Here is a 113625-nt window from a genome sequence, read left to right as displayed (position 1 = left end):
TCTGCATGGTCGCGTGCCGCTGCATCCAGTCCACGCGGTCGTGCCAGACCGGCGTCGCCGCCTGTCCCGCGGCCATCGCCGCCGTCATCAGCACGCTCAGCATGCCGCACCCCCGACCGGCGCCGTACGCGCCGCATCTCGCTTGCTCATGCGGGTCATGGCCGCGTCCTCCCAACTACTTCAGCTACAGGAACGTCCGATTCTACGGCGGCCGCCCGCTGCATGCGCGGACCCCGGTCGGATCTTGGTGGGTCCCGCATGGTAGGCACGCAGGCCGGACGGGGGCCAGCGAATGCATACGTATTCATAACGCAACGGCATGTGCCGCCTTGCGCCGTCGAGCGCTCGGGCCGTGCCCAGGCGCATCGCGATGGCTGCGAAGGAACCGGCGCGGTGAGAATCCCCATGCGGACGGCCGACAGAACGTTCGTGATCGAGTCTGTCCTCGGCTTCGCTGGTGAGGCAGCCGCATGCGGACGATTCCGTGACGGGAGTCGTGCACAGAGCACGGGCCGGCTCTGGCCGTTCGGCGTACCGGAGGGTATCGTCGCCTTTGATCGTCGGTGAACGAGGGCTGCGCCATGATGAAGAACCTCATCCCCAAGGTGTTCTACGACCGGTTGCAGGACGGGCTGGACCTGTTCGTCGACGGACTCGGTTTCGAGGTGCTGCATCGCGACGACACGCTGGCCGTCGTCGCGCGCGACGGCGCCAAGGCCTATATTGTCGAGAGTCCGGAATACGCGGCCAAGGACCGTCCCGAACTGGCCATCGAGACCGACGACATCGATGCGTTGCATGTGGAGATTTCCGGCCGTGCGCCGCAGTTGCTGCATCCGAACGTGCCCCGCGTGACGCTGCGGCCGTGGGGTGCGCGCGAGTTCGCGGTGCTGGATGCGACCACGGTCTGCGTCGTGTTCCGGCAGTGGCCCGCGGCGTAGGCGCATGGGTCGTACGCTTCGCACTAGCGGGCATGTCCGCGCATCCGGGCGGGAAGGGGAATCGACTCGATGGCGATGAAAGGACGTTGTCACTGCGGCAACATCGGCTTTTCCCTGCATTGGGAAGCGGAGCCCGTGCGGATTCCCGCACGCGCCTGCGACTGCTCGTTCTGTACGCGGCATGGTGCGGCGTGGACTTCGCATCCCGCGGCCGTGTTGCGCATCGCGGTGCACGATGCGGCCCGGGTTTCGCGCTACGCGTTCGACACGCGGACGGCGGATTTTCTGGTCTGCGCGCAGTGCGGCGTGGTGCCGGTGGCGGTCAGCCGGATCGAGGGGAGAGACTACGCCGTGGTCAACGTGCATACCTTCGTCGATGTCGACCCGGAGCGCCTCCAGATGACGTCCGCGCATCTTGGCGACGAAACGGAAGATGTGCGCCTGGAGCGTCGCTCGGCCCGCTGGATCGCGAACGTCGAGTGGGTGGAGACCGGCGCGCACCAGGCGTGAATGCCGGCGCTCGGGTGCTCTTCCGAACAGCCTAGGCGGAATGCGGCGATGGACGCCGTGGTCGTAACAGGCGTAGGTTTCCCTTGCAGGCTGGACGTATCGGAGGGGAGTTCACATGAGCAGGATACCGAAGTGGTTCGTGCCCGTGGCCGTGATTGCGCTGCTGTGGAATCTGCTGGGCTGCGCGGCCTATCTGATGGACGTCATGTTGACGTCGGAGGACGTGGCGAAGCTGGGCGCGGCGGAGCAGGCGATGTACGCGGCACGCCCGGCGTGGGCGGTCGCCGCGACGGCGACGGCGGTGTGGTTCGGTGCCATCGGCTGTCTCGGCCTGGTGCTGCGCCGGCGTTGGGCGATGCCGGTGCTGGTGCTGTCGCTGCTCGGCGTAATCGTGCAGGACGTGGCCATCTTCGCGATGATGCGCGGCGTGACGATTCCGGCCGCGGCGTACGCGATGCAGGGACTGGTGCTGCTGATCGCCATCGCGCTGGTGTGGATGGCGCGGACGGGCGCGACGCGCGGCTGGCTGCGCTAGCTTTCCGCGTCGGCGAGAGATCGTCACGCCGCCTTCTCGGGGAAATCTCGACCGCCTTGTTCGTCATCCCGGCGAAAGCCGGGATCCCGTGTCTTTGCTTTTCAGCGGCTTGAAAGTCACTGGGTTCCTGCTTTCGCAGGAATGACGACCGTAGGGAGTGCCTATGGCCCGACCGAGGGAGGCATCCACGGCATGGATTTCCGAGATTTTCGAGAGGGCGGCGTGACGTAACGCGTGCCTACTGCTCCAGAATCGCGCCGTAGTGACCGTTCACGGTCACGGTGAGGTTGCCGTTCTGCACCGTGTACGTGCCGCCATTGAGCGCGTCGGTGACGGTGCTGCCGTCGGTCATGCTCAGCTGGTAGGCCGGAATGGTCACGGTGTGGCTGCTGCTGTCGTTGTTCAGCACCACGGCGATGCGATGGCTGGCGTCGAAGCGGCCGAACGCATAAATGTGGTTGCTGTCATCGGTCAGCAGGGTCATGAACGAACCGGTGCGCAGGGCGCTGTACTGCTTGCGGATGGCGATCAACTTCTGGGTCAGGGCCACCGCGCTGTTGTTGGTGGTGCCTTGCGACCAGTCGAAGGTGCGGCGGTCGTCCGGGTCGTTGCCGCCCTGCATGCCGTACTCGTCGCCGTAGTAGATGGTCGGCGTGCCGACGTAGGTCATCTGGAAAATCAGACCGAGGTAAGTCTTCCAGATGTCGCCGCCGCAGCGGGTGGCGAAGCGCGAGGTGTCGTGCGTGCCCAGTTCGTTGGTCATGGTCTGCTGCACATCGGTGGGCAGATCGGCGCGGGTGCCGTGCAGCCAGCTGTCCAGGCCGCTCGGCGTCAGCGAGTTGCTGTTGCCGCTTTCGTCGACGCCGCAGATCCATTCGGAGACAGGGTTGGTGAAGCCGTTGTAGTTCATGGCGCCGTCCCACTGGTCGCCGGTGTCGAGCCAGGACGAGGCATCGCCCCAGAATTCGCCGAGGATTTCGGCGTTCGGGTTCACCGACATCACTGCCGTGCGCATTTCGCGCATGATCTGGTGATTGACGCTGTCGCTGCCGTTGTTGCCGTTGGCATCCAGGTATTGCGCGGCGTCCAGGCGCCAGCCGTCGATGCTGTAGGGCGCCTTCAGGTAGGTCTGCATGACCGAGCTGCCGGAGCCGTAGATTGCGTTGCGCACCGCCGAACCGCTGGCGCCGTAGTTGAGCTTGGGCATCGAGGCGATGCCGAAGAAGCCGGAGTAGGTGTTCGGCCACTGCTGGAACGTGTAGTAGTTGTACCAGGTGCTCGACTGCGACTCGTACGCGCCGTTGCTGCTCCACCAGTTGTATTTGTCGAACCACTTGTGGGTGTCGCCGGTGTGGTTGAACACGCCGTCGAGGATGACGTAGCCCTTGGGTCCGTTACTGGTGCTGTGGACGTCGCCGATCAGCGTCTGCAGCAGGCTGTTGGTGCCGAATGCGGGATCGACGGTGGTGTAGTCCTCGGTGTCGTACTTGTGGTTGGTCGGTGATTTGAAGATCGGGTTCAGGTAGATGATGTCCGCGCCGAGCGTGTTCTTGATGTAGCCCAGCTTGTCGATCACGCCCTGCAGATCGCCGCCGAAGAACACCGAGCTGTTACAGCCACCGACGTTGGACGTGACGCTGCTGCCCCAGGCGTGCTGCTCGGTGGCGCAACCGCCGTAGGTGTACTGACCGTTGGTGACGTCGTTGGAGGTGTCGCCGTTGTAGAAGCGGTCGGGGAAGATCTGATAGACGACGCCGTTCTTCATCCAGTTCGGCGTGGTGAAGCCGGGGACGATGAAGAAGTCGCCGGAGCTGGGTTCGCTGGAACTGATGCCGGCGGCGTTGTACCAGGCCGTCGAGGAGCCGTCGTTGATCTGGAAGCGGTAGTACTTCTCCGAGGCGCTGGCGGGGATGGTGCCCTGCCAGTAGTCGAAGCGGCCGGTCGCGTCGTTCGACGACCAGTGCATGGCGACCCAGTGGAAGCTGGAATCGGCTTCGTCGTAGTACTTGATGTTGGCGCTGGTGATGTCGCCCTTGAAGGTGCGCAGGGTCAGCGTGACCGACTGGCTGGCGGTGGGCTCGGGGTGATTGTCGTACAGCGGGCCCTGGTCGTGGAACAGGCCGTTCCACTCCACGTTGTTGTCGTTGCTGGCGGCATGCGCCGGGGTGCTGACGCAGGCGCCGGTCAGGGCCAGCGTCATGCCGAGTGCGAGCGCGTGCAGCGCCATGGGTTTGCGGAATTGCATCGGGTGTCCTCCTCCTCGTTGTGGTCATGCGCCGCACGGCCGTGAAGGGTCGTGGGCGACAGCTTCCCCCGTGTTGCGGTGGCTGCCGACGCGCGTCCGGCGCGGCGGTGAGCCTGTCCGGCGTGGACCGCCGGATCGTTGTGGCGGACCGCGTGCCGGTGGCCGCGGTCTCGTGGTCTATGGGATCGATTCAGGGCATCAGCGCAGCGTGATCGACTGCGCGTGCCGTGCGTTCATGCGGATCCAGGTCACCGGACCGTAGCGGTCGCTGCCGGTGGCCCAGCCTTCGCCATCGGCCTGGCGCAGGGCCTTGAGATCGGCGTAGCGATGGGACAGACCGGCGACTGCATGGGCCGCGGTGCCGTGGATCTTCACCAGGTAGTGCCGCAGGGCCGGCGCGTAGCTGCCGGTCGGCGCGGCGAGCGCGAAGCGCACGCTGCCGTCGGCGCGGCGTTGCGTGTCCATGCGCTGCAGATAGTAGACGCCGCGCTCGTAGGCGTAGGTACGGCCGTCATCGTCGTAGTAATCGAAGTGCGTGGCGTGCGTGGCCGGGAACACGTCCACCGACACCGTCGGCACCGGATGCTGATCGACGTAGTCCATGACCGGCTGGGTCGGAATGATCGCGCCCTGACGGATGAACAGCGGGATGTCGCTCCAGTTCGTGCTGTCGACGTCGAGCGTGACGGTCTGACCGCCGGCGTAGCGCTTGCCGGTGAACCAGTCGGTCCAGGCACCGGCGGGCAGGTAGATTTGCTTGTGCGTCTGGCCCTGCTGCACCACGGGCGACACCAGCAGACTTTCGCCGAACATCCACGCGTCGACGTCGTTGCGCACTTTTGGATCGTGCGGCCAGTCGAAGGTCAGCGGGCGCACCAGGCCGACGCCGTGGGCGTGGTACTGCCAGGCGTAGGCGTAGACGTAGGGCAGCAGGCGGTAGCGCAGGCGGATGGCGGCGGTGGCGGCGCGTTCGGCCTTGTCGCCGTAATGCCACGGCTGACGCTTCTCGCCGAACACGCCGTGCACGCGGAAGATCGGCACGAAGGCGGCGAACTGCATCCAGCGCGCGTAGTTCTCGTTCGACGGATGGCCCTTGAAGCCGCCCGTGTCCATGCCCCACAACATCGCGCCGACGTCGACGGAGGCGAGCATGCGCTGGCGCTGGCCGGCCATGCTGGCGAAGCCGGTCTCGATGTCGCCCGACCACAGGCCGTAGGCGTAGCGCTGCGAGCCGAGCCAGAAGTTGCGGTTGACCGACCACACACGCACGTCGGTGTGCTTGCGCTGCGCGTCGTACAACGAGCGCTGCATGTTGAGGAACTGGGTGTCGTCGCCGGTCTCGTCGGCCTCGTCGTTCCACCAGCCGACGATGCCCTGGTCGAAGGCGTACTTCATCGCCAGATCGCCGAACCAGGTACGCGTCAGCGGCAGGTCGAAATCGACGTCCTTGACCGGCTTGTGCGAGAAATAGTCGTCGCTGACCTTCTCGCCGGGCACCCAAAGATCGTGATCGGTGGCGTAGCGGCCTTCCACGGTGTCCACGTGGATGCGCGGTTTCATGATGCCGGTTAGCTGCATGCCTTCGGCCGCCAGCTCCTTGGCGAGCTGGCCGGAAGGCCCGTCGGGAAACTTCACCGGATTCCAGCGGAATTCGCCGTAGTGATCCTCGCCCCAGGCCTTCCAGTCGAAGTCGAGGGTGAAGTTGTCGATGGGGATGTGCTTGGTGCGGTAGGTACGGACGATGTCCAGCAGCTCCTTCTGGTCGATGCCCCACTGGCTGTTGGTGAAGCCCATCGCCCATTTCGGGAACAGCTGCGCGTGGCCGCTGAGGTCGGCGACGGCGGCGAAGATCGCCTTGGGTTCACCCGCGATCAGGTAGTAGGTGGCGTCCGGGCGCGAGAGCTTGTCGACGCTGAGCTCGTCGCTGCCGAGATCGAAGCTGGCGCCCTTGCTGTCGACCAGCACGGCGAAACCGTCCGTGCTCCATACCAGCGGCGCGCCGGCATGCCCCTGGTGTCCGGCCTTGGCGATCTGCGTGCCCGTGCGCAGGAGATCCGCGCCGGCGTTCTCGAAGGCATCGAAGCTGCCGATGCCGTACAGCGGCGCGCCCGCCGCAAAGCCGACGGCAATGCGACCGCGCGCGAGTGCGCCGAGATCGGTTTGGGTCAGCAGCGGCTGGGTCGCACCCGGAAGGCGCACGGTGAGCGTGCCGTGGACGCGATCGAGCACCACCTGCAACTGCGTGCTGCGCAGCACCACTTCTCGCTTCGATCGGTAGACCTGTGTCGGTCCGGCGTCAGAGTCCGATGTATCCGGCGCCATCACCAGGGTTGGCGGGGTGCGCTTGCCCTCGGGCGCGAAATGCACGCGCAGCACGTTGGCGCGTATCAGCTGCAGCGATAGCGTGCCCTGGGACATCGGCAGGTCGACGCCATGGGTGCGGTGCTTCGCCGTCGCGATCGCAGATGGCGGGGGGGCATGCGCCGCCGCGGCTGGATGCGAAGCCAGCGCGCCGATCAGGAGGGCGCTGCAGAACGAACGGAAAGCGTGGGTCATGATGAAAACCTTCGGTCGTGCGTCACCGGTTGCGCATCGACACGGTCGGTCGATGGCAGGAGCGCGGTGGTGGAGTCGGGCAGACGCGTGCGGTCGCGGAGCATGGCATCGTCGGCGACGTGGTAGCCGCGACCGCCGGGGGAGGGCGCGATCGACGCCCGTTGCGGTCCGCTCAGGTCTGGCGGCTTCGGAGTGTCGAGCTTGGCGCCGAGGTCGTTGCTGTCGCCGATGCCGTTGCTGTCGCCGATGCCGTCGTGGAACGAGCGCGTGACCTTGTTCTGGAACACGACTGGCGATGCGGATAGGGCGGTCGATGCCGTAAGCGCCGCGGCTGCGGCATGCACCGATGAGATGCCGACCGCGCACAGCCCGAGCGAGGCGACGATCAGGATCTGGCGACGGTTCGGCATGACGTACTCCGGGCGTGTCGGCGGGGTGCAACCGGCGAAACGAATGGATTCCCCCTGCCGCGCGCAGGCACGCGCAGCGCACCGTCTACGATGCCACGGTTGAATGTCTGCAGCGCCCGAATTCGCGGCTTCGCATACGTATTCATTGCGATTTTTCGCGGGTTTCGGCGTGCTGCGTCGCAGCAGCCTGCAAACGATTGCAGAACTCAGGGCAAGGGCGGCGCCTTGCAGTGCCGTTCGATGAACGCATCGTGCGACGGCATGCTGTCGATCGCGCGATCGAGCAGGGTGCGGATGTGCGTCAGGAATTCGTCCAGCTGCGCCGGCGTGACGGCGTTGGCGAGCGGATGATGGCGCTGCGGTTGCACATGCTGGCCGATCAGCACCTGCAGCCAGCCGACGTCGGTGAACAGCTCCTCGCCGTCACGGAAGAGTTGCGCGCTGGCACGGAAGACGTCCAACTTGCGACGCAGGCTTTCGGGCGGCTCGATCTGCGCGCAGTGCCGCCAGAACGGCGTGTCGCGGCGTTCGGTAGCGCGGTAGTGCAGGATCAGGAAATCGCGGATGCGCTCGTATTCGAAGCGTGTCTGGCGATTGTATGCGTCGATCATCGCGGCATCGAAGGCACTGTCCGGGAACAGCGAAATCAATCGGCTCACGGCGGACTGGATCAGATGGATGCCGGTCGATTCCAGCGGTTCCATGAAGCCGGCGGCGAGGCCGATGGCGATGCAATTGCGGTGCCAGAAACGGCGTCGGCAACCGGTTTGGAAGCGCAGCGGTCGCGGCTCGCCCATCGCTTCGCCTTCGAGATGGCTGAGCAGTGTGGCAGTGGCTTCGTCGTCACTGATGAAGTCGCTGCTGTAGACGTGCCCGTTGCCGCTGCGGTGTTGCAACGGGATGCGCCATTGCCAGCCTGCCGCGCGTGCGCTCGCCTGAGTGTACGGGCGCATCGGCGCGACGCGCGTGCTGGCCACGGCCATCGCGCGGTCGCAGGGCAGCCAGTGTTTCCAATCGTCGTAGCCGGCGTGCAGGGTTTCCTCGATCAGCAGACCGCGGAAGCCCGAGCAATCGATGAACAGGTCGCCCTCGATGCGCTCGCCGCTTTCGAGAAGCAGGGATTGGATGAAGCCGTCGTCCTCGCGCAGCGCCACGTCGACGACTTTGCCTTCGATGCGCTGCACGACGGTCGGGTCGCACTGTGCGCGCAGGAAGCGGGCGTAGAGCCCGGCGTCCAGGTGATAGGCGTGACGCAGACCGGTCAGCGGCGTGTCGCCGATGCGTTCCATCCGTGCCATCCGCCCGGCGTGGCAGGCGCGTGCGTTGATCGAGTAGGCCCACAGTTCCGCCGCGCCTTGGCTCGCGGCGGCAGAGCGTTCCTGTCTGTCGCGCAGCCAGTAGTGCTGGAACGGAATCAGGCCGAGCGGCAGACCGATGTCGCCGAAGGCGTGCAGATAGCTGTCGCCGACGCGCCCCCAGTCGTTGAACTGGATGCCGAGCTTGTAGGTGCCCTGACTGGCCTTCAGCACTTCGCGCTCGTCGAGGCCGAGGAAGCGGTTGATGTGCTGAATCTGCGGGATCGTCGCCTCGCCCACGCCGACGGTGCCGATGGCGTCGGACTCGATCAGGCGAATCGCCAGCCGCGACCCGAAGGCGCGGCCCAGCAGGGCAGCGCTGATCCATCCGGCGGTGCCGCCGCCGAGGATGACTACACGTCGGATCGGAGATGCGTTCATGCGTTCGTTCCCTTGGCGGCGGGCCGTACCGGCGGGCAAAAAAAAAGCCCCGTTGATGCTAGCAACGGGGCTTGTCCGGGCAAAGCCGGGGAGGTGGTGCTTATCAGAACTTGTAGGACACGCCCACTTCGTAACGACGACCGTAGTTCTCCCAGGTCAACACCTGACGCGGGTCGTGGTTCTGGTAGGTGACGAACTTCTCGTTGGACAGGTTCGAGCCCTGCAGCAGGAAGGTCATGCCCTTCATCGGACCGCTCTGCAGCGTGTAGCTGATCTGCGCATCGTAGGTGCTGCCACCCTTGATGGTCTGTTCGATACGCGACGCGCTGATGCCGTAGACGCGGCCCAGGAAGCTGCTGCGGTAGTTCTGGCTCACGCGGGCCTGGAAGCCGCTGTGTTCGTAGTAGATCGTATTGTTGACCACATGCTCGGACAGGCCCGGCACCGTGATCGGATTGGGGTTGCCGTCGTACACGATCGAGCTCTTGGTCAGATTGCCGGAGAAGATCACGCCGAAACCGTCGAGCGCTGGCGTGAACAGGCCCAGCGGCGTGTTCAGCACACCCTGCACGCCCTTCACGTAGCCGCGGCCGCTGTTGGTCGGCACCGTGGCGATACCCGTCTGCGAACCTAGCTGCTGTTGCTGAGCCGGCGTCAGGTAGGAATCCACGAACTGCGAGAAGTTCGTCAGCACGGAGGTCGACGGATTGATGTAATCGCTCAGCTTGAGGAAGTAGCCCGACAGCGACATATAGCCCTTGCTGTCGCCAAAATAGTGCTCGATGCTCAAGTTGTAGTTCTGCGCCATCGACGGCAACAGCTTCGGATTGCCGGCATTGCTGCTGAAGTACGCGTTGTTCGGATCGCTCGACGCCAGGTTGCTGTTGTTGGTGTTGATCGCGAAGCTGGCGTTCATCTGATCCATGCGCGGACGCGCCATGGTACGCGCGGCGCCGAAGCGCACGTCAGTGGTGTCGGTCAGACCGAGCACCAGGTTCAAGCTCGGCAGGTAGCGCGTGTAGGACGTGCCGCCGGACACCGGGATGACCACCGTTTCGCCCACGTACGAGCTGCCGGCCGCGACGCGACCGCCGTCGGAATCCTGCGTCGTGTGCGCGACCTGGATGCCGAAGTTGCCGCGCAGCGGGAAGTTGCCGAGCTGCGTGTCCAGGTTGAACTGCACGTACGGCGTGGTGTCCTTCTCGTGCACCTTCCAGTTCGGCGGCATCGGCAGACTGGACTGGTAGACCGGAACCTGATCGTAGGTGCCGTTCTTGATCAGCTCAATCGGATCGTAGATCGGCAGCGGGCCGACGCCCATGAAGCCGAGCTGGTTGGCGGCGAACGCGTCCGAAGGCATCGGCAGCGTCTGCGCACCCCACGGCGAGGTGGTGTACGTCATGTCGCCGTTGTTGGGTACCAGGAAGCGCTGCTGGATGTTGAAGCTCTTGTTGCGGGTTTCGCGGTCGATGCCGAACTTCACGCTGGCGATCGGGCCTTCGACGAAGCTGCGCTCGGCGCTGAGGCGCAGGTCGGCGATACGGTCGACTACATGCGGTGCATTGACGAAGCCGGCCTGCACCAGACCGCTGCCGCCGCCCCAACCCTGCGGGTCGGTCAGCACGACTTGGCTCGGGCTGTAGTCGAGCGCGTTGTTCAGCTGCCACAGGCCGCCGCTGCCCTGGTTGAAGTTCAGGGTGTCGAACGGACCGTTGTCGGCGCCGTAAGCCGTGCCGGCATAGCTTTCGATGAAGGCGTCACGACGATCGGCATGCGAGACGCTGGCGTCCGCTTCGACCGACCAGTCTTCGTTGATGCGCCACTTGTTGTTCCAGCCGACGTTGTAGACCTTCGACAGCGAGCGGTTGTAGTCGTTGCGGATGACCGGCTTGACGTGCGAGAACGTGCCGCTGGTGATCAGGCCGTCCTGCACGGTGTAGCCCGGATCGAGCTGGGCGTTGCCCCAGGCCAGAGGGAACTCGATGCCCTTGGACTGCTGACGGTCGTGGAAGCGGTCGTAGGTCATGTCCAGCGTGCTGGTAAAGTTCTCGCTGGGCTGGAACTGCAATGTGGCCAGCACGCCGGTGCGCTTGAACAGGTCCGAAGTAGCGTAGTTCTTGGAACCGCCGATTAGCCCGTTACCGCCCGCGGCCGAATTATCGGTCGGGTAGCCCCAGGGTGCCTGGTGCTGAATCTGGGTCGGGTTGGACTCCATGTCGATACCGAGCGTCACGCCGAAGGTGCGATCGGCGAACTGGTGAACCCACACGCCGTTGACCTTGTACCCCTTGTCGCTGACGCCATTGCCCGGAGCAACCTGTTTCAGGCTGTTCCAGATGTAGCTGGCGTTGAACGCGGCGATCGGCTTGTCCTGTTCGAGCGGACGGATGGTGTGCATGTCCACCGTGCCGGCCATGCCCTGTCCGATCAGGCCCGCCGCGGGGCTCAGATGCACCTGCACGCTGTTGAACCAGCTGGCCGGATACTGATCGAACTGCACGCCGCGGTTGTTGCCGGTGCTGACCTGCTGGCGACCGTTGACCAACGCCGTGCTGAAGTCCGGACCGAGGCCGTGGATGGTCAGCACCTGCGGGCGGCCGTTCAGGCGCTGCACCGCGAGGCCGGGCAGACGGCCCAGCGAGTCGGCGATGGAGGTGCCGGGAAGCTTGCCGATCTGTTCGGCGGAGACCGCCTCGACGATCACATCCGAGTTGCGCTGCGTGGCGATGGAGTTCTGCACGCTGCTGGCAAAGCCGGTGACTTCGACGGCGCTCAGCTTGGTCGCCTCGGCGCGCTTCTTCTGGTCTTTCTTGTCGGCCTTCTTGGTGGTGTTCTGGTTTGCCTGGCCGTTGTCAGCCTGGGTGGCCGGCTGCGCTGCATAAGCGCCGGTGGCGGTCATCAGCATGGCCGACGCCAGCGCGGCGCTCAGCAGATTGCGCTTGAGAATCATCTTGGTTGTCCTCCCCGAATGGATCGCGTCTCTAGGAAATCGTGTCGCCGATGCCTCGTGCGGCGATCGGAGACGACAAACGTTCGAGCCTTGTCACGGCCGCGTAACATTTTCTCGATGGTAGCTCCGCCCCGATCCTCGACGGTGCGTTCTGCATACGTATTCATGCATCCCCGAAAGCGCGTGTGCGGGCGGAAAATCGGGCGTGAAGCCCGTGCGAAGCGCCGTATGGCCGGGCTTCGAGGGGGCTTTGCAGCGCGAAGACCGTGTTGTGACAGCCGGGATGAATACGTATGCAAGGTCATCGGCTAGGCACCCGGTGCGCAGTTAAGCTTGGAGCGTATCGCTGTCTGGCAGCGTCGATGCCGATGTCGGCGCGGGGGAACAGTGACCGGGGTTTTTCAATGAATGCATTACCGTGGTGGCGCGGAGCCGTCATCTATCAGATTTATCCGCGCAGCTTCCTGGACACGAACGGCGACGGCATCGGCGACCTGCCGGGCATCGTCGAGCGCCTGGATTACGTGGCGGGGCTGGGCGTGGATGCGATCTGGATCGCGCCGTTCTTCACTTCGCCGATGGCCGACTTCGGCTACGACATCGCCGACTATCGCGACGTCGATCCGATGTTCGGCACGCTGGAAGATTTCGATCGTCTGCTGGCCGAGGCGCACAAGCGCGGGCTGAAGGTGATGATCGATCAGGTGCTCAGCCATACTTCGATCGAGCATGCCTGGTTCCGCGAGAGCCGGCAGAGCCGCGACAACGACAAGGCCGACTGGTACGTCTGGGCCGACGCCAAGCCCGACGGCACGGCGCCCAACAACTGGATGTCGATCTTCGGCGGTCCGGCGTGGCGCTGGGAGCCGCGGCGAGGCCAGTACTACCTGCATAACTTCTTGGCCGATCAGCCGGACCTGAACTTCCACAACCCGCGCGTGCGCGACGCAGTGTTGGACAATGTGCGTTTCTGGCTCGACCGCGGCGTCGACGGGTTTCGCCTGGATTCGATCAACTTCTGCTACCACGACGCGCAGCTGCGGGACAATCCGGCCAAGCCGCCGCAGGAACGCGTCGGCCGCGGCTTCCGCCCGGACAATCCGTACGCGTTCCAGTACCACTACTACAACAACACGCAGCCCGAGAACCTGACGTTTCTGGATCGGTTGCGCGCCCTGCTGGACGAATACGACGACTCGGCCGCGCTGGGCGAGATTTCCTCCGAGGATTCGCTGGCGACCCTGGGCGAATACACCAACGGCAAGCGTCTGCACATGGGTTACAGCTTCGAGCTGCTGACCGAGGATTTCAACGCCGCGCACATCCGCACGACGGTGCGCAATCTCGAAGCGCACATGCCCGACGGCTGGCCGTGCTGGGCCATTTCCAACCACGACGTCGAGCGCGTGGTCACGCGCTGGGGCGGGACGGATGCGCCGCCGCACCTGGCCAATCAGCTGACGGCGCTGGTGTGTTCGCTGCGCGGCTCGGTGTGCGTCTACCAGGGCGAGGAACTGGGCCTGGGCGAAGCCGAGGTGCCCTACGAGCAGCTGCAGGATCCGTACGGCATCACGTTCTGGCCCAACTTCAAGGGTCGCGACGGCTGCCGCACGCCGATGCCCTGGGGTGAGGGCGAGCACGCCGGTTTCAGCGACGCCACGCCGTGGCTGCCGGTGCCGGAGGCGCATCGCGCGTTGGCGGTGTCGGGCCAGGAGCGCGACGCCGACTCCATGCTGCATGGCTTCCGCGCCTTCATGGCCTGGCGCCGCACGCAGCCCGCGCTGCGCTGGGGCGACATCCGCATGCTCGACAGCGACGAGCCCCTGCTGGCGTTCACGCGCAGCTTCGAGGGCGAGACCGTGCTGGCCTGCTTCAACCTGTCGGATCGTCCGCTGGACGTCGCCGCGCCGGTGGATGCGCCGCTCGAAGCGATGCACGCGGCGCGTCTGGTGCAGGGCGAGATCGTGGACGGCCGCCTGCGGCTGCCGTCCTACGGTGCGCTGTTCGCGAAGATGAAGCGCTGACGGCGCGCGTCAGAGCTTGCGGTCGCCGACCAGCACCACGTCGGCGCCGCGGCGCGCGAACAGTCCCACGCTGACCACGCCGGCGATCTGGTTCAGTTCGCTCTCCAGCGCCACCGGATCGGTGATGCGCCAGCCGTGCACGTCGAGAATCCAGTTGCCGTTGTCGGTGACGGTGCCGTCGCGCCAGACCGGATGACCGTCGAGCTTGCTGATCTGGCGGGCGACGTGGCTGCGCGCCATCGGGATCACCTCGATCGGCAGCGGGAAGTTGCCCAGCACGTCGACCTGCTTGCTGGCATCGATGATGCACACGAACTGGCGCGAAGCCGCGGCGACGATCTTCTCGCGCGTCAGCGCCGCACCGCCGCCCTTGATCAGGCGCTTGTGCGGGTCGCACTCGTCGGCGCCATCCACGTACAGGTCCAGCGGGCCGGCGGCGTTGAGGTCGAGCACCTCGATGCCGTGCCGCTTCAGCTGCGCGGTGGACTGCTCCGAACTGGACACCGCGCCGCGGATGCGATCCTTGATGTTGGCCAGGGCGTCGATGAAGAAGGCCACGGTCGAACCGGTGCCGACGCCGACGACGCTGTCGTCCTCGACGTAGGCGATGGCGGCTTCGCCGGCCAGGCGTTTTTGGTTGGCTTGGGTCATGGTGAATCCGGGAAACGGGGTCGAGGCCAGGTCGTCAAAGCATACTCGTTCGTCATCCCGGCGAAAGCCGGAGCCCAGTGCCTTTGCTGCCAATCGAGTCGCTGGGTCCCGGCTTTCGCCGGGATGACGGTGTTTCGGGATCATTCGACATCTTCCACGGATGCCGTGATGGTGAACAGCGGGTGGACTGTTTCCACCGCGGATCGGACTATGTCGCCAGGCTCAGAATGTGCTTCCAGTGCGCGGCGTCGACCGGCATCACCGAGAGCCGGTTGCCCTTGCGCACCAGCGGCATGCCTTCCAGGGCCGGATCGTCCTTCAGTTCGGCCAGCGAAATGGTGCGCTTCAGGCGCTTGACGAAGGCGATGTCGACGAGCACCCAGCGCGGATTGTCGCGCGCGCTCTTGGCATCGAAATAGTGGCTCTTGGGGTCGAACTGGGTCGGGTCCGGATACGGCTTGCTGGCGACCTTGGCGATGCCGACGATGCCCGGCACGTCGCAGTTGGAATGGTAGAAGAACACCTTGTCGCCGACGCGCATGTCGTCGCGCATGAAGTTGCGCGCCTGATAGTTGCGCACGCCGTCCCAGGGCTCGCTGCCCTTGCGCTCGAGGTCGTCGAGCGAGAACGTGTCGGGTTCGGATTTCATCAGCCAGTAGTTCATGACGTTCCGTGGTGGTCGTTGCAGTCGATGAGTGCTTGATCGGTGGCGACGATGTCCAGGCGCACGTCCCACTCCGCCGGTGTGATCGCATCGCATTGCTGGAAAGCGTAGCCGATCCCGATCAGCAGCGGGCGGGCCGGTCGCGGCTGGTCGCGTAGGAAGGCGAAGTGGGCGTCGTAGAAGCCGCCGCCGTAGCCGAGGCGGTGGCCGCGTGGATCGAAGGCCAGCAGCGGCACCAGCACGGCGTCCAGTTCGCGCCCTTCGAGCATGCCTTCGCGGGTCGTCGGTTCCGGAATGCCGAAGCGGTTGGGTTCGACCTCGTCCCCCAGCTTCCAGGGCGCGAAGCCCATGCGCCGGCCGCTTTCGATGCGCGGCAGATACAACGACTGGCCGCGCAGGGCCGCCGCGGCCAGCACCAGGTTCAGCGGCAGTTCGCCGTCGCAGGCCCAGTAGCCGGCCACGCGCGGTGCATCGACCAAGGCGGGCAGGGCGTCCAGCTGTCGCCGCAGCTCCTGCGCGGCGCGCATGCGTTCCTGCGGGCCGAGCGTGCGGCGCCGTTCGGCCATGCGGCGGCGGAGCGCGGTGCGCGGGTCGTCCAGGTCGGTCACGGGCGGGATTCCTGTCGGGAGCGCATACAGAAACGGCCCCGTCGGGGCCGTTCTGCGGAATGAGGGGTGTTCTCCACAATGCCGATGCGCTTCGAACGACCTTGATCCGGAAGGATCAGGTGGGAGGGCGCAGATGGCGTTTCAGGCTTTCCGTACGCGACGGACATGCTCACCGGCCACCTTGTTGCCGACCCAGGTCGAAAGTTAGGAACAAGGCAAATGTAACGAAACGCTGTCGTACACCGCAGGGAACACCTTGGCGACTATTCTAGCGCGCCGACGCGGATGCGTCAGCGGTTCGGTGTGGAAAAGTTCAGGTACGCGACGAGGTCGCGCGTTCCAGGGCGCCTTCCAGCTTGCGGCGCAGGGTCTCGATGCCCTCGCCGAAGACGCGCTGTTCGCTTTCGTGGCGCTGCCGGGTTTCCAGCAGTTCGTGGGTGACGCTGAGGGCGGTCAGCACCGCCAGGCGGTCGAAGCCCGGGCTGCGCGCATTGGCGCGAAATTCACGCATCTTGCTGTCGAGGTAGCTGGCGGCGGCCAGCAGTCCTGCACGTTCCTCCGGCTCGCAGGCGACCAGGAACTCGCGGTCGTTGAGTCGGATCGTGATCGGTTCGGACATGGGGTCAGGGTCTCGTGGATGCTGCTGGTGTGCTGTTTCGCAAGAATCGCTCAGTCGGCGCGCGCGGATGTTCATGGCAGGCAAGGGCACATCGCGAAAAACGCTGCATGTGCGTCTGGAGCCTTGCGGGACAGGACACGGTGTTCAACCCGAGCTTTCCAGGGATTTCAGGCGCTGGATCATGGCTTCGACGCGGCTGCGCGCCTGCTCGTTGCGCGCCAGCAGTCCGGCGCGTTCGGTGGCCAGCTGTTCCTGGCTGTGGCGCAGGCTGCGGTTTTCCTCGTCCATGCGCTGCACGGTCTGCAGCAGCTGATCGAGGGTGGCGTTCAGCGCGGCGAGTTCGGCTTGGAGTGGATCGTTCGGATTCATGCGGGCACGTGTGAACGAGCGGTCATGGTGAGCTTTTTCGCATCTCGCGGGGTCCCGACGCAAGTCCGGCGTGTCACGAGGTGCGCGATGAGCTTGGGCGCAGGGCCTGGCGGCGACGTTCGTGTTCGACGCAGAACGGCAGGCAGGCGTCGGCTTCCAGCGGCGGCGAGAGCCAGTTGCCCTGCATCAGATCGCAGTCGTGCGCTTGCAGGTATTCGGCCTGCTCGGCGCTTTCCACGCCCTCGGCGACGACTTGCAGACCCAACGAGTGCGCCATGGTGATGATGGTGGCGGTGATGGCCTCGTCGTCGGGGTCGGTGGTGATGTCGCCGACGAAGGCCTGGTCGATCTTCAGCACCGTCAGCGGCAGGCGCTTGAGGTAAGCCAGCGAGGAGTAGCCGGTACCGAAATCGTCGATCGCCAGGCTGACGCCGATGGCGCGCAGTTCGCCCAGCGTGCGCATGGACTGCTCGACGTTGGCCATGACCGTGCTTTCGGTCAGTTCCAGTTCCAGGCATTCCGGCGGCACGCGGTGTTCCTGCAGCGTGTGCTGCAGGCGCTTGGCCAGTCCGCTGCGCTGCAGCTGGACCATGGACAGGTTCACCGCCATCGTCAGCTTGTTCTGACCGGCCTCGCGCCAGGCTTGCAGATCCTGGCAGGCGCGTTCGAGGACGAACTGGCCGATCTTCATGATCATGCCGGTTTCCTCGGCCAGCGGGATGAAGATGCCGGGACCGACCTCGCCGAGTTCGGCGCTGTGCCAGCGCACCAGCGCCTCGAAGCCGATCAGTTCGTGATCGTCGAGCGCCATCTTCGGCTGATACACCACGCGCATCTCGTCGCGTTCCAGCGCGCGGCGCAGGGCGCCGGCCATGGTCGCGCGCAGGCGGGCGTCGGCGTCCATCGTGTCGTTGTAGATCATCCACGTGTTGCGGCCGTGTTCCTTGGCCTGGTACATCGCCGTGTCGGCATGCTTGAGCAGTTCGTTCGGCACTTCGCCGTGGTCCGGATACAGCGAGATGCCGATGGACGGCGAGATCAGCACTTCCTGATGCGGGTCCAGCACCAGGGCCTCGTTGAAGGCGCTGATGATCTTGTGCGCCACGCCGATGACCTCGCCGGAACCGCCGATGTCTTCCAGCACCAGGGTGAATTCGTCGCCGCCGACGCGGGCGACGGTGTCCTGCTCGCGCACGCACTGGCGCAGGCGCGCGCCGGCGGCCTTGAGCAGGCGGTCGCCGGTGGTGTGGCCCATCGAGTCATTGATGTGCTTGAAGCGGTCCAGGTCGACGTACAGCACCGCCAGGCGCTGGCTGCTGCGTCGCGCGCGCAGGATCGAATCGCCCAGGCGCTCGCCCAGCAGCGTGCGGTTGGGCAGGCCGGTGAGCATGTCGTAGTTGGCCAGGTAGCGCAGTTCCTGCTCGGCGCGCTTGCGGTCGGTGATGTCGGTCATCACGCAGACGTAGTGCGTGCGGGTGCCGTGCGCGTTGCAGACTTCGCGCAGTTCGACCCAGCACAGGAAGTCGCTGCCGTTCTTGCGCCGCTGCCACAGTTCGCCGCGCCAGTGGCCGTGGCTCTGCAGCTCGCGGCGCATGTGCGTGTAGATGCTGTCCGGTTGCTGGTTGCAGTTGAGCAGCGAGGCGTCGCGCCCGCGGACTTCGCTGTCGCTGTAGCCGCTCATGCGGGTGAAGGCGGCGTTGACGGAGGTGAACTTGAAGTCGAGGTCGGACACGGTCACCGCCTCGCTCATGCTGCGGATCACTTCCGCGGCGATGCGCCGGTCGCGATCCTCGCTGCGCATGCGGGTGATGTTGCGCACGGTGCCGGAGATGCGCGTGGCTCGGCCCTCGACGTCTTGTTCGACGATCTTTCCGCGTCCCAGCACCCAGATCCACTGGCCCTGCGTGGTCTTGAGGCGATACTCGGATTCGAAGTGATCGACGTCGCCGTTGAGGCAGGCGGCGATCTCCTTGCGCACGTGCGGCAGGTCCTGCGGATGCAGCACGTAATTGCACCAGTCGTCGAAATCGATCTCGGTCGGCGTGCCCTCGCCGAGCAGTTGCTCGGCGCCGAGGCGGTACATGCGCCCGCGGTTCAGGTCCAGATCCCAGAACTCGTCGCCGGAACCCCACAGCGCCATGCTTAGGCGGCTTTCGCGCTGGCGCAGCTGGTCCTGGTGGTAGCGCTCGCGTGCACGGCGCGCACGGAAGGCCAGGTACAGCGCCAGCAGCAGCATGACGCCGAGCGCGATGTACAGCGCGTACATGCCGCGCGAAGCCCACCAGGGTGGAATGACGACCAGCTCGACGCTGTGCGCCGTGGTACTGAAGCGGCCGTCGTGGTTGCTGCCGCGCACCTCGAATCGGTAGCGCCCGGCGGGAAGGTTGGTGTAGGTCGCGCTGTGCCGTGTGCCGTCGTCGATCCAGTCCTTGTCGAAGCCGAGCAGGCGATGCTGGAAGTGGTTCTGCTTCGGTGCGGCAAAGTCCATCGCGGCGAATTCAAAACGGATGGCGCGCGCCGACTGTGGCATGCGCACGCGGCCGTTCACCGGCAACACGGAATGGTTGTCGGCGCCGATCTGGATGCTGGTGAGATTGACCGCCGGCTGGAAGTCGCCGGGTTTCACGCGGTCGGGGCTGACCTTGTCGAAGCCGTTCACGCCACCGAACACCAGTTCGCCGTCGCGCATCTTCAGGCACGCACCGGAGTTGTACTCCATGCCCTGCAGGCCGTCCTGCGCGCTGAAGGCGGTGATCTTCCCGCTCGACGGATCCATGCGCACCACGCCGCGGTTGGTGCTCATCCACAGCGTGCGTTCATCGTCCTCGCGCAGGCAGTAGATGGTGCCGTCGGGCAGGCCGTCGCGGCTGGTGAAGCGCTGGAAGTGCGCGCCGGCGTCGTCCAGCGACTTCAGGCGATCGAGTCCGGACTGGGTGCCGACCCACAGCGAGCCGACACTGTCGGTGAACAGGCTCATCACCACATGGCTGCTGAGGCTGTCGTTCACGCCGGGCTGCTCGTAGAACGTGCGCATGCGGTCCTTGCGCGGGTCGTACACGCTGAGACCGGTGCTGGTGCCGATCCAGATGCGTCCCTCGGCATCCTGCGCGAGCGCGAGAATGATGCCCGCCGCGAGGCTTTCCGGATCGTCGTCGCGGTGTTCGAGGTGCTGCACGCGCTTACCGTCCCGGTAGCGGTATACGCCGCTGCCGTCGTACATGCCGACCCACAGCGAGCCGCTGCGGTCGAGCAGCAGGCTGCGGCTGGGGCGTGGACTCCCGCTCTGCGTGAGCAGCGCCGGATCGAGCAGATGCGCGCTGTGTTTGTCCGCATCCATCACCATGACGCCGCGGTCGCTGGCGATCCAGTAGTGGTCGTTGTCGCGGGCCAGCGCGTAGACGGTGATTTGCGGCATCGCCTCCTTCGGCAACGCGCGCAGCAAGATGGGCGTGAGGCTCTCGAAGCGATCGGTCTGGAAGTCGTACAGACTGAGGCCGCCGCCCGCGAGTCCGAGCCACAGCTTGCCGTCCCTATCCTCGTACAGGGCGCGCACGTTGTTGGAGACGAAGGGGTTGTCCGTCGGTGAGCGCTCGTCGCGGATGAAATGAAAGGGCGCGCCGTCGGGGTCGAAATAGGCTGCGCCGTTGGTGACGCCACCGGTCCAGATCAGGCCCGAGCGATCGACGTAGAACTGTTGCACGTCGTCGTCCGGAAGACTGCCCTGGATGCCGGGGTGCGGGCGCAGGACTTCCGGGTGCTGCTCGTCGGCGTCCAGACGCAGCAGACCGACCGATTCGATGGCGGCCCAGATGCGTCCGGCGTGGTCTTCGACCAGGGCGTTGATCACGGTCTTGTCGTTGGCCGGTTGTCCTTCCTGCGGCCAGATGCGCGTGGTCGCGCCGTCGTTCGGATGCAGCACGTAGACGCCGCTGTCGGCACCCAGCAGCAGCCGGCCGTTGCGGCGGCACAACAGGGTGCGCGCATCGTTGCGCTGGATGCGCACCACGCGAGTGTGCGCGGCGTCCGCGCCCAGCACGATCAACTCGCGCCCGTGCAGGCCGTAGAAGGGGCCGTCGGAGCCGCATTCGGTGAGCGTGGTCTTGCTGCTGAGGCTGCTCGAATGCAGCGTTTTCCACAGCACCTTGGCCTGTTTCAGCGAAGGATCGACGGCAACGATGGCATCGCGTTCGGCGACCAGCAGCCGCTTGCCGTCGCCGCCGGCGAGCGAGGTGATGCCGCTGAGTCGCCGCGACCAGTCGCCCGGCACCGGCAGTACGCGGTCGTGATCGGGATCGAACAGCACCAGTCCGCCGACCTTGCTGGCGACCCAAAGGTGCCCCTGGCCGTCGCTGGCCAGGGCGCTGATGACGTTGTCGGGCAGGCTGTCGGTGCGGCTGGCGTCGTGGTGGAAACGCTTCAGCTCATAGCCGTCGTAGCGGTGCAGGCCTCCCTGCGTGCCCAGCCAGATGTAGCCCTTGTCGCCCTGGATGATGGCGCCGACGGTATTCTGGGCCATGCCTTGTTCGGCGCCGATGTGGCCGAAGTAATACGTGCGTACGTGGGCGCTGGCCGAGGGAGCGTCCAGGCTGGCCAGGAGTGCGCCGATGCAGAACAGCAAGTGCATGGCCAGGCGCACAGGATTTCCGCAACGGCAACGCGCTGCGACGATGTGCAGTGCGTGGCTGCGGCGAACCGCCGAGCGACCTGCCAAGCTTGCGGACATCATGTCACCTGTGCAGATGGATTTCAGCGGGACGCGTTCGCATGGGTCCCCGCGGATGAAGCCCCCCTGTTGCAGTGTAGGCAATCGCCGTTATGGGTGCCAGAATGAATTGGTACACATCTTCGCAACCGTCTTTGCTGGCATGAACGTGACTTACGCCGAACTCGAATCCGATCTCGCCCGCGCCCATGTCGGCGTGGACGCGAGCGAGCTGCACGGCTCCCTGACCGGGTACCTCTGCGGCGGCGGCCGGGCCGCTCCCGGCGGCGTGCTGCAGGCGCTGGAGCTGGACGTCGAGGACGCCACGGCGCGGGCGCCGTTCGATGACCGGGTGCAAGCGCTTTACCGCGACTGCCGCGCCGCACTGGACGACGCGCAGATGGGCTTCGAGCCGCTGCTTCCGGACAGCGAGCGCCCGCTGGCCGAACGCGCCGAGGCGCTGGTGGAATGGTGTCGCGGTTTCCTCGGCGGGTTCGGCCTGGCCGGCGCTCAGCGGACGCAGGAGCTGTCGGCCGACGGCAGCGAGATCCTGCGCGATCTCGGCACCATCGCCGGTTCCGAACTGAGTTTCGAGGGCGACGAGGACGACGAGCGTTCGCTGATGGAAATCAGCGAGTTCGTGCGTGTCGGTGCGCTGGTGCTGCATGCCGAGGTGGCCGGCACGCGCGCATCCGGCGCACCGCAGGCGGGTGGAAGCGTGCACTGAGATGGACGCACGCACCCAGCGCCCATCGCCCAAGGCCGTTGCCCCGACGATGACCGCCAAGGAGTTCGCCCGTCGGCGTCGCCAACTGATGCATCTGGCGGGCGAGGATGCCGCCCTGCTGATCGCCGCCGCGCCCGAACGCATGCGCAGCGCGGATGCCGCCTGGCCGTACCGGCAGGATTCCGATTTCCATTACCTGACCGGCTTCCCCGAGCCGCATGCCGTGCTGGCGCTGCTGCCGGGGCGCGACGCGGCCGAGTCGATTCTGTTCTGCCGCGAACGCGATGCCGAGCGCGAACGCATGGACGGGCCGCGCCTGGGCACCGAAGGCGCGGTCGAGGTCTGTGGCGTGGACGACGCGTTTCCCATCGACGACATCGACGACATCCTGCCCGGCATGCTGGAAGGGCGCGCCCGCGTGTACTGCCATTTCGGCCAGGAACCCGAATTCGATGCCCGCCTGCTGGCCTGGATGCGACGCCTGCGCGCGCTGCGTGGCGGCGGCGTGGTGCCCAAGGAGTTCCTGGCGTTGGGCTATCTGCTGCACGACATGCGGCTGTACAAGTCGGCGGCGGAGATCAAGCTGATGCGGCGCGCGGCCAAGGTGTCGGTCGCGGCGCACCGGGCCGCGATGCGCTGCGTGCGTCCGGGCGTGGCCGAATACGAGGTCGAGGCCGAGTTGCTGCGCACGATGCGTGCGCAGGGCGCGGTGTCGGCGTACATGCCCAGCGTGGCCGGCGGCGTCAACGCCTGCATCATGCACTACAACGCCAACCGCGCTTTGCTGCGCGACGGCGATCTGCTGCTGATCGATGCCGGCGCCGAGGTCGATTGCTACGCCGCCGACATCACCCGCACGTTCCCGGTCAACGGTCGCTTCACGCGCGACCAGCGAGCGCTGTACGAGGTGGTGCTGGCCGCGCAGGAGGCCGCGATCGAGCAGGTGCGGCCGGGCCGGCCGTTCAGCGCCGCGCACGACGCCGCGGTGGAAGTCATCGCCGAGGGGCTGCGCGCGTTGAAACTGCTGCGCGGCAGTGTCGCGAAGATCCTCGAGGACGGCAGCTACCGGCGCTATTTTCCGCACAAGACCGGGCACTGGCTCGGTCTCGACGTGCACGACGTCGGCGACTACCGCATCGACGGCGAACCGCGCGTGCTGGAACCGGGCATGGTGGTGACGGTGGAGCCGGGCGTGTACATCCCGCCCGACGCCGACGGTCCGGCCGCGCGCTGGGCCGGCACCGGCATCCGCATCGAAGACGATGTGCTGGTCGGACGCGACGGTCCGCAGGTGCTGACCGAGGGCGTGCCCAAGCAGGTCGAAGCGATCGAGGCGTGGATGTCCGCGCGCTGAGGCCGCTTGCGTCGCCGCCCGGCGCGGTGGTGGCGCCGGGCGGGAATTCCGAGATTGGGGCGGAATCAGTCCAGCGCGGCGAAGGCGTCGCGCGTCATGTTCTCCGGATCGCCGTCGGTGCAGATGACGTCGTCCTCGATGCGGATGCCGCCGTAGGGGCGCAGGGCGTCGACGCGGTTCCAGTCGACGTGCTTGCCTTCCGGGCGTTCCTTCAGGCGCGCCAGCAGCATGTCGATGAAGTACAGGCCCGGCTCGATGGTGACGACCATGTCCGTTTCCAGCGCGCGGGTCATGCGCAGGAACGGGTGGCCGTCCGGCTGCGCGATGGTGCCGCCCTTGTCGCTGCGCATGAAGCCGCCGACGTCGTGCACCTGCAGGCCGATGCCGTGGCCCAGTCCGTGTGGGAAGAACGTGCTGCTGACGCCGCGCTCGACCATGGCCTCGGGACTCATGTCGACGATGCCCTGGTCCTTCAGCACGCCGGCCAGCAACTGGTGCGCCTGCAGGTGCAGCTCGGCGTAGTCGCGACCGGCGCGGACGCCGTCGCACAGCTGCAGCTGCACCTTGTCGACGGCATCGATCAGGGCCCGGAACTCCTCGGCCTCGGGCGCGGCGTAGGTGCGGGTGATGTCGCTGGCGTAGCCGCCGCTGCTGGCGCCGGCGTCGATCAGGAAGGAGCGGTTGCGTTCCGGCGGCGTGGTGTCGAAGTGCATGTAGTGCAGCACCGCGCCGTGCTCGTTGAGGCCGGCGATGCTGTGGTAGGGCAGCTCGGCGTCGGTCTGGCCGACCGCGTGCAGGTAGGCCATGTGGATGCCGAACTCGCTCTCGCCGGCGCGGAAGGCGGCGGCGGCGGCGCGATGGCCGCGTGCGCCGAGCGCGCTGGCTTCGCGCATGCGGATCTGTTCGTACGGCGTCTTGTAGGCGCGGTGGTAGTTCAGGTACTGCACCACGGCCTCGGGCGCGTCCGGCACGAAGTCCGCGATGCCGTCGCGCGGCTGGCCGAGGATGGCGCAGGCGGCCGGGTCCTTCGGCAGGTGCTGGCGCGCGTCTTCCCACGTGCGGATCAGGCGGATGTCGAAATGCTCGACCCAGTAGCCGGTCGGATCTTCCGGCGTCAGATGCCAGAAGTCCTGCGGCTGCAGATAGATCAGCACCGGCTTCTCGCCCGGCGTGTAGACGATCCAGCTGCCCGGCGCGTTCAGCAGCGGCACCCACTGCTTGAACGAGGGATGCACCGCGAACGGATACTCCATGTCGTCCAGGTGCTTGCCGATGGGGTGGCCGGCGGGGATCACCAGATGCGCGCGGCCGACCGCCTCCAGCGCGGCGTCGGCGCGCTGACGAAGGGTGGCCAGATGCAGGGGATAGGCTTGGGCGAGTGCGTCGTTCATGGGCGTTTTTCGGTCCGAATCAGACGCCCATGGTGCCTCGGAAGGCGGGACAAAGCCAAATGCCGCAGCGTCAGACGAACTCGCCGCCGGGGGCTTCGATCCAGTTGCGCAGCTTCAGCGCGTCGGACTCGCTGATGGCGATGATGCGGAAGCCGGTCCAGTACTGGCCGGGCACGTTTGCCGCTTCGCTCCACTGCTCGTGCACGCCGAATTCCAGCGTGTGTTCGCCCTGGCCGCGCGAGGGCAGGGTGAGACGCAGCTGATAGATGGCGTCGGCGCGCAGCGGCGCGTTGCTGATGAGCATCAGGCCGCTGCTGGAGATGTTGCCGATGTGGCCCAGCAGTCGCTCGCTGATCGCGTTCTCGACCGCGATGGCGGCGCCGACATGGCGGCGCGGGGCGCGACGTTGTTCGGATCCGTTCATGCGCTCTGCTCCGCGGTGTTGCGCGCGAACTGCTGCAATCCCTTGAGGATGGCGCTCCAGGCGCGGTCGATCAGCGATTCGCTGCGCTCGGCCGGGATGCGCACGCGGCCGGCGGCCATCAGGCTCGCCAGTTCGTCGAGGTTGCCGACGTCCTCGCGCACGCCACGCTGATTGACTACCAGGCAATGTCCGGTCACGGGCGAGAACCAGGCCAGTTTGCGGCGCACCACGCTCTGGTCGTCGCGCACGAATTCCAGCCAGGATCCGTAGCGCAGCTGACGCAGGCTGGCCGCGGCTTCCTGCACGGCGGGGTCCTGCACGTCCTGCGCCGGCGCGTCGGTGCGCTCCTCGCTTTCTCCGCTGCCCAGGCGCTGATGCTGCTTCAGACGCATCGCCAGTTCGGTGCGGGTCAATTCCGGTGCGGGTGCGTCGGCGGCCTGCTTGGTGACGACGTGGCGCGCGATCTGTTCGGCTTCCTCGCCATGGATACCGACCTGGCCGAGACCCTCGGCGATTTCCTCGCGCAGCTCGGCGTCGTCGTGCTCGGTGCGTTGGCGCAACAGGCGGTCGGTGACTTCCAGGCGCTGGCGGAAGGCCTTGCTGCGTTCGCCCCAGCGCAGCATGGACAGCGCCAGGACGTCGGTCCAGGCCTGTTCCATCATGGTGCGGAGGAGGCCGCTGGCGTTGCTGCTCTGCAGACGTTCGGCGACCAGCTCGCTGGCGCGGTTGCGCGCCAGCAGCAGTCGCTCGCGACCCTGCGCGGCTTCCAGATGGCGGCGCTCGCTGATTTCCGCGCGGCGACGCAGCACGGACAGCTGGCTGTCGAGGTCCTGACGCAGGTCGTCGAGCAGCTGCACGTCGCCGTTGAATTCCGAGGCGGTGCGCTCGACCACGTCCTGCAGCTTGCGCGCCAGCATGGGATCGGCCGATTCGCCGGCGCCGTCGAGCCACTGCGTGGCGGCGTCGAGCACCGAGCCGAGCAGCTTGCGCGCGGGGTGGTTCTGTTCGGAGAAGAATTTCGGATCGGACAGCGCCACGCGCAGCATCGGCACCTGCATGCGCGTCATCAGCGTGGCGGCATGACCGTCGATGGGCATGTCGCGGCCGAGGTGGTCGAACAACATGGTCATCAGGTCGATGGTGTCGGCCTGATCGGCGTCGAAACTCAGCGGCTGGCCATCCGGGCTGAGCGCGCGCAGTTGCGCCTGCAGATCCTGGCGCAGGTGCTTCATGCCGCGCACGTGACGCGTGCCGTTTTCCAGCACGGTGGTGTCGGCCTGCGCCTGCAGTTGGGCCAAGGCGTCCTGCAGCTGGTCCGACGTACTGGTCGGTCCCGGCGTGGCGATGTCCTGATTCAGGCCCAGTGCGCTGCGGCGCTGCGCGAGCAGGTTGCGCAGCACCGTGAAGGCGATGGTGGTCTCGGTTTTCTCGGTGGAGTCGGCGTTCGGCGCGCCCGCCGATGGCGCGGATGCGTTCTGCGCCGGGGTTCCGCCGTGGCTTTGCGGCGACGCTTTCTTGTCCCCCTTGGTCTGCGTGCTTTGCGAGCGCCGCGCCAGCAGCGTACTCAAGTCCGGCAGCAGACCTTGCGCCGCCATCAGGGTGTTCAGCGCCTCGAACATCCGCGGCGCTTCGCGCAGCAGGTGCTGGCTGAAGATCCGGTGCAACTGCTGGCGGTGTGCGGGCGGCAGGTCCAGTTCCCGGTTGGCGTGTCGCCAGGCGGCGCAGATGGCGCGCGGGCCGACCGGCAACGCATCGGGTTCGATCACCGGCATGCTCACCAGCGCGGCGAAACGGTAGCCCAGTTCCAGCAACGGAATGCCCGAGCGGATCTCCACGCGTGCTTCGGTGCCGTTGAGGAGCGAGGCCTCTTCCTGTTCGTCGACGTCGACCAGCGACAGCCCGAGGCCGGCGCGGGGATCGTTGTACGCCTTGCGGTCGGCAAGGTGGAAGTGCTCGAAACCGGAGGTCAGGCGGCTCAGGAAGCGCGGCGCGAAATCGGCGCGTCCGCGACGGACCTCGCGCTGGGCCGCGAGGCAGATTTCCTGCTCGGTGTTGTTGTTGGCCTGGTCGGCGAGCCGGAACATCTGCTCGTCGAATTCATCCAGAATCTGCGTGAGCATCGGGTGCAGCGCGGCTTCGCACAGATCGCGCACGCGTTCGAGCAGCCGCCGGGCGCGGGGCGCCAGCGTCGTACGGTTGCCCGGATCTTCGTGATGGTCGCCCGGATGTTCCATGCCGCTCCAGCCTCCAATGCAGGCGATTGTACGTCATTCGGGCGCTGCGCGACCTGTCTAGGATTCCATGAACAGCGCGACCACGTCGTTGAGGAAACGCTGCCCGAGTGCGGTGGTGCGCAGGCGCGTCGGCGAGTCGTCCAGCCAGCCGCGTTCGATGGCTTCGTCCAGGGTGCCGCGGATGCGCGCAAGCGGCAGGCCGGTGCGGGCGCTGAAGGCGTCGAGCGGCGTGCCGTCGATCAGGCGCAGCGCATTGAGCATGTACTCGAAGCCCAGTTCGTCCCCAGGAATGAGGCGGTCGCCGCCGATGCGCTCGGCCTGGTGCTGCGCGCCCAGATAGGTTTTCGGCAGTCGCTGCTTCCAGCGTCGGCGCACCGTGCCGTTGCCGCTGAACTTGCCGTGCGCGCCGGCGCCGATGCCGAGGTAGTCGCCGAAGCGCCAGTAATTGAGGTTGTGTTCGCAACGGCGGCCTTCGGCGGCGTAGGCCGAGACTTCGTACTGCGCGAATCCAGCCTCGGCCAGGCGCGCCTGACAGGCTTCCTGCATGTCCCAGGCCGAATCCTCGTCGGGCAACGGCGGTGGGTGCGCGGCGAAGGCGGTGTTCGGTTCCAGCGTCAGTTGGTAGTGCGACAGATGGGTCGGTTCGAGCGCCAGCGCACGCTCGACGTCCCGCAACGCGCCGTCGAGTGTCTGTTCCGGCAGCGCGTACATCAGGTCGATGTTGAAGTTGTCGAAACCGGCCGCGCGCGCCAGGGCGACGGCATGCTCGGCTTCACCGGCCGAATGGATGCGGCCGAGGCGGCGCAGACGCGCATCGTCGAAGCTCTGCACGCCGAACGACAGGCGGTTCACGCCGGCGGCGAGATAGTCCTCGAAGCGGCCGTGTTCGACGGTGCCGGGGTTGGTCTCCAGGGTGATCTCGGCATCGTCGGCAAAGCGCAGCCGTTCGCGCGCCGCCTGCAGAAAACGCGCGATCTGTACCGGCGGGAACAGGCTCGGCGTGCCGCCGCCGAAGAACACGCTGACGATCGTGCGTTCGGCGGCCGCGCGGCCGAAATCGGCGAGGTCGCCGTCGAGATCGGCGATCAGCGCGTCCACATAGTCGGCGTAGGGCGCCGGCGCGTCGCGCAGGCCGTGCGAGTTGAAGTCGCAGTACGGGCATTTCTTCACGCACCAGGGCATGTGCACGTACAGCGCCAGCGGGAGGTCGTCGATCATCGGTCTAGGATAGCCGTTCGTTTGCGCCGAAGCGGCATTCGTGCGCGCGCTTGACCAGAGTCAAGGTGGCGTCTGCGGGTTCGCCGGAGAATGGCTCGGCTATTTTCTGCGGGATGCAACCCATGGCCATCGAACTCTACGCTAAGGACGGGCACACCGTCGTCGTCTTCCCCGACCTGGTGCGCGGCGAGGACGGCGTGCAGGCCAACCAGTTTCTGGTCTGTCACGGCGACCGCACCGCGCTGATCGATCCGGGCGGCGCGCTGCTGTACACGCCGCTGTCGATGGCGATCTCGCCGTACGCCAAGCTCAAGGACCTGACCTACATTCTGGCTTCGCATCAGGACCCGGACATCATCGGCGCGGTCGATCGCTGGCTGATGTACACGCCGGCCACCGTGTGCTGCTCGCGGCTGTGGGGGCGCTTCGTGCCGCACAGCGTGCCGCACTACCAGAAGAACACCGGCGCGGACCGCTTTCTGCTGATTCCCGACCGTGGCGCGGACATCCCGATGGGCGACACCGTGATCCAGGCCGTGCCGGCGCACTTTCTGCACAGCGTGGGCAACTTCCAGTTCTACGATCCGGTGTCGAAGATCCTGTTCAGCGGCGATCTCGGCGCGTCGATGGTCGACGGACCGTTCGTTGCGGTCGAGGACTTCGACGCGCACATCCCGGCGATGCTCGGCTTCCACCAGCGCTACATGGTGTCCAACCGGGTCTGCCGCCTGTGGGCGCGCATGGCGCGCAGCATGGACATCGACATGATCGTGCCGCAGCACGGGCGGCCGTTCGAGGGCGCGGCGATGGTCAAGCGCTTCATCGATTGGGTCGAGCAGCTCGAATGCGGCGTCGACCGCCTGACGCAGGAGGACTACGTCGCCGCCTGAGGCATCGCCAGCGCGTCGCGCAGACGCGCCAGCGCCTGACCGCGGTGGCTGAGGCGATTCTTCAGCGCGTCGTCGAGTTCGGCGGCACCGAGCGTCTGGCCGTCGGGCAGGAACAGCGGGTCGTAGCCGAAGCCGTGCGCGCCGCGCGGCGCGTCGAGGATGCGACCGCGCCAGCGGCCTTCGGCAATCAGCGGCGCGGGGTCGTCGGCATGCCGTAGCAGCGCCAGTACGCAGATGAAGAAGGCGCCGCGCGCGCGCTCGGGCGTGCCGTCGAGTTCGCGCAGCAACTTCGCGTTGTTGGCGGCATGGTCGCCGTGGGTGCCGGCAAAGCGCGCCGAGTACAGGCCCGGCGCGCCGCCGAGCGCATCCACGCACAGGCCCGAGTCGTCCGCCAGCGCCGGCAGACCGGTGATGCGCGCGGCGTGGCGTGCCTTCAGCAGGGCGTTCTCGACGAAGGTGGTCGCGGTCTCCTCGGCGTCGCTGACGCCCAGCTCGCCCTGGGCGACCAGTTCGATGTCCGCATCCGCCAGCAGCTGGCGCAGTTCGCGCAGCTTGCCGGCGTTGCCGCTGGCCAGGACCATGCGTTGCGTCATGCCCGCGACTCCGTCACTGTCCCAGGGCGGCGCGCTGCGCGGCGACCAGTTCGCCGACGCCCTTCTCGGCCAGGCCCAGCAGCGCGTCCATCTCGTCGCGGCGGAAGGCGTGACCCTCGGCGGTGCCCTGCACCTCGATGAAGCCGCCGCCGTCGTTCATGACGACGTTCATGTCGGTGTCGCAGCTGGAATCCTCGGCGTAGTCGAGATCGAGCACCGGCGTGCCCTGGTAGATGCCGACGGAGACCGCGGCCACCGCGCCGACGATCGGGTTGCGCTTGAGCTTCTCGCGCTTCATCAACACCTGGACCGCATCGACCAGAGCCACGTAGGCGCCGGTGATGGCGGCCGTGCGGGTGCCGCCGTCGGCCTGCAGCACGTCGCAGTCGAGCGTGATGACGCGCTCGCCGAGCGCCTGGCGATTGACGCAGGCGCGCAGGCTGCGGCCGATCAGGCGCTGGATTTCCTGGGTGCGTCCGCTCTGCTTGCCGCGCGCGGCTTCGCGCGCCATGCGGCTGCCGGTCGAGCGCGGCAGCATGCCGTATTCGGCGGTGACCCAGCCTTCGCCCTTGCCGCGCAGCCAGGCCGGCACGCGGTCCTCGATGCTGGCGGTGCACAGCACGCGGGTGTCGCCGAACGCGACCAGCACGGAACCTTCGGCGTGCTTGGTGAAGTGGCGCTGGATCTCGACGGAACGAAGCTGGTCGGGCTGACGGCCGCTGGGGCGGGTGGTTTCGCTCATGGCTGGGGGTGGTTCCCTTGGGTACGGCAAAAACGGAATGATACCCGCATGGTCCGTCCGTCGCCGTGTGCGGATTGGGCAACGTACGCCGCGAGCGTTTACCATGACGCCCTTCGACTTCCGGAATTCGCGCATGATCCGCAGCATGACCGCGTATGCATCCGCCGAGTCCAGCGGCCCGCTGGGCACGCTGGCCTGCGAAGTGCGTACGGTGAACCACCGCTACCTGGAGCAGAGCCCGCGTCTGCCCGATGAACTGCGCGCGTTCGAGCCGAAGCTGCGCGAGATCGTCTCGGCGCGGCTCTCGCGCGGCAAGGTCGACGTCACGGTGCGCCTGCGCGGCGAGGACCGCAGCGACGCGCTGGAGGTCAACCACACGTTGCTGGCGCGTCTGGCCGAGCTGCATCTGGACATGGGTTCGCGTTTTCCCGGCCTGCAGGTGCAGAGCACCGAACTGCTGCGCTTCCCGGGTGTGCTGAAACAGCCCGAAGTGGATCGCAAAGCGCTGCAACACGCGTTGACCGACACGCTGGAGCAGGCGATGGACGCGCTCACCGCGACCCGCGAACGCGAAGGCGCCAAGCTGGGCGCGCTGATCGGCGAACGTCTGGATGCCATCGAGAAGATCGTCGCCGAGGTGCGCACGATGATGCCGACGATCCGCGCCGGGCTGCGCGAGCGTCTGGAAACCCGGCTGGCCGATCTCAAGCAGCCCGCCGATCCCGGTCGCCTGGAACAGGAACTGGTGCTGCAGATCACGCGCGCCGACGTCGACGAGGAACTCGACCGCCTGGACGCCCACATCGCCGAGGCGCGCCGCGTACTGGGTCTGGACGAACCGGTCGGCCGGCGCCTGGATTTCCTGATGCAGGAGTTCAACCGCGAGGCCAATACGCTCGGCTCCAAGGCGGTGGACACGCGCAGCACCAACGCCGCGGTCGAGCTGAAGGTGCTGATCGAGCAGATGCGCGAGCAAGTGCAGAACATCGAATGAACGCATCGCACCCGCAGGGCACGCTGTTCGTGGTCGCCGCGCCGTCCGGGGCTGGCAAGTCCACCCTGGTCAACGCGTTGCTCGAACGCGAACCGTCGATCTCGCTGTCGATCTCGCACACCACGCGTCCGCCGCGTCCGGGCGAGGCCTACGGCCAGCATTACTACTTCGTCGAGCGCGAGGCGTTCGAGCAGGAAGTCGCCGACGGCATCTTTCTGGAGCATGCCGAGGTGCACGGCAATCTCTACGGCACTTCGCGCCGGACCGTGCAGGAACTGATGGCGCAGGGGCGCGACGTGCTGCTGGAGATCGACTGGCAAGGCGCGCAGCAGATCCGCGTGACCATGCCGGATTGCGTCAGCGTGTTCATCCTGCCGCCGTCGCGCGTCGAGCTGGAACGTCGCTTGCGCGGGCGCGCCTCGGACAGCGACGAGGTGATCGAGCGACGCCTGCGCAACTCGCGCGAGGAGATCGCGCATGCGCACGAGTTCGACTACATCATCGTCAACGACCGCTTCGAGGATGCGCTGGACGATCTGCAGGCCATCGTGCGCGCGGTGCGCCTGCGCACGCCCTTGCAGCGCGCGCGTCACCAGGTGCTGATCGACGAATTGCTGGGCGCCGGGCCCTGAACGCGCGGATGCGATCCGTGAACGCGGTACGATCTTGCCGCTCGCATCGATCCGTTGCGCTTGGGTTCAGCCGCTTTGCCCCCATAGTTGCGCCCGAAACCTGGCCGCTGCGTTCATGCTCGGCTATCTTGGACACCCTATGACCGATGCCATCGCTTCCCCCGAATCCGCGCCGGCCGGCGACGCGCTGGTGCGCGTGCGCGGCCTGACCACGCGTTTCAGCGGCCGTGCCGTGTTCGACGGACTGGACCTGGACATCCCGCGCGGCAAGATCACCGCGATCATGGGCCCCAGCGGCACCGGCAAGACCACGCTGCTCAAGCACATCACCGGACAGTTGGCCGCGGACGAGGGCGAGCTGTGGGTGGATGGCGAGGACGTGGCGCGGCTGTCGCGCGAGGGATTGTTCAAGCTGCGCGAACGCGTCGGCTACCTGTTCCAGAATTCCGCGCTGCTGACCGATTTCGACGTCTTCGAGAACGTCGCCTTCCCGTTGCGCCAGCACACCAAGCTGCCGGAAGAGCTGATTCGCGACATCGTGCTGACCAAGCTGCAGGCCGTGGGCCTGCGCGGCGCCGCGCGGCTGATGCCGAGCGAGCTGTCCGGCGGCATGGCGCGCCGCGTGGCGCTGGCGCGCGCGATCGTGTTCGATCCGATGCTGATCCTGTACGACGAACCGTTCGTGGGTCTGGATCCGATTGCGTTGAACCAGGTGCTGAAGCTGATCCGCACGCTGAACGAGACGCTCGGCATCACCAGCGTGCTGGTGGCGCACGAGCTGGCGGCGATCCAGCAGGTTGCCGACCGCGTGGTGCTGATCGCCAACGGCAAGGTGGTCGCCGAGGGGCATCCCAAGGAGATCGCCGACGACGGTTCGCCGTGGACGCGCCAGTTCTTCGGCGGCGAGCCGGACGGGCCGGTGCCGTTCCACTATCCGGCCGGCGACTACGCCGCCGACCTGGGCCTGGGAGAGACCGCATGACCGCGCAGGCGAAACGTCGCAATCTTCTGCTCGACGGACTGGCGCAGATCGGCGACGCCGGTCTGTTCCTGCCCACGCTGCTGGCGGCGGTGCCGCGCAGCCTGCGCTATTTCCGCGAGACCGTGCGCCAGCTGTGGTTCGTCGGTGCGATGAGCCTCATCATCATCATGACCTGCGGCCTGTTCGTGGGCATGGTGCTGGCGCTACAGCTCTATCACGTGCTGGAGATCTTCGGCGGCACGGCCTCTACCGGCACGGTGGTGGCGCTGTCGGTGTACCGCGAACTCGGCCCGGTCGTGACCGCGCTGCTGTTCGCCGGTCGCGCCGGCACCTCGATCACCGCCGAGATCGGCCTGATGCGCGCCACCGACCAGCTGTCGGCGATGGAGATGATGGCGGTCGACCCGGTCGCCTACGTCGCCACGCCGCGCTTCATCGCCGGCATCATCGCGATGCCGCTGCTGTGCTGCGTGTTCTCGGCGATGGCCATCTTCGGTGGACATCTGGTCGGCGTGACCTGGCTGGGCATCGACAACGGCACCTTCTGGTCGAACATGACCTCCAACGTCGACGTCTGGAAGGACGTCATCGACGGCGTGATCTGGAAGGGCCTGGCCTTCGGCACCGTGGTCACGCTGATCTCCGTGCACCAGGGCTACACCACGCCGCCCACCAGCGAGGGCGTGGCCTATGCCACGACCCGCACCGTGGTGGCCTCGTCCATCGCCATTCTGGCGATCGATTTCGTACTCACCGCCTTCATGATGTGAGGTACGCGACGATGCGCCCGTTGTTCCATTCCATTGATCCGAATTCGTACCGTTTACCGAGGATGTTGCCGTGACCCAGAGACGTTCCTATGCCGTCGGCACTGGCCTGTTCATCGTGCTGGGCTTCGCCGCGCTGGCTTATCTGGCGACCCAGACCACGTCGCTGGTCAACATGAGCCAGGGCGATTCCTACACGCTCAAGGCGCGCTTCACCAACATCGGCCAGCTCAAGGATCGCGCGCCGGTCAAGCTGGCGGGCGTGCGCATCGGCTCGGTGCAATCGATCCAGCTCGAACCCGCCAAGCTCGATGCGCTGGTGACACTGTCGATCGACAAGCGCTTCAACCAGATTCCCGAGGATTCCTCCGCGTCGGTGTTAACCAGCGGTTTATTGGGCGATCAATACATTGGCATCCAGCCGGGCGGGTCGCCGGACTCGTTCAAGAACGGCGACGAGGTGATCCTGACCCAGTCGGCGGTGCAGCTGGAAGACCTGATCGGCAAGTTCCTGGTCAACGGTTCGCCGAGTGACAAGGACAAAGACAAGACGAAGCAGTAACGCCGAGGCGTTCGCGCCCCGCGGTTCCCCATTGGAGACGATGTTCCATGAAACTACGTAATCTGGTTCTGGCCTGCGCGCTGTTCGCTCCGGGCGCGCTGCTTGCCTCGCCGGCCCCGGCGCCCGCGGCCGCCACCAGCGCTCCGGCCGTCGCCACGCCGCAGCAGGTGGTGGAGAACATCACCAGCGAGCTGGCCAACGCCATCGACGGTCATCGCGCCGAGCTGAAGCAGGACAAGAACAAGCTGATCGGCGTGATCGACGGCATCTTCCTGCCGCACTTCGACATCGACTACGCCTCGATCCTGGTGCTCGGTCGTCATGCCCGCGAGGCCACGCCGGCGCAGCGCGAGCGTTTTGCCAAGGCGTTCTACGACTCGATCACGCATCGCTACGCCGAAGGCCTGCTGAACTACACCAAGGGCAGCGTCAAGGTGTTGCCGTCCAAGGGCGCGCTGAACGACCGCCGCACGATGGTGCGCACGCAGGTCATGCTCGATGACGGCAAGACCATCTCCGTCGACTACGCGTTCCGCAAGACCTCCGACGGTCAGTGGAAGGCCTACGACGTGGTGATCGAGGGCATCTCCTACATCACCAACTACCGCGCGCAGGTCGATGCGGAAGTCCGCAAGATGGGCATCGAGGGGCTGATCGAGCGTCTGGAGAAGAACGGCGCCGACACCCTGGACAAGATGCAGAAGGACGCCGCGGGCTGAGCGCAATGAGCGATTCCGCCGTCCGTTTCGACCGCACCCAGCCGGACACGCTCGCCGTGTCCGGCGCGTTGACCTTCGCCACCGCCGCGCGTGCCTTCGGGCAGGGCGTCGAGCGGCTGGCGAAGGGCGACACCCGCGTGCTGGATCTCGCCGGTGTGCAGAGCGCCGACAGCGCCGGACTGGCCTGCGTGCTGGCCTGGATGGCGCATGCGAGCCGTCACGGCGCGCCGCTGCGCGTCGTGCATCTGCCGCGCGGTCTGCAGTTGCTGGCGGCCGTCAGCGACGCCGAACCGCTGCTCGGCGTCGGCTGAGGGCGGCGCGCGGCGCATGCGCAAGCACGGCGCCGTGCGCTTCCTGCGAGAGGACGACCTCGACGCGGTCTGTCGCATCTACAACCACTATGTGCTCGGCAGCGTCATTTCCTTCGAGGAGGACGCCGTGTCGAGTGCGGAGATGGCGCGTCGAGTGCAGGCGCATCCCGCGCTTCCCTGGCGCGTGCTGGAATCCGCCGAAGGCGCTCTCTGCGGCTACGCCTATGCGTCGCCCTGGAAAGCGCGTGCCGCTTACCGGTACAGCGTGGAATGTTCGGTGTACGTCGATCCCGCGCAGGTGCGCCGAGGGTACGCCCGACGTCTGTACCAATGTCTGTTCGAGGATCTGCGCGAAGCCGGCATGCGTACCGTGATCGCGGGCATCGCCCAGCCCAATGCCGCCAGCGTCGCGCTGCACGAGGCGTTCGGTTTCCGCAAGGTGGCCCATTTCGAGCGCGTGGGCTTCAAGTTCGGGCGCTGGGTCGACGTCGCCTACTGGCAACTGGATCTGCACGACTGAATCGGCCCGCCGCAGAGGGCGGGCCGACAAGCGCGTGCGAAGCGCCTCAGTACGGCTGACCGGACGAGCTGGCCGGCGCGGGCTGCGGCGTGGTCGGCGTGTTGTCCTCGCCCGGCGTCTCGTTGTGCTTCTTCTCCCACGACTGCTGCTGCTTGAGCAGGGCATCGGGATCGAAGCCTTCGTCGTTCAGACCTTGCATCTGGTCGATGACGCTGGCCGGCGGATTGCCGTCGTAGAGCTGGTAGGTGCGCTGCTGCAGGTAGGCGTCGCGCAGGAACACGTACGGATCGTAGGCCGATTCCAGAAAGCTTTCGGCGTCGATGGCGCGTGCGCGCAGCGTGACCAGATACAGCACCGACGGCAGGTACTGCTGGCCGTGGTCGAAGCGTCCCTGATTGCGCGAGTAGATCGACATCGGGTCGAAGAAGTAGCTGTCCACCGGCAGGTGCCACACGTCGCGCCCGGTGGTCGGGCCGATCAGCGGCAGCACCAGATACGGGCCGTCCGGCACGCCCCAGCGTGCCAGGGTGATGCCGAAGTCGGTGTCGTCGAGCGGCAGACCCATGCGGCTGGCCGGATCGAAGAAGCCGCCCAGACCCAGTGTCAGGTTGACCAGGAATCGCGCCGAGGCGGTCATGGCTTTCTTCGGTCGCGCCTGCAGCAGGTCGTTGGCGACCGTGATCGGCATGCGGATGTTGGTGAAGAAGTCGCTGATCGAGCGGCGCACCGGCGGGTTGGTGATCTTGCGGTAGCCGACCGCGACCGGTCGGATCGCGACCTTGTCGACCGCATTGTTGAAGGCGTACACCTTGCGGTTGTACTTCTCCAGCGGGTCGTCGGTGCGCGGCTTGGCGACGGCGCAACCGGTCAGCGCGATCACTGCGGCGAGCAGTGCGGCACGGCGGAATTTTTGCTTCAGGGTAGGGCGCATGAGCAAACGGCGTGACCTTATATGAACCGTAGAGTTTAATTATATTTTGGAGCGCTGACCAGCGATGCGCGCATTCGGCATGGTATGTCGCTGCGCCGTTGCCAGCCAAGCGCACCCGAAGCTACACTGTCCACCCTGAATAAGTACCTTTTTTTTCTTAGGAATTCCGCATGGCCCGCATTACCGTCGAGGACTGCCTGCAGGTGGTCGACAACCGTTTCGAGCTGGTGCTGATGGCGACCCGTCGCGCACGTCAGCTGGCCAAGGGCGCCGAGTCCCTGGTGAACCCCGAGCACGACAAGCCGTCCGTGCTGGCGCTGCGCGAGATCGCCGATCGCCGCATCGACGAAGCCACCATCGATGAAATCGACCGCGCCGAGCGCGAGCGTGCCGAGCGCGAAGCGCTGGAATGGGCCGCTGCCGAGGTCGAGGAAGAGGCGGCCGCCAAGAACGCCGACGAGTAAGTCCATGCTCGCGCGCCGTCCCCACGCACCTCGCCAGGATGCACGCCGGACGGCGCGGCAGGCGACCCCGCGCGCGAGGAGGGCGACGGCCTGACCGGTCGTTGCGACCGCATGGCCCTGCCCACGTCCGCCGACACGCCCGCGCAGCAAGCGATCCCCAAGGATGTGCTCGATCTCGAGCAGCGTCTGGCCGAATACCTGCCGGACGAGGATGTGGCGCGCGTCCGTCGCGCCTACCTGATCGGCGCCGAGGCGCACGCGGGGCAGATGCGCAAGAGCGGCGAGCCGTACATCACCCATCCGGTGGCTGTCGCGGCATTGCTGGCCGAGCTGCACATGGACGCGGAAACCATCATCGCCGCGATCCTGCACGACACGCTGGAAGACACCCAACTCGACCGCGAACAGATCGTCGAGGAATTCGGCGATGTGGTGGTGGAACTGGTCGACGGCGTCACCAAGCTCGACAGCGTGCGTTTCCGCAGTCGCCAGGAGGCCGCGGCGGAAAGCTTCCGCAAGATGCTGCTGGCGATGGCGCGCGATCTGCGCGTGATCCTCATCAAGCTGGCCGACCGTCTGCACAACATGCGCACGCTCGGCGCCAAGGAATCCACCTCGCGCCGGCGCATCGCCCGCGAAACGCTGGAAATCTACGCCCCCATTGCCCAGCGACTGGGCATGAACCGCATGAAGGCGGAGCTGCAGGACCTGGGCTTCCGCGCGCTGTATCCGGACCGCCATCGCGTCATCAGCGCGCGCATTCGCAGCGCGCTGGGCAATCGTCGCGAAGTGATGGGCCGGATCGAGGCGTCGCTGGCGAACCGGCTGGGCGAAGAGAACATTCAGGCCAAGGTGGTCAGCCGGGTCAAGGCGCCGTATAGCATCTACATGAAGATGCGTCGCGAGCACAAATCGTTCGACGACGTGATGGACGTGTACGGCTTCCGCGTGGTCACCGACAACGTGATGCGCTGCTACCAGGCGCTGGGCGCGATCCACATGCTGTACAAGCCGGTGGACAAGCGCTTCAAGGATTTCATCGCCATTCCCAAGGCCAACGGCTACCAGTCGCTGCACACGGTGCTGTTCGGACCGTTCGGCGCGCCCATCGAGATCCAGATCCGCACCGAGGAGATGGATTCGGTGGCCGAGCGCGGCGTGGCCGCGCACTGGAGCTACAAGGCGCAGAGCGGCCCGGCCAACAGCGCGCAGTCGCGTGCGCGCGAATGGCTGGCCGGGCTGGCCGAGCGTCAGGCCGGCACCGATTCGTCGTCGGAATTCATCGAGAACGTCAAGGTCGACCTGTTCCCCGACGAGGTCTACCTGTTCACGCCCAAGGGCGAGATCATGTCGCTGCCGCGCAACGCCACGGCCATCGATTTCGCCTATGCCGTGCACACCGACGTCGGCGATCATGCGGTGTCCGCGCGCGTCAACGACAAGCTGGTGCCGTTGCGCACGCGGCTGGATTCGGGGCAGCGCGTGGAGATCATCACCGCGCCGTCGTCGATGCCGCGACTGGATTGGCTCGACGTGGTGGTGACCGGCAAGGCGCGCACCGCCATCCGCCAGTTCATCAAGCACATGCAGCACGAGGACGCGGTGCAGTTCGGCCACCGCATGCTCGACCGCGCGCTTGAGGCGCGCGGCGCCAGTCTCGACGGCATCCGCCCGAAGACGCTGGAGCGCTACCTGGCCGACAACAAGCTCAAGCGTTTCGAGGAGCTGCTGGCCGATATCGCGCTGGGCAACCGCATGCCCGACCAGGTCGCCGCGCAGCTGCTCGGCACCACCGCCGAGACGCGCCGGATCGCCGGCGACGCGACCCAGGACAAGATCCGCATCACTGGCGACGAGCGTGGCGTCATCAGCTTCGGCAACTGCTGCCATCCGGTGCCGGGCGACGACATCATCGGCTACCTCTCGGCCGGCAAGGGCATCGTCGTGCATCGGGTCGAGTGCCCGAACATGGTCGAGTTCCGCAAGTCGCCGGAGCGCTGCATCGGCATCGCCTGGGATCGCGAGGTGCGCGGCGACTTCAAGGTCGAGCTGCGCATCGAGGTCATCAACCGCACCGGCGTGCTGGCCACCGTGGCTGCGGCCATCGCCGACGCCAACTCGAACATCGAGAACGTCGAGTACATCGAGCGCGATCTGTCCGCCGCCACGCTGCTGTTCATGATCGAGGTGAAGAACCGCAAGCATCTGGCCGACGTGATGCGCGGCGTGCGTCGCGCCGGCGTGGTCAACGGCGTCTACCGGCACCCGGTCTGAAGCACGCCCGCGGCGCGGGACCTTGCTATGCTCAGCGGCCTCATTCGTCGCTTCCGAGGTGTCCATGTCCCGCAGCATCATCGCCACCGACAACGCTCCGTCCGCCATCGGCCCGTATTCGCAGGCCGTGCGCGCCGGGCAGACCGTCTACCTGTCCGGACAGATTCCGCTGGACCCGGCGTCCGGCGCGATGGTCCATGGCGACATCGCGGTGCAGGCGCGCCGCGTGTTCGACAACCTCAAGGCCGTGTGCGAGGCCGCGGGCGGCAGTCTGTCCGACCTGGTGCGCGTCGGCATCTACATGACCGATCTGGCGCATTTCGCCGCCGTCAACGCGGTGATGGAGTCGTACTTCGAGCAGCCGTACCCGTCGCGCGCGACGGTGCAGGTGGCGGCGCTGCCCAAGGGCGCGCAGATCGAGGTCGACGGCATTCTGGTGCTCGACTGACGCGGGAACGGCTCGCGATTCTGGGCTAGTCTCGCCTCGATGAAGATGACGGACGCCACTACGGCCGCCGATGCCGGTCGCGAACCGGTTACCGTGCTCAGCGGCATCGGACCGGCGCTGGCCCGTGCGCTGGAAAAACTCGGCGTCGCCTGTGTGCAGGATCTGTGGTTCCACCTGCCGTTGCGCTACGAGGATCGCACCCGGATCACCCCGATCCGCGAGCTGATCGGGGGGCAGCCTGCGCAGGTCGAGGGCGAGGTCGAGGCGGTCGACAGCGGTTTCGGTTATCGCGCGCAGCTGAAGGTGGCGATCGGCGACGATTCGGCGTCCACCCTGACGCTGCGCTTCTTCCATTTCCGCAAGGCGCAGGCCGATCAACTGCGCGTCGGCACGCGGCTGCGCTGCTACGGCGACGTGCGCATGGGCGCGCGCGGCGTGGAGATGATCCATCCGCAGTACCAGCGCGTAGCGGTGGGCGCGCCGCTGGATGCGCGGCTGACGCCGGTGTATCCGACCACCGAGGGACTCGGTCAGAAGCGCCTGCGCAGCGTCATCGAGAAAGCGCTCGAACGCTTGCCCGACGATGACGTGCTGGAGCTGATCCCGGCCTCGCTGCGAGAAGGTCTCGGGCTGGGCTCGCTGCGCGAAGCGCTGCTGACGGTGCATCGTCCACCGCCCGAAGCCGATCTGTCGGCGCTGGCGCGCGGCATGCATCCGGCACAGCAGCGTCTGGCGTTCGAGGAACTGCTGACCCAGCACCTGAGTCTGCAGCGGCTGCGCGCGCAGGTGCGCAGCCGGCGCGCACCTGCGTTGCAGGGATGTGGAACATTGCGACGTCGTCTGCTCGACACGCTGCCTTTCGCGCTGACCGGCGCGCAGCAGCGCGTGGACGCCGAAGTACTGGCCGACCTGGCGCAGGCCAAGCCGATGCTGCGACTGGTGCAGGGCGATGTCGGCAGCGGCAAGACCGTGGTCGCCGCGCTGGCCGCGCTGGCCGCGGTGGAGTGCGGCTGGCAGGCGGCGTTGATGGCGCCGACCGAACTGCTGGCCGAGCAGCACCTGGCCAATCTGAGCGCCTGGCTGGAGCCGCTCGGCGTCGAGGTCGCGTGGCTGGCCGGCAAGGTGCAGGGCAAGGCGCGCAAGCAGGCGCTGGATGCCGTGGCCGGCGGCACGCCGGTGGTGGTCGGCACGCACGCGCTGATGCAGGAAGGCGTGGTGTTCGATCGTCTGGGCCTGGTCATCATCGACGAGCAGCACCGCTTCGGTGTGCATCAGCGCCTGGCCTTGCGCGACAAGGGCGCCGAGGGGGAGCAGGTGCCGCATCAGCTGGTGCTGACCGCGACGCCGATTCCGCGCACCCTGGCGATGAGCGCCTACGCGGATCTGGACGTGTCCTCCATCGACGAGCTGCCGCCCGGACGCACCCCGGTGCAGACCGTGGCCATCGCGGGTTCGCGTCGCGGCGAGGTGATCGAACGTCTGCGCGCGGCTTGCGGCGAGGGGCGGCAGGCGTACTGGGTCTGCACCATCATCGAGGAATCCGAGCAGTTGGTCGCACAGGCGGCCGAGGTGGTGCACGCCGAGCTGTCTGCCGCGTTGCCGGGGCTGCGCGTGGAGCTGGTCCACGGGCGCATGAAGGCGCGCGAGAAGTTGGCGGTGATGCAGGCATTCAAGCGCGGCGAGGTCGCGGTGCTGGTGGCGACGACGGTGATCGAGGTCGGCGTCGACGTGCCCAATGCCAGCCTGATGGTGATCGAGAACGCCGAGCGACTCGGTCTGGCGCAGCTGCACCAGCTGCGCGGCCGCGTGGGCCGCGGCAGCGTGGCGTCGAGCTGCGTGCTGCTGTACCACACGCCGCTGTCGGCGCTGGCGCGCGAGCGGCTGCAGGTGATGCGCGAGACCAGCGATGGCTTCCGCATCGCCGAGAAGGATCTGGAGCTGCGCGGTCCCGGCGAGGTGCTGGGCACGCGGCAGACCGGGCGGCTGGAGTTCCGCGTCGCCGACCTGGCGCGCGACGCGCATCTGCTGCCGGCCGTGCAGCGCGTCGGCGCAGCCATGCTGCAAGAGCATCCGCAGCGCGCCGAGCGCTTGGTGCGACGCTGGATCGGCGCCGCGGCACGCTACGCCGACGCCTGAAACCGCGAACAAAGCGATGTAGCGCAGGGCTGCGGCATGCATCCCGCTCGCGCTATGCTGTGCGTTTTCCCGCGGGCACGACCATGAATCAGCCGCATCTCATCATCGACACCGATCCCGGCGTGGACGACGCCCTGGCGTTGCTTATGGCGCACGCGCACGGCCACGTGCACGCGCTGACCATCGCCGCCGGCAATGTCGGTCTCGCCCACACCGTGCGCAACGCGCTCACGCTGATGGATGTGATCGGCGCCGACACGCCGGTGCATCCCGGTTGTCCCGTGCCGCTGGTGCAGACGCCGTCCGAGGACGCCGCGCTGGTGCATGGCGCGGATGGCTTCGGCGATGTTGGTTTCGCCGATCCCAAACGCACGGCCGAGAACGAGTCGGCCGCGCTGGCGTTGATCCGTCTCAGCCACGCGCACCCGGAAGCGACGCTGGTCGCGCTGGGGCCGCTGACCAACGTGGCGCTGGCGGTGCGTCTGGACCCGAGCCTGCCGTCGCGCATCGGCCGCTTCGTCATCATGGGCGGCGCGGTCAACGGCCACGGCAACACCATGAGCACGCCGGCCGAGTTCAACATCGGCTTCGATCCGGAAGCCGCGCACGTGGTGTTCGAGGCGTTTCCGGCTTTCGAGCTGGTCGACTGGGAAGCCACCGTGCGTCACGCCTTCGACGGCGCGACCTTCGACCGCTGGCTGGAGCAGGGCGACGAGCGCGCGAAGTTCTACGCGCAGATCGGCGCGACTTCGCGCGCCTGGAATGCCCGTCGCGGCCGCACCGGCGTGATCGCCGCCGACGCGCTGGCGATGGCGGTGGCGCTGGACCCGGCGCTGGTCCAGCGTGCCGAGACGCATCCGGTGATGGTCGAGATGAACGGCGCCCGCACGCGCGGCATGACCGTGGTGGACTGGGAGGCGCGTCTGGACCGTCCGGCCAACGCGCGCATCGTGTTCGATGTCGACATGGCGCGCTTCGAGGCCCTGGTGGCGCGGGCGTTGGGCGTGCCGGACGCGGCGATCTGAGTTTTGTTGTTGCAAGGCTTGCGGCAGGACGGTCCTGCTCGCTACAATGCCCGTCTTTTCCCCGCGCTTTAGCCCGGAGCGAGCCATGAAGCCCGACACCCATCCGAACTACCAGCCGGTGGTGTTCCAGGACCAGTCGTCCGATTTCGCCTTTCTGACGAAGTCGACGATGTCCAGCCAGGAAACCATCCAATGGGAAGATGGCAACGAGTATCCGCTGATCAAAGTGGAAATCTCCAGCCATTCGCACCCGTTCTACACCGGCAAGCAGAAGACCATCGACGCCGGCGGCCGCGTGGACAAGTTCCGCCGTCGCTACGGCAAGTAAGCCGTCCCACGACGACTTTTTCGATCGGCCCCGGCCGTGTCGAATCCGATGTTCACGAAAGCCGCGGTTTCTCCGGAAGCCGCGGCTTTTCGCGTGCTTCGAGCCGGCGTTTCCCCATCGCCTGCGCCGCGGTGTCGCATCCGTACGCAAGCGTCTTGTGACATAATGGGGAGATAACGGGCACGCCGTGGCCCGGATGGCAAGCCTCTTATGCCGGCTTGCCGCGCTTGTTGATCTCACGTCCCCACCGGCGCCGCCACGCGATCACGCCGGGACCGCATACCAAGGAGTACGCCGTGTCTGACAAGACCGTGAAGCTGACCGACGACAGCACCAGCACCAGTATCGAACTTCCGCTGGTCGAGCCCACCCTGGGCCCGTCCTGCATCGACATTTCGTCGTTGTACAAGAGCACCGGCCACTTCACTTTCGACCCTGGCTTCGCCGCCACCGCGAGCACCAAGAGCGCGATCACCTACATCGACGGCGACAAGGGCGTGCTGTTGTATCGCGGTTACCCGATCGAGCAGCTGGCCGAGAATTCCAGCTTTCTGGAAGTGGCCTACCTGCTGCTCAACGGCGAGCTGCCGAGCGAAGGCGAATTCAAGACCTTCGAGCATCACGTCACGCATCACTCGATGATGCACGAGTCGCAGAAGCACTTCTTCCGCGGCTTCCATCACGACGCGCACCCGATGGCCATGCTGTGCAGCGCGATCGCCTCCCTGTCGGCGTTCTATCACGACGACCTGGACATCGAGGATCCCGAGCAGCGCAAGATGGCGGCCATCCGCCTGATCGCTAAAATGCCGACCATCGCCGCCGCCTGCTATCGCTATTCCATCGGCTGGCCGTTCCGTTATCCGCGCAACAACCTCGAATACTGCGACCGCTTCCTGCACCAGATGTTCGAGGTGCCGAGCGAGCCGCTGGAGATGAACCCGGTCGCCGCCAAGGCGCTGGACCTGCTGTTCATCCTGCACGCCGATCACGAGCAGAACGCCTCGACCTCGACCGTGCGCCTGGTCGGCTCGACCGGCGCCAATCCGTACGCCTCCGTCGCCGCCGGCATCGCCGCGCTGTGGGGACCGGCGCACGGCGGCGCCAACGAGGCCGTGCTGAAGATGCTGGAAGAGATCGGCACGCCGGACAACGTCGAGAGCGCCGTCAAGCGCGCCAAGGACAAGAACGACAGCTTCCGCCTGATGGGCTTCGGCCACCGCGTGTACAAGAACTTCGATCCGCGCGCCAAGATCATCCGCAAGACCTGCCACGAGGTGCTGGATGCCCTGGGCGTGTCCGATCCGCTGCTGGACGTGGCGATGAAGCTGGAAGAGGCGGCGCTGAAGGACGAGTACTTCGTCGAGCGCAAGCTGTACCCGAACGTCGACTTCTACTCCGGCATCATCTACAAGGCGCTGGGCATCCCGACCGAGATGTTCACGGTCATGTTTGCCATCGCCCGCACCGCCGGCTGGATCTCGCACTGGATCGAGCATCACGAGACCCCGGGCTCGCGCATCGGTCGTCCGCGTCAGGTCTACACCGGCGCCACGCCGCGTGACTACGTGGCGATGGGCAAGCGTTGAGTTTCACGGCTCGCGCCGCACACGACAAAGAAAACGCCCCGCATGCCGGGGCGTTTTCTTTTGGTTCCGCGTGAAGGCGGGCGTGTGATTCTTGGGGCGTTCAGCGGCCGAGCGCGTTGGTCAGCATGTCCTCGAAATCCTGGTCGTTGCTGCTGTCCGGTGCGGTCAACAGGTCGTCGACGACGCTCAGCGAGGCGCGTTCCATCGGCCGCTCGTCGATGCGTCCCAGCGGCGCCTGGCGCAGGGCGTCGCGCGGAAACACGGTGAGGTCGAACGGCAGTTCCTCGGCGCGGAACAGATAGACCGGATAGTCGCCCGAACGCTCGCGTGTTTCGCGCAGGCGTCGGCTCTGCACCTCGTAGGGAATGCCGCGTTCTTCCAGGAAGCGTGGCACCGCCTCGGGTTCGTCGCAGAACAGGTGCAGGCAGACCGCGGAGTGGCTGTCCGCGGTGCCGTCCAGCACGGCGCCGACCAGGCGCGGCTCGAAGCGGGCGAGGAAACCCATGGCTTCGCGCGCGGCCTCGCGGCGGCGACGCAGCGCCTGCGGTTGTTCGTGACCGTGGAAGATGCGCTGGCGTTCGCGCAGCGCCTGTTCGATCTCGCGGTTTCGCGGCAGCGCCTGTTCGTCGTCGACCCCCATGCGTTCGGCGGCCTTGAGCTTGGCGTGGTGGAAGTCGCGGATGCCGTGTTCGCTCATCAGGCGGGCCGCTTCCTGGGCGACGCGCTGACGGTTGCGGTGCAGGCGATCCTGGGCGTGTATGCGGTGATGCTGACCTCGGGCCATGGCGTGCACTCCGTACGTCCGGGTACAGCCTAACCGAGCTGGGCGATTTGCGATACCCGGCAGATCGCGCCGCCGCGAGGGCGGCGCGACGACGCATCAGAAGATGTCGTAGGCGTGCTTCTGGTTCTGATCCTGCTTGGCCTTGCGCGCCAGTTCCTGCAGGTGCGGCACGTCCTCGACCTTGAAGATTTCCGGCATCGCGTCCGGATCGTCGGCGGTGGTCGGCAGGCCGGTATTGCGGTTGATCAGCAGGCTGGTGATGCCCGGCGGACGCGGCAGCGCGGATTCGGGCGTGCCCTTCAGCGCGGCGCCCATGTAGTCCATCCAGATCGGTAGCGCGGCGGTGGCGCCGAACTCGTAGCCCAGTGTCGAGAAGTTGTCGAAGCCGACCCAGACCGTGGTCACCACCTTGTCGTTGAAGCCGCAGAACCAGGCGTCGCGGTGTTCGTTGGTGGTGCCGGTCTTGCCGGCCAGGTCCGGCCGGTTCAGAGCGCGTGCGGCGATGCCGGTGCCGTGCAGGATCACGTCCTTCATCAACGACGTCGTGAGGTAGTCGTTGCGGATGTTGATGACGCGCGGCGCCAGGCGCGGTTCGGCCGTGCTGGAAGCTTCGGCCGGTTGCGGGCTGCTGCTCGAGGCGATCGGCTGCAACGGCAGCAGGCCGTCGGTGCCTGCGTACGACGCGGCGGCAGCGACCGAGCTGGACGGCGCTGGCGGCAGGGTGTCGCTGGCGTCGCTGCTCTGCAGTAGGCGCGCCTGACAGTCACGGCACGCGCGCAACGGATTGGCCTTGTAGATCGTCTGGCCGTCGCGGTTGTCGATTTCCTGGATGAAGTACGGTTCGACCAGGAAGCCGCCGTTGGCGAACACGGCGTAGGCGCGCGCCATGGTCATCGGCGAGACCGAGGCCGTGCCCAGCGCCATCGACAGGTTGTCGGGCACCGCGTCGGGGTCGAAGCCGAAGCGCAGCGCGTACTGGCGCGCGAACTGCAGGCCCAGCGTGTCCAGCAGGCGGACCGAGACCAGGTTCTTGGACTTGATCAGCGCCGTGCGCAGACGGATCGGTCCGTCGAATTTGCCGTCGTCGTTGGACGGCGTCCACTGGCCGTTGGGCTTGGACGGATCCGGCAGCACCACGGGCGCATCGTTGATGATGGTCGCCGGCGTGAAGCCGTGCTCGAACGCGGCCGAGTAGATGAACGGCTTGAAGCTGGAGCCGGGCTGACGGCCGCTGCCGGTCATCAGGGCGCGATTGAACTTGCTGCGCTGGAAGCTGAAGCCGCCGACCAGCGCAAGCACCGCGCCGTCGTCGGGATTGAGCGAAACCAGGCCGCTCTGCGCCGCGGGGATCTGTGCCAGCTGCCACTGGCCCTTGTCGTCCTTGCGCAGGCGCACGATGTCGCCGGGCTTGAGCACGTCGTCGACATGCTTGGGCTTCGGGCCGCGATAGCGCGGCTTCAGGTATTTCTGCGCCCAGGCTACGGCGTCCAGCTTCAACTGCACGTTGCGGCCGTCGTCGAGCACGAGACGGGCATCGTCGTTGCCGCTGGTGACGACCAGCGCCGGCTTCAGACCGCCGACATCGTGATAGTGGGCGAGTATCTTCGCGTAGTCGGACGCCTGTGCCTGCGGCGGCAGCTGCACGTGCGCCTCGGGGCCGCGGTAGCCATGGCGACGGTCGTATTCCAGCAGACCCTTGCGCACCGCAGCGACGGCGTCGGCCTGGTCTTGCGCGCGGATCGTGGTGTGGATGACGTAGCCGTCCGTCAGCGCGGCGTTGCCCAGCTTGTCCAACGCGGCCTGGCGCACCATCTCGGCCAGGTACGGCGCATGCGCGGCGATCGGCAGTTCATGCGGAGCAGCGTGCAGCGGCGTGGCGAGGGCTTCCTCGTACTGCGCCTTGGTGATGAAGTTGTTCGCCAGCATGCGGCCGAGCACGTAATCGCGGCGCGCGTGGCCGAGGCGCTGATGATCGGTCGGGTTGACCACGGACGGACGCTGGAAGGTCGAGGCGATCATCGCGCATTCGGCGATGGTCAGCTGGTCGAGCGTCTTGCCGTAGTAGTACTGCGCCGCGGCGCCGACGCCGTAGGTGCGGTGACCGAGGAACATCTTGTTGAGATACAGCTGCAGGATTTCGTCCTTGGTCAGCTCGTGCTCGATGCGGAAGGCGGTGAAGATCTCGGTGATCTTGCGGGTGTAGGTTTTCTGCGAACTGAGGAAGAAGTTGCGCGCCACCTGCTGAGTGATGGTCGAACCGCCCTGGGTCTTCTTGCCGCCGCTCAGCACGACATGGATGGCCGCGCGCAGCGTGCCGGTCCAGTCCACGCCGCCGTGGTGATAGAAGTCGTCATCCTCGGCCGCGAGCACGGCATGCTTGAGGCGCGCGGGCACGTTGTCGATCTTGACCGGCAGTCGGCGCATCTCGCCGAATTCGGCGATCAGCTTGCCGTCGGCGCTGAGCACGCGCAGCGGAACCTGCATCTGCACGTCCTTGAGCGAATCGACCGAAGGCAGACGCGGCGAGATGAGCCAGTAGGCGACGCCGATGGCGATGGCCCCCAGCAGAGTGCCCGCCAGCGCGAGGATCAGTGCGTAGCGGAGCAGACGCTTGATGATTGGCATGGAATAGGAAACTTGGCTGAAAACGGAATCGGGGTCACGCAAGAGTCCGAGTATAGAGCGCCGGGCGCATGCGTGTTCAAGCCGTTTGTGCGCTTGCGCACTCGCGCACGCTTGCGGGGAAGACGGCCGGATGGTGCGGCGTGGGTCACGGAATGCCGCTCGCGACGTGCGATGCGTCACGACTTTGCGCCGCGCGCCACATGGATACGGCACAAAGTTGTCGACTTACCTGAATTTGCCGCTAGGATGTTTGCCCGGCGCACGGAAACGGCGGTCGCGCAGCGGCAAAACGCGTTCGTCAGGCACCGGAAAGGTGGAGAGCAGGGCAGGTTCGGAGAGAATTAATGCCCTGTTGCCAAGCTGTTAAAATTCATATTTAATGCCGTTGCGCACATTTCGCTCCTAAGGGCGCATGGGGAAGGGGGAAACGTGAGTCTGTTCACTCCCAAGAAGCCGCCGCTGATCGGCGTCGACATCAGTTCCACCGCGGTCAAGCTGCTGCAGCTGAGCCGATCGGGTGGCCGCTACCGCGTGGAACACTACGCGGTCGAGCCGTTGCCTCCGAATGCGGTGGTGGAAAAGAACATCGTCGAGGTCGAGGCGGTTGGTGACGCCGTGCGTCGCGCATTGGCGCGGTCGGGCACCAAGACACGCTTCGCCGCGGCGGCCGTGGCCGGATCGGCAGTGATCACCAAGGTGATCCCGATGGCATCGGATCTCTCCGAGGAAGATCTCGAAGGCCAGGTCCAGGTCGAGGCCAACCAGTACATCCCGTACCCGATCGAGGAAGTCAGTCTCGACTTCGAGAAGATCGGGCCGGTGCGCGACAACCCGGAGATGAGCAACATCCTGCTCGCCGCCTCGCGCACAGAGAACGTCGATATGCGCGTCGCCGCGCTCGATCTGGGCGGTCTGACCGCCAAGGTGATCGACGTCGAAGCCTTCGCGATGGAGAACGCCTTCACGCTGATCGCCGACCAGCTTTCGGTCGCGCGCGACGCGCTGGTGGCCGTGGTCGACGTCGGCGCCACCATGACCACGCTGGCGGTGATGAAGAACCAGCGCACCATCTACTCGCGCGAGCAGGTCTTCGGCGGCAAGCAGCTGACCGACGAGATCATGCGGCGCTACGGCCTTTCCTACGAGGAAGCCGGGCGCGCCAAGCGCCAGGGCGGCCTGCCCGATACCTACGAGCAGGAAGCGCTGGAGCCGTTCAAGGAATCGATGGTGCAGCAGATCAGTCGTCTGCTGCAGTTCTTCTTCGCCGGTAGCGAATACAGCAAGATCGACCAGGTGGTCCTGGCCGGCGGCTCGGGCGGCATCGCCGGCGTCAGCGAAATGGTGGAGGACCAGCTCGGCGTGCCGTGCATGGTCGCCAATCCGCTGGCGCAGATGTCGATCGCTTCGCGCTCCCAGGCGCAGCAGCTGGCGGCGGATGCGCCCTCGCTGATGATCGCCGCGGGCCTCGCCATGAGGAGTTTCGACTGATGGCGCGCATTAACCTGCTTCCCTGGCGCGCCGAACGGCGCAAGCAACGCGAACGCGAGTTCTTCACGCACCTGGGTCTCGCCGCCGTCGTCGGCATCGCGATCGTGATCCTGTGGGCGATGTGGATGAACATGCGCATCAGCAACCAGAACGAGCGCAACGCCTACCTCACGGGTCAGATCCGGCAGCTCGATCAGCGCATCGCGCAGATCAAGAATCTGGAGAAGGTGCGCGATCACCTGCTGGCCCGCAAGCGGATCATCGAGAAGCTGCAGGCCGACCGCTCGAAGATGGTGCATCTGTTCGACGAACTGGTGAAGACGATCCCGCCCAGCGTGCGTCTGACCAGCCTGGAGCAGCAGGGCGATCAACTGAAGCTGACGGGTGTGGCGCAGTCGAACGCCAGCGTGGCCGAGTACATGCGCAACCTCGAACAGTCGCCGTGGATGAGTCAGATCGAACTCGGTCGGACCGAAAACAAGGGTGGGGACACGCGCATGCCGTACGTGTTCAACCTGAGCATGAAGATGGTCAAGCCGAAGTCCGAGGGCGATGCGAATGATGGCAGTGGCACGCCTGTCGGCGGTGCGAGCAAGGGAGGTGCGAAGAAATGAGTTTCTTTGACGATCTCCGCAATCTCGATCGCAACAACATCGGCGGCTGGCCGAAGTCGGTCAAGATCTTCTTCATCGTGTTGCTGCTGGCCGTGATCGTTCTTGCCGGTTGGTACTTCTATACCAGCGATCAACAGGATCAGCTGCAGCAGCTCCAGCGCAAGGAAATGACGTTGCGCACGGAGTTCCAGAGCAAGCAGGCCAAGGCGGTCAATCTGGAGGCGCTGCGCAAGCAGTTGAGCGACATGCAGGACATGCTGCGGCAGATGCTGCGGCAGTTGCCGAGCAAGACGGAAATGCCGGCTCTGCTCGTCGATATCTCGCAAACGGCGCTTGCCTCCGGTCTTCAGGTCGACGTGTTCGCACCGGGCGCGGAGTCCAAGCAGGACTTCTACGCCGAGAAGCCGATCCAGCTGAAGATGAGCGGTACGTACCATCAGTTCGGCACGTTCATCAGCGGCGTGGCATCGCTGCCGCGCGTGGTGATCCTGACCATGCACAACGTTTCGCTCAAGCCGGAGAAGGCCGGGCCGAACGGCGTGGCCACGAACGGCCGACTGACGCTGGAAGGGACGGTCAAGACCTATCGTTATCTCGACGATGAGGACACGGACAACGTCAACGGCAAGATGCGCGGGAGGGGCAAATGAGCATGCGTACGAACACCATGCGTCTGTTGCTGCTGCTGACTTCCCTGCTGGTCCTGGGCGGTTGCACGCGCGGTACCTCGGACCTGCATCGATGGGTTGCGCAGGAGAAGGCGAAGAAGGGCGCGCCCCTGCCGCCGCTGCCGGTCATCAAGACGTTCGAAAGCTTTGAATACAAGGACCAGGCGTTGCGCGATCCGTTCGCGCCGAGTCCGAACGAAAACGCCAACAAGGCGTCTTCCGGGCCGCGTCCGGACCAGAATCGTCCGCGCCAGCCGCTCGAATCGTTTGCGCTGGACAGCCTGAAGATGGTTGGCACGATCGGTCAGGGCGGCACGATGGAAGCCCTGATCAAGGATCCCGGTGGGGTCATTCATCCAGTGCACGTAAATGACTACATGGGACAGAACTATGGCCGTATCACGGACATTGCCGAGGATCATGTCGATCTTGTCGAGCTGGTACCGAATGGGACCGGCGGCTGGATGGAACGCAAGGCGAGCATGGCGCTCGACGAGCAATGAAGACCCATCGGGGGTGATGTACATGATGACCACAACTATGCATCGTCGAGGCCGGGCCATGTTTGCCTTCCGTAACAGCGTTCTCGCGCTGCTGTCCATGCTGGCATTCGGCTTCGCCGGTTCCGCCTGGGCGACCAGCACGCTGAAGAACGTCAGCTACCAGACGCTTCCAGGCGGCAGCGTGCAATTGAACATGCAGTTCGATGGCGCCCCGCCGGAGCCGAAAATCTTCACCACCAGCACCCCTCCGCGCATTGCCGTGGATCTGGACGGCATCAGCAATGGCGTCAGCCAGCGTCACTTCGATGTCGGCACCGGTGCCACGTCGGGCTACTCGGTGGTGTCCGCCGGCAATCGCACGCGCGTCGTGGTGGAACTGTTCCGCGCGGCGAGCTATCACGCCAAGGTCGACGGCGACAGCCTCGTGCTCACGGTCGGCAACGGCGGCGAAGCGGATACCAGCGACACGACGGCCGCCACGGATCCCAGCAAGCAGGTCCAGTCGGCCGATGCCGCACAGGTTTCCAATGTCGACTTCCGACGCGGCGCCAACGGCGGCGGCAAGGTGCTGATCACGTTCAGCGGCACGGGCGCCGACGTCAATCTGCAGCAGGAAGACGGTCGCGTCACGGTGCAGATGAACAACGTCATCGTACCGGCGAAGTTCGCCAAGACGATGGACGTCACGGACTTTGCCACGCCGGTGCAGAGTATGAGCACCCAGTCCACGCCGAGCGGCGGGCAGATGGTGCTGCAGGTCAACGGCAATGTCGATACGTCGGCCTATCAGACCAACGATCAGTACGTGGTCGACATCACGCCGAAGAAGGCGGACAAGTCGGACAAGCCTCAGCCAGGACAGGAGCCGGTCTATTCCGGCAAGCGCGTCACCTTCAACTTCCAGAACATTCCGGTGCGCTCGGCGCTGAACCTGCTGGCGCAGGTCTCCGGCCTGAATATCGTGGCCGCCGACAGTGTGGGCGGCAGCGTGACAGTGCGCCTGGTGAACGTGCCGTGGGATCAGGCGCTGGACGTCATCATGCGGGCCAAGGGTCTGGACAAGCGCCGCAACGGCAATGTTGTGTGGATCGCGCCGCAGGAGCAGATCGCCAAGTACGAGCAGGATCTGGCCGAGGCTCGACTGAAGTCCGAAGCGCAGGCGGAGCTGGTCACGGCCTACATTCCGATCAATTACGGCAAGGCCTCCGAGATCGCGCAGCTGTTGACGCAGAAGAGTCTGCAAAGTTCGGGTGGCGGTTCGGCGGCGGGAGGCGCGAGCGCTAGCCGCGGATTCCTGTCGCCGCGTGGAAGCGTTTCCTACGATCAGCGCACCAATACGCTGTTGATCAACGATACGCCTGAAAAGATCAAGGACATCCGCAATCTGGTCAGCGTCCTCGATCGCCCGGTCAAGCAGGTGCTGATCGAATCGCGCATCGTTGCGGCCACCGACAACTTCACCCGGGATCTGGGCGTGAAGTGGGGCGCGTTCGGCGTCAAGAACAACAATGGCAATACGCTTTCGCTGGGTGCGGACGGTGCAAACGCCGTGGATACCGCCACGGGTAATCGGACCACGAATGTTGCAGTTCCTGGTCTGAGCAGCAGCGGCACCAATGGTTTCAACGTGAACCTGCCGCTGACCACGAATCCGACCGGTAGCCTCGGCGTCGCCATTCTCGGCTCGAACTACCTGCTGGATCTGGAGCTGAGCGCCGCGCAGAGTGAAGGGCAGACGGAGATCATCTCCAGTCCCCGCGTGATCACGGCCAATCAGCAGGAAGCGGTGATCCGCCAGGGTCAGGAAATCGGTTACGTGACGTTCCAGAACTCCGGTGCCGGCGGCAGTGGCGGCGCGGGCACGGCCACGGTCCAGTTCAAGGATGCCGTGCTGGAGCTGAAGGTCACGCCGACGATCACCTCCGACAAGCGCGTGTACCTGAAGATCAACGTGAAGAAGGATGCGCTGGCCGGTTTCGTCGCGAGCCCGGGCGGTGGCCAGGTTCCGCAGATCGACACGCGCGAGATCAACACGTCGGTGCTGGTCGACAACGGTCAGACCGTGGTCCTGGGCGGTATCTACGAAATCACCAAGAACAACAACGTGGCGAAGGTGCCGGGACTGGGCGATATCCCGATCCTCGGTTACCTGTTCCGTTCGCGCAATCATTCCAACAACAAGGCCGAGCTGCTGATCTTCGTAACCCCGAAGATTCTCAGCGAGACCGGACGCTGAACGGCGTTGCATGATCCTCGAAAAGGCGGCCATCCGGCCGCCTTTTCGTTTGCGCAGGACACGCTCGCTAAACTTTGAGCGTCGATCGCTGTCCCAAAGCGGTGTCGAAGCCTGTGACCGGCCCGACATGCGATCCAAATTCTTCCGTCCTAGCCAGGGGGCCGATGCCCGTCATGAGTGAGAGCGAGACCCGTCAGCAAATGCCGTTGCAGCAGGCTTTCGCCACGCTGCGCGAGGATCTGAAGCACGCCATCATCGGGCAACCCGCCTTGGTCGAGAGCCTGCTCATCGCACTGCTGGCGGACGGTCATCTGCTGGTCGAGGGCGCGCCCGGGCTGGCCAAGACCACGGCGATCAAGGCGCTGGCGGCGCGCATCGAAGCCGATTTCCATCGGGTGCAGTTCACGCCTGATCTGCTGCCCGCGGACCTTACCGGCACCGACATCTTCCGGCCGCAGAGCGGAAGCTTCGAATTCGAGCGCGGGCCGCTGTTCCACAACATCGTGCTCGCCGACGAGGTCAATCGTGCACCGGCGAAGGTGCAGTCCGCCCTGCTCGAAGCGATGGCGGAGCGGCAGATCACCATTGGCCAGCGCAGTTGGCCCCTGCCGCCGCTGTTCCTGGTGATGGCCACGCAGAATCCCATCGAGCACGAGGGCACCTTCGCGCTGCCCGAGGCCCAGCTCGACCGCTTCCTCATGCACGTCACCATCGGCTATCCCGATGCCGAGGCCGAACAGGCCATTCTGGAGCTGGCGCGCGCGAACAGTCGCGAGGCGATGTCGACGCCGGCGCCGGTCAAGCACCTGCTGCATCAGGACGATGTCTTCGCGGCTCGTCGCGCCGCGTTGGATGTGCACATGGCGCCGGCGCTGGAACGCTACCTGACCGAACTGATCCTGACCACGCGCGACGCAGGGCGCTACGACCCGGAGCTGGCCGGCTGGATCGAGTGGGGCGCGAGCCCGCGCGGCACGATTGCGCTCGATCGTTGCGCGCGCGTGCATGCCTGGCTGCAGGCGCGGGACTACGTGCTGCCCGAGGACGTGCATGCCGTGGCGCACAACGTGCTGCGGCACCGGGTGCTGATCGGCTACGAGGCCGAGGCCGCCGGCGTGAAACCCGATGACGTGATCACGCGTGTGCTGGAGCGCGTGCCGCTGCCGTGAGCGTGCCGATGGACGCGCAACAGTCTGCGGCACAGGACGGGATCACGCGGATCTCCCTGGCGGAGCTGCTCGCATTGCGCCGGCAATTGCCGCGTCGCCTGGCGCCGCCCGTGGATCGCGTGCACGCCGTGCGCTCCGGTGGACACGTCACGACCGTGCGCGGCCGCGGCATGGACTATCGCGAATCGCGCGCCTATCAGCACGGCGACGACATTCGCAGACTGGATTGGCGGCTCACTGCGCGCAGCGGCAAGCTGCACACGAAACTCTTCCAGGAGGAGCGCGAGCGGAGCCTGATGGTGCTGCTGGACACGAACGCGACGCTGCGCTTCGGCACGCGCCGTCGCTTCAAGTCCGTGCAGGCCGCGCGCGCCGCTGCGCTGGCGGCCTGGCTTGGCATCGCAACGAACATGCGGGTCGGCTTGGCGGCGTTCGGGAGTGCGCGTCGCGTGGCGCGCCCGCAGGCCGGGAGCCGCGGCGCCTTCGCGATTATGCATGCCTTGTGCGAAACGCAGTCGACGCATGCGGAAGATGGTCGGGAGTCGCTTTCGGCGGCCTTGCAGCGCGTGTCGCGGCTGGTGCGCAACGGCAGTCAGGTGCTATTGATCAGTGACGGCGCAAGCCTCGATGCGGAGACGCGTGCAGCGCTGGTCGCTTTGCGTCGTCATGCCGCCGTGCGTGTGCTGGTCGTGGCCGACGCGCTGGAAAGCGCGCTGGCCCCGGCGGGCCGCTATCCGATCGCGTGGCAAAGCGTGGTGCGAACGCTCGATCTGCAGCAGCAGGCCGCGCGAGTGAAGTTTCGCGAAACGCTCGGTCGCGCGCCCCACCGGCTACAGATGCTGGCGCGGGAACTGCAGCTGCCGTGCCGGCGAATCGAGACGCAGGACGAGCCCATGACCGCGGTGGCGCAGCTGCTTGGCATATCGCTGGGAGCCAAGCAGACATGATCGCCCCCGGACCGAAGCTGCGCGATATTCACCCGCCGCCGCCGCCGTCCTGGTGGCCGCCGGCATACGGCTGGTGGGTGCTGCTCGCCTGTGTGCTTGCGGCAATGGTCGTCCTGGTCTGGTACGCGCGACGCAAACGGCGCGGGCGTCTTCGCTGGAAAGCGGTGCGCGACGCGCTGGGCGAGATGCGTGCGCGCTATCCGCAGGAAGGTCTCGCCTGGCTGGCGGGACAGCTTTCGCAGTGGCTGCGCCGCGCGGCGATACAACGCGATGCGGCAGCGGCATCCATGCAGGGCGAGGCCTGGCGTGCCTTCCTGACGGCGCATGCGCCGCGCGGGGCGGATGTTGCGCCGCTGCTGTCGCTGCATGACCTCGCGTATCGGCCGGCGCCGCAGTTCGATGCCGAAGCGACGTTGCATGCGGCCGAGGCGTGGCTGCGTCATGTGCTGACGGAGCGCTCGGCATGATCGATTTCGCCTGGCCATGGTTGTTCCTGTTGCTGCCGCTGCCGTGGCTGTGCCGCCGCTGGCTGCCGCCGCATGCGCCGAGTCGTGCGTTGCGTTTGCCGCATCGCGATCTTTCCTCGTTGCTGGCGCAGTCACCGCGCGGCAGCGCGATGTTGCGCGGTCGCGGGTTGCTGTGGACGCTGATGTGGTGCTGCCTGCTGGCGGCCGCGGCGCGACCGCAGTGGATCGGCCCGCCGCAGCCGCTGGAGCGCTCCGGCCGTGGCGTGATGCTGGCGGTGGACATGTCCGGCAGCATGAGCCTGCGCGACATGCAGCTGGGCGACGTTCCGGTGAGTCGCTTCGGCGCCGTGCGCGCGATCGTCGGCGACTTCATCGACCGCCGCGCCGGCGATCAGGTCGGACTGATCCTGTTCGGCACGCGGGCCTATCTGGTCACGCCGCTGACCTACGATCTGGACGCTGTGCGCGCGCAACTGCGGGACGTCGCCGTCGGTCTGGCGGGTCGCAACACCGCGATCGGTGACGCCATCGCGGTAGCGGTGCGGCGTCTGCGCAAGTTGCCGGGCGACGATCGCGTGCTGGTGCTGCTCACGGACGGCGTGAACAACGCCGGCAGCATCGCGCCGATGGATGCCGCGCGGATCGCCAAGAAGGCCGGGGTGCGCATCTACACCATCGGTATCGGCGCCGTGGACAACGGACCACTGGACCTGTTCGGCAACCCGATGGGCGGGCAGGGACTGGACGAGGATGCGCTGCGCAGCATCGCCGAGATGACCGGCGGCAAATTCTATCGCGCCACCGACACGCGCGAGTTGGCGCAGGCCTACCGCGCGATCGACGCGCTGGAGCCGACCCTGAAGGGCAACCTGATGCGTCGTCCGCGCGAACCGCTGTATCCATGGCCGCTGGCGGCGGCGCTGCTGCTCGCCTTGCTGGGTTGGAGTGGACCGTCGTGGCGACGGGAGGCGACGACATGAGTGCGTGGCACGCTTTTCACTTCCTGCGTCCGTGGTGGCTGCTGGGGCTGCTGGCACTGCCGGCGATCGCCTGGTGGCTGCGTCGCGGCGGCGAAGGCGCCTCGTTGCGACGCCTGGTCGATGCGGCGCTGTTGCCGCATCTGCTGGAAGGCGGCGCGCGGCGACGCATCGGTCTGCAGCTGGCGGTGCTGGGGGCGTGGACGCTGGGCACGCTGGCGATGGCCGGGCCGACGTGGGAGCGCAGCCCGCAGCCGGTGTTCATGAACCAGCGCGCGCAGGTGGTCGCCGTATCGCTCTCCCAGCGCATGCTGGCCGCGGACATGACTCCGGACCGCATGACGCGCGTGCGCTACAAGATCCATGCATTGCTGCAGGCCAATGCCGCCGGACAGAATGCCCTGATCGCCTATGCCGGCGAATCGTTCACGGTCGCGCCCTTGACGTCCGACGCCGACGCGCTCGGCGAACTGCTCGACGCGCTGGCGCCGGACGTGATGCCGGTGCAGGGCGACAACATGGCCAGCGCGATTCGTCGCGCGACCCGGCTGTTGCAGGGCGCGGGCGTGCACGACGGCTCCATCGTGGTGATCGACGACCACGCCGATGCCTCCGCCGTCGACGCCGCACGCGCGGCGCGCAAGGCCGGCATGCGGGTATCGGTACTCGGCGTCGGCACGACCAAAGGCGCTCCGGTGCCACAGGCCAGCGGCGGCTTCGAGCGCGGCGCCGGCGGACGGACGCTGATGGCCGTGCGCGACGATGCCTCGTTGCGGGCCGTGGCCGAGGCCGGTGGCGGTCGTTATGTGCCGATGCGGAATGACAGCGCGGACGTCCGCGCGCTGGCGACCCAGTTACGCATGCGCTCGGGTGCGCGCGACAGCCATCGGCAGTCCGATGCCTGGCGTGACCGTGGCGCCTGGCTGCTGCTGCCGGTGCTGCTGCTGGCGGCGCTCGGATTCCGGCGCGGCGTGCTGTGGATGCTGCCGCTGCTGATCGTTTCGTGGTGGTCGCCGCCGGCGCGTGCTTCCGGTTGGCAGGATGCCTGGCACACGCGCGATCAGCAGGCCGCCAAGGCGCTGGCCGACGGACATGCGCGCAAGGCCCAGCAACTGGCGCACGATCCCGCCCTGCGCGGCACGGCGGCCTATCGCGCTGGCGACTACCGCACCGCGGCGCAGGCCTTCGCGCAGGCAAAGGGCGCGCAGAACCTCTACAACCGCGGCAACGCTCTCGTGCACATGCATCGCTACGAGGAGGCGATCAAGGCCTACGATCAGGCGTTGGCGGCCGACCCCAAGCTGGCCGATGCGCGCGCCAACCGCACGGCGGTGCAGGACTGGCTGCGCCAGCAGCGCAGGAAGCAGGGCAACGGCCAGGGCGAGCAGCGCGAACAAGACGGGCACGGCGGCCAGGGGGGGCAAGCCGCGCCCAAGCCAGGACAGAACGGGCAACGCAAGGGTGCGGCGAAACCGTCCGAAGCCGGCAAGTCCGCTTCGCAGAACGGCAAGTCCTCGCAGGATGCAACGCGTGGGGATCGCAAGTCCGGACAGGGCGAACAGCATGGCGGCGCGGCGGACGCGCAGCGCCCGGATCAAACCACGCAGCAGCCGGATCAGCGCGGGCAGACGTCCGATCAGGCGCAGAAGGCCAAGGCGCCGACAGCTGCGGACAAGCAGGCCGAGCAGAAGGCGCAGCAGGCGCTCAAGCAACGCATGGACGCGCAACTGAGCAAGTCGTCCCGTGGCTCGCAGAAGGCCTACGCGCTGGGCGCGCAGCCGGAGCAGGCCTCCGGACAGAGCCATCCGCTGCCCCAGGCCATGCAGCAGGCGCTGCAACGGGTGCCGGACGACCCCGGCGGGTTACTGCGCCGCAAATTCCTGCTGGAGTACCAGCGTCGCCAGCAGCGCGGCGACCTCGGCGGGCAGGACGATACGGACGGGAGTGATTGAGCGTGAACCGATCGGCAAAACTCATCATGAGCGGGTGTCTCCTGCTGGCGCTGCTGTTCAGCGCGACGGCGGCGGCGAGCGGCGTCACGGCGTCCCTGGATCGCCATCATGCGACGCTGGGCGATACGGTGACGCTGAACCTGAGCCGCGATGGCGGCGATGCGATCCCGATGCCGGATCTGTCGGCGCTGGGCAAGGATTTCCAGGTTCTGGGGCAGTTCAACGGTTCCAGCGAGCTCGAGGAAAACGGTCGCATCCAGTCCCGCTCGGTGCTGTCGATCACGCTGCGTCCCCTGCATGCCGGCACTTTGCAGATTCCCGCGCTGGATGTGGGCGGACAGCAAACGAAGCCGCTGACCTTGCAGGTCGCCGACGCGCCGAAGCAAGGCGTCGGCCATGCGGGCGATCCCGCCTTCCTCGAGGTCACGGTCAGTTCGCAGACGCCCTATGTCGGTCAACAGGTGGCGCTCGACGTGAAGCTCTACTACGTCGCCTCGATGCTGGATGGCAACCTCAGTCCGCCCAGCGCCGACGGTGCGCAGGTGCAGACGCTCGGGCGCGATCAGCGGTATCAGGCGCAGCGCGGCGGGCGCATGTACGGCGTGATCGAACGGCACTACGCGATCATTCCGCAGCATGCGGGCACGCTGCAGATTCCGCCGGTGGTATTCCGCGGACGCACCGTGGACAGCTCCGGCATGGGCGATTTCTTCGGCACGGCGCACGCGGTCGGCGCGGAGTCGAAGACGCTGACTTTGAACGTGACACCGCGCCCGGCGAGTTCCGGCAAGGGACCGTGGCTGCCCGCCAAACAGGTGGAGATCAACCTCAGCGGACTGCCGGCCAGCGGCACGGTGCAGGTCGGCGAGCCGGTCACCGTGACGCTGCAGGAAGGCGCCACGGGACTGCCCGCCGAGATGCTGCCCGAGCCCACGCTGCCGGCGATATCCGGGGCGGATGTGTATCCGGATCAGACGCAGGACGTCAGCCGCAACAACGGTCAGTGGATCACCGGATCGCGTTCGCGCAGTTTCGCCATCGTGCCGAATCGCGCCGGCACGCTGCAGATCCCGGCGATCACGTTGCGCTGGTGGAATGTCGATGCCGACAGGGAGGAGACGGCGACGATCCCCGCGCACAGCCTGACCGTGACGGCGGCGAGCGGCAATGGCGCGGCGCCACCGTCGGCACCCCGGGCGCCGGTGGCCGCAGCCAGCGCCGGCACACCACNCTGTGGATTCTGAGCCTGGCGACGTTCGGGTGGCTGGCGTGGCGGCGGCGATCGGCGGCGCATCGGGCCGGGACGGCCGCGGCGCAGGCGCGTAGCGGCCGGGCTCGCACCTTGCGCAACGCCTTCCTGTTGGCGGCGCGCGGCGGCGATCCGCACGCCACGGGTCGTGCCTTGCTGGCCTGGGCGCAGGCGGAGCGTGACGGCGTGCGGCATCTTCAGGACGTTTCGGAGCAGCTGGCCGATTCCGATCAGATCGAGGCCATCGCGCGGCTGCAGCAACGTCGTTACGCCGCAGCGATCGATGCAGCGCAGGATCCGTGCGCGGCTCTGGCGGAGGCTTTCCGTTCCGGGTTCGTCTGGCGCAAGCCGTCCGCGGCGTCGCCGCAAGAGCCGCTGCCGCCGCTGTATCCGCCTTCGACCTGACGTCCCTTCGCGGCGTCGCAACGGGTAGACTCGGTCGGCAGATGCTGACGGAGTGACCCGATGTCGAGTGCCGGTAACGGAACGAAGGCAAGCCGCCGCGGCCTGCCGTTGCACACCCAGATGCTGATCGGCTTCATCGTCGGCGCGTTGGCCGGTCTGGCCTGCTATGCCTTCGCGCAGGACGCGGGCTGGCTGCAGACCTTGATCGGCTACGTCACGCAGCCGGTCGGCGACCTGTTCCTGCGTCTGCTGTTCATGCTGGTGGTGCCGCTGGTGTTCTCGGCGCTGGTGCTGGGCGTGGTGGAGATCGGCGATCCGCGCTCGCTCGGACGCGTGGGACTGAAGACCCTGCTGTGGATTCTCGGCGTGACCGCCATCGCGGTCACCATCGGACTGATCCTGGTGAACGTGTTCCAGCCCGGGCAGGGCGTGCCGCACGACGTCGGCGAGAAGCTGCTGGCCGAGGCAGGGCATCGCGCCAGCGAAATCGCGGCCCGCCGCGAAGCGATTTCGGCGCGCGAGATGCTGCTGGGCATCGTGCCGCTGAATCCGGTGCGCGCGGCTGCCGACGGCAATCTGCTGGGGCTGATGTTCTTCGCGCTGATGTTCGGCATTGCCGCCGCGGTGGTGCGCAGCGAAGGCACGCGCACGTTCGTCGGCGCGATGCAGGGCGTGTACGACATCAGCCTGAAGCTGATCGAATGGGTGATCCGCATCGCGCCCTACGCGGTGGCGGCGCTGTTGTTCACGCTGACGGCGCGGCTGGGTTGGGACGTGCTGCTGCAGCTGGCGCGCTATGTCGGCGTGGTGCTGCTGGCGCTGGTGCTGCAGTGTTTCGTGGTGCTGCCGCTGCTGGTGCGCTATCTCGGCGGCATGCCGATGGGGCGCTTCTTCCGCGGCGCGGAAACCGCGATGGTGACGGCGTTCTCGACTTCGTCCAGCAGCGCCACGCTGCCGACGACCCTGCAGGCGGCCGAACGCCGGCTCGGGGTGCCGCGTCGCATCAGCCGCTTCGTGTGCACGCTCGGGGCGACGGCGAACATGAACGGCACGGCGTTGTACGAAGGCGTCACGGTGCTGTTCCTAGCGCAGTTCTTCGGTGTCGACCTGTCGTTCGCGCAGCAGTCGCTGGTGCTGCTGATCTGCGTGCTTGGCGGCGTCGGCGCGGCCGGCGTGCCGGGCGGTTCGCTGCCGGTGATCGCGATGATCCTGGGCATGTTCGGGATTCCGCCCGAAGGTATCGGCCTGGTGCTGGGCATCGATCGCCTGCTGGACATGTCGCGCACCGCGCTGAACGTGACCGGCGATCTGGCCGCGGCGGTCGTGATCGCACGCGGCGAGGACGTCGAGCCGGCAAGCGAGGTTGCCGGTGCGGCTCTGGAAGCGGCCGACGGCGACTAGTCCGCCAGTGCCCGAGTCCAGGCCGCGTCGGCGGCGGCATCGAAGCTGCACAGCAGAATGTCGATCTCCCGTCCTGCGCCGGTTTCGCGCAGGGTGCGCACGGCAACGCGTGCCGCTGCGTCGACGGGATAGCCGTAGACGCCGCAGCTGATGGCCGGGAAGGCGAGGCTGCGCAGCCCGTGTTCCAGCGCGAGCTGCAGGCTGTGGCGGTAGCAGTCGGCCAGCCGTTCGGCTTCGCCGCGGTCGCCGCCGTGCCAGACCGGGCCGACGGTGTGGACCACGTACGTTGCCGGTAATGCAAAGCCGGGGGTGATGCGGGCTTCGCCGGTCGGGCAGCGCACGCCGGGCCGGATTTCCGGAAGTTGGCGGCACGCCGCCAGCAGGGCCGGTCCGGCGGCGCGGTGAATCGCGCCGTCCACGCCACCGCCACCGAGCAGCGTCGGATTGGCGGCGTTAACGATGGCGTCGACGGCCAGCGTGGTGATGTCGATGCGGCGGCTGGACAGTTTCATGCATCCTCGTGGCGTGGATGAAACGCGTGGGACGTCAATGTCGTAGACTAAACCCAGCGAAATCGTACAGCTGCCAGTTCGACTATGACGACCATCCGCGACATGTCCATCGGCTACTTGCTCAACGACGTCACGCTGCTTTTCCGCAAGCATTTCGATCGTCGGGCGACACGCTTCAATCTCACACGCGCCCAGTGGCGTGCGCTGAAGTGCCTGCATCTGCGGCAGGGCATCCGTCAGAGCGAGTTGGCCGAATTCCTGGAGATGGAGGCCATCGCCGTCGGTCGCGTGATCGATCGTCTGCAGGCGGCCGGTTTCGTCGAACGGCGCGCCGATCCCAACGACCGCCGCTGCTGGCGGCTGTACCCGACCGAGCGCGCCAACGCCGTGGCCGAGGACATGGAGGAAATCGCGCACGGTCTGCGCGAGGACGCCACCCGCGACATCGACATGCAGGATCTGCAGCACATGATCGACGTGCTGACGCGGATCAAGGAGAACCTGCAGGCGCTCGATGGCGGCGCGGAGGCCGACGCGGCGGTCCTGCCGAGCGCGCAGCAGGGCCGTTAGCTGTAGCCGATGCGAATCCGCCGGCGCCTCCATGGCCGCCGGCGGAGCACGGCGATCACGACTTCTTCAGCAGATCGCGGATTTCGGTCAGCAACTGCACGTCGGCGGGCGGCGCGGCCGGTTCGGCCGGCTTTTCCTCTTCCTTGCGCTTGAGCCGGTTCATCACGCGGATGACCATGAAGATGCTGAAGGCGACGATCAGGAAACTGATGACGTTGTTGATGAAGGTGCCGTAGTGGATCGCCACTTCGCCCTTGCCGTCGGCGGCGGCCGCGTGCAGCACCCATTTGAGGTTGGAAAAATCGATGCCGCCCGTGATGAGGCCGACCGGCGGCATGATCACGTCGCTGACCAGCGACTTGACGATGGTGCCGAACGCGCCGCCGATGACGATGCCGACGGCCATGTCCACGACGTTGCCCTTGACGGCAAATTCCTTGAACTCGCTCATCATGCCCATGTGCTTCCCCTCTGCGGTGTGATCCCCTTATGCCGACAATGTACCCCAGTCACGGGGGCTGCGGGCAGGTCAGACGATGCGCGTTTCCAGCGTGGCGATGTCGCCGAGTGTCGCGCGCACTCGGTCGCCTCGCTGCAGCGCAGCCACGCCAGCGGGCGTGCCGGTGAAGATCAGATCGCCGGCCTTCAGCTCGAACAGGCGCGACAGTTCGACGATGATCTCGGGCGTGCTCCACAGCATGGCTTCGAGCGTGGTCTGCTGGCGCGTTTCGCCGTTGACGTCGAGGCGCAGCACGGTTCGTGCGTCGGGTGCGCCGTCCGCGGTCGGACGCAGGGCGGACACCGGAGCGGAATGGTCGAAGGCCTTGGCCACGTCCCACGGCAGGCCCTTTTCCTTGGCCCGGGCTTGCAGGTCGCGGCGGGTCAGGTCGAGGCCGACACCGTAGCCGAAGATGGCGGCCTGGGCGGCGTCCACGTCGAGATCGCGACCCCCGCGGGCCAGCGCCACCACCATTTCCACCTCGTGGTGCAGATCCGAGGTGGCGGACGGGTAGGGCGTGTCGGCGCCGTCCGTCACGACGGCGTCGGCCGGCTTGGTGAAGAACACCGGCTGTGCGCGGTCGACGCTGGCGCCCATTTCCTTGGCATGATCGGCGTAGTTGCGGCCGATGCAGAAGATGCGGCGCAACGGAAAGCGCGCGTCGCTGCCGCCGTATACCGGCAGGCTGGTGGGTGCGGCGGGTTCGAAGACGTGGGACATGGCGAAGCTCCGGGGAAAGCCACAGGGTAGCGAATGACAGCTGTCATGGGCGCCATCTGATGCCTGACGCTTCCGGTCGCACGGCAGGTGGGGCATGCTTGCAGGCGTACACGTCGGGCGACGGGGAGCGTAGCGTGGACCACGGCGATCTACTGAAAGAACTGCGCATCGATCATGCGCAGCGCGACGATCACGACGAACACGGCCGCCGCTGGCTTTGGCTGGTTGCTGCTGGCGTCGTGCTGGTCGCGCTCGTCGCCGGCGCCTGGATGTTGTTCGCGCGAGGCCCTGTCGAGGTGACCGCGGCCACGGCGTCGGCACCGGCGTCCGCCACGCAAAACGGGCAGGCCGTGCTGCAGGCAACCGGATACGTGACCGCGCAGCGACAGGCCACGGTGTCGGCACAGATCGTCGGCACCCTGACCGAGGTACTGATCGAAGAAGGCGACCATGTGAAGAATGGGCAGGTGCTGGCGCGACTGGAGGATAGCGCGCAGTCCGCCCAACTGCATGCCACCGAGGCCAGTGCGCAAGCGGCGCAGGCGCAGACGCTGCAGACGCAGGCCGAGCTTCGCCAGGCGGATCGGGACATGGCGCGGCAGAATGAGCTGGTCGCGCAGGGGCTGGTTTCCAAACAGCTTGCCGAGCAAGCGCGCACCAAGGTGGCCACCTTGCGCGCTCAGCTGAACGCGCAGCGCAAACAGGCCAAGGCCGCGCAGGCGCAGGTGCGTGTGGCGCAGGTCAACTACGACTACACCGTCGTGCGTGCGCCTTTCACCGGCGTGGTCACGCAGAAGACCGCGCAGGTCGGAGAGATCATCGCCCCGGCCGCCGCGGGGGGAGGATTCACGCGCACCGGCGTCGGCACCATCGTGGACATGGATTCGCTGGAGGTCGATGTCGACGTCAACGAGTCCTACATCGGCCGCGTCAAGGCGGGCATGCCGGCGGAAGCGGTGCTGGATGCCTATCCGGACTGGCGCATTCCCGCGCACGTCATTGCCATCGTGCCGGCCGCCGACCGCGGCAAGGCCACGGTGAAGGTTCGCGTGGCGCTGGAGCGCAAGGACGCGCGCATCATCCCGGACATGGGCGTGCGCGTGTCGTTCCTGGAGAAGCGCGCAGCGCCGGTGGGAGAGGCGCCGAAGGGCGTGCTGGTGCCGACTACCGCCATCATCGAGCACGACGGACATCCCGCCGTGTTCGTGATCGAGGACGGTCGTGCCCGGCTTCGCACGGTCGCGCCGGCGAAGCAACTATATGGCGACCTGCGTCGATTGCCGCAAGGCGTGTCCGTCGGCGATCGCGTCGTTGATCGGCCGCCGCCGACGCTGCACGACGGCGATCGGGTGCGGATGGCGTCGCCGCGCTCCTGAACGCCGGGCGCGGTGGAGTGACAGCTGTCATCCGCAATGCTTGACCATCGACCCTTTGTCAGACAGCGCCGCCCGGACATGCTGTGCAAGACTGCTCAGGGGACGGATTTTCGCGGCGGCATCGCATGGGTGCGCCGCGTCGAAGGCAGGGGCGGCCAGGACCGACACGCCGTTCATGCGGGACAACCGCTGCGAGGGGAGACATCATGGCAACGTTGATCGATATCCGCGACGTCAGCAAGACCTACACGCGCGGCAAACAGAAGGTCGAGGTGCTGCACCACATCGATCTGCAGGTGGCGGAAGGCGACTTTCTGGCCTTGATGGGGCCGTCCGGTTCGGGCAAGACCACGCTGCTGAATCTGATCGGCGGGCTGGACGTGCCGACCGGAGGCAGTATCACGGTCGGCGACAAGCGCATCGATCAGCTCGGCGCCGGTGCATTGGCCCGCTGGCGGGCCTCGAACGTGGGTTTCATCTTCCAGTTCTACAACCTCATGCCGATGCTGACCGCGCAGCGCAACGTCGAGTTGCCGCTGCTGCTCACCAAGCTGTCGGCGGCGCAGCGCAAGCGCAATGCGGGCATCGCCCTCAAGCTGGTCGGTCTGGAGGAGCGCGTGACGCACAAGCCATCCGAACTGTCCGGCGGCCAGCAGCAGCGCGTGGCGATCGCACGGGCCATCGTCTCGGACCCGACCCTGCTGGTTTGCGACGAACCGACGGGTGATCTGGACCGCGAGTCGGCCGAGGATGTTTTGGGGCTGCTGCGCACGCTCAACCGCGAGCACGGCAAGACCATCGTGATGGTCACGCACGATCCCAAGGCGGCCGAGTACGCCGATCACGTGCTGCATCTGGACAAGGGCATGCTGGTCGAACAGGCCACGGTCTGAGCATCGCGGCATCTTCCGCGGGAGGCTTCGCATGAAGTATCTGCATCTGATCTGGGCCGCGCTGTTCCGGCGCAAGACGCGTACGATTCTGACGATCGTCTCGATCGTGGCTGCGTTCCTGCTGTTCGGCATGCTCGATTCGGTCCGCACCGCGTTCGAGACCGGCAGCACCAGTGCGGTCGGGGCGCGACGTCTGGTCACTTCTTCGCGCTATTCCATCATCCAACCGTTGCCACAGGCGTTGCAGAACCGTATCGCCGCCATACCCGGCGTACGCAAGGTCGGCTATGCCAACTGGTTCGGCGGCATCTACCAGGATCCGAAGAACTTCGTCTTCAGCTATGCGATCAGTCCAGAGTACCTGGACTTGTACCCCGAGATCGAGCTGGCACCCGCGCAACGCAAGGCGTTCGATGCGACCCGCACCGGGGCCGTGGTCGGGCGCACGCTGGCGAAGCGCTACGGCTGGAAGATCGGCGACAAGATTCCGCTGCAGTCGACCATCTTTCCGCAGAAGAACGGCGACAAGACCTGGCCCATGGACATCGTCGGCATCTTCGACGTGAGCAAGGATGCGGCCAACGGCCTGGATCAGGCGCTGTTCTTCCATTGGACCTACTTCAATGAGGCCAATGCATACGGTCAGGGCACCGTCGGCTGGTACATCGACGAGCTGTCCGACCCGTCGCAGGCGGATCAGGTCGCCAACCGTATCGACGCGCTCTCGGCCAATTCGCCGAACGAGACCAAGACGCAGACCGAGCAGGCCTTCCAGGCCTCGTTCGCCAAGCAGATCGGCAACATCGGACTGATCGTGGTCGGCATCATGGGCGCGGTGTTCTTCACGCTGGTTCTGCTGGCCGGCAACACGATGGCGCAGGCCGTGCGCGAGCGCACGTCGGAGCTGGCGGTGCTGAAGACCATCGGCTTCTCGCGCGGCAGCGTGCTGATGATGGTGCTGGCCGAGGCGGTGCTGCTGCTCGTGCTCGGCGGCCTGATCGGACTCGGCATCGCGGCGGCGCTCGGGCCGCTGGTCACCAAGGGCAGCGGCGGTCTGGTGAATCTGCCGTCGCTGGGACTTTCGACGTGGATGACGGGCATGGCGTTGATGATCGTGATCGGGCTGCTGGTCGGCGTTCTGCCGGCGCTGCGCGGTATGCGCCTGAATATCGTCGATGCGCTGGCTGGGCGTTGAGGAGAACAGGATGAGCACCTTCAAGCGATTTCTGGTCAATATCGGCCTGTTCGCAGGGCTGATGGTGGCGGTGGCCGTCTGGGCGGCGATGCCCTGGATCGGTGCCGTGGTCCTGGGCGTGCTGGTACTACTGTGGCTGGCGCTGGCGCGCAGTGGTCGGCGCACGCTTTCCGTGACGCAGGTCGGCTTGAGTACGCTGCGTCAACGCATCGGCGCTTCCTCGGTCATCGTGATCGGTATTGCCGGCGTGGTCGGCGTGCTGGTGGCGTTGCTGGCGATGGCGGAAGGTTTCCAGAGCACCCTGCAACGCACGGGGTCCGACGACACCGCGATCGTGTTGCGCGGTGGCTCGCAGGCGGAGCTCAACTCGGTATTGAGTCGCGACAATGTCGATGTCATCACCCAGGCGGCAGGCGTGGCGCGTGACGCCTCCGGCAAGCCGATTGCATCGCCGGAGGTGGTGGTGGTCGCGAATCTGCCCAAGAAGAGCGACCGCAGCATCGAGGCCAACGTGCAGATTCGCGGGGTCGGCGATCAGGCCTGGAAACTGCGTCCGAACGTTCGCATCGTCGATGGTCGGCGTTTCAAGCCGGGGTTGCGCGAGCTGGTGGTCGGGCAGGGTGCGCAGCGCCAGTTCGCCGGGCTCGAGGTCGGGCGCAGCCTGCGGCTGGGCGGGCAGGAATGGACCGTCGTCGGCACCTTCGTGGCCCACGATTCGCATGACTCCGAATTGTGGGGCGACGTGCAGACGGTCGCATCGGCTTATCGCCGCGGCAGCAGTGTGCAATCGGTTACCGCAAAGCTGACGTCGCCTTCGGCCTTCGACGCCTTCAAGGCCGCACTGAGCAGTGACCCGCGACTGAAGGTCGACGTCAGCACCACGCGGACCTACTTCGCCAAGCAGTCGGAGAATCTGACGCGCACGTTGCGCATCGTCGGTCTGGTCGTCGGCATCATCATGGCCATCGGCGCGGTGTTCGGGGCGCTGAATACCATGTTCGCCGCCGTCGCCACGCGCTCCAGGGAAATCGCGACGCTGCGCGCGATCGGCTTTCGCAGCGTGCCGGTGGTGGTGTCGGTCATGCTCGAGACCCTGCTGCTGGCGGCGCTGGGCGGCATTGTCGGCGGACTGGTCACGTGGCTGATCTTCAACGGCTACACCGCATCCACGCTGGGTTCAAATTTCAGCCAGGTGGTGTTCCAGTTCCGCGTCACGCCGAATCTGTTGTGGAACGGCCTGAAGTGGGCGCTGGCGATCGGCCTGATCGGTGGTCTTTTCCCAGCCGTGCGCGCGGCGCGTCTGCCGGTAACGACAGCGCTTAGAGAATCCTAGGCGCGTGCGCTCATCGACTGCGCACGGCGCGTCCGCGCGAGAAGATCACGATGGCCACGCCGAGCAGGATCACCGCCATGCCGGCCAGATCGATCGGGCCGACGTGTTCGCCGCCCAGCATCAGGCCGAACAGCACGGCGACGGGCGGATTCACGTAGGCGTAGCTGGTCGACAGCGCCGGGCGCACGGTCTTCAGCAGATAGACGTAGGAACTGAAGCCGATCAGCGAACCGAACACCACCAGATAGCCGATCGCCAGCGTGGCGTGCAGGCTCGGGTGCGCGGGCACGCGCTCGCCGGCGAGCAGGGCGGTGACGATCAGGGCCACGCTGGCGCAGAGCATCTGCGCGGCGGTGTTCATGGGGCCGACGGGCATGTCCTGGCGGCGGCTCCAGGCCGAACCGAAGGCCCACAATGCGGCAGCGCTGACCAGCGCCAGCGCGCCGACACGCGAACCGGACAGCGTGCTGCCCAGGTTCAGCACCACCACGCCGACGAAACCGATGACCAGGCCGAGGATTTCGTTGCGCTGTGGCCATTCGCCGTAGAAACCGTTGAACAGCGTCGCGAACAGCGGCATGGAAGCGACCGCGACCGCGGCGATGCCCGAACTGACGCTCTGTTCGGCGTAGCAGACCAGCCCGTTGCCGCCGAGTAGCAGCAGGGTGCCGGTGATGGCGGCGTTGCGCCACTGCCTGCGCGTCGGCGGCGCGGCGCCGCGCAGGCGCAGCCAGGCGTACATGAGTACGCCGGCGAGAGCGAAGCGGATGGCGGCGAGCAGGAACGGTGGCCAGCTTTCCAGCGCGAAGCGGATGCCGAGATAGGTCGAGCCCCAGACCACGTACAGCGACGCCAGAGCCAACGGCACCAGCCAGCGGCGCTCCATCGGAGCCGCGGGATCTGCGATCGAATTCATGCACGCACCGAAGCGGGGGACGGTCGCGCAGTGTAGCGCTGTCAGGCGCGGGAAGCCCGTGCCAGCGGGGTCAGGAATGCGGCACGTGACGCCGCTCGTGGATCACCACGTACTCGCCTTCCAGCACGTCCGGGTCGGCGTTCGGCGCCGCGCCGCGCGCGCCCGTGTTCGAGGCGTGCCGGCCGCGCCAGGCGCGCACCAGCATCAGGATGCCGCCGACCGCCACCAGCACGGCCAGGGCGATCAGCCCGAAGACCAGCAGGGCGCCGAAGACGGCCAGGCCCAGCAACGCCAGCGCCGCGCGGGCGAGCGGATGGCGGGGGCGTTGCAGGATGAAGAAGCGGGTGCGCATGGCGATTCTCGCGAGCAGCTACAATCTCGCCTTCCACCATGAGGTCGATGACGCCGTGACACAAGTGCCAGAGGTTGCCGATGACGTTTTTCCCCTGCCGTTGTGCGGCGTGGATGACGTCGCCGAAGGTGCGGCGATTGGCGTCGAAATGGAGCTTTTCGGCGAGCATCATGCGTTCATCGTGACCTGCGCAGACGGCCGCTTCCACGCCTATCGCAATCTCTGCCCACATGCCGGGCGGCGTCTGGACTGGGCGCCGGGCCGCTTCCTGCTGAAAGACCGCGTGCTGGTGTGCGCCGTGCATGGAGCAAGCTTCCGCGTCGAGAGCGGCCTGTGCATCGGCGGTCCGTGCCAGGGCGACCACCTGCTGCGCGTCGGGGTCGAGGTCGAGGGCGATGCGGTGATGCTGACCAGTCTGTGAGGCCGCGCGTCAGCGGTACATCAGATTGATGCCGACCAGCGTCGCGACCAGGATCAGCGCGGTCAGCGGCAGGCCCACGCGAAGGAAGTCGCGCGAGCGGTAGCCGCCGGGACCGGCCACCATCATCAGCGCCGGATGGCCGGAGCTGATGAGGAAGGTATTGGACGAGGACAGCGCCACGAGGAGCGCGTAGGCGGCCGGATTGCCGCCGGTCGCCACGGCAACGCTGATGGCGATGGGCACCATCATCACGGTCGCGCCGACGTTCGACATCACCTGCGAGAACAGCAGCGTCAGCACCGCGATCGCCAGCTGCAGCGACCACTGCGGCGCGCCGTGGGAATAATGCAGCACTTCCTGCGCCAGCCAGGCGGCGGCGCCGGTGGAATCCATCGACCAGCCCAGCGGGATCAGGCAGGCGGTGACGAAGATGGTCTTCCAGTTCACCGAGCGGTAGGCCTCGTCCATGGTCAGCACGCCGGACAGCAGCATGCCGATGGCGCCGCTCATCATCGCCACCGGCAGGTCCAGATCGGTGAACAGGGCCAGGCCCATCGCCAGCAGGAAGAAGCCCAGCGCCTGCCACAGCTTGCCCGGGCGCTGTTCGACCTTGGGCACGTCGGTGATGACGACCAGGTCGCGGTCGGCCTGCATCATCGCCAGGTCGTTCCAGTGACTGTGCAGCACCAGGGTGTCGCCGGCGCGCAGGCTGATGCCGCGGATGTCCTCGCGGAACACCTGATCGCCGCGATTGACCGCCAGCACGGCGATGCCGAAGCGCTTGCGCAGGTGCAGGTCGCCGATGCGCTGCTTGATGACGCTGGAGCTGGGCGGCACCACCGCCTCGGAAATGCCGGCGCGCGTCGGGTTGAACAGGTCGGCCAGCTGGCGCATGCGCGGCGACACGCGGCACAGCTGGTTGTTGGCGAATTCGTTGACCTGCTCGCGCGCGCCGAGCACGCCGAGCACGGTGCCGACCCAGATCATCTCCTCGGCCGGCGGCGCCATGCGCGATTCGTTGCCGTTCTTCATCGCCAGGATCAGCGGCGCGCCGTGCAGCTGCTCCACCTCGCCCACGCTCATGCCGACCAGGGCGCTCTCGGCCGTCACGGTCAGTTCGGCCGGGTTGCCGACGATGCCGTAGGTCTCGGCGAAGTAGCTCTCGGTGCGGCCGGGCGTGACCTTCTGGCGGTCGTCCTCGCGTGCCGGCAGCAGACGCTTGGCGAACAGCGCGAAATAGGCGATGCCGATCGCGGCGAGGATCAGGCCGATCGGCGTCACGCTGAACAGGCTGAAGCGGGTGATGGTGTGTGCGCCCGGCGGCAGGTTGCGGTTGGCGCTCGCGATCAGGTCGTTGAGCAGGATCAGCGGCGAGTTCGCGATCAGCGTGGTGTTGGTGGCGGTGAGGATGCAGAACGCCATCGGCAGCAGCATGCGCGTCAGCGGCACGCCGGTGCGCGCGGACAGGCGGCTGCTGACCGGAATCATCAGCGCCGCCAGCGCCTGACTCGGAATGATCGCGCTGAACAGGCTGGTCACGCTGTTGATCACGATGCCCAGGCGCGATTCGCGTCCGCCGGACATGCGCATGACGAAAGCCGCGGCCTTGGACAGCGCACCGGCGCGATCCAGGCCCGCGCCCATGATCATGATCGCCAGGATCGCGATCACCGCATTGCCGGCGAAGCCCTGGAACACCTGCGTGGCCGGCATCAGGCCGGTGACGCCGATCACCACCACTACCAGCAGCGCCACCATGTCGGCACGAATCCATTCCAGCACCAGCATGATCATGGTGAAGGCGACCAGCCCGAGCACCAGGATCATGTCGGGTGTGAGGGTCAGGCCGGCGGCGGTGCTGTCCATGGAGTGCGTCGTCGAGGCGGGCCGTTCAGCGTCGGCCGCGGGCGGGCTGACGCTGGGGTGCGTGAAAGGGCAGGCGTCGGGTCAGTGCAGTCACCGCGATGCGCATCCGGTCGTGATCGTTGAGCGTCTCATTGGCGTAGGTAGAGCAGGTCGCAGACGTCGTGTCCGAGGCGCAGGCCGCGACGCTCGAAATGCGTTTCGATGCGCCATGCCGGACGCGCGGCGACTTTGCCCGGACCTTCCTGATTGCGCCATGCCGGAGCGGCCTCCATCACGTCGAGCATGTGTTCAGCATACTCGGCCCAGTCGGTGGCCAGATGCAACAGGCCACCTGGCCGGACGCGGCTGGCGATCAGCTCGACGAATGCGGGCTGGACCAGGCGTCGCTTGTGGTGACGCTTCTTCGGCCACGGGTCGGGGAACCAGATGCGCACTTCGTCCAGCGCCTCGGCGGCAATCTCGTTGCGCAGCACTTCCACCGCGTCATGGCGATAGATGCGCACGTTGCCGGCCTCGGCCTCGGCCAGCGCATTCATCAGGCGACCGACGCCGGGTCGATGCACTTCCACGCCGATGTAGTCGCGATCGGGGTCATGCTCCGCCGCCCAGGCCAGCGCTTCGCCGTTGCCGAAGCCGATCTCCAGCACGCGCGGTGCCGTACGGCCGAACACGGCGTCGAGGTCGCGCGGCTGGCCGGTGTAGTCGAGACCGTAGCGCGACCAGTGCGCATCGAAGGCGCGCTGCTGCGCCGGCGTGATGCGTCCCTCGCGCAGCACGAAGCTGCGCACCGGTCTGCGGCGCTCGGCGTCCTTGTGATCGCCGGACGAATCGGAACCTGTCATCGCGCGCTCTCCGGAGCGGCGACCGACGCGGAGATGGACATCGGAATACCTTGTCGAATCGGATGGTGCAGGGGACCGCGCAGCGCCCTCGCACGCCGTACCGGCAAGCCGGTCGGCATCCTCCAGGATGCGCATCGCGATCCGTGGGCGGAAAGGCGGAGCCCCATGCGCGCATTGTAGCGGAGGCGATTGCGCTTGGTGCGGTGGCGGTTCGCGTTCCACGCCGTCGCGGGCTTGCGCGCGGAGAGCAAAACCGATGTAATCGTCCTGCATCCGCGCGGGTGTAGTTCAATGGTAGAACCTCAGCTTCCCAAGCTGATGACACGGGTTCGATTCCCGCCACCCGCTCCACCTCGGCCGTTCGACCGAGGGCGTGCCCGACCTCCTTAACGCTTCCCTGTCCGACGGTTAACAGCCGTTTAAAGCGTGCGCGCCTAGAAAGGAACTGTCACGGAACCGCGACCGGCCTTCCCCAGGCCGCACCCTCGCGACCGTGACGATCGGGGCAGCGACTTGGGCCCGGACGCGGCGACTTCCCCCAGCCTTCCGTCCGGGCCTTTTCTTGCGCGGTGTGCCGGTCCGACCCGATTCCCGTTAAGCTTGAAGTGCCGGCGTCATGCCCGGCGCTGTACCGAGGACGTCGCATGCGCGTATTGGTCATCGAAGACAACAACGATCTGGCCACCAACATCGGTGACTACCTGGAAGACCGTCACCACATCGTCGATTTCGCCGGCGACGGCGTGACCGGACTGCATCTGGCGGTGGTGCACGACTTCGACGTCATCGTGCTGGACCTGACCCTGCCGGGCATGGACGGCCTGGAAGTGGCGCGCAAGCTGCGTCACGAGGCGCACAAGCAGACCCCGATCCTGATGCTGACCGCGCGTGACGCGCTGGAACAGAAAATTACCGGCTTCGAGTCCGGCGCCGACGACTACATGACCAAGCCGTTCGCGCTGCAGGAACTGGGCGTGCGTCTGGAAGTGCTGGCGCGACGCGGCAAGGGACCGCAGAGCCGTGTGCTCAAGGTCGCCGATCTGACCTACAACCTCGACACCTTGACCGTGACTCGCGCCGGCACGTCGATCCAGCTCAACCCGATCGGTCTGAAACTGCTGCAGGCGCTGATGGATGCCAGTCCGTCCGTGGTCACGCGGCATGATCTGGAACAAAAGGTCTGGGGCGAGGAGTTGCCCGACAGCGACAGTCTGCGCGTGCACATCCACGGACTGCGCGCGGCGATCGACAAGCCGTTCGACAAGCCGCTGATCCACACCCGCCACGGCATTGGGTACCGCATGGTCGATCCGGATGCGCTCCCGACGTAAGCTGCGCACTCGCCTGATCGTCTCCTTCTCGCTGTTCGGCATCGGCCTGTCGGTGCTGTTCGCGATGGCCGCGCTGTACGTGCGTGCCAAGGTGGAAGACCAGCTGGTCGTCAACGCCCTGCAGCACGACGTCGACAGCAACATCGAACGCCTGCACGCGAACCCGAACTACCAGGCGCATTCGGGACTGGTGGAAGGCTGGTTCAAGAGCGACCGCACGCTCTACAAGATGCCGCTGGCCTGGCAGAACCTCGACAGCGGCGTGCACGACATCTCCGAAGTCGGTCCCGACGGGCGCATCCATCACTACAAGCTGGCGGTGCGCCGCAAGTACGGCCTGATCGGCTTCATCCGCTACGACGTCGGACGCGACGAGCAGGGCAAGCGGCAGCTGCTGATCGGCCTGGTTGCGGCCGTGGTGCTGTTCAGCCTGTTATCGCTGGCGTTGGGCGTGTGGTTGTCGCGACGCGTGCTGCGGCCGGTGACGGAGCTGGCGGCGCGGCTGCGCGATTTCCGACGCATCGGCAAGGCCGAGCCACTGGCGCCGCACGTGGCCGATGACGAGGTCGGCGAGCTGGCGCAGGCGCTGGACGAATATTCCGAACGTCTCACGGCGCTGGTCGAGCGCGATCGCGAATTCAATTCCGACGTCAGCCACGAACTGCGCACGCCACTGGCGGTGATTTCCAGCACCACCGAGTTGCTGCAGTCCTCGCCGGATCTCAACGACAAGCTGCGCGAGCGGCTCAAGCGCATCGAGCGCTCCTCGCGGCAGGCCACCGAGATGATCGAGGCCCTGCTGCTGCTGTCGCGCGCGGAGCGTCGCGGCCCGACCTTCGGCGAGATCACCGATGCCGTGAAGGTCGCCGAGGACGTGATCGAGAATCAGCGGCCGCACATGCGCGACAAGCCGATCGATCTGCGCTTGCGTGGCGTGCAGCCGCTGAAGGTCGACGCGCCGGCTTCGGTGCTGGCCGTGGTGCTGACGAACCTGGTCGGCAACGCGATCAAGTACACCCAGAACGGCGAGGTGGAAGTCAGCATCCTCGAGGATCGCATCGTCATCGAGGACACCGGTCGCGGCATCAAGGCGGAAGAGGCCGATGCGCTGTTCCAGCGCGGTACGCGCGGCGAAGGCGCCACCGGAAGCGGCGCGGGCCTCGGTCTAGCCATCGTGCGGCGACTGTGCGAGCTGTACGGCTGGCACGTTGCCATCCGGCCACGCGAGGACGTGGTCGGCGTGGTCGCGACCGTGCTGTTCCCCCGCGCGAATCGCGCAGGTTGATCCTTCCCGCGCCGGCAGAACCGGATTCGGTCAGGCTGGCGCCGCGGTTGCTTCCGGTTCGAGTGTGAACGCGACGAGCTGATTGCGGCCGTTGCGCTTGGCTTCGTACAGGACGGTGTCCGCGTCGACCATCAGGTCGCGCAGCACATAGCCGGACATCTCGGTGGTGGTCAGGCCGACGCTGGCGGTGACGGTGATGTTCTCGCCTTCATGCAGCTCCACGGCGGCGTAGGCGAGCGCGCGGCGGATACGGTTGCCGACCTCGATGCCTTTCGCCTGATCGCAGCCCGGCATGAGAATGCCGAATTCCTCGCCGCCGAGCCGGCCGAAGACATCCAGTGGACGCAGTTCGTCACGGCAGACGCGGGCGACGTATTCGAGCACCACGTCGCCCGAAATGTGGCCGTAGTGGTCGTTGATGCGCTTGAAGTGATCCATGTCCAGAATCAGCAGGCACGCCGGATGGCGGGTCCGCTGCAGCCGGCGCAGCACGCGGTTGGCTTGGTCCAGAAAGTGCTGCCGGTTGAAGATGCCAGTGAGTCCGTCGTAGTGAGCCAGACGGCGGAACTGCATCTGCAAGTGCTTGGTGCGGTAAGCCCAGAGCGCGATGACCACCAGTACGAGCAGCAACATCAGAGCGTACAGGCGATTGGTCTCGACGGACTTACGGTCTAGCGCCTGCTGCAGCTGCAGGATGTTGTTCTGCTTGTTCAGCTCGTCCAGCTTCATCTTCTTGGTCAGGACGTCCTGGCGGATGATTTGGTATGCCAGCGCCTGCGCCTTGGCGTCGGTCACGGAAGCCTTGTACTGCTCCATGTATTTCTTGTACATCGCCAGAGCGGCTGCGGTGTTGCCGTCATGCTCGTTGATTTCGTGCAGGGCTTTGTAAGCGGCCTGTAGCGTCCAGTTGAAACTTTTGGGATCGTTCGCGGCCAGTACAGCCTGCGCTGATTTCCGGGCAAGTTCATACTTTCCTTGTTGCAGATAGGCGCTGGTCAGGGCGTCGTAGTACCCCGCGATGTGCGGTTGGTAATCTGTGCGAAAAATCTCGGCTCGAATACTGCGCAGAAAGGCGATGGCCCGGTCCGGATGACCTTCGCTGTTGATCAGCCCCGCCCATTCCAGGCGAAGGCCGTTGGCGAAGCCGGGAATATCCGCCTGACGACAGGTTTCGATGGCCTTCTGGTAATCCTTCCGCACGGATGCGAGTGTTCCTCCGCGATAGATCAGTGTCTGCCCACGGAATACATCAGCTACGCAATGTGTGCGTGATGATGTGGCCGTGCGGCTCAACTGGTCGATGTATTCGAGTGCCGCGTCGTACTGTTTCTTGTTCAGCAGCACCCGGATGATGACGATGATGATCATCGATTTGACGCGCTGATCCTTGATGTTCGGGAGTTCTTCGATGAGCGTATTGGTCATCGAATAGGCTTCGAGATACTTGCGGTCGCGCATGTCCAGTGTGATTAGCGCCGCGCGCGCACGGACGTTATTCAACGGGTCGAGCGGACGGGCCAGGATGCTCTTGTACATCCGAGTGGCTTGTTCGCTTTGTCCTGCTTGGTCGTATTGGATCGCGTCGAGCAAAAGCAGGCGCTGGCGTTGAGCCGGTGTCATCTGCTGCTCGTCGGTATGCAGACGTTGCAGTGAGTGAACGAATTGGGCCCGGTCCGTGGACATGTCCTGCTCGGCCTGCCGGAACAGATCGTTCAGCCGCGGCCGTTCTTGCGGCGGCGCGTGTCCGGTTTGCGGTGCAAGGAAGAGCAACAGCATGGCGAATGCAAAGGTGACGCCCTTGCACGTTCGTCCGCGCACGGGAAGAGCCGCGTGCACCTTTGAAGGGAGACGCTTATCTTGCATATTCGCTGTAAAAGCTGCTGCGCGGATACATGCAGCGCGTGGCGCAACCCAGGCCGTCGACGGCAACGAAGGCCATGGAATCAGAACGGATCGGCTGCAGGTGGCGGTGAGGGGGAGGGCGGGTTTTGTGCAACTTGGTTCGTGCCTGCGTTCAACTCGCGATACAAACCGCTCAGATCGCCGGTCGCTGTGGCTCGGCGGAGCGCATGGCTGGCCGCCAAGACTTGCAGCGTGCGTTCGAGTTCGCTGGAAGAGCCGTTTCGCAGCGAAGCATTTCGTCCGACCACTTCCAGCAGATCAATGGTGTCCACCATCGCAATTCCCTCGTTTCCCCAAAGAGCGCATTGCCCCGTCGCCAACGATACTTCAACTCGCGGCGCGCCGGCACCTGTCGTTAGTGAGAGGTTCTACATCGCTAGATGGTGAGGATGATCATGTGGAGCGTGTTCGATCGCGTTCCTTCAGGTGGAGCGGATCACCAGTTGGTTGCGCCCATTGCGCTTGGCTTCGTACAGCGCTTCATCGGCATGAATCAGCAGTCGCTTGAGCTGATAACCGGACCTGCGTGTACTGGTCAGTCCGATGCTTGTAGTGATCGTCAGGCTCTCGTCCTCGCGCACCTCTACGGGCGTGGTAACCAATGTATGGCGTATGCGATCACCGATGTCCTTGCCCTGCTGTGGAGTGCAGTTGGGCATCAGCACGCCGAACTCCTCGCCGCCGAGGCGGCCGAAGACGTCGGATGCGCGCAGTTCACCGCGGCAAATCCCCGTCACATGACGGAGTACGGTGTCGCCGGAAACATGGCCATACTGGTCATTTACGCGCTTGAAGTGATCCATGTCGAGGATCATAAGACACGCCTCGCCATCGGTCTTCTGCAGACGGTGCAGAATACTCTCGGCCTGCTCCAGAAAATGCTGGCGGTTGAAGGCCCCGGTGAGATCGTCCTCGCGCGCCATGCGCCGGAAGCGCAGTTGTGAATGCTTGGTGCGGTAGGCCCAGAGTGCGATGGAGGCGAGTACGAAGAGCAGCAGCAGGATGTACAGCCTGCTGGTTTCCGCGGACTTGCGGTCCAGCGACTGCCGGAGTTGCAGAATCTTGTTTTGCTTGCCCAACTCCTCCAGCTTGAGTTTCTTCGCCATCACGTCCTGTTTGACCATTTGATAGGCCACGGCCTGGGCCTGCGCGTCATCCACCGTGGTTTTGTATTGGTCGATGTACTTCTGATACATCGCCAGAGCGGTAGCCGAATCGCCTTGCTTTTGGGCGGCCTGGTAGAGCACTTCGTAGGCCGCTTCGAGCATCCAGTTATGGCCCTTGGGATTGGCGGCTGCGACGGCGGCCTGGGCGGATTTGATCGCCAGGTCCAGTTTGTTCAGGCGCAGATAGATCTGGGAGAACGTCACATGCAAGGACGCGATCTGCGGCTGTATGCCGCTTTTGCGGATGCTCGGCGCGATGCTGCGAAGGAAGACCAGTGCGCGGGCCGGACTCTCGTATTCGTTGATCAGGCTTGCACGGTCCAGTCGCAGGGCGTTGGCTTGACCAATCAGGCCTGTGCGGAGGCAGATGTCTACGGCTTCATCGTAGGGCGCTCGTGTCGAGGCGATCAGTTCGCTGTCGCCCAGGCCGGTCGCGTCACCCTTGTAGACTAGGATTTGTGCCTGGAATGCCTTGGCGTAGCAAAGTCGTTCTTGAGTCCTGCTCGGGGTGCTCGTGTGCGTCTTGACGAGTGCTTCCATCTGCTTGGTATAGCTCAGGGCATCGTCGTATTGGTGTTGCGCCACTTTCACGCGAGCGATGGCCATGAGTACGCTCAGGCGCAGAGCCGTATCCGTGATGTTCGGATACTCCTCCATCAACGTGTTGGCGATTGTGTATGCCTGCAGATATTGGTTGTTGTTTCTGAGCAGCGCGACCAGCTTCACGCGTATGCTGACGCTCAGGGAAGGATCCTTGGTCTGACTCAGGATGTGTTCGTAGCTCTTGATGGTTTCGGCATCGTGGCCCGAGTTCTGCGTGCTGAGCGTATTTAAATACTGCAGGTGGAGTTTTTGCTCTGGCGTGAGCTCCAGTGTGCTTTCGTTGATCTGCTTGAGCAGTGCGGCAAAGCGGGAGGGGTCGTCCTTGGAGGCGCTTTCAGCCTGGGCGAGTAGTCTGGCGCTAAGCGTGGAGCTTTCGTCAGGAGGAGCGGCGTGCGTCGAAATACTCGCGCAGCAAAGAAGCGCCACTGTAAAAGCGGCGCCTCTCATGAGTAACAAGCGAAAGCCAGTCGCCATGGGCAATGGAGGCCAGCGCCTTTTGCTTAGGAGATAATGCTTTCGCCGGGTGACGGCGGCGGGGGCGGCGGCGGCGGGGGCATGTGGATGTTTGAGGGCGGCGGATTCTGATTGACGGAGCCGTCCTTGCCGCCCAGTTCGATCTTCACATGGACAGCGTCCCCTGTTCTGACAGCCTGCTTTAAAGCATCGCTGGCGTGCATCGCATCCAGCATCTGTTCGAGATCATGAGCGGGCGCATGCCGCAGCGAAGCATCCGTGGCAATAGATTCCAATAGATCGATAGTGTTTGTCATGGATGACCCCTGTTGCTGATTGTGGATAGACGGTCCCGTGTCTCACGGGTGTTGCCTTGCCGGCGCAGTTGCATCGGGTGCGTGCCAGCGCTGCATCCATTCGGGCATGTATCGCGTTGCTTATTCTCACCTACGATGTATCACAAGTGAATTTCAGATGCCCCCATTTGTGTTCGCCGAGGTGATCTGGGCACGATCGATTTCCGTAAGTCGCCGCAGGATCTCATCGTTGCTGGTCAGCGACTGTGTGGGGGGGAGTACGACGGTCTCCTCACTGCTGATATCGGTGTCAGGCAACTCGCGCAAGGTAGTGCGGCGAATCCGTGGCTGCTGGATCGGCAGCGTTGCACCACGGTAGATAATCGCTTCGTGATCCAGCGGATAGTCGTGCGAAAGGACGTCGACCAGCACCTGGCGGTACTCAGGTCCGGTGGAAAAACGCTTCATGGACAGATCGCCGACCAACCCGACCTGCCAGAGCACCAGATAGGCTTGCGGGTTCAGCGGTGTCTTGTAGAACAGAAGCTGTGTTGCTTCGTAGTGCTGACAACCGCAACGGCCCGGGTCGATGCCGACATCGGCGTAAAGGCAGTCTTCGGCAGAAATTCCGGGCTCCATGTGCGCAGCGAAGCCCTCTTCGCGCGCCACGCGGATGACTTCGTGCGGAGACCAGGCGAACACGCCCGGATGACCGTAGAAGACGGCGCAGACCTTCTTGCCGGCCCGCACCTCGGTCATCATGACCTCGACCCATTCGCGGTAGGTATCGATGCGCGGCTTGTCGGTGCCGTCGCCGTAGTAGGACTGCAGGCTGCGCACGTCCGGATGCATGCGTTCGAGCCACAGTTCGACGATGCCGTCGGACAGCGCGGCGAAGACCACGTCGGCCTGTTCGATGTGGCTGCGCGACAGCGGACTGAGGTGCGATCCAAGGACCATGCCCAGGCCCACGCAGGCGATGCTGCCGCGCGGGTTGGGCATGTCCGTTTCGGTCTGAGCGGTATCCATGCGTGAATACTATGACAGGATTCACGTTTTGGGGTACCCGAACGCGCGCTGGCGCCGATCGATGCCTCAGACCGGTTCCAGCCAGCCTTCCAGATCTGGTGTGCGGCCGTCGAACAGGCCGAAGAACAACGCCTGCATGCGCCGCGTGATCGGGCCGGCCTTGCCGCTGCCGACCGGCTTGCCGTCGACCGAACGGATCGGCGTGATCTCGGCAGCCGTGCCGCACATGAACACTTCGTCGGCCAGGTACAGGTATTCGCGCGGCATGTCGCGTTCGATCACCTCGATGCCGTCGATGCGCGCCAGCTTCATCAGGGTGTCGCGGGTGATGCCGTTGAGGATCGCCGCGCTGACCGGCACGGTGAACATCTGCTCGCCGAAGACCAGGAAGATGTTCTCGCCGGCGCCTTCGCTGAGCAATCCGGTCGAGGCCAACGCGATGCCCTCGCCGAAGCCCAGGCGGCGCGCTTCGCGCGCGACCAGCTGACCGGACAGGTAGTTGCCGCCGGCCTTGGCGCCGGCCGGAATGGTGTTGGGTGCGAAGCGCTGCCAGCTGGACACGCAGGCGTCGATGCCATTCTCCAGTGCTTCGGCGCCGAGGTAGGTGCCCATTTCCCAGGCCGCGACGGTGACTTCGGTCGGGCAGTTGGCCGAGAGCGACAGGCCGCCCAGGCTGCGGAAGGCCAGCGGACGCAGGTAGGCCTTCTCCAGGCCGTTGCGCTGGATGACTTCGTGGCAGGCGGCGCTCAGTTGCGCCTGCGTGAACGGCATGTCCATGTCGTAGATCTTGGCCGAGTGGAACAGACGCTTGAGGTGGTCCTGCAGACGGAAGATGGCCGGACCGTTCGGCGTCACGTAGCTGCGGATGCCCTCGAACACCGAAGACCCGTAGTGCAGCGCATGCGCCATGACATGCACGGTGGCGTTCTGCCAGGGCATGATTTCGCCGTTGTGCCAGATCCACTCGGGGTAGTTGGTCGCCATGATGCATTCTCCTCGGACAATCCCTCCATGATACCGGCTGCGCGGCGATGGGGCATGTGCTCGCGGTCATTGCCGCCGGGGTGTACCGGCGGCGGTCGTCGTCAGGGAAGCAGCCAGTAGCAGCCGGCGCGCGTCACGACCTGGAAGCGGACCGGGCCGCTTTCGCGGGCCTCCACGCCACCGAGATGCACTTCGAGGTCGTCGTCGGGCATGACGTCGATCGTCGTGTCGACATCCGCGTCGGGCACGGGAGGCATCGCGGAAAGCGGTTGTGCCGAGGGTGGCGAGGTATCCGCCCCATCGGTGACGTTCAGCAGCGGATGCTGCATGAGCCGATGCATGCGCGCCACTTCCTGCACGGCTTCGACATCGCCGTAGCCTTGCCACAGCATCAGGCCGGCCAGCGCGTTGGCATCATGCGCGACGAAGGCGGCGGCCACGCGCTGGCGAAGCGCTTCACGCGTGGCGGGGCAGGCGTGTTCTGTCCTTGATGACGAAGGCTGGACCGCGCCGATGCGCGCGGCCTGCATGCTGCCACAGGGTTGATCGGTGAATACCGGCGTGCCGTCGGCCGACACGCAGTGATGCACGGCGGACTGCGCATGGCAGACCGACGCCAGCGTCAGCAGCACGAGGATGAGCGCCAGTCGCAACATCGTCGCAGCATACGCCGCGTGCGCCGGCCCGCGGCTGAATGCCGCTCAGCGCAGGCGCTCGACCACCGCCATCGTCGCCACCGCGCGGTTCAGGGTGTACATGTGCAGGCCGGGCGCGCCGCCTTCCAGCAGTCGGCGGCACAGGCCGGCGACGATGTCGGCGCCCAGTTCGCGCACGCTGTCGACGTCGTCGCCGTAGGCCTGCATGCGCTTGGCGATCCAGCGCGGAATCTCCGCGCCGCAGGTGTCGGAGAAGCGCTTGAGCTGGGTGAAGTTCGAGATCGGCATGATGCCCGGCACGATCGGCACGTCGATGCCGGCCTTGCGGGCGTCGTCGACGAAGTGGAAATACGCGTCCGGATTGAAGAAGTACTGCGTGATGGCGCCGTTCGCGCCGCACTCGACCTTGTGCTTGAAGTGGCGCAGATCGGCCAGCGCATCGTCGGCTTGCGGGTGCGTCTCCGGGTAGCAGGCCACTTCGATGTGGAAGTGGTCGCCGGCGTGTTCGCGGATGAAGGCGACCAGCTCGGAGGCGTAGCTGAAGTCGCCCGGGCCGGCCATGCCCGAGGGCATGTCGCCGCGCAGCGCCACCAGACGGCGGCAGCCCATGGCCTTGTAGTCGTCCAGCAGCGCGGCGATCTCTTCGCGCGTGCCGCCCATGCACGACAGATGCGGCGCGCTGTCCAGGCCCGCGTCCATCAGTGCCTTCACGGTCTGCGGGGTGTAGCTGAGGGTGGAGCCGCCGGCGCCGAAGGTGACGCTGGCGTATTCGGGATCGAGGCTACGCAATTGCGGCAAAGCCTGTTCAAACTGGGCGCGCTGCTTGTCGGTTTTGGGCGGGAAGAATTCCAGCGAGATGACGGTCATGGGGCCGGTTCCTGAATATGTATCTCTTTATCAAGATAGAGAGAATGGTGTCGGAATCGGGGCGGATGTGCAAGCGCGGCCGCAGGGGCCGCGCGTGTCGTGACGGGGCGGCAGCGCGGTGGGTCCGCGCCGCCGGGTGAAGGCTCATTCGTCCGGTTGCACCAGGGTGTAGCCGGCGGGCAGCGCGACGCTGAAGCGCGACGGATCGATGGGCTGGTTCACGACTAGCTTCAGCCGCTGGTGAAGGTTCGTGCTGCCGGCGATGTCGACGGCGCGCGGCATCTGCTCGGCGTCGGCCCACAGCTCGATGTGCATGCCGCCGGTGTCCAGCGCCCAGCCGTGCGTGATGTAGCCGTCGATGGTGCGGGTGCCGGGCAGGGGCCTGGCCTTGCCCTGGAAGTCGCGCACCTGCTTCAGCCAGCCTAGCGACTTCTCGCCGGTGTGTTCGACGTCGTCGGGCAACGGCACGCGCATGGCCTTGCGCGGACCGTGCAGCAGGGTCAGCAGGATGCGCTGCTGCACGTTGACGATGACGCTGGTGGCATCGCCGATGTCGGTGCGCACGTCGCCGGCGCGGTCGGCCCAGGTGTGGATCGTCGGCAGGTCCTGGCCGTTGGCGCGCTGGACGACGGTCACCTGCAGGGTGCGGAAGTCGCGCAGCTGGTGCTGCACGGCGGCGAAGGCCTCGGCGTCGCGGTGGCCGGTCAGCGACGGACCCAGCATCAGGGCCACGGCCAGCATGGCGGTGCAGGCGGCGCCGACCCAGGCGATGCCGCGGGTCAGGCAGGTACGCGGGCGCCGGCGGGCGATGCGGGCTTCCAGACGCTGCTGGGCGTCGTCGAGGCGGGCGGTGTCGGGGGGCAGCTCGGTCATGGCGTTCACGTGGGACTTCAGGTTCGGGGACAGGGGCGTTTGCGTGGTCATCACAGGTTCTCCTCGGTGGCGGGCGTGCTCGTCCCCAGGTCGGACTCGAGCTTGCGTACGGCGCGGTGCAAGCAGACGCTCACGTGATTGGCGGTCATGCCGCTGCTGCGGGCGATCTCGGCGACGTCCATGCCGTGCAGGCAGCGCAGGGCGAAGCATTCCGCTTCCCTGGCCGGCAGCCGGAACAGCGCATGGCGCAGTCGAGCGGCCTGCTGGGTGCGTTCGACATGCCGGTCGGCGCTGTCGTTGCCGACCTCGTCGCGGCCGGCCCGCCAGATCGGCAGCAGTCGCTGCCAGCGGTGGTGGCGGCGCAGCTGATCGATGGCCATGCGTACGGCCAGGGTCTTCAGCAGAGCCGGCCAGGCATCCACGCGGCCCAGCGGACGCTGCATCAGACGCAGGAACACGTCCTGCTGCACGTCCTCGGCGCGGGCGTGGTCGCCGAGGACCTGATAGGCCGCCGAAAACACCATGCGGCCGTAGGCGCGGGCCAGCTCGGCGGTCTGTTCCGGTGTGGCGGCTTGCCGGGCGGAAGGGTCATCCATCGCGGTCGATCGCATCACGGTTCGTCTCCTGGGGTGTTTACACCAAAGGACGAACCGGGCGGGGTGCATCTTACGTATCGCTTGACGAAAGCAATTATTTCCATAATTCTAGAAACATGGAATCGAACAATGCCCTGCAGTGCCTGACCGCCCTGGCGCACGAACATCGCCTGGCCCTGTTCCGCCTGCTGGTGCAGGCCGGCGGCGAGGGCATGGCCGTGGGCGAACTGGCCGGCGCGACCGGGCTGGCGGGCGCCACGCTCAACCATCATCTGAATCAGCTGCGGCAGGCCGAGCTGGTGGCCGACGAGCGGCGTGGCCGCGTCATCCAGTGCCGCGCGGACTACGCCCGCATGAACGGTCTGCTCGACTTTCTCACCGACAACTGTTGCGCCGGTTCGGCGGATGCGGTCTGTGCGCCGCGCGGTACCGAATCCTGCAAGGAGACTTCGCGATGAAACGCTTCCACGTACACGTCAACGTCGACGACCTCGAAGCCAGCATCGGCTTCTACCGCATGCTGTTCGGCGTGGCGCCGAGCGTGGTCGAGTCCGACTACGCGAAATGGATGCTGGACGATCCGCGGGTGAACTTCGCGATCTCGCAGCGCGGCGGCGCGGTCGGCATCGATCATCTCGGCCTGCAGGCCGAGGCGTCGGACGAGCTGGCCGAACTGGGCGAGCGCCTGCAGGCGGCGGACGCGGTGGCGCTGGCCGAGCAGGGCACGGTCTGCTGCTATGCGCGCTCGGACAAGTTCTGGGCGCAGGACCCGCAGGGCGTGCGCTGGGAAACCTTCCGCACGCTCGGCTCGGCCACCACCTACACCGGCGCGCCGGACGCGGCGGCGGGCGATGGCCCCTGTTGCGGCGCGGCTGCGACGTCGGCTCCGGCAAAGGCCGCCAGCAAGGCGTGTTGCTGACATGAGCACGCCGATCCGACACGTATTGTTTCTGTGCACGGGCAATTCCGCGCGCAGCGTCATGGCCGAGGCGATGCTCAACGTGCTTGGCGCGGGGCGGTTCGTCGCGCACAGCGCGGGCAGTCATCCGTCCGGCCGCGTGCAGCCCATGGCCGAGGCGCTAGCGCGCGAGTTCGGTTACGAAGGCGAGCTGCGCAGCAAGCGTTGGGATGAGTTCGGGACGCCGGAAGCGCCGGCGATGGATATCGTCATCACCGTCTGCGACAACGCGGCCGGCGAAGTCTGTCCGATCTGGCCCGGTCATCCGGTGAGTGCGCACTGGGGCGTGCCCGACCCGGCGGCGGTCGAAGGCGACGAGGAGACGCGCCGTCGCGCGTACGTGCAGGCATGGATGTTGTTGCGACGTCGCGTGGACTTGCTGTTGGCCTTGCCCGTGGACAAGCTGGATCGGCTGGCGCTACAGGGTGCATTGCGCGACATCGGTCGAAGCGGTGACGACGCATGAGCGCGACAGCGGAAACGGTGCGCGAAGCGCAGCCGGCCATCGGTTTCTTCGCCCGCTACCTGAGCGTATGGGTGCTGCTGTGCATCGTCGCAGGCATCGCGCTGGGCCATGTGCTGCCGCATGCCTTTGCGCGTCTGGCGGCGATGGAAGCGCATCAGATCAACCTGCCGGTGGCCGGACTGGTGTGGCTGATGATCGTGCCGATGCTGCTGCGCATCGACTTTGCGGAGTTGGCTGGCGTGCGCCGCCAGGTCCGCGGCATCGGCGTGACGCTGTTCGTGAACTGGGCGGTGAAGCCATTCTCGATGGCGCTGCTGGGCTGGCTGTTCGTGCGCCACGTGTTCGCGGCGTGGCTGCCGGCCGGCGAGCACGATGCCTACATCGCCGGTCTGGTGTTGCTGGCGGCGGCGCCGTGCACGGCGATGGTGTTCGTGTGGTCGCGACTGTGCGGCGGCGAGCCGCACTTCACGTTGGCGCAGGTGGCGCTCAACGACGCCATCATGGTGGTCGCGTTCGCGCCCATCGTGGCGGTGCTGCTGGGCGTGGCGGCGATCCACGTGCCGTGGGCGACGCTGCTGCTGTCGGTCGGGTTGTACATCGTGGCGCCGGTGGCGATCGCGCAGATCTGGCGGCGCGTGTTGCTCGCGCGTGGCGGTGAGGCGGCGCTGGCGCGTACGCTGCAGCGGATCGATCCGTGGTCGACGGCGGCGCTGCTGGCCACGCTGGTGCTGCTGTTCGGCTTCCAGGGCGAGGCGATCCTGCGCCAGCCGCTGGTGATCGTGCTGCTGGCGGTGCCGATCATCATCCAGGTCTATTTCAACGCCGGGCTGGCTTACCTGTTGAGCCGCCGTCTTGGTGTGCCGCATTGCGTGGCGGGGCCGTCGGCGCTGATCGGCGCCAGCAACTTCTTCGAGCTGGCCGTGGCCACGGCCATCAGCCTGTTCGGCCTGCGCTCGGGCGCGGCGCTGGCGACGGTGGTCGGTGTGCTGGTGGAGGTGCCGGTGATGCTGTCGGTGGTGCGCGTGGTCAATCGCACGGAGCACTGGTTCCAGCCGAACGAGCCCTAGACCGGAACGGCGGCTTGCGTGTCGTCATCGGACCGCATGGCGTTCCCGAGTTCGTTGGACACTTCGATCAGGTTGCCGTCGGGGTCGCGGAAATAGACCGACAGCAGGCGCGCGCGAGCGCCGGTGCGCTGCACGGGAGCCGGGCCGTCCAGGGGCACGCCGCAGCGCGCCAGATGCTGCATGACGGTGGCGATGGGCGTGGTGGTAATCAGACAGAGGTCCGCGGAGCCGGGCGTGGGCCGGGCGGCTTCGCAGGGAAGGTCGGCGAGTGCCGGTGTCCACGGCTTGACGTTGATCTTCTGGTCGCCGAAGCCCAGGGCCAGGCGGCCCGCGCCGAATTCGATCCGGCGCATGCCGAGAACGCGCTGGTAGAACGCCATGCTGGTCTCGACGTCGGTCACCGCGATCACCAGGTGATCGAGATGGTCGATGCTGAAGGCCGTGTCGGGCATGGCGTGCGATCCGCGGTTGCGCGGCCGGCGGGGATCGCCCCGCCGGCCGGCAGACTCAGTAGCGGTAGTGCTCGGGCTTGAACGGGCCGTCGACGGACACGCCGATGTAGTCGGCCTGTTCCTGCGTGAGCTTGGTCAGCTTCACGCCGATCTGCTCCAGATGCAGACGCGCGACTTCCTCGTCCAGCTTCTTCGGCAGGCGGTAGACGGTCTTCTCGTAGCTGTCCTTGTTGGCCCACAGGTCGATCTGCGCCAGCGTCTGGTTGGAGAAGCTGTTGGACATCACGAAGGCCGGGTGGCCGTGCGCGCAGCCCAGGTTCACCAGACGGCCCTCGGCCAGCAGGTAGATGCTGTTGCCGGACGGGAAGGTGTAGCGGTCCACCTGCGGCTTGATGTTCTCGTGCTTGATGGACTTGTCGGCCTGCAGCTTCTCGACTTGGATCTCGTTGTCGAAGTGGCCGATGTTGCAGACCAGCGCGTTGTCCTTCATCGCCTTCATGTGTTCGAGGGTGATGATGTCGCGGTTGCCGGTGGTGGTGACGTAGATGTCGCCCTTGCCGAGGGTGTCCTCGATGGTGGCGACCTCGAAACCTTCCATCGCCGCCTGCAGGGCGCAGATCGGATCGATCTCGGTGACGATCACGCGCGCGCCGAAGCCCTTCAGCGAGTGCGCGCAGCCTTTGCCGACATCGCCGTAGCCGCAGACCACCGCGACCTTGCCGGCGACCATCAGGTCGGTGGCGCGCTTGATGCCATCGGCCAGCGACTCGCGGCAGCCGTACAGGTTGTCGAACTTGGATTTGGTGACCGAGTCGTTGACGTTGATCGCCGGGATCAGCAGCTTGCCCTGTTCGGCCAGCTGGTACAGGCGATGCACGCCGGTGGTGGTTTCCTCGGACACGCCCTTCCAGTCGGCGGCGGCCTTCTTCCAGAAGCCGGGGCGCTCGGTGCGGGTCTTCTTCAGCAGATTCTTGATGACCTGCTCCTCGGTGCTGGCGCCGGGCTGGTCGACCCAGTCCGAACCGTCTTCCATCTCCACGCCCTTGTGGATCAGCAGCGTGGCGTCGCCGCCGTCGTCGACGATCAGTTCCGGACCCTGCATGCCTGGATGGGTCAGCATGTCCAGGGTGCACTGCCAGTACTCTTCCAGCGTCTCGCCCTTCCAGGCGAACACGGGAATGCCGCTGGCGGCGATGGCGGCAGCGCAGTCGTCCTGCGTCGAGAAGATGTTGCACGAGGCCCAGCGCACCGAGGCGCCGAGGGCGCTCAGGGTCTCGATCAGGACCGCGGTTTCCTTGGTCATGTGCAGCGAGCCGGACAGGCGCACGCCCTTCAGCGGCTGCTGCGGCGCGTACTTGGCGCGGATGGACATCAGGCCGGGCATTTCCTGCTCGGCCATGCGGATGCGGCGGCGGCCGGCGTCGGCCAGGCTGATGTCGCGGACCTTGTAGTCCTGGGTGGCGTCTTTGGCGACGGCGTTCATGTCGATAACTCCATGGCGGATTGAGATGGGCGCGGTTGCAAAAGGATGCCGAGCCTGACCCTGCGAGCACGGCGGTCGTACACAACGACACCGTTTCACAGGGACGCAACGCCCCTCGGCCAAGATGGGAAGCGCCATTATATCGCTTCATGCGGATGCATACGTATTTGTTCTATGCGCGGATGCCTTACTCAGCGTTCATGCACGTACGGACCCGTATGATGTGAGGGATGACTACAGGAGGATGCATGACTGCCACGCACGATCACGACGACGCCCGCCACCTGGAATTCCTGCCGAACGACGGCCCGCTGCGCGAAAATGTGCGCACCTTGGGCGCGATGGTCGGCCGCATGCTCGCCGAGCAAGGCGGCGAGGCATTCTTCGAGCGCGTCGAGAGCGTGCGACTGGCCGCCATCCGCCGCCGCGAATCCGGCGCCGGCATCAGCGGCATGGCCGGACGCCTGGCCGGCCTGAGCGCCGACGATGCCGAAGCATTGGCGCGCGCGTTCGCCACCTATTTCCAGATGGTCAATGTCGCCGAGCGCGTGCATCGCATCCGCCGTCGTCGCGACTACCAATTGGCCGGTGCCGCGGCGCAGCCCGAATCGCTGGCCGACGTGCTCGGTCAACTCAAGCAGCGCGGCGTCGATGCCGAGGAGCTGCTGGCCTGGATCGGCAAGCTTGACGTCGAGCCGGTGTTCACGGCGCATCCGACTGAGGCCGTGCGCGCCTCGCTGCTGGAGAAGGAAGAGGCCATCGTCAAGGCGCTGATCGCCGAGTTCGACGCCCATCGCCCGCCGCCGGAGCGCGAAGCCGACGCCGCGCGCATGCAGATGGCGCTGACGGCCGGCTGGCAGACCGCCGAGGCTTCGCCGGTGCGTCCCAGCGTGCAGGACGAGTTCGATCACGTCGGCTACTACCTGACCGGTTCGCTGTATCGCGTGCTGCCGGTGTTCTACGAGGCGCTCGAGCGCGAGCTGAAGAACGTCTACGGCATCGAGCCGGAACTGCCGCGTCTGCTGCGCTTCGCCTCGTGGGTCGGTGGCGACATGGACGGCAATCCCAACGTCGGCGCCGATACTATTTCCGAGACCCTGCGCGCACAGCGCGCGATGGTGCTGGAGCGCTACATCGGCGAGTGCGCGCATCTGCAGCGCGCGTTGAGCCAGACCGAGGACCGCGTCGAGGTCAGCGCCGGGCTGCGCGAGCGCCTGGCGCAGTACACCGACGAATTTCTCGAGGACGCGATGGCGATCCGTCCGCGTCATCGCGACATGCCTTACCGCTGCCTGCTGACGCTGATGCGCGCGCGCCTGGAAGCGACGCTGGAAGACGCCGACAACGGCTATCCAAACGCCGAGGCCTTCGAGGCCGACGTCGCCCTAATCGCCGAAAGCCTGGCCGCGCACAAGGGCGAGCACGCCGGCTTGTTCGCGGTGCAGCGCCTGCTGCGTCGCGTGCGCACCTTCGGTTTCCATCTGGCGCGCCTGGACGTGCGCCAGGATTCGCGTGTGCACGACGATGCGTTGGCGGCGCTGCTCGGCGATGCCGGCTGGAGCGAGCGTCCCAAGGCCGAGCGCGCCGAACGCCTGCGCGCGCTGGCAGCGGGCGACGAGAGCTTCGGCGACAACGACGACGAGACCGCCGAGCGCCTGCGCGCGGTGTTCGCGACGCTGGCCGATGCGCGCCAGCGTTACGGCGTCACCGCCACCGGTCCGTACATCATCAGCATGGCCGAGTCCGCGGCCGACGTGCTCGCCGTGCTGGCGCTGGCACGTCATGGCGGACTGGTCGACGACGAAGGCCGCGTGCCGCTGGACGTGGCGCCGCTGTTCGAGACGGTCGACGATCTCACCAACGGTCCCGATACCCTGCGCGCGCTGCTGGCCGATCCGGTCTACCGCGCGCACCTGGCCGCGCGCGGCGACCGTCAGCTGATCATGCTGGGCTACTCCGACAGCGGCAAGGACGGCGGCATCCTGGCCGCGCGCTGGGGCCTGCAGCGCGCCCAGGTCGAGCTGCTGGAAGTGGCCGAGCAGGCCGGCATCGAACTGACCTTCTTCCACGGTCGCGGCGGTTCGGCCAGCCGCGGCGGTTCGCGCGTCACCCCGGCGCTTATGGCCTCGCCGCGCGGCAGCGTCGGCGGTCGCCTGCGCATGACCGAGCAGGGCGAGGTGATCCATCGCAAGTACGGCATCCGCGCGCTGGCGCTGCGCAATCTGGAACAGACCGTCGGCGCCGCGCTGCACGCCAGCCTGCGCCCGCGCGATCCGGACGAGCGCGAGGACCTGTGGCGCGAGCGCATGGTCACGCTGGCGGCCTGGGGCCGCGAAGCCTACCGCGAGTTGGTCGGCGACGAGCAGTTCGTGCCGTATTTCCGCACCGCCACGCCGATCGACGTCATCGAGCGCATGACCCTGGGCTCGCGCCCGTCGCGTCGTCGCTCGATGCGCGGCGTGGAGGATCTGCGCGCGATTCCGTGGGTGTTCTCGTGGACGCAGTGCCGCGCGATCATGCCCGGCTGGTTCGGTCTCGGCTCGGCGCTGGAACGCGGCATCGAGGCCTACGGCTTCGAGGCGATGGCCGAGATGGCGCGCGACTGGCCCTTCCTGTCGACCCTGCTGGACGACGTCGAGATGGTGCTGGCCAAGGCCGATCTGGACATCGCCGAAGCGTTCTCGGAACTGTCCGGCGAACTGCACGAACACTTCTTCCCGCGCATTCGTGGCGAGTTCGAGCGCACCCGCGACGTCGTACTCCGCCTCAAGCACAACGAAGCCCTGCTGACCGACGACAAGCGTCTGTCGCTGTCGATCCGCCTGCGCAATCCGTACGTCGATCCGATGAGCCTGCTGCAGGTCGACCTGCTCAAGCGCTGGCGCGCCGAGGGCAGCGAGGATGGCGCGCTGCTGCGCGCGCTGGTGGCTTGCGTCAACGGCGTTTCGCAGGGGCTGCAGAACACCGGCTGATTGCGTTCGGAGCTGTGGAGGGACAACTGTTCGCCGCGGTGATGGAAACTCGTCGACGTCTGAACCGCGACCCGGTTTCCCGTATCCTGCCGTGGTGCGGGCGCGCCGTTGAGCGCGTGCCCGCCGCGCATCCATCTGGCCGAAGGGGAACGCCATGAGAGCACGCTATCGCTACTGGATCGTCTGCGCGCTGTCGCTTCTGCTGACGCTGTTCGCCCTTCTGGCGTTCCCGCGCATGAACCCCTCGACCATGACCGTGCGCATCGTGGCCCTGGTGGCCTGGATCGCGGCGCTGGCCTGGGTGCTGCAACCGCAGGCACGCCAGGCCGGCGGCTGGACGCACCTGCCGCCGGTCCGCTTCGCGCTCAACGCGCTGGGCGTGATCCTCGGCATCGCATTGTTCGCGGGTATCGGCGTGCTGCTCGCCTCGGTGCTGCACGCGCGTCTGGCGACGGCGACTTGATCACTTCACTGCGCCCGTAGCGCCGCCACGCGTTCGGCGCGCGGCAGGCGCTTCCAGGCGATTTCCAGCTTCAGCGCCGCGCTCTTCGATTCGACCCAGACCCAGCCCAGCAGACGCTGCGGCGGATTGCTGCGGGTGAAGCGCGCGCCCTTGCCGGCGGCGTGCTGCGCATAGCGCTTTTCCGGGTCGCGCGCGATGCCGGTGTAGACGCGTCCGTCGCTGCATTCGAGCAGGTACACCGCCCAGGCATGCGGCCCGGGCGCGGACGTGTTCACGCCCATTCGCTGAGCTGTTCGCGCTCGTACAGCGTTTTCCACGACGGACGCGCCTTCACCTTCGTCGCCAGCGCGGCCAGCGACGGCCAGTCGGTGGCCGGTCGCGGCATGTTGCGCGACCAGCGCATCAGCATGACCACGTACAGATCGACCACGCTGAAGGTCTCGCCGAGCATGTGCGGACCATGGTTGTCCAGATGTGCGGCGATGCGCTCCCAGCAGGCCTCGATGCGCTGGCGGCCCGCCTCGGCGATGGCTTCGGCGCTGTCGGGCACGAATTCGTCGGCGTAGAACCACTGGCGGAAACCCGGTTGCAGGGTGTTGGCCAGGTAGAACATCCACTGCAGGAAGACGGCGCGGTCGGGCGCGCCGACGGCCGGGGCGAGTCCGGCTTCGGGGTGGCGTTCGGTCAGCAGCAGGGCCAGCGCCGCGGTTTCGCCGTGCGGCGCGCCGTCGACGATCAGCGTCGGCACGGTGCCGCCGGGATTGAGTGCGAGATAGGCGTCGCTGCGCTGCTCGCCTGCGGCCAGGTCCACGGCCTTCAGTTCGTACGGAACGCCGCATTCGAGCAGGACCAGATGGGTCAGCATGGCGGCGGTGCCGGGGGCGAAGTAGAGGGTGTACATGCGTCACTCCGGGGCAATCGTTGCGTGCATCTTACGTGGCTCGGTCGCGGACGCCAGTTTCGGATCGATGTTCCGCGATCCGTACGGGCGGCGTCCGCTGGCGGATGTTGTTGTACGGATTCGGACATGACGATGTCCCAGCCTGCGTGCGCGGGCGTAGAGTAATCGTTTGTTATTGCATGCATTTGTCGCGCTTCGCCGAGCTGGCACGGCGTTTGCAATTCGTCCCGCATGGACATCGCTCACTCGACATGCAAACGACACCGGAAGCACATGCGCCACGCAGGCGCGACGGCGCGGCCGCCCGAGGCCGAAGCTTTCGGCAAGCGAGCGCAATGGCCGGACACATGCCCGATAGCGACCGGCGCGGAGGAGAGCTGACATGCGCATCGTGTCCGACTTGATCTACACCGCGCGCCTGCTGCGCAAGAGCCCGTGGTTCACGCTGACCACGGTGCTGCTGCTGGCGGGAGGCCTGGCCATCAGCATCTACACGTGGTCGGTGTTGAACACGATGGTCTACAAGCCCCTGCCGATGCCCGACGGCGATTCGGTGGTCCGCGTCATCGGCACGCGCGACGGGCGCACGCGTCCGATCAACGCCTTTGCGCTGGCGAAGCTGCGCCAGGGCGCCGACCGTTTGCAGGACATGGGCGCCTACACCGTCGATTCGGTGCGCGTCGGCGAGCGAGGCGCGAGCCGCAATGTGAACGCGACCTTCGCGCAGTGGAACGTGTTCGGATTCAGTCGCGCCAAGCCGTTGTTGGGCCGCGGTTTCGTGCGCGCCGACGCCGACGTGGGCGCCGAGCCGGTGGTCGTGCTCGGTTACGACGTGTGGCAGGCGGTGTTCGCCGGCGATCCGGACATCGTCGGGCGCGTGATCCATATCGACAACAAGCCCACGCGGGTGGTGGGCGTCATGCCGCGCGGCTACGCGTTCCCGATCGCGGCCGCGCTGTGGCTGCCCTTGTCGACGCGCGATCTTCATCCGGACCGCTGGTCCGACCAGAGCTACAGCGCGTGGGCGCGATTGCGCGACGGCGTGTCGATGCAGGCCGCCGACGCGCAACTGCAGACGCTGCTCAAGAGCGTGCAACAGCAGTATCCGCGCCGCACCGACGACGATGCCGCGCTGACCAGCGTCTCCGTCGGCACCTTCCAGATGGTGCAGACCGATTTCCAGGGCACCGGCGTGTTCATGGTGCTCAATCTCGTCGCGCTGTTCATTCTGCTGCTGGCCAGCGTGAACGTCGGCAACTTGCTGCTGGCGCGCATGAACGAACGCTGGCGCGAGGTGGCCATGCGCATGGCGCTCGGCGCACCGCCGGGATGGCTGGTGGCGCAGATGGCGCTGGAGAGCGCGTTGATCTGCATCGGTGGCGGCGTGCTGGCGCTGGCGTTGGCCGGCTGGGCGCTGAAGGCGACCAACAGCGTCATGGCCACGACCTTCGGCACGCTGCCCTGGTGGTGGCAGTGGGGTCTCGATCGCCCGACGATCATCGCCGCCGCGGTGTTCGTGACGGTGACGGTGGTGCTGGTGGCCGTGCTGCCGGCGTTGCGCGCGCTGCGCGTGCAGCCGGCCAGCCTGCTGCGCGAGGATGCGCGCAGCGGGACCGGGCGACGCGGCGGACGTCTGTCGCATGCCCTGGTGACCATCGAGATCGCGCTGATCTCGGTCATCATGGTGGTCGGCAGCGCGTTGACCCTGCTCGCCTGGCGCGCGGCGCACATCGATACCGGCATGGACATCTCGAATCTGGTGCGCATGCCGCTGAACCTGAGCGCCGAGAAGTACCCCAGTCCGAATCAGCAACTGCAGTTCTACGACCGTCTGCTGACGGCGCTGGATGCGCAACCGGCCGTCGCGACGGCGACGATCACGAGCGGGCTGGGCAAGGTCCGCCTTGCCGTCGACGGCGCCGTCTATGCGCGCCTGGAAGATCATCCTCAGGCGTACGGCGTGCTGCTGTCGACCCGGCCCGATCCCATCGGCATCCGACTGCTGTCCGGTCGTGGCTTCGACAGCCGCGACCGCGCCGCCGGCGCGGCGACCGCGCTGGTCAGTCAGACGCTGGCGCGAACGCTCTGGCCGCACGGTTCGGCCATCGGCCGCAGCATCCGCTTGATCCGCAATGGCAAGGCGGTGGAACCCCGCACCGTGGTCGGCGTGGTGGCCGACGTGCGCCAGGGCGACGATCTGCTGAATACCGACCGCAGCACATACGCATCGATCTACGTGCCGCTGGCGCAGTCGATCGTGCCGACGGCGCGCGTGCTGGTGCGCGATCGCGGCGATCTGCATGCCGCGCGTCAGGCGCTGTGGCAGGCGCTGGCGCAGGTGGATCCGGCCATGCCGCCCGGCGAGATCACCAGTTACGCCGAGGTGCAGCGAAAGCTCACCCTGATGGCCCGCACCATGACGAACCTGTTCATGTACTGCGGACTGTTCGCGATCCTGCTCGCGCTGACCGGCATCTATGCGCTGAGCAGTCACGCAGTGACGCGACGCACCCACGAAATCGGGCTGCGCCGCGCGCTCGGCGCCACCGACGGCACCATCCTGCGGCAGTTTCTGCGCCAGGGTCGGCGGCAGTTGCGCGTGGGGCTGGCGATGAGCGTGCTGCTCGCGGCCGGCATGTTGTATCTGCTCGGCAGCTTTGCGGGTGTCGGGCTGGTCTCCCTGGCGGGAATCGGTGCGGCGGTCGTCGTCACGGTATCGACGCTGGTGCTGGTCGCCGTCGCCATCGCCACGCAACGCGTGCTGCGCCAGCAACCGGCCGTCTCCCTGCGTCATGAGTAGTGCATGTCGGCGCTTCCGCAGGCGTCCAGATACGGATCGAGGTGTACGGAACCGGACACCGAATTGCCAGGAAGTCACTGGTCGAAGTAACGAAAAAGAACATCTAAACAATGATTTACGCGAACACTCTCCGTTGGCACGCAGCTTGCCCTAGATAGATCATGGACATCGCAAACCCGAAACTGAAACAACGCAAGAAGCGCAAGCGCCTGCTGCTGATCGGCGGCGGCGTCGCGGCGCTGCTGCTAGTCGTCGCGACCGCGGCCTGGATGGGGCCGGCGCTGCCCAGCGCCGACCGTTCGAGCCTGTGGATCGGCACGGTCAAGCGCGGCGACATGCTGCGCGAGGTGCGCGCCACCGGCACCCTGGTGCCGCGCCACAAGCGCTGGATCTCGGCGGCGACCGCGGCCCAGGTCGACACCATCCTGGTGTGGCCCGGCGCGACGGTGAAGCCAGACACCGTGCTGATGAAGCTGAGCAACCCGGAGGTGGCCGACGCCCTGCGCAACGCGCAGGCGCAAGTGGCCGCGGCCGAAGCGGACGTCGCCTCCAAGCGCGCGCAACTGCAGTCGCAGTTGCTGGACGAGCGTTCCGCGTTGGCTCAAGCGCAGTCCGATTACGCCTCGGCCAAGGTCAAGGCGGATGCAGACGAGAAGGCCGAGAAGCTCAACCTGATTCCGCGCGTGGAGTTCCAGCAGGGCCAGATCGCCCTGAAGCAGCTCAAGGCGCGAATGGAGATCGAACAGCAGCGCGTGGCGTCGTTCGCGGCCAGTCTGCACGCGCAGATGGACGCGGTCGAGGCGCATCTGGCGCAGCAGCGCAGCAACCTGCAATTGCGCCAGCGTCAGGCCGATGCGCTCGATGTGAAGGCCGGCATCGCCGGTGTGCTGCAGCAGGTCCCGGTGCAGGAGGGCGCGCAGGTCGCGGCCGGCGTCAATCTGGCGCAGGTGGCGCGACCGGACGTGTTGATCGCGCGGCTGAAGGTGCCCGAGGTGCAGGCCAAGGACGTGGTCGTCGGCATGCCGGTCAGCGTCGATACCCACAACGGACTGATCGCCGGCCAGGTCGAGCGCATCGACCCAGCGGTGACCGACGGCAGCGTGCAGGTGGACGTGCGCCTGACCGGCAAGCTGCCGCCCGGCGCGCGGCCGGATCTCTCGGTCGACGGCCGCATCCGCATCGCGTTGCTGAAGAACGTGTTGTCGGTGGGACGGCCGGCGCTGGCCAAGGCCGACAGCGACATCAGCCTGTTCCGGATCGACAGCGACGACGCCACCGCGACGCGCGTGCCGGTGCGCGTGGGCGCGACGTCGGTCGACCGGGTGCAGGTGCTGCGTGGTCTGAAGGCGGGCGACCAGGTGATTCTGTCCGACGCCAGCCAGTGGGACGGCTACGACCGCATCCGGGTGCGCTGAGATGGCTATTCGATGCAAGGGAACAGGGGGCTTCGGACGAAGCCGGGACGATCACAACAGGGAGTTCGCGGGCCAGGGAAGGCGCCTCCGGGCTGCCGTGGTGCTTCGAATCATTGAACAAATCATGGTGAACGCATGAACGAGAACCGCAAAGTCATCGCCCTGGAGGGCGTTCGCAAGGTGTTCCAGGCCGAAGAGGTAGAGACGCACGCGCTGTCCGACGTGCATCTCGTGGTCGAGCGCGGCGAGTACGTGTCGATCTCCGGCCCGTCCGGCTGCGGCAAGACCACGCTGCTGTCGATCCTCGGGCTGCTCGATACGGCCTCGGACGGCAGCTACACGCTCAATGGCCATGACGTGGCCGGCCTCAACGCCGCCGAGCGCGCGCGCATCCGCAACGCCGAGATCGGTTTCATCTTCCAGGCCTTCAACCTGATCGGCGACCTCAGCGTCGAGGAAAACGTCGAGCTTCCACTGACCTATCGCAGCGGCATCGACCGCGCCGAGCGCCGCCAGCGCGTGCGCGAAGCGCTGGAGCGCGTGGGCATGGCGCATCGTCTGCGGCACTACCCGGCGCAGCTGTCCGGCGGTCAGCAGCAGCGCGTCGCGGTGGCGCGCGCGCTGGTCGGCAAGCCGGCGATCCTGCTGGCCGACGAGCCGACCGGCAACCTCGACTCGCGCAACGGCGAGGCGGTGATGGCGCTGCTCGACGAGCTGCACAAGGGTGGCGCGACCATCTGCATGGTCACCCATGACGCGCGCTACGCCGAACTGGCCGAGCGCAAGGTGCGCCTGTTCGACGGCCGCGTGGTCGATGAGGAAACCTTCGAGCGTCTGCGCCGCGAGGACGAAGCGCGTCTGGACGAACTGATCGGCAACCGCGTCGGAGCGGTGTGATGCCAGTCTGGATCGCCGAGATCGCGCAGTCCTGGCGCGCCAGTCTGAGGCGTCCGGGCTTTCTTGTACTGGCCGCCTGTGTGCTGGCGCTGGGCATCGGCGCCAGCGTGGCGGTGTTCACGCTGATCGATGCGGTGCTGCTTAGGCCGCTGCCGTATCCGCAGCCGGCGCAATTGGCATCGGTGGGCATGCAGAAGTTCGGTGTGGCCTACTCGATCACGCCGCGTCAGTACCAGCACATTGGATCGATCCACGGCGTGCAATCGCTGGGGCTGATCGAGCAGTGGTCGCACATGAAGAACATCTCCGGCGGTGGACGGCCGGAGCTGGTGCCGGCCATCGCCGCCGATCGCGGCCTGTTGTCGACCCTGGGCGTCCGGTTGGCGCTGGGTCGCAACTTCACCCGGGACGAGGACGATCCGCATGGCCCGAAAGCGGTGATTCTCAGCCATGGCTTCTGGCTGCGCCGCTACGGCGGCGATGCGGGCGTCATCGGCCGTAACATGTCGATCGAGGGCACGCCGTACACGATCGTCGGGGTGTTGCCGGCCAGCGTCGATTTCGAGCAGAGCGACTTGCTGCTGCCGCTGGCGCTGCCCGCGAACAGTGACGACCAGGGGCCGAACTATCGCGCGGTCGCTCGGCTTGCGCCCGGCACGTCGATGGCGGCGGTCGGTGGCCAGTTCCAGGCGAACATGCACATGTTGCTGCGGCACACAGGTGCGCTGACCGGGCCGGATGCAGGGTACTGGTCGCAGCAGCATTTCAAGGTGAATGCGCTGCGCACGTCACTGCGCGCGCAGGCGCGCCCGGTCCTGATGATGTTCCTGGCCAGTGCGGCGGTGCTGTTGCTGCTGGCGATGGTGAACCTGACCAACCTGGTGCTGCTGCGCTCAGTATCGCGCAGCCACGATACGGCGGTCCGGCATGCGCTGGGCGCCTCGACGATGCGTCGATGGCTGCCGATGCTGGCGGAAGGACTCCTGGTCGGTCTGGGCGGGGCGTTGTGCGGCGTTGCCGCGGGCGTGTTCGGTCTGTCGGCGTTGCGCGGCATGATTCCGGTGGAATGGCTGGCCGGTACCCATGTGCAGCTGCATGCCTCGGTGGTGTCGCTTGCGCTCGTCCTGGGTCTCGGCAGCGCATTAATTGCGGTGCTACTGGGGGTATGGCGCAGCCGGTTCTCGCTCTCCGTGGACGAGTTGCGCGAAGGGGGGCGTAGCGGCCTCTCGCAGCGCAATGGGCTGCTCGGACGCGCGATGGTCGTTGTCCAGGTGGCGCTGGCGGCCATGCTTCTGTTCGCCAGCGGGCTGTTCCTGCATGCGCTCTATTACGCGTCGCACACGCCGCTGGGCTTCAATAGCTGCGATGTGGTCACGTTCGATCTGCTGCCGGTGAAGGCCAGGTATCCGGATACTTCTTCGGTGCAGTCGCTGACGACGCAGGTCGTGGAGCAGTTGCGCGCCTTGTCCGGCGTGGAACAGGTGACTGTGGCCAGCGCACTGCCGGCGGGCGACCATTCGCAGAATTTCTACCTGGGTAACATTCATGCGTCGGGTGCCTTGCCGCTGTCCATGAATTCGCCGCAGCTTCGGCTGGTGAGTCCGGGCTACTTTTCCGCCTTCGACATTCCCCTGTTGCGGGGACGTTCGTTCACCACCGACGACCGCAAGGGCGGCGAGCCGGTGGCGATCGTCAACACGATGCTGGCCCAGCGCATGTTCGCGGGGCACGCGTTGGGCAAGACGATCGAGTTCACCTCGCCCGTGCCAAGCGATGGCGGCAAGCCGTTCGCTGCTCGCATCGTCGGTGTGATCGGGACGATCAGTCCGTTCGGCCCGCTGGGCGATGACGACGGCATCATGTACATCCTGCTCTCGCAGTGTCCCGAAGGCCTGATGGGTCTCTACCAGAGCTTCAGCCCGCTGCGATTCGCGCTGCGGGTGCACGGCGATCCGGAGAGCTATCGCCGGGCCATCGTCGATGCTGTGGCGCGCGCGGCGCCGGACCAGCCGATTGCCCATGTGCGCAGCATGCAGCGCGTCGTCCATCGCACTACGGACAGCGTGCGGCTGAATCTGCTGCTGGTGGGCATCTTCTCGGTACTGGCGCTGCTGCTGGCCGCGACCGGCATGTTTGCCGTGGTCGCCTCGTCCGTGGCGATGCGCGAGCGCGAATTCGGCGTGCGTCTGGCGTTGGGCGCTTCGCCGTCCACCTTGCTGTGCGGCATCCTGAGCGGCGGGTTGCTGCAGGTATCGATCGGCTTGCTGGCGGGCCTCGGTCTCGCGTTCGCCTTTGCCGGCGTGCTGCGTTCGGTGTTGGTGCAGGTTAATCGCAGCGTTTTCGATCCGACGGTGCTGTCGTTCGTGGTGCTGTCGCTGTCATGTGCAGGCTTGCTGGCCTGTCTGGTGCCTGGGCTGCGGGCGTCGCGCGTGCAGCCGATGCGTGCGTTGCGAGGAGATTGAAACCATGGGCATCGTGTTGAACGAGATTCTCAGGTCGTGGCGCGCGAGTCTGCGCAGGCCCGGATTCCTGCTGTTGGCGACCGCGGTGCTGGCGCTGGGCATCGGGGCCACGGCATCGGTGTTCATGTTGATCGATCAGGTGCTGCTGAAGCCCTTGCCGGTCCCGCAGGTCTCGCGTCTGGCCGTGCTCGGCCCGCTCGACGGCGGGCAGGTGTCGAGCATTTCCCCGCAGCAGTACCAGCATCTCCAATCGCTTTCCGGAGTACGTTCGATCGGATTGATGGAGGGCTTCACGCCCACGGCGAACATCGCCGGCGGCGGCGCGCCGGAGCAGGTGCCGGTGACGTACGCCGACCGCCATCTGTTGCCGACCCTGGGTCTGCACGTGCAGCTGGGGCGCAACTTCAATGCCCAGGAAGATGCGCCGCATGGGCCGAAGGTGGTGATTCTGACCCACGGTTTCTGGTTGCGGCGCTACGGTGGCGATCCCGGTGTGATCGGACGCGACATGCAAGTGGAAGGGGTGCCGCACGCGATCATCGGTGTGCTGCCGGCCAGTTTCGATGCCGTGGGCAACGATGGCGACATCATGTTGCCGACGGCTTTGCGCGCGGGGTCGCTGAATGACGGAACCAACTACATGGCGGTTGCCCGACTCGACCAGGGCACGACCGTAGCCAGTGTCGCGCAGCAGGTCGATGCACGTCTGCATGCCATGTACGCGCAGTCCGACAACAAGTACTGGCTGCATGCCCACTTCGGTGCGCAGGACTTTCGCGAGGCGATGCATGCGGACAGTCGCCCCAAACTGATCCTGTTCCTTTGCAGCGCGCTGTTCGTATTGCTGATCGCGCTGGTCAATCTCACCAATCTGATGTTGTTGCGCTCGCTGTCGCGCCATCACGATGTCGCCGTGCGCAGCGCGCTGGGTGCGCCGCGCTTGCGGCTTGTCTTGCCCGCGCTGGCCGAAGGCTTGTTGATCGGCGTCGGCGGAGCGCTGCTGGGGGTGCTTCTGGCCGCTTCGGCGATGGCGTGGCTGCAGCATTTCATTCCCGCGGCATGGTTGTCCGGTGGCCGCATCCATCTCGGTGCGTCGGTGTGGTTTCTGGGGCTGGCCCTGGGGATCGTAGGCGCGCTGCTGGCCGCGGGGCTGGGGCTGTGGCGCAGTCATTCCGGCATGTCGAGCGACGAATTGCGCGAAGGCGGGCGCAGCGGCATCGGCGTGCGCAGCGGTCGTCTCGGTCGGGCGCTGGTGGTCGTGCAGATGGCCCTGGCCATGGCGTTGCTCAGTGTGGCCGGCGTCTTTCTGCATACGCTCTACGATGCCGCACGCACGCCGTTGGGCTATGCCAGTCAGGGGATTCTCACGGTGGATCTGGCGCCGGTGAAAGCGGAATATCCGGACGCCGCCTCGGTCGCATCACTGTCCCGTCGCCTGGTGGAGCGGTTCCGTGGTATTCCCGGTGTCGATAGCGCCGTCGGCATGACCAACCTGCCCGGCGGAACCCGGTTCGACCAATTCAATATCGGGGCCTTGCACGCACCGGGTGGCGAGGAATTCAACAGTCAGTACCACGCAGTCGGCCCCGGCTTCTTCCGGTTGTTCGGCATCCACCTGCTGCAGGGACGCGCGTTTTCGCCCAGCGATATCCGGGGCGGCGAGGCCGTGGCTATCGTCAATCAGGCCATGGCCGAGAAGCTTTATGGCGGGCATGCCCTGGGCAAGACGATTCAGCAGTTCCACGGCGAGAGCGGCTGGTCGGCGCGTATCGTCGGCGTCGTCGGCAACACCAAACAGTTCGGTCCGCTGGGCTCGGAGCCCACGGTGCTCTACGTGCCGCTTGCGCAGGTTTCGGAAGATGCGTTGCGCGTGTTCCGGAGTTTCGAGCCGATGCGATTCGCGATTCGCGTGCACGGCGATCCGAACGGTTATCGCGAGGCATTGCGTCAGGCGATTGCCGAGGTGGCGCCGGATCAACCCATCGCCCACATGCGTACGATGTCGGACGTGGTGGCTTCTACGCTGGACGCGGTGCGCTTGAATCTTCTGCTGGTGGGCGTTTTCTCGGCCTTGTCGTTGCTGCTGGCTTCTGCGGGACTGTACGCGGTGATGGCGGTGGCGGTCGCGGCACGCGAGCGCGAGTTCGGTGTGCGCACCGCACTCGGCGCGTCGCCCTCGCGACTGATCCGGCTGGTATTGCGGGGCGGTTTGCTGCAGATCGCGATTGGACTGGCCCTCGGCGTGGTGCTGGCCCTTTCCTTTACCAGCATGTTGCGTGCGGTGATGGAGCAGATCGGACGGAGCGGCCTGTTTGATCCTGGTGCGATGCTGTGTGTCGCGTTGGCGTTGTCGTTTGCCGGTTTGCTGGCCTGCCTGATTCCGGCGCTGCGTGCGGCACGCACCTTGCCGATGACGGCGTTGCGGGGAGAGTGATCCGATGTGGATTCGCGAATGGCGTCAGGCGGGAAGGCGGCTGTCGAGACGGCCGGGATATGCGTTGCTGTCGGTGACCGTGATGGGGGTCGGGCTGGGGCTGATGATGTTCGTGTTCAGCATGGTCAATTCGCTGATCCTGCAGCCACTGCCCCTGCCGCATGCCGAACGGTTGATTTCGGTGGGGATGCCGACACCCAACGGCATCGAGGGGATCGATGGGGATCAGTATCTGCAGCTTCGCGGCAAGCTGCGCGGGGTCGACCGCATGGGCGCCTATCGGGAGGCGGGTATCAGCCTGGACAGCGGTCACGGCGCCACGTACTACCGCGGCGCTCGATTGACGGCCTCCATGATGCGTCTGCTGGACGCTCAGCCACTCCTCGGGCGCGGGTTCGTGCCTGCGGACGACGCGCTGGGCGCACCGCACGCGCTGCTGCTCGGCGAGACGCTGTGGCGAGAGCACTTCGGGGCCGACCCGAAGATCGTCGGGCGTTCCGTCCGGGTCGATGGCGAGTGGGCGACCGTCGTTGGCGTGATGCCCGCGGCGTTCGGCTTCCCGGGGAGCGCGCAGGCCTGGCTGCCGTTGCGCCTGCAATCGGGCCAGCATACGTACGTTGCCGCCGTGGCGCGGATGGCGCCCGGCGTCCAGCTCGGACAGGTGCGGGCGGAACTGGATGCTTGGGCCGGTCGGCTGCAGCGAACCCTGCCGTCGGGCGTGCATACCATGCAGCTCATCGTCGCGCCGGTATCGTTGAGTTTCGTGCCGCGGGACATGCGCCGCTGGGTGTGGCTGATGTTCGGCGCCGGCGTGCTGGTGCTGTTGCTGGCATGCATCAACGTGGCCAACCTGCAGCTGGTACAGACGCTGCAGCGGCGGCATGAGCTGTCGCTGCGCAGCGCGCTTGGCGGCAGTCGCATGCGGCTGCTGTACGGCGCGCTGGCGGAAGGTCTGCTGTTGGGCGCGGCGGCGCTGGCGCTGGCTTTTCTGATCGTGCACGCAGGCGGACGCTGGATCGACGCGACCTGGGTGGCCAACCATCCGGAGTCGGTCCTGACCCTGCACGGCACCGATGCCTCGGTCATCGCGTTCGGTATCGTCGTGGCGCTGCTGAGCACCATGCTGTCCAGCGGCATCCCGGCCTGGCGCGCGACACGCGCCGACGATCTGCAGGACGCCATGCGCGACGGCAGCAAGGGTTCCGGGAGCGGCTTCGCGCGCGTGTCGCGGGTGATGGTGGTGGTTGAGGTGGCGCTGACCGTGGTGCTGCTGGTCGGCGCGGGCACGTTCGTGCGCTCGCTGCATGCGCTGATGGCGCAGCCGGCCGTGGGCGCGAGCCATGCCGCGCAGGTGCTGACGGCCGATGTCGCTCTGCCGCCGCAGGCCTACAAGGAAGATGCGCAGCGCATCCGTTTCTTCGAGGCTGTGGTCCAACGGCTGCAGCAGAATCCGGAAGTCGTCGCGGCCACGGCGTCGGATGTCGTGCCCGCCGCCGTGCTGGGCAGCCACGAGGATGTGTCCCTGCCGGGTCAGCCGCAGCCTGCGGACGGCTGGCCGCGCGCGCAGATGGCCATTGTCGATGCGCACTTTCTCGACACCTATGGCGTGCACCTGCGCGAAGGGCGCTTTCTCGATGCGCGCGATCGCGCCGACAGTGCGCCGGTCGTGGTGATCGACGCCAAGATGGCCGCGGCCTACTGGCCGCACCGCGATGCGCTGGATCAGAAGCTGGTGCTGTATCCCGGCAAGCCGTGGGCGCGCACGCTGACGGTGGTCGGCGTGATCCAGTCGCTGCAGATGGACAGCATGCTGGAACGTCCGCGGCCGGGCCTGCTGGTGCCGCTGCAGCAGAGCGCCACGTTCAGCCCCCTGCACGACGTCGGTCTGGCCGTGCGCACGCATGCCGATGCTTCGACATTCGCGCCGCAATTGATCGACGCGGTGCACAGCGTGGACCCGCAGGCGGCCGTTTATGCGGTGCGCAGCCAGGCCGACGCCATGGCGACGGCGCGCGTGGGGCTGGTAGTGCTGACGGGCGTGTTCAGCGCGCTGGGTCTGGTTGCGCTGTTGCTGGCGGCTGCCGGTCTGTACGGCGTGCTGGCCTTCTCGGTAGCGCAACGCACCCGCGAGATCGGCATCCGTCGCGCGATCGGCGCGGGTCACGGCGCGATTCTGCTGGATACGGGGCGGCAGCTGTTCTGGCAGCTCGGTCTGGGCCTGGGCATCGGGCTGCTGCTGTCGTGGCCGTGGTCGAAACTGCTGGCCGATCCGGGTCTGCACACGCGCGCTCACGATCCGGGCGTGTTCGTGCCAGTGCTGGCGACGGTGATCGGCATTTCCGCACTCGCCACGCTGGTGCCGATGCTGCGCGCTTTGCGCGTGGACCCGGCGGTCGCGCTGCGTTACGAGTGAGCACTACACTGCGGAAATGGATGAAGTCATGAAGCGCTCGACGAACCCCTGCGTGCTGCTCGCCGACGATCAGGCCGACGTGCGCGAAGCATTGCGCATGCTGCTGAAGGCCGAAGGCATGAATGCGGTCGGCGTCGACGGCCCGGCGACGGCGCTGGAACAGGCGCGTCGCCGCGATTTCGACGCCGCCCTGATCGATCTGAACTACACCCGCGACACGACCTCGGGCGAGGAAGGCCTGGAGCTGCTCGAACAATTGCGCCAGCACGTGCCGGAGATGCCGGTGATCGTGATGACGGCCTGGGGCAACGTGCCGCTGGCGGTCGAGGCGATGCGTCTGGGCGCGGCCGACTTCATCGAGAAGCCGTGGGAGAACATGCGTCTGATGCGCGTGCTGCGCGCGCAGATCGCGCTTGGCGAAAGCGCGCGTCGGCAGCGTCGGCTGGAAGCTGAGAACGCCTTGCTTCGCGCCGAGGAGGGCGGCGAGCTGATCGCCGAATCCGCGGCCATGCGTCGGGTGCTCGATCTGACCGCGCGCATCGCCGCCAGCGACGCCAACGTGTTGGTGCTGGGCGAGAATGGCACCGGCAAGGGCGTCATCGCGCAGCGCCTGCACGCGTTGTCGCCGCGCGCGGATCGCTCGCTGGTCAAGGTCAACATGGGCGGCATCGCCGAGAGCGTGTTCGAGTCGGAGATGTTCGGCCACGTGCGCGGCGCGTACACCGATGCCAAGGGCGAGCGCATCGGCCGTTTCGAGCTGGCCGACGGCGGCACGCTGTTCCTCGACGAAGTCGGCAACGTGCCCGCTTCGCAGCAACCCAAATTGTTGCGCGTGCTCGAGGATGGCGAGTTCGAGCGGCTGGGTTCCTCGCGCACGCAGACGGCGGACGTGCGGCTGGTGTCGGCGACCAACGCCGATCTCGACGCCGAAGTCGCGGCCGGCCGTTTCCGCAAGGACCTGCTGTACCGCCTCAACACGCTGGAAGTGCGCCTGCCGCCGCTGCGCGAACGGCGCGATGACATTCTGCCGCTGGCGCGCGCGTTTCTCGCCCGCAGCGTCGCGCGGCATGGTCGCGAACCGCTACATCTGGCCGCTTCCGCCGAACGCGCGCTGCTGGCCTGGCGCTGGCCCGGAAACGTACGCGAACTGCAGCATCTTATGGAGCGTGCGGCGCTGCTGGCCGAACACGATCAGGTCAGCGCCGCGGCGCTGGCCTTCGGCACACCGACGGAGGTCGAGTCCGGGGTTGGCACGGATTTCGAGGGCATGACCCTGGACCAGGTCGAGGCGGTGCTGGTGCGTCGCGCACTGGATCGCCACGACGGCAACCTGCAGCAGGCGGCCGATGCGCTTGGCATCACCCGTCAGACGCTGTATCGGCGCATGGAGAAGCACGGTTTGCGCGATACTGCGGGGCATGCCGACTGAGCCGCCAACGAAACCGTCCCAACGCGGCCTGATGCCACGTTTCGAGGCGCGCGTGTTCTACGGCGGTCTGCTGGTCGCGGCGCCGGCCTTGCTGGCGCTGCTCGGTGTGTTCGTGTTCGGGCTGCCACAGGGTCGGTGGACCGTCGTGGTACTGGCCACGGTAGTGGTATTGACGCTGATGCTGGCGCGCTGGCATCGCCGCCGCGCGATCTTCCCGCTGTACACGCTGTCGAGCCTGATCGAGGCGTTGCGACAGGGCGACTACAGCCTGCGCGGTGCGTCGGACAGTGTGCTCGGCGACATGATCGACGACGTCAACCGGCTGGCCGAACGCCTGCAGGACGAGCGCCTGGCGTTCGAGGAATCCTCGTACCTGCTGAGCAAGACGCTGGCGGCGCTGGACAGCGCGGTGTTCGTGTTCGACCAGGACCGCCGCCTGCGCCTGATGAACCCCGCCGGTCAGCAACTGCTGGATGCGGACAAGCATCGTGTGTTCGGTCTGCGCGCCGAGGAACTGGGGTTGGACGCCTTGCTCAATGCGCCGTCCTCGCAGGCGGTGGCGCACGCCTTTCCGGGACGCAGCGGGCGTTTCGAGGTGCGTCGCGCGCCATTGCGCAGCGGCGGACGCGGCGGGCAGTTGCTGGTCATCAACGACGTCGGCCGCGTGCTGCGCGAAGAGGAGCGTCTGGCCTGGCAGCGGCTGCTGCGCGTGCTCGGTCACGAGGTCAACAATTCGCTGGCACCGATCCAGTCGATGGCGGACACGCTGGCCAGCCTGGCCGCGCGCGAACCGTTGCCGGACGACTGGCGCGAGGACTTCCGCTCCGGGCTGGAGGTGATCGGCAAGCGTGCCGGTGCACTCTCGCGGTTCCTGTCCGGCTACAGCAGCCTGGCGCGGCTGCCGATGCCGCAGAAGCGCGAGGTCGATCTGGCCGAACTAGTCGGCAAGGCGGCGCGCCTGCAACAGCGTTGCGCCGTGGAGGTCGAGCCCGGCGAAGCGCTGACGGTGCATGCCGATCCGGACCAGATCGAGCAGGCCCTCATCAATCTGATCCGCAACGCCGCCGAGGCGGCGCCGGCCGCAGGCGCCGAGGTACGCGTGCGCTGGCGCTGCGAGGAAGCGCGCGTGCTGATCGAGGTGATCGACAACGGTCCGGGCCCGCCGCGCAGCGACAACCTGTTCGTGCCGTTCTTCACCACCAAACCGGGCGGTTCCGGTATCGGCCTGGCGCTGGTGCGGCAGATCGCCGAGGCGCACGAAGGCGGCGTGAGTCTCACTACGCGTGAGGATAGGCCGGGCGCGGTAGCCACTCTGTGGCTGCCGGTGGCGTCAGCGCAAGCCGTGACCCGTGCGTAGGGATCGGCCTGCTTGCTTCGCTGAGGGTGGTCTCGTCGCGGCTGGATTCGACATGATCCGAGACGGTTACAAGGTACAGAGGCAACGCGGTGAGAATCAGCTATAAAGACTTCATGATTCGCATGATCCGCGAGGGGAGTTGGGTCCTTTTCTTACTTCTGTCATGGCCGCAGCGGCAAATGATGGCGGATCAGCCTTCCAGTTCTTCCCAGCGCGCGTAGGCTTGTTCGAGTTCGGTCTGCAGGTCGGCCAGGGCTTCGTTGGCGGCGACGATGACGTCGCTGTCCTGTTGATAGAAATCCGGCGCGTTCATGGCTTCGGTGCGCGCGGCGATGTCGTTTTCCAGTTGCTCGATGCGGGCCGGCAGCTGCTGCAGTTCGCGCTGGTCCTTGTAGCTGAGCTTGCGGCGCGGCGGCGTCGGGGACGACGGCGCCGGTGCGGCTGCAGACGAACGCGATCGGGATGAAGGCTTGGCGCCCGCAAGAGCATCGCGCGGGGCGGGACGCTGGCGCAGCCAGTCCGCGTAGCCGCCGACGTACTCGCCGATGCGGCCGTCGCCTTCCAGCACCAGCGTGCTGGTGACCACGTTGTCGAGAAATTCGCGATCGTGCGAGACCAGCAACAGGGTGCCCTTGTAGTCGGCCAGCAGGTCTTCGAGCAGTTCCAGCGTCTCGACGTCGAGATCGTTGGTCGGTTCGTCCATCACCAGCAGGTTGGACGGCTGCGCGAACAGCTTGGCCAGCAGCAGGCGATTGCGTTCGCCGCCGGACAGGCGCGTGATCGGCGCGCGGGCGCGTTCGGGCGAGAACAAGAAGTCCTGCAGGTAGCCCATGATGTGGGTGCGCTTGCCGTTGAGTTCGATGAATTCGCGGCCCTCGGCGACGTTGTCGGCGGCGTTGAGGTTCTCGTCCAGACGCGCGCGGTACTGGTCGAAGTAGGCGATTTCCAGATTCTGGCCGATCTTCACGCTGCCTGCGTCGGGCGGCGTCTGGCCGAGCAGCAGGCGGATCAGCGTGGTCTTGCCGGCGCCGTTCGGGCCGATGATGCCTATGCGGTCGCCGCGCATGACCACGGTCGAGAAGTCCTTCACCAGCGTGCGCTCGCCGTAGCCGAAGGCGAGGTCCTTGGCCTCGACGACCTTGCGCCCGGAAGCCTGGGCGTCGGCCAGCTGCATCTTCGCGCTGCCGGTTTTCTCGCGCCGCTCGGCGCGTTCGTTGCGCATCGCCTTCAGGGCGCGGACGCGGCCCTCGTTGCGGGTGCGCCGGGCCTTGATGCCCTGGCGGATCCACGCTTCTTCCTGCGCCAGGCGCTTGTCGAACAGGGCGTTGGCCTGGGTCTCGGCGTGCGCGCGTTCCTCGCGGCGGCGCAGGTAGTTGTCGTAGTCGCCGGGCCAGTCGGTGAGGCGGCCGCGGTCGATCTCGACGATGCGCGTGGCCAGCTCGCGCAGGAAGCGGCGGTCGTGGGTGACGAACACGATGCTGCCGGCGAAGCCGCGCAGGAATTCCTGCAGCCAGTCGATGGCGGCGATGTCGAGGTGGTTGGTCGGTTCGTCCAGCAGCAGCACGTCCGGCGCGCAGACCAGCGCCTGCGCCAGCAGCACGCGGCGCTTCATGCCGCCGGACAGGGCGGCGAAGTCGGCGTCGCCATCCAGTTCCAGGCGCGACAGGGTCTGGCCGACGCGGGTGTCCAGGTCCCAGCCGTGGCCCGCCTCGATGCGCGCCTGGGCGCGGGCCATCGCGTCCGTGTCGCCGTCGTGCGCGGCGCGGTGGAAGGCGGCCAGCTGCGCGCCCAGTTCACCCAGGCCCGCGGCGACCACGTCGAACACGCTGCCGTGCGCGTCTTGCGGCACTTCCTGCGTCAGCCGCGCCACGCGCACGCTGTCCTGGCGGCGGACTTCGCCGTCGTCGGGCGTGATCGTGCCGTCGAGCAGGCGCAGCAGCGTGGACTTGCCGGCGCCGTTGCGCCCGACCACGCACACGCGCTCGTTGGCATCCAGGGTGAAGTCGATGCCGTCGAGCAGCAATGGACCGCCGACGCTGTAGTCGGCCTTGAGCAATTGGATCAGGGACATGCCGCCATTGTACCGGTGCGGGGCGCGTAGAATGCGCAGACCCCCCACGCGAGGAGATTCCATTCATGGTCGATTGGGACGAACGCTACGCCGGCGACGACTATCTGTTCGGCACCGCGCCGAGCGCGTTCATGGTCGCGCAGCAGGCGCGCCTGCCGGCACAGGGCATGGCGCTGGCGGTGGCCGACGGCGATGGCCGCAACGGCGTCTGGCTGGCCGAACAGGGACTGGACGTGCTGGCCGTGGACGGTTCGCAGGTCGGGCTGGACAAGAGCCGCCGCCTGGCCGACGCGCGCGGCGTGCAGTTGCGCTACGAGTTGGCCGATCTGGCGGACTGGGATTTCGGCCACGAGCGCTTCGACGTCATCGCCGGCATCTTCATCCAGTTCGCCGACCCGGCGTTCCGCGCGCGGATGTTCGCGGACATGCAGCGCGCGCTGAAGCCGGGCGGTCTGCTGCTGCTGCAGGGCTATCGTCCCGAGCAGCTGGCCTACGGCACCGGCGGTCCGTCCGAGGCGGAGAACATGTACACCGAACCGATGCTGCGCGAGGCTTTCTCGGGACTGCAGATCGAACATCTGGCCAGCTACGACGCCGAACTCCACGAAGGTCGCCACGAGGGCATGTCCGCCCTGATCGATCTGGTAGCGCGCAAGCCGGCGGCGGCATGCGCGTGACTGTCGGCCCTTGGCGGATGGCGGCGCGCGAGTCCGTCTCCGCGGCGCTGCGCAAGACGCTCCGTCGTGGCGTCGGCTGCTGGGCCGTGCTGATGGCGCTGATGCTTTCCGC

Annotated in this window: 101 protein-coding genes, 1 tRNA gene, 1 other RNA gene, 1 pseudogene and 1 riboswitch (2 of these 105 running past the window's edge); of the genes and pseudogenes, 60 read left to right on the top strand and 44 right to left on the bottom strand. The window is 66.6% G+C overall.

The window, feature by feature from the left end; translation table 11 throughout:
- Window positions 1-103: the beginning of an alpha-L-rhamnosidase-related protein gene (locus LF63_RS13210; RefSeq protein ID WP_043102532.1), read on the bottom strand. Its footprint begins 2090 nt before the window's first position; only the first 103 of its 2193 coding nucleotides appear in the window; the start codon lies at window positions 101-103; its stop codon lies off the left edge, out of view.
- A gap of 478 nt (window positions 104-581) precedes the next feature.
- Between LF63_RS13210 and LF63_RS13205 the strand changes: the two genes are divergently transcribed.
- The 3 genes from LF63_RS13205 to LF63_RS13195 all read left to right on the top strand — a co-directional run bounded on the left by LF63_RS13205 (window position 582) and on the right by LF63_RS13195 (window position 1986).
- A complete protein-coding gene (locus tag LF63_RS13205; protein WP_043102531.1) occupies window positions 582-941 on the top strand; it encodes a VOC family protein in 360 nt (119 codons plus the stop codon).
- 69 nt (window positions 942-1010) lie between these two features.
- Window positions 1011-1451 carry a GFA family protein gene (locus LF63_RS13200; RefSeq protein WP_043102529.1) on the top strand — a complete coding sequence of 147 codons (441 nt, stop codon included), beginning with the start codon at window positions 1011-1013 and terminating at the stop codon, window positions 1449-1451.
- Window positions 1452-1566: 115 nt separating this feature from the next.
- Complete coding sequence (locus LF63_RS13195; RefSeq protein WP_043102527.1) at window positions 1567-1986, top strand: hypothetical protein; 420 nt, start codon at window positions 1567-1569, stop codon at window positions 1984-1986.
- 238 nt (window positions 1987-2224) lie between these two features.
- On the opposite strand, the gene LF63_RS13190 is transcribed toward LF63_RS13195, so the two are convergent.
- The 5 genes from LF63_RS13190 to LF63_RS13170 form a co-directional block, all read right to left on the bottom strand.
- Entirely contained in the window at window positions 2225-4231 is a 2007-nt protein-coding gene (locus LF63_RS13190; RefSeq protein WP_043102525.1) for a glycoside hydrolase family 13 protein, read from the bottom strand.
- 198 nt (window positions 4232-4429) lie between these two features.
- A complete protein-coding gene (locus LF63_RS13185) occupies window positions 4430-6787 on the bottom strand; it encodes a glycoside hydrolase family 31 protein (RefSeq protein WP_043102522.1) in 2358 nt (785 codons plus the stop codon).
- Entirely contained in the window at window positions 6784-7197 is a 414-nt protein-coding gene (locus LF63_RS13180) for a hypothetical protein (protein WP_043102518.1), read from the bottom strand. Before LF63_RS13180 ends, LF63_RS13185 begins: the two co-directional genes overlap by 4 nt.
- 206 nt (window positions 7198-7403) lie before the next feature.
- Window positions 7404-8933 (bottom strand): tryptophan halogenase family protein, encoded by a 1530-nt coding sequence (locus LF63_RS13175; RefSeq protein ID WP_043102517.1) that lies wholly within the window; start codon window positions 8931-8933, stop codon window positions 7404-7406.
- A gap of 103 nt (window positions 8934-9036) precedes the next feature.
- A complete protein-coding gene (locus LF63_RS13170; protein WP_043102514.1) occupies window positions 9037-11883 on the bottom strand; it encodes a TonB-dependent receptor in 2847 nt (948 codons plus the stop codon).
- Window positions 11884-12287: 404 nt separating this feature from the next.
- Here LF63_RS13170 and LF63_RS13165 point away from each other — a divergent pair, with 404 nt between their 5' ends.
- A complete protein-coding gene (locus tag LF63_RS13165) occupies window positions 12288-13907 on the top strand; it encodes an alpha-glucosidase family protein (protein ID WP_043102512.1) in 1620 nt (539 codons plus the stop codon).
- A 9-nt stretch (window positions 13908-13916) separates the two neighbouring features.
- Here LF63_RS13165 and rpiA read toward each other — a convergent pair whose 3' ends face one another.
- The 7 genes from rpiA to LF63_RS13135 all read right to left on the bottom strand — a co-directional run bounded on the left by rpiA (window position 13917) and on the right by LF63_RS13135 (window position 21454).
- Entirely contained in the window at window positions 13917-14558 is a 642-nt protein-coding gene (rpiA, locus tag LF63_RS13160; protein WP_043102510.1) for a ribose-5-phosphate isomerase RpiA, read from the bottom strand.
- 208 nt (window positions 14559-14766) lie between these two features.
- Window positions 14767-15222, bottom strand: coding sequence for an EVE domain-containing protein (locus LF63_RS13155; RefSeq protein ID WP_043102508.1), 456 nt, complete (start codon window positions 15220-15222; stop codon window positions 14767-14769).
- Window positions 15219-15830: a 5-formyltetrahydrofolate cyclo-ligase gene (locus tag LF63_RS13150; protein WP_235205331.1), complete on the bottom strand. Its 612-nt coding sequence runs from the start codon at window positions 15828-15830 to the stop codon at window positions 15219-15221. Before LF63_RS13150 ends, LF63_RS13155 begins: the two co-directional genes overlap by 4 nt.
- Before the next feature lie 66 nt (window positions 15831-15896).
- Window positions 15897-16084: non-coding RNA, 6S RNA (gene ssrS / locus LF63_RS15600), on the bottom strand.
- 59 nt (window positions 16085-16143) lie between these two features.
- Window positions 16144-16449 (bottom strand): cell division protein ZapA, encoded by a 306-nt coding sequence (locus LF63_RS13145; protein WP_043102506.1) that lies wholly within the window; start codon window positions 16447-16449, stop codon window positions 16144-16146.
- A gap of 144 nt (window positions 16450-16593) precedes the next feature.
- Entirely contained in the window at window positions 16594-16818 is a 225-nt protein-coding gene (locus LF63_RS13140; protein WP_043102503.1) for a TIGR02449 family protein, read from the bottom strand.
- A 73-nt stretch (window positions 16819-16891) separates the two neighbouring features.
- Window positions 16892-21454, bottom strand: a complete 4563-nt coding sequence (locus LF63_RS13135) for an EAL domain-containing protein (RefSeq protein ID WP_043102501.1) — start codon at window positions 21452-21454, stop codon at window positions 16892-16894.
- Between the two features lie 229 nt (window positions 21455-21683).
- Here LF63_RS13135 and LF63_RS13130 point away from each other — a divergent pair, with 229 nt between their 5' ends.
- Entirely contained in the window at window positions 21684-22247 is a 564-nt protein-coding gene (locus LF63_RS13130) for a UPF0149 family protein (RefSeq protein ID WP_043102499.1), read from the top strand.
- A gap of 1 nt (window position 22248) precedes the next feature.
- Window positions 22249-23601: an aminopeptidase P N-terminal domain-containing protein gene (locus tag LF63_RS13125; RefSeq protein WP_043102496.1), complete on the top strand. Its 1353-nt coding sequence runs from the start codon at window positions 22249-22251 to the stop codon at window positions 23599-23601.
- 65 nt (window positions 23602-23666) lie between these two features.
- Here LF63_RS13125 and pepQ read toward each other — a convergent pair whose 3' ends face one another.
- The 4 genes from pepQ to hemW form a co-directional block, all read right to left on the bottom strand.
- The gene (gene pepQ / locus LF63_RS13120) at window positions 23667-24992 is read right to left on the bottom strand and encodes a Xaa-Pro dipeptidase (RefSeq protein ID WP_043102493.1); all 1326 of its coding nucleotides are present in this window, start codon (window positions 24990-24992) and stop codon (window positions 23667-23669) included.
- A 70-nt stretch (window positions 24993-25062) separates the two neighbouring features.
- Window positions 25063-25416: a PilZ domain-containing protein gene (locus LF63_RS13115; RefSeq protein WP_043102490.1), complete on the bottom strand. Its 354-nt coding sequence runs from the start codon at window positions 25414-25416 to the stop codon at window positions 25063-25065.
- Complete coding sequence (locus LF63_RS13110) at window positions 25413-27650, bottom strand: DUF1631 family protein (protein WP_043102487.1); 2238 nt, start codon at window positions 27648-27650, stop codon at window positions 25413-25415. The genes LF63_RS13115 and LF63_RS13110 overlap by 4 nt, the downstream gene beginning before the upstream one ends.
- A gap of 57 nt (window positions 27651-27707) precedes the next feature.
- Window positions 27708-28868 carry a radical SAM family heme chaperone HemW gene (gene hemW, locus LF63_RS13105; RefSeq protein ID WP_043102484.1) on the bottom strand — a complete coding sequence of 387 codons (1161 nt, stop codon included), beginning with the start codon at window positions 28866-28868 and terminating at the stop codon, window positions 27708-27710.
- A 122-nt stretch (window positions 28869-28990) separates the two neighbouring features.
- Here hemW and LF63_RS13100 point away from each other — a divergent pair, with 122 nt between their 5' ends.
- The gene (locus tag LF63_RS13100) at window positions 28991-29758 is read left to right on the top strand and encodes an oxygen-binding di-iron domain-containing protein (RefSeq protein ID WP_081945220.1); all 768 of its coding nucleotides are present in this window, start codon (window positions 28991-28993) and stop codon (window positions 29756-29758) included.
- On the opposite strand, the gene rdgB is transcribed toward LF63_RS13100, so the two are convergent.
- Together rdgB and rph are read right to left on the bottom strand one after the other, a co-directional pair.
- Window positions 29743-30351 (bottom strand): RdgB/HAM1 family non-canonical purine NTP pyrophosphatase, encoded by a 609-nt coding sequence (rdgB, locus tag LF63_RS13095; protein ID WP_043102481.1) that lies wholly within the window; start codon window positions 30349-30351, stop codon window positions 29743-29745. The genes LF63_RS13100 and rdgB overlap by 16 nt on opposite strands.
- Window positions 30352-30364: 13 nt before the next feature.
- Entirely contained in the window at window positions 30365-31093 is a 729-nt protein-coding gene (gene rph, locus LF63_RS13090) for a ribonuclease PH (protein WP_043102478.1), read from the bottom strand.
- 133 nt (window positions 31094-31226) lie between these two features.
- On the opposite strand from rph, the gene LF63_RS13085 reads away from it, so the two are divergent.
- The 8 genes from LF63_RS13085 (at window position 31227) to LF63_RS13050 (ending at window position 36580) form a co-directional block, all read left to right on the top strand.
- A complete protein-coding gene (locus LF63_RS13085; RefSeq protein WP_043103909.1) occupies window positions 31227-32087 on the top strand; it encodes a YicC/YloC family endoribonuclease in 861 nt (286 codons plus the stop codon).
- Window positions 32084-32719, top strand: a complete 636-nt coding sequence (gene gmk / locus LF63_RS13080; RefSeq protein WP_043102475.1) for a guanylate kinase — start codon at window positions 32084-32086, stop codon at window positions 32717-32719. Before LF63_RS13085 ends, gmk begins: the two co-directional genes overlap by 4 nt.
- Window positions 32720-32858: 139 nt before the next feature.
- The gene (locus tag LF63_RS13075; protein WP_043102472.1) at window positions 32859-33701 is read left to right on the top strand and encodes an ABC transporter ATP-binding protein; all 843 of its coding nucleotides are present in this window, start codon (window positions 32859-32861) and stop codon (window positions 33699-33701) included.
- Complete coding sequence (gene mlaE, locus LF63_RS13070; protein ID WP_043102470.1) at window positions 33698-34471, top strand: lipid asymmetry maintenance ABC transporter permease subunit MlaE; 774 nt, start codon at window positions 33698-33700, stop codon at window positions 34469-34471. Before LF63_RS13075 ends, mlaE begins: the two co-directional genes overlap by 4 nt.
- A 70-nt stretch (window positions 34472-34541) precedes the next feature.
- Window positions 34542-35030 (top strand): outer membrane lipid asymmetry maintenance protein MlaD, encoded by a 489-nt coding sequence (gene mlaD, locus LF63_RS13065; protein WP_043102468.1) that lies wholly within the window; start codon window positions 34542-34544, stop codon window positions 35028-35030.
- A gap of 47 nt (window positions 35031-35077) precedes the next feature.
- The gene (locus LF63_RS13060) at window positions 35078-35749 is read left to right on the top strand and encodes an MlaC/ttg2D family ABC transporter substrate-binding protein (protein WP_043102465.1); all 672 of its coding nucleotides are present in this window, start codon (window positions 35078-35080) and stop codon (window positions 35747-35749) included.
- A gap of 5 nt (window positions 35750-35754) precedes the next feature.
- A complete protein-coding gene (locus tag LF63_RS13055) occupies window positions 35755-36060 on the top strand; it encodes an STAS domain-containing protein (RefSeq protein WP_043102462.1) in 306 nt (101 codons plus the stop codon).
- Between the two features lie 16 nt (window positions 36061-36076).
- Window positions 36077-36580, top strand: coding sequence for a GNAT family N-acetyltransferase (locus LF63_RS13050; RefSeq protein WP_052395094.1), 504 nt, complete (start codon window positions 36077-36079; stop codon window positions 36578-36580).
- A 46-nt stretch (window positions 36581-36626) separates the two neighbouring features.
- Here LF63_RS13050 and LF63_RS13045 read toward each other — a convergent pair whose 3' ends face one another.
- Window positions 36627-37511, bottom strand: a complete 885-nt coding sequence (locus LF63_RS13045) for an MlaA family lipoprotein (RefSeq protein WP_052395092.1) — start codon at window positions 37509-37511, stop codon at window positions 36627-36629.
- A gap of 170 nt (window positions 37512-37681) precedes the next feature.
- Between LF63_RS13045 and rpoZ the strand changes: the two genes are divergently transcribed.
- From rpoZ to LF63_RS13010, 7 genes are all read left to right on the top strand, one after another.
- Entirely contained in the window at window positions 37682-37975 is a 294-nt protein-coding gene (rpoZ, locus tag LF63_RS13040; RefSeq protein WP_043102460.1) for a DNA-directed RNA polymerase subunit omega, read from the top strand.
- Between the two features lie 111 nt (window positions 37976-38086).
- Window positions 38087-40249, top strand: coding sequence for a RelA/SpoT family protein (locus LF63_RS13035; RefSeq protein ID WP_043102458.1), 2163 nt, complete (start codon window positions 38087-38089; stop codon window positions 40247-40249).
- A gap of 64 nt (window positions 40250-40313) precedes the next feature.
- Window positions 40314-40697 carry a RidA family protein gene (locus LF63_RS13030; RefSeq protein WP_043102455.1) on the top strand — a complete coding sequence of 128 codons (384 nt, stop codon included), beginning with the start codon at window positions 40314-40316 and terminating at the stop codon, window positions 40695-40697.
- Between the two features lie 45 nt (window positions 40698-40742).
- A complete protein-coding gene (gene recG, locus LF63_RS13025) occupies window positions 40743-42833 on the top strand; it encodes an ATP-dependent DNA helicase RecG (RefSeq protein WP_152569334.1) in 2091 nt (696 codons plus the stop codon).
- An 83-nt stretch (window positions 42834-42916) separates the two neighbouring features.
- Window positions 42917-43858, top strand: a complete 942-nt coding sequence (locus LF63_RS13020) for a nucleoside hydrolase (RefSeq protein ID WP_043102451.1) — start codon at window positions 42917-42919, stop codon at window positions 43856-43858.
- Window positions 43859-43943: 85 nt separating this feature from the next.
- Window positions 43944-44186: a type B 50S ribosomal protein L31 gene (locus LF63_RS13015; protein WP_043102450.1), complete on the top strand. Its 243-nt coding sequence runs from the start codon at window positions 43944-43946 to the stop codon at window positions 44184-44186.
- Window positions 44187-44482: 296 nt separating this feature from the next.
- Complete coding sequence (locus tag LF63_RS13010) at window positions 44483-45775, top strand: citrate synthase (RefSeq protein WP_043102448.1); 1293 nt, start codon at window positions 44483-44485, stop codon at window positions 45773-45775.
- A 100-nt stretch (window positions 45776-45875) separates the two neighbouring features.
- Here LF63_RS13010 and LF63_RS13005 read toward each other — a convergent pair whose 3' ends face one another.
- Both LF63_RS13005 and LF63_RS13000 read right to left on the bottom strand, forming a co-directional pair.
- The gene (locus tag LF63_RS13005; protein WP_043102445.1) at window positions 45876-46559 is read right to left on the bottom strand and encodes a hypothetical protein; all 684 of its coding nucleotides are present in this window, start codon (window positions 46557-46559) and stop codon (window positions 45876-45878) included.
- Between the two features lie 96 nt (window positions 46560-46655).
- On the bottom strand, window positions 46656-49184 hold the full coding sequence (locus tag LF63_RS13000) for a penicillin-binding protein 1A (protein ID WP_043102442.1): 2529 nt from the start codon (window positions 49182-49184) through the stop codon (window positions 46656-46658).
- Window positions 49185-49613: 429 nt separating this feature from the next.
- On the opposite strand from LF63_RS13000, the gene LF63_RS12995 reads away from it, so the two are divergent.
- From LF63_RS12995 to LF63_RS12940, 13 genes and pseudogenes are all read left to right on the top strand, one after another.
- Entirely contained in the window at window positions 49614-50672 is a 1059-nt protein-coding gene (locus tag LF63_RS12995; RefSeq protein ID WP_043102439.1) for a pilus assembly protein PilM, read from the top strand.
- The gene (locus tag LF63_RS12990; protein ID WP_052395090.1) at window positions 50672-51286 is read left to right on the top strand and encodes a PilN domain-containing protein; all 615 of its coding nucleotides are present in this window, start codon (window positions 50672-50674) and stop codon (window positions 51284-51286) included. Before LF63_RS12995 ends, LF63_RS12990 begins: the two co-directional genes overlap by 1 nt.
- Window positions 51283-51936, top strand: a complete 654-nt coding sequence (locus LF63_RS12985) for a type IV pilus inner membrane component PilO (protein WP_043102438.1) — start codon at window positions 51283-51285, stop codon at window positions 51934-51936. Before LF63_RS12990 ends, LF63_RS12985 begins: the two co-directional genes overlap by 4 nt.
- A gap of 17 nt (window positions 51937-51953) precedes the next feature.
- A complete protein-coding gene (locus LF63_RS12980; RefSeq protein ID WP_235205330.1) occupies window positions 51954-52457 on the top strand; it encodes a pilus assembly protein PilP in 504 nt (167 codons plus the stop codon).
- A gap of 58 nt (window positions 52458-52515) precedes the next feature.
- Window positions 52516-54693, top strand: a complete 2178-nt coding sequence (locus LF63_RS12975) for a type IV pilus secretin PilQ (protein ID WP_235205329.1) — start codon at window positions 52516-52518, stop codon at window positions 54691-54693.
- Window positions 54694-54866: 173 nt separating this feature from the next.
- Window positions 54867-55862: an AAA family ATPase gene (locus LF63_RS12970; RefSeq protein WP_043102433.1), complete on the top strand. Its 996-nt coding sequence runs from the start codon at window positions 54867-54869 to the stop codon at window positions 55860-55862.
- Between the two features lie 8 nt (window positions 55863-55870).
- On the top strand, window positions 55871-56809 hold the full coding sequence (locus LF63_RS12965) for a DUF58 domain-containing protein (RefSeq protein WP_043102430.1): 939 nt from the start codon (window positions 55871-55873) through the stop codon (window positions 56807-56809).
- Window positions 56806-57276: a DUF4381 domain-containing protein gene (locus tag LF63_RS12960; RefSeq protein WP_043102427.1), complete on the top strand. Its 471-nt coding sequence runs from the start codon at window positions 56806-56808 to the stop codon at window positions 57274-57276. Before LF63_RS12965 ends, LF63_RS12960 begins: the two co-directional genes overlap by 4 nt.
- Window positions 57273-58256 carry a vWA domain-containing protein gene (locus tag LF63_RS12955; RefSeq protein ID WP_043102425.1) on the top strand — a complete coding sequence of 328 codons (984 nt, stop codon included), beginning with the start codon at window positions 57273-57275 and terminating at the stop codon, window positions 58254-58256. The genes LF63_RS12960 and LF63_RS12955 overlap by 4 nt, the downstream gene beginning before the upstream one ends.
- Window positions 58253-60205, top strand: coding sequence for a VWA domain-containing protein (locus LF63_RS12950; protein WP_043102423.1), 1953 nt, complete (start codon window positions 58253-58255; stop codon window positions 60203-60205). Before LF63_RS12955 ends, LF63_RS12950 begins: the two co-directional genes overlap by 4 nt.
- Before the next feature lie 26 nt (window positions 60206-60231).
- Window positions 60232-61435, top strand: a pseudogene (locus LF63_RS16485) (BatD family protein); the annotation flags it as partial.
- Window position 61436: 1 nt separating this feature from the next.
- The coding region (locus tag LF63_RS15330; RefSeq protein ID WP_484549304.1) for a BatD family protein at window positions 61437-61859 on the top strand (423 nt) is incomplete at its 5' end.
- 60 nt (window positions 61860-61919) lie between these two features.
- Window positions 61920-63260, top strand: a complete 1341-nt coding sequence (locus tag LF63_RS12940) for a dicarboxylate/amino acid:cation symporter (protein ID WP_052395086.1) — start codon at window positions 61920-61922, stop codon at window positions 63258-63260.
- Here LF63_RS12940 and LF63_RS12935 read toward each other — a convergent pair.
- Complete coding sequence (locus tag LF63_RS12935; RefSeq protein WP_043102421.1) at window positions 63257-63772, bottom strand: O-acetyl-ADP-ribose deacetylase; 516 nt, start codon at window positions 63770-63772, stop codon at window positions 63257-63259. The genes LF63_RS12940 and LF63_RS12935 overlap by 4 nt on opposite strands.
- Window positions 63773-63856: 84 nt before the next feature.
- On the opposite strand from LF63_RS12935, the gene LF63_RS12930 reads away from it, so the two are divergent.
- Complete coding sequence (locus tag LF63_RS12930) at window positions 63857-64342, top strand: MarR family winged helix-turn-helix transcriptional regulator (protein WP_043102418.1); 486 nt, start codon at window positions 63857-63859, stop codon at window positions 64340-64342.
- Between the two features lie 55 nt (window positions 64343-64397).
- On the opposite strand, the gene mscL is transcribed toward LF63_RS12930, so the two are convergent.
- Window positions 64398-64802, bottom strand: coding sequence for a large-conductance mechanosensitive channel protein MscL (gene mscL, locus LF63_RS12925; protein ID WP_043102415.1), 405 nt, complete (start codon window positions 64800-64802; stop codon window positions 64398-64400).
- A gap of 69 nt (window positions 64803-64871) precedes the next feature.
- Window positions 64872-65561, bottom strand: a complete 690-nt coding sequence (locus tag LF63_RS12920) for a fumarylacetoacetate hydrolase family protein (protein WP_043102411.1) — start codon at window positions 65559-65561, stop codon at window positions 64872-64874.
- Window positions 65562-65695: 134 nt separating this feature from the next.
- Between LF63_RS12920 and LF63_RS12915 the strand changes: the two genes are divergently transcribed.
- The 4 genes from LF63_RS12915 to LF63_RS12900 all read left to right on the top strand — a co-directional run bounded on the left by LF63_RS12915 (window position 65696) and on the right by LF63_RS12900 (window position 70358).
- On the top strand, window positions 65696-66937 hold the full coding sequence (locus LF63_RS12915; RefSeq protein ID WP_043102408.1) for an efflux RND transporter periplasmic adaptor subunit: 1242 nt from the start codon (window positions 65696-65698) through the stop codon (window positions 66935-66937).
- 206 nt (window positions 66938-67143) lie between these two features.
- Complete coding sequence (locus LF63_RS12910; protein WP_043102407.1) at window positions 67144-67830, top strand: ABC transporter ATP-binding protein; 687 nt, start codon at window positions 67144-67146, stop codon at window positions 67828-67830.
- Window positions 67831-67861: 31 nt separating this feature from the next.
- Window positions 67862-69025 carry an ABC transporter permease gene (locus LF63_RS12905; RefSeq protein ID WP_043102404.1) on the top strand — a complete coding sequence of 388 codons (1164 nt, stop codon included), beginning with the start codon at window positions 67862-67864 and terminating at the stop codon, window positions 69023-69025.
- Between the two features lie 10 nt (window positions 69026-69035).
- Window positions 69036-70358, top strand: a complete 1323-nt coding sequence (locus LF63_RS12900; protein WP_043102401.1) for an ABC transporter permease — start codon at window positions 69036-69038, stop codon at window positions 70356-70358.
- 10 nt (window positions 70359-70368) lie between these two features.
- Here the strand turns inward: LF63_RS12900 and yedA are convergent, their stop codons facing one another.
- A complete protein-coding gene (yedA, locus tag LF63_RS12895) occupies window positions 70369-71274 on the bottom strand; it encodes a drug/metabolite exporter YedA (protein ID WP_043102399.1) in 906 nt (301 codons plus the stop codon).
- A 70-nt stretch (window positions 71275-71344) separates the two neighbouring features.
- Complete coding sequence (locus LF63_RS12890) at window positions 71345-71626, bottom strand: hypothetical protein (protein ID WP_043102397.1); 282 nt, start codon at window positions 71624-71626, stop codon at window positions 71345-71347.
- Between LF63_RS12890 and LF63_RS12885 the strand changes: the two genes are divergently transcribed.
- Window positions 71625-72047: a Rieske (2Fe-2S) protein gene (locus LF63_RS12885; protein WP_081945217.1), complete on the top strand. Its 423-nt coding sequence runs from the start codon at window positions 71625-71627 to the stop codon at window positions 72045-72047. The two genes, LF63_RS12890 and LF63_RS12885, sit on opposite strands and share 2 nt — an antisense overlap.
- Window positions 72048-72056: 9 nt before the next feature.
- On the opposite strand, the gene LF63_RS12880 is transcribed toward LF63_RS12885, so the two are convergent.
- Together LF63_RS12880 and trmB are read right to left on the bottom strand one after the other, a co-directional pair.
- Window positions 72057-73874, bottom strand: coding sequence for an SLC13 family permease (locus LF63_RS12880; protein ID WP_043103894.1), 1818 nt, complete (start codon window positions 73872-73874; stop codon window positions 72057-72059).
- A 167-nt stretch (window positions 73875-74041) separates the two neighbouring features.
- Complete coding sequence (gene trmB / locus LF63_RS12875; protein ID WP_043102395.1) at window positions 74042-74755, bottom strand: tRNA (guanosine(46)-N7)-methyltransferase TrmB; 714 nt, start codon at window positions 74753-74755, stop codon at window positions 74042-74044.
- A gap of 277 nt (window positions 74756-75032) precedes the next feature.
- Between trmB and LF63_RS12870 the strand changes: the two genes are divergently transcribed.
- The 3 genes from LF63_RS12870 (at window position 75033) to LF63_RS12860 (ending at window position 77371) form a co-directional block, all read left to right on the top strand.
- Window positions 75033-75106: transfer RNA gene (locus LF63_RS12870), tRNA-Gly, on the top strand.
- A gap of 293 nt (window positions 75107-75399) precedes the next feature.
- Window positions 75400-76086, top strand: coding sequence for a response regulator transcription factor (locus tag LF63_RS12865; RefSeq protein ID WP_043102394.1), 687 nt, complete (start codon window positions 75400-75402; stop codon window positions 76084-76086).
- Window positions 76070-77371, top strand: coding sequence for a sensor histidine kinase (locus LF63_RS12860; RefSeq protein ID WP_043102393.1), 1302 nt, complete (start codon window positions 76070-76072; stop codon window positions 77369-77371). Before LF63_RS12865 ends, LF63_RS12860 begins: the two co-directional genes overlap by 17 nt.
- A 30-nt stretch (window positions 77372-77401) precedes the next feature.
- On the opposite strand, the gene LF63_RS12855 is transcribed toward LF63_RS12860, so the two are convergent.
- The 10 genes from LF63_RS12855 to LF63_RS12820 all read right to left on the bottom strand — a co-directional run bounded on the left by LF63_RS12855 (window position 77402) and on the right by LF63_RS12820 (window position 86811).
- Entirely contained in the window at window positions 77402-79147 is a 1746-nt protein-coding gene (locus LF63_RS12855) for a tetratricopeptide repeat-containing diguanylate cyclase (protein ID WP_043102392.1), read from the bottom strand.
- Window positions 79148-79314: 167 nt separating this feature from the next.
- Complete coding sequence (locus LF63_RS15920; RefSeq protein ID WP_152569332.1) at window positions 79315-79548, bottom strand: hypothetical protein; 234 nt, start codon at window positions 79546-79548, stop codon at window positions 79315-79317.
- A gap of 147 nt (window positions 79549-79695) precedes the next feature.
- A complete protein-coding gene (locus tag LF63_RS12850) occupies window positions 79696-81489 on the bottom strand; it encodes a GGDEF domain-containing protein (protein ID WP_161782350.1) in 1794 nt (597 codons plus the stop codon).
- Between the two features lie 53 nt (window positions 81490-81542).
- The gene (locus LF63_RS15915) at window positions 81543-81812 is read right to left on the bottom strand and encodes a hypothetical protein (RefSeq protein ID WP_152569331.1); all 270 of its coding nucleotides are present in this window, start codon (window positions 81810-81812) and stop codon (window positions 81543-81545) included.
- A gap of 153 nt (window positions 81813-81965) precedes the next feature.
- Window positions 81966-82820: an SAM-dependent methyltransferase gene (locus LF63_RS12845; RefSeq protein ID WP_235205327.1), complete on the bottom strand. Its 855-nt coding sequence runs from the start codon at window positions 82818-82820 to the stop codon at window positions 81966-81968.
- A gap of 66 nt (window positions 82821-82886) precedes the next feature.
- Window positions 82887-83804, bottom strand: a complete 918-nt coding sequence (locus LF63_RS12840) for a branched-chain amino acid transaminase (protein ID WP_043102390.1) — start codon at window positions 83802-83804, stop codon at window positions 82887-82889.
- Between the two features lie 101 nt (window positions 83805-83905).
- Complete coding sequence (locus tag LF63_RS12835; RefSeq protein ID WP_043102389.1) at window positions 83906-84460, bottom strand: DUF4124 domain-containing protein; 555 nt, start codon at window positions 84458-84460, stop codon at window positions 83906-83908.
- Between the two features lie 45 nt (window positions 84461-84505).
- A complete protein-coding gene (gene metF, locus LF63_RS12830) occupies window positions 84506-85327 on the bottom strand; it encodes a methylenetetrahydrofolate reductase [NAD(P)H] (protein WP_043102387.1) in 822 nt (273 codons plus the stop codon).
- 144 nt (window positions 85328-85471) lie between these two features.
- Window positions 85472-86200, bottom strand: coding sequence for a hypothetical protein (locus tag LF63_RS12825; RefSeq protein WP_152569330.1), 729 nt, complete (start codon window positions 86198-86200; stop codon window positions 85472-85474).
- A gap of 50 nt (window positions 86201-86250) precedes the next feature.
- Window positions 86251-86811, bottom strand: a complete 561-nt coding sequence (locus LF63_RS12820) for an RNA polymerase sigma factor (RefSeq protein WP_043102382.1) — start codon at window positions 86809-86811, stop codon at window positions 86251-86253.
- A gap of 101 nt (window positions 86812-86912) precedes the next feature.
- Between LF63_RS12820 and LF63_RS12815 the strand changes: the two genes are divergently transcribed.
- Genes LF63_RS12815 through arsB form a run of 4 tightly spaced genes read left to right on the top strand, consistent with a single transcriptional unit; the run spans window position 86913 to window position 89287 of the window.
- Window positions 86913-87254, top strand: a complete 342-nt coding sequence (locus LF63_RS12815; RefSeq protein ID WP_052395082.1) for an ArsR/SmtB family transcription factor — start codon at window positions 86913-86915, stop codon at window positions 87252-87254.
- The gene (locus LF63_RS12810; protein ID WP_043102381.1) at window positions 87251-87715 is read left to right on the top strand and encodes an ArsI/CadI family heavy metal resistance metalloenzyme; all 465 of its coding nucleotides are present in this window, start codon (window positions 87251-87253) and stop codon (window positions 87713-87715) included. The genes LF63_RS12815 and LF63_RS12810 overlap by 4 nt, the downstream gene beginning before the upstream one ends.
- A 1-nt stretch (window position 87716) precedes the next feature.
- Window positions 87717-88220, top strand: coding sequence for an arsenate reductase ArsC (locus LF63_RS12805; protein ID WP_043102379.1), 504 nt, complete (start codon window positions 87717-87719; stop codon window positions 88218-88220).
- Complete coding sequence (gene arsB, locus LF63_RS12800; protein WP_043102377.1) at window positions 88217-89287, top strand: ACR3 family arsenite efflux transporter; 1071 nt, start codon at window positions 88217-88219, stop codon at window positions 89285-89287. Before LF63_RS12805 ends, arsB begins: the two co-directional genes overlap by 4 nt.
- Here the strand turns inward: arsB and LF63_RS12795 are convergent.
- Entirely contained in the window at window positions 89284-89739 is a 456-nt protein-coding gene (locus tag LF63_RS12795; protein WP_052395080.1) for a VOC family protein, read from the bottom strand. The two genes, arsB and LF63_RS12795, sit on opposite strands and share 4 nt — an antisense overlap.
- Before the next feature lie 55 nt (window positions 89740-89794).
- The gene (gene ahcY / locus LF63_RS12790; protein WP_043102375.1) at window positions 89795-91222 is read right to left on the bottom strand and encodes an adenosylhomocysteinase; all 1428 of its coding nucleotides are present in this window, start codon (window positions 91220-91222) and stop codon (window positions 89795-89797) included.
- A gap of 20 nt (window positions 91223-91242) precedes the next feature.
- Window positions 91243-91345, bottom strand: a riboswitch (S-adenosyl-L-homocysteine riboswitch).
- 125 nt (window positions 91346-91470) lie between these two features.
- Here ahcY and ppc point away from each other — a divergent pair.
- A complete protein-coding gene (gene ppc, locus LF63_RS12785; RefSeq protein WP_043102373.1) occupies window positions 91471-94194 on the top strand; it encodes a phosphoenolpyruvate carboxylase in 2724 nt (907 codons plus the stop codon).
- 154 nt (window positions 94195-94348) lie between these two features.
- Window positions 94349-94657 carry a hypothetical protein gene (locus LF63_RS12780; RefSeq protein ID WP_043102370.1) on the top strand — a complete coding sequence of 103 codons (309 nt, stop codon included), beginning with the start codon at window positions 94349-94351 and terminating at the stop codon, window positions 94655-94657.
- A 5-nt stretch (window positions 94658-94662) separates the two neighbouring features.
- Here the strand turns inward: LF63_RS12780 and LF63_RS12775 are convergent, their stop codons facing one another.
- Both LF63_RS12775 and LF63_RS12770 read right to left on the bottom strand, forming a co-directional pair.
- The gene (locus tag LF63_RS12775) at window positions 94663-94932 is read right to left on the bottom strand and encodes a GIY-YIG nuclease family protein (RefSeq protein ID WP_235205326.1); all 270 of its coding nucleotides are present in this window, start codon (window positions 94930-94932) and stop codon (window positions 94663-94665) included.
- Window positions 94929-95558 (bottom strand): glutathione S-transferase family protein, encoded by a 630-nt coding sequence (locus LF63_RS12770; RefSeq protein WP_043102367.1) that lies wholly within the window; start codon window positions 95556-95558, stop codon window positions 94929-94931. The genes LF63_RS12775 and LF63_RS12770 overlap by 4 nt, the downstream gene beginning before the upstream one ends.
- 382 nt (window positions 95559-95940) lie before the next feature.
- Here LF63_RS12770 and LF63_RS12765 point away from each other — a divergent pair, with 382 nt between their 5' ends.
- From LF63_RS12765 to LF63_RS12730, 8 genes are all read left to right on the top strand, one after another.
- On the top strand, window positions 95941-98358 hold the full coding sequence (locus LF63_RS12765; RefSeq protein ID WP_043102364.1) for an ABC transporter permease: 2418 nt from the start codon (window positions 95941-95943) through the stop codon (window positions 98356-98358).
- 161 nt (window positions 98359-98519) lie between these two features.
- Entirely contained in the window at window positions 98520-99773 is a 1254-nt protein-coding gene (locus LF63_RS12760) for an efflux RND transporter periplasmic adaptor subunit (RefSeq protein ID WP_043102362.1), read from the top strand.
- A 135-nt stretch (window positions 99774-99908) separates the two neighbouring features.
- Window positions 99909-100670 carry an ABC transporter ATP-binding protein gene (locus tag LF63_RS12755; RefSeq protein WP_043102359.1) on the top strand — a complete coding sequence of 254 codons (762 nt, stop codon included), beginning with the start codon at window positions 99909-99911 and terminating at the stop codon, window positions 100668-100670.
- Window positions 100670-103132, top strand: a complete 2463-nt coding sequence (locus tag LF63_RS12750; RefSeq protein WP_043102357.1) for an ABC transporter permease — start codon at window positions 100670-100672, stop codon at window positions 103130-103132. Before LF63_RS12755 ends, LF63_RS12750 begins: the two co-directional genes overlap by 1 nt.
- Window positions 103133-103136: 4 nt before the next feature.
- Window positions 103137-105566 (top strand): ADOP family duplicated permease, encoded by a 2430-nt coding sequence (locus tag LF63_RS12745; protein ID WP_043102354.1) that lies wholly within the window; start codon window positions 103137-103139, stop codon window positions 105564-105566.
- A 4-nt stretch (window positions 105567-105570) separates the two neighbouring features.
- Window positions 105571-107979 (top strand): ADOP family duplicated permease, encoded by a 2409-nt coding sequence (locus LF63_RS12740; protein WP_043102352.1) that lies wholly within the window; start codon window positions 105571-105573, stop codon window positions 107977-107979.
- Between the two features lie 28 nt (window positions 107980-108007).
- A complete protein-coding gene (locus LF63_RS12735; protein WP_043102350.1) occupies window positions 108008-109408 on the top strand; it encodes a sigma-54-dependent transcriptional regulator in 1401 nt (466 codons plus the stop codon).
- A 31-nt stretch (window positions 109409-109439) separates the two neighbouring features.
- Window positions 109440-110765 carry a sensor histidine kinase gene (locus tag LF63_RS12730; RefSeq protein WP_052395079.1) on the top strand — a complete coding sequence of 442 codons (1326 nt, stop codon included), beginning with the start codon at window positions 109440-109442 and terminating at the stop codon, window positions 110763-110765.
- Between the two features lie 190 nt (window positions 110766-110955).
- Here LF63_RS12730 and LF63_RS12725 read toward each other — a convergent pair whose 3' ends face one another.
- Window positions 110956-112836, bottom strand: a complete 1881-nt coding sequence (locus tag LF63_RS12725; protein ID WP_043103880.1) for an ATP-binding cassette domain-containing protein — start codon at window positions 112834-112836, stop codon at window positions 110956-110958.
- Window positions 112837-112901: 65 nt separating this feature from the next.
- On the opposite strand from LF63_RS12725, the gene LF63_RS12720 reads away from it, so the two are divergent.
- Together LF63_RS12720 and LF63_RS12715 are read left to right on the top strand one after the other, a co-directional pair.
- A complete protein-coding gene (locus LF63_RS12720; protein ID WP_043102348.1) occupies window positions 112902-113513 on the top strand; it encodes an SAM-dependent methyltransferase in 612 nt (203 codons plus the stop codon).
- Window positions 113514-113605: 92 nt separating this feature from the next.
- A protein-coding gene (locus LF63_RS12715; RefSeq protein ID WP_043103879.1) for a glutaminyl-peptide cyclotransferase crosses the window boundary here: on the top strand, window positions 113606-113625 show its 5' end (the start). It continues 730 nt past the right edge of the window; only the first 20 of its 750 coding nucleotides appear in the window; its start codon is at window positions 113606-113608; its stop codon lies off the right edge, out of view.

Origin of the sequence: Oleiagrimonas soli (assembly GCF_000761445.1) — a bacterium.
In the GTDB taxonomy this organism is placed as follows: Bacteria; Pseudomonadota; Gammaproteobacteria; order Xanthomonadales; family Rhodanobacteraceae; genus Oleiagrimonas; species Oleiagrimonas soli.
This window is presented reverse-complemented; position numbering and strand designations above follow the sequence as displayed.

Excerpts from the sequence above, each read along its gene's own strand:
- LF63_RS12865 (WP_043102394.1), top strand. The coding sequence starts at position 75,400 with ATGCGCGTATTGGTCATCGAAGACAACAACGATCTGGCCACCAACATC.
- LF63_RS13085 (WP_043103909.1), top strand. The coding sequence starts at position 31,227 with ATGATCCGCAGCATGACCGCGTATGCATCCGCCGAGTCCAGCGGCCCG.
- LF63_RS12835 (WP_043102389.1), bottom strand. The coding sequence starts at position 84,460 with ATGTTGCGACTGGCGCTCATCCTCGTGCTGCTGACGCTGGCGTCGGTC.
- LF63_RS12985 (WP_043102438.1), top strand. The coding sequence starts at position 51,283 with ATGAGTTTCTTTGACGATCTCCGCAATCTCGATCGCAACAACATCGGC.
- LF63_RS12970 (WP_043102433.1), top strand. The coding sequence starts at position 54,867 with ATGAGTGAGAGCGAGACCCGTCAGCAAATGCCGTTGCAGCAGGCTTTC.
- rpiA (WP_043102510.1), bottom strand. The coding sequence starts at position 14,558 with ATGACCCAAGCCAACCAAAAACGCCTGGCCGGCGAAGCCGCCATCGCC.
- mscL (WP_043102415.1), bottom strand. The coding sequence starts at position 64,802 with ATGGGCATGATGAGCGAGTTCAAGGAATTTGCCGTCAAGGGCAACGTC.
- LF63_RS12905 (WP_043102404.1), top strand. The coding sequence starts at position 67,862 with ATGAAGTATCTGCATCTGATCTGGGCCGCGCTGTTCCGGCGCAAGACG.
- LF63_RS12845 (WP_235205327.1), bottom strand. The coding sequence starts at position 82,820 with ATGGATACCGCTCAGACCGAAACGGACATGCCCAACCCGCGCGGCAGC.
- rdgB (WP_043102481.1), bottom strand. The coding sequence starts at position 30,351 with ATGACGCAACGCATGGTCCTGGCCAGCGGCAACGCCGGCAAGCTGCGC.
- LF63_RS12885 (WP_081945217.1), top strand. The coding sequence starts at position 71,625 with ATGGCGATTCTCGCGAGCAGCTACAATCTCGCCTTCCACCATGAGGTC.
- LF63_RS12935 (WP_043102421.1), bottom strand. The coding sequence starts at position 63,772 with ATGAAACTGTCCAGCCGCCGCATCGACATCACCACGCTGGCCGTCGAC.
- LF63_RS13020 (WP_043102451.1), top strand. The coding sequence starts at position 42,917 with ATGAATCAGCCGCATCTCATCATCGACACCGATCCCGGCGTGGACGAC.
- LF63_RS12850 (WP_161782350.1), bottom strand. The coding sequence starts at position 81,489 with ATGAGAGGCGCCGCTTTTACAGTGGCGCTTCTTTGCTGCGCGAGTATT.
- LF63_RS12770 (WP_043102367.1), bottom strand. The coding sequence starts at position 95,558 with ATGTACACCCTCTACTTCGCCCCCGGCACCGCCGCCATGCTGACCCAT.
- LF63_RS13100 (WP_081945220.1), top strand. The coding sequence starts at position 28,991 with ATGGCCATCGAACTCTACGCTAAGGACGGGCACACCGTCGTCGTCTTC.
- yedA (WP_043102399.1), bottom strand. The coding sequence starts at position 71,274 with ATGAATTCGATCGCAGATCCCGCGGCTCCGATGGAGCGCCGCTGGCTG.
- LF63_RS12960 (WP_043102427.1), top strand. The coding sequence starts at position 56,806 with ATGATCGCCCCCGGACCGAAGCTGCGCGATATTCACCCGCCGCCGCCG.
- LF63_RS12765 (WP_043102364.1), top strand. The coding sequence starts at position 95,941 with ATGCGCATCGTGTCCGACTTGATCTACACCGCGCGCCTGCTGCGCAAG.
- LF63_RS13195 (WP_043102527.1), top strand. The coding sequence starts at position 1,567 with ATGAGCAGGATACCGAAGTGGTTCGTGCCCGTGGCCGTGATTGCGCTG.
- LF63_RS13050 (WP_052395094.1), top strand. The coding sequence starts at position 36,077 with ATGCGCAAGCACGGCGCCGTGCGCTTCCTGCGAGAGGACGACCTCGAC.
- LF63_RS13125 (WP_043102496.1), top strand. The coding sequence starts at position 22,249 with ATGGACGCACGCACCCAGCGCCCATCGCCCAAGGCCGTTGCCCCGACG.
- LF63_RS12860 (WP_043102393.1), top strand. The coding sequence starts at position 76,070 with ATGCGCTCCCGACGTAAGCTGCGCACTCGCCTGATCGTCTCCTTCTCG.
- LF63_RS12965 (WP_043102430.1), top strand. The coding sequence starts at position 55,871 with ATGGACGCGCAACAGTCTGCGGCACAGGACGGGATCACGCGGATCTCC.
- LF63_RS12910 (WP_043102407.1), top strand. The coding sequence starts at position 67,144 with ATGGCAACGTTGATCGATATCCGCGACGTCAGCAAGACCTACACGCGC.
- LF63_RS13115 (WP_043102490.1), bottom strand. The coding sequence starts at position 25,416 with ATGAACGGATCCGAACAACGTCGCGCCCCGCGCCGCCATGTCGGCGCC.
- LF63_RS13145 (WP_043102506.1), bottom strand. The coding sequence starts at position 16,449 with ATGTCCGAACCGATCACGATCCGACTCAACGACCGCGAGTTCCTGGTC.
- pepQ (WP_043102493.1), bottom strand. The coding sequence starts at position 24,992 with ATGAACGACGCACTCGCCCAAGCCTATCCCCTGCATCTGGCCACCCTT.
- LF63_RS12940 (WP_052395086.1), top strand. The coding sequence starts at position 61,920 with ATGTCGAGTGCCGGTAACGGAACGAAGGCAAGCCGCCGCGGCCTGCCG.
- LF63_RS13130 (WP_043102499.1), top strand. The coding sequence starts at position 21,684 with ATGAACGTGACTTACGCCGAACTCGAATCCGATCTCGCCCGCGCCCAT.
- LF63_RS13155 (WP_043102508.1), bottom strand. The coding sequence starts at position 15,222 with ATGAACTACTGGCTGATGAAATCCGAACCCGACACGTTCTCGCTCGAC.
- LF63_RS13165 (WP_043102512.1), top strand. The coding sequence starts at position 12,288 with ATGAATGCATTACCGTGGTGGCGCGGAGCCGTCATCTATCAGATTTAT.
- LF63_RS13015 (WP_043102450.1), top strand. The coding sequence starts at position 43,944 with ATGAAGCCCGACACCCATCCGAACTACCAGCCGGTGGTGTTCCAGGAC.
- LF63_RS12980 (WP_235205330.1), top strand. The coding sequence starts at position 51,954 with ATGCGTCTGTTGCTGCTGCTGACTTCCCTGCTGGTCCTGGGCGGTTGC.
- LF63_RS13055 (WP_043102462.1), top strand. The coding sequence starts at position 35,755 with ATGAGCGATTCCGCCGTCCGTTTCGACCGCACCCAGCCGGACACGCTC.
- LF63_RS13140 (WP_043102503.1), bottom strand. The coding sequence starts at position 16,818 with ATGAATCCGAACGATCCACTCCAAGCCGAACTCGCCGCGCTGAACGCC.
- LF63_RS12880 (WP_043103894.1), bottom strand. The coding sequence starts at position 73,874 with ATGATCCTGGTGCTCGGGCTGGTCGCCTTCACCATGATCATGCTGGTG.
- LF63_RS12930 (WP_043102418.1), top strand. The coding sequence starts at position 63,857 with ATGACGACCATCCGCGACATGTCCATCGGCTACTTGCTCAACGACGTC.
- LF63_RS13200 (WP_043102529.1), top strand. The coding sequence starts at position 1,011 with ATGGCGATGAAAGGACGTTGTCACTGCGGCAACATCGGCTTTTCCCTG.
- LF63_RS13060 (WP_043102465.1), top strand. The coding sequence starts at position 35,078 with ATGAAACTACGTAATCTGGTTCTGGCCTGCGCGCTGTTCGCTCCGGGC.
- LF63_RS12840 (WP_043102390.1), bottom strand. The coding sequence starts at position 83,804 with ATGGCGACCAACTACCCCGAGTGGATCTGGCACAACGGCGAAATCATG.
- LF63_RS13110 (WP_043102487.1), bottom strand. The coding sequence starts at position 27,650 with ATGGAACATCCGGGCGACCATCACGAAGATCCGGGCAACCGTACGACG.
- rph (WP_043102478.1), bottom strand. The coding sequence starts at position 31,093 with ATGAGCGAAACCACCCGCCCCAGCGGCCGTCAGCCCGACCAGCTTCGT.
- LF63_RS13170 (WP_043102514.1), bottom strand. The coding sequence starts at position 11,883 with ATGATTCTCAAGCGCAATCTGCTGAGCGCCGCGCTGGCGTCGGCCATG.
- ahcY (WP_043102375.1), bottom strand. The coding sequence starts at position 91,222 with ATGAACGCCGTCGCCAAAGACGCCACCCAGGACTACAAGGTCCGCGAC.
- LF63_RS12815 (WP_052395082.1), top strand. The coding sequence starts at position 86,913 with ATGGAATCGAACAATGCCCTGCAGTGCCTGACCGCCCTGGCGCACGAA.
- LF63_RS12755 (WP_043102359.1), top strand. The coding sequence starts at position 99,909 with ATGAACGAGAACCGCAAAGTCATCGCCCTGGAGGGCGTTCGCAAGGTG.
- LF63_RS12795 (WP_052395080.1), bottom strand. The coding sequence starts at position 89,739 with ATGCCCGACACGGCCTTCAGCATCGACCATCTCGATCACCTGGTGATC.
- LF63_RS15920 (WP_152569332.1), bottom strand. The coding sequence starts at position 79,548 with ATGGTGGACACCATTGATCTGCTGGAAGTGGTCGGACGAAATGCTTCG.
- LF63_RS12745 (WP_043102354.1), top strand. The coding sequence starts at position 103,137 with ATGGGCATCGTGTTGAACGAGATTCTCAGGTCGTGGCGCGCGAGTCTG.
- LF63_RS12890 (WP_043102397.1), bottom strand. The coding sequence starts at position 71,626 with ATGCGCACCCGCTTCTTCATCCTGCAACGCCCCCGCCATCCGCTCGCC.
- LF63_RS12855 (WP_043102392.1), bottom strand. The coding sequence starts at position 79,147 with ATGCTGTTGCTCTTCCTTGCACCGCAAACCGGACACGCGCCGCCGCAA.
- LF63_RS12920 (WP_043102411.1), bottom strand. The coding sequence starts at position 65,561 with ATGTCCCACGTCTTCGAACCCGCCGCACCCACCAGCCTGCCGGTATAC.
- LF63_RS13205 (WP_043102531.1), top strand. The coding sequence starts at position 582 with ATGATGAAGAACCTCATCCCCAAGGTGTTCTACGACCGGTTGCAGGAC.
- mlaE (WP_043102470.1), top strand. The coding sequence starts at position 33,698 with ATGACCGCGCAGGCGAAACGTCGCAATCTTCTGCTCGACGGACTGGCG.
- LF63_RS13075 (WP_043102472.1), top strand. The coding sequence starts at position 32,859 with ATGACCGATGCCATCGCTTCCCCCGAATCCGCGCCGGCCGGCGACGCG.
- LF63_RS13030 (WP_043102455.1), top strand. The coding sequence starts at position 40,314 with ATGTCCCGCAGCATCATCGCCACCGACAACGCTCCGTCCGCCATCGGC.
- LF63_RS12990 (WP_052395090.1), top strand. The coding sequence starts at position 50,672 with ATGGCGCGCATTAACCTGCTTCCCTGGCGCGCCGAACGGCGCAAGCAA.
- LF63_RS12810 (WP_043102381.1), top strand. The coding sequence starts at position 87,251 with ATGAAACGCTTCCACGTACACGTCAACGTCGACGACCTCGAAGCCAGC.
- LF63_RS12720 (WP_043102348.1), top strand. The coding sequence starts at position 112,902 with ATGGTCGATTGGGACGAACGCTACGCCGGCGACGACTATCTGTTCGGC.
- LF63_RS13190 (WP_043102525.1), bottom strand. The coding sequence starts at position 4,231 with ATGCAATTCCGCAAACCCATGGCGCTGCACGCGCTCGCACTCGGCATG.
- metF (WP_043102387.1), bottom strand. The coding sequence starts at position 85,327 with ATGACCGTCATCTCGCTGGAATTCTTCCCGCCCAAAACCGACAAGCAG.
- LF63_RS12900 (WP_043102401.1), top strand. The coding sequence starts at position 69,036 with ATGAGCACCTTCAAGCGATTTCTGGTCAATATCGGCCTGTTCGCAGGG.
- LF63_RS12955 (WP_043102425.1), top strand. The coding sequence starts at position 57,273 with ATGATCGATTTCGCCTGGCCATGGTTGTTCCTGTTGCTGCCGCTGCCG.
- LF63_RS12820 (WP_043102382.1), bottom strand. The coding sequence starts at position 86,811 with ATGCGATCGACCGCGATGGATGACCCTTCCGCCCGGCAAGCCGCCACA.
- recG (WP_152569334.1), top strand. The coding sequence starts at position 40,743 with ATGACGGACGCCACTACGGCCGCCGATGCCGGTCGCGAACCGGTTACC.
- LF63_RS13000 (WP_043102442.1), bottom strand. The coding sequence starts at position 49,184 with ATGCCAATCATCAAGCGTCTGCTCCGCTACGCACTGATCCTCGCGCTG.
- LF63_RS12975 (WP_235205329.1), top strand. The coding sequence starts at position 52,516 with ATGTTTGCCTTCCGTAACAGCGTTCTCGCGCTGCTGTCCATGCTGGCA.
- LF63_RS13175 (WP_043102517.1), bottom strand. The coding sequence starts at position 8,933 with ATGAACGCATCTCCGATCCGACGTGTAGTCATCCTCGGCGGCGGCACC.
- LF63_RS12780 (WP_043102370.1), top strand. The coding sequence starts at position 94,349 with ATGAGAGCACGCTATCGCTACTGGATCGTCTGCGCGCTGTCGCTTCTG.
- LF63_RS12730 (WP_052395079.1), top strand. The coding sequence starts at position 109,440 with ATGCCACGTTTCGAGGCGCGCGTGTTCTACGGCGGTCTGCTGGTCGCG.
- LF63_RS13035 (WP_043102458.1), top strand. The coding sequence starts at position 38,087 with ATGGCCCTGCCCACGTCCGCCGACACGCCCGCGCAGCAAGCGATCCCC.
- LF63_RS13185 (WP_043102522.1), bottom strand. The coding sequence starts at position 6,787 with ATGACCCACGCTTTCCGTTCGTTCTGCAGCGCCCTCCTGATCGGCGCG.
- hemW (WP_043102484.1), bottom strand. The coding sequence starts at position 28,868 with ATGATCGACGACCTCCCGCTGGCGCTGTACGTGCACATGCCCTGGTGC.
- LF63_RS13045 (WP_052395092.1), bottom strand. The coding sequence starts at position 37,511 with ATGCGCCCTACCCTGAAGCAAAAATTCCGCCGTGCCGCACTGCTCGCC.
- LF63_RS12740 (WP_043102352.1), top strand. The coding sequence starts at position 105,571 with ATGTGGATTCGCGAATGGCGTCAGGCGGGAAGGCGGCTGTCGAGACGG.
- LF63_RS15915 (WP_152569331.1), bottom strand. The coding sequence starts at position 81,812 with ATGACAAACACTATCGATCTATTGGAATCTATTGCCACGGATGCTTCG.
- LF63_RS12725 (WP_043103880.1), bottom strand. The coding sequence starts at position 112,836 with ATGTCCCTGATCCAATTGCTCAAGGCCGACTACAGCGTCGGCGGTCCA.
- LF63_RS12950 (WP_043102423.1), top strand. The coding sequence starts at position 58,253 with ATGAGTGCGTGGCACGCTTTTCACTTCCTGCGTCCGTGGTGGCTGCTG.
- LF63_RS12735 (WP_043102350.1), top strand. The coding sequence starts at position 108,008 with ATGAAGCGCTCGACGAACCCCTGCGTGCTGCTCGCCGACGATCAGGCC.
- rpoZ (WP_043102460.1), top strand. The coding sequence starts at position 37,682 with ATGGCCCGCATTACCGTCGAGGACTGCCTGCAGGTGGTCGACAACCGT.
- gmk (WP_043102475.1), top strand. The coding sequence starts at position 32,084 with ATGAACGCATCGCACCCGCAGGGCACGCTGTTCGTGGTCGCCGCGCCG.
- LF63_RS12805 (WP_043102379.1), top strand. The coding sequence starts at position 87,717 with ATGAGCACGCCGATCCGACACGTATTGTTTCTGTGCACGGGCAATTCC.
- LF63_RS13180 (WP_043102518.1), bottom strand. The coding sequence starts at position 7,197 with ATGCCGAACCGTCGCCAGATCCTGATCGTCGCCTCGCTCGGGCTGTGC.
- LF63_RS13005 (WP_043102445.1), bottom strand. The coding sequence starts at position 46,559 with ATGGCCCGAGGTCAGCATCACCGCATACACGCCCAGGATCGCCTGCAC.
- LF63_RS12750 (WP_043102357.1), top strand. The coding sequence starts at position 100,670 with ATGCCAGTCTGGATCGCCGAGATCGCGCAGTCCTGGCGCGCCAGTCTG.
- arsB (WP_043102377.1), top strand. The coding sequence starts at position 88,217 with ATGAGCGCGACAGCGGAAACGGTGCGCGAAGCGCAGCCGGCCATCGGT.
- LF63_RS12825 (WP_152569330.1), bottom strand. The coding sequence starts at position 86,200 with ATGACCGAGCTGCCCCCCGACACCGCCCGCCTCGACGACGCCCAGCAG.
- trmB (WP_043102395.1), bottom strand. The coding sequence starts at position 74,755 with ATGACAGGTTCCGATTCGTCCGGCGATCACAAGGACGCCGAGCGCCGC.
- ppc (WP_043102373.1), top strand. The coding sequence starts at position 91,471 with ATGACTGCCACGCACGATCACGACGACGCCCGCCACCTGGAATTCCTG.
- LF63_RS12760 (WP_043102362.1), top strand. The coding sequence starts at position 98,520 with ATGGACATCGCAAACCCGAAACTGAAACAACGCAAGAAGCGCAAGCGC.